Below are 115,343 nucleotides of genomic sequence, written 5' to 3'. Positions count from 1 at the left end.
AAAATTATTATTCCTCTTGAGCAAGATAGTTTGCTAGAAAAACCAACTGCTTTTTTGGGCCTTACTTTCATAAATATGGGCGGACAACCGCAGGCTGTAATTCAAACTGTTTTTGATAAAAAAGGAAAAGCCCTAGCACTAAAAGCCAACGAAAGCTGGCCCGAACCTAATGATCCTATTTGGAACGGACCAAAAATTCCAAAGGGTAAACTAATTATTCGGATTTATGACCAAAAGAAAAAAAGCTATCTATTTGAGCAGGATAGTTTTGACTTCTTTCGCTTTTTTGCTGGAGCAGAACGACATTTTGCCCTAGCCCAAAAAGAAGGCAAAACCTTTATTCTTAATTGTAAGACAGAAAACTACCAAGAGCTAAAAAATCATCATTTTTTAGCTTCTCCTTACAGCGACCCACAACTTTTTTATCAGGGAGATAGCCTTTGTTTTTATTCTTCAGAAAATGGGAACTTGCTTTGGAGTAGCACGAAAAAATTAAGCAAAATTCAATTACTAACGTTAGATAGCTATCTAATTCAGTTTGAAAATGGCCGCAAAGCAATTGTAGACAAAGGCAAAGATAAGGTCTGGCTATTGCCCAAGAGTTTTAATAAAAAAACTGTAGAACATAGATTGAATCGAGATTTTTTGATTTCCAAAGCTGGCGAAAACAAAATTTACGTCTCAGATATTTATGGTAAAAAAATAAGAACGCTCTCTGGCCAAAGCTACAAGCTATTTGCCTACAGAACAAATGAAGCTGAACGAGAAGCCTTTTTTGTTTACCAAAATGAAGGGCAAGACTATTTTTTTAATTGCTTGAATAATAGAAAAATTAAACTGCCAGAGGGAATTCCAGCCAATTCTTCAAGCCGTTGGATACATCTCCTCGATATTGGCCATAAAGAACAACAGTTTTTGTTGGGAATAGGCAGCCCTCAACATAATTATTATGTTGAAGTTGATTTTAATAATCGCAAAACGCCTAGCCAATTGATAATCAAGCAATCTTTTGCTAATGAAGAATTTTTTACGATTAAACGCCCAGAGCAAAATAATCTTTATTTTTTCATTGACCGTCGCCCTAATCCACAAAATATCCAAACGGTTTTTCGCTATGAAAATGGGCAGCTCAGCAAAGAATTGGAGGGCAAATACATTGTTGTTCCACAGAAAAATAAAGCATTTTGGGGCGTTTATAGCATTTACGAATATCCTAACTTCTATTTTTATGATGTTTTAAAGGCAAAGCCCTTATTAGATATAGATCTCAGGGGGGGATTTATCCTCGATCATGAAAAAAACATACAGTTTGCTACAGAACACTATGATCGGCCAGGGCTAATGGTCTTACATAATAAAAAAGGGATTCTCATCGACAGTTTTGTTCATATAGATGATTCTATAAAAACTAAGGAAAGGCCCTATCAGCCCAAGCCAGATTTAATAATGCTTTATACGGGAAAACTTTTGGGGCCAAACAAATTATTCAAAGCGGAGCATTCTTTTCTGCCTCAAATGATTGCCGACTATCGAGAAGGGCATAAATTTGCTAGCCTAGCCATAGGCAAGCGTACAGAACTCTATAGCTTTTCGGGCCAGCAAATTCCAATTGCTCCTATTTATCGATACAAAATGCAGCTATCGGCTTGGGCCTTGCTAAAAAATCAGGAAAAAAATTATTTGCTCCTCGATATGGCCAAAGGCAGGAGCAATGATCAAATAAAAGTGATGGAGCAGGAAGAGTTTTTTCTGGCCAGCAAAAAACACAATCAAAATTATGGACCCAATGATAAACTGCCTGCCAGAAAAGAACTCGATTATTTGGTGCATTGCTACCCAAAAGATGGAAAATTGATCCATACACTTTATCGGCTTTCCGATTTGAGTTTTTACAAAAGCTTTGCGCTCCCTCTGCAGCACCAAAAAAATAGCCAAGCTCAATTTGATTACAAAAAAGAGGTTTTTGTTGGTCCAGCACATAGCCCATCTTTTTTCACTGGCTCTATCGTTCCGCTATACCATTATAAGTACAGCTTTTTAGAGTAGAAATTTATTTTTCATTTTGGGGCCCGCGGCCAGCAAAGCTGGCCGCCGCTATGCTGCGCCGCTCGCAGGTCTGCTCGGCCCTGCAGCCCTGCGGGCTTTGGTCTGGCCTTCGGCCACGGCTGCGCAGCGCTGGGCCGCACAACCTTAGTTTTTTCTCTGATCGTTTTTCTTCGGCCCTTAAATCCCCCTTTCAAATAGCGGCTTTCAATTAGCAACTAGGCCAAAAAACAAGGACAAAAATTTCTCTTGGAAAAAACTGGCCTGATGGCGATGAATGAATTTTTTACCACAATTTTTTCTGCTAGATGTTATGAGCCGATGGTTTTAACCTTCGGCTCATTTTTTTGGATGTAGAATGTCCTCCCTTTTTGCTGTGGGTTTTAACCCACTGGTTCAAAAGAACTAAATAAAAACAAGCAGCTCGAAAAAGCGAACAAGGACTTTAGTCCGCTAGTTCGCTCAAGTTAGCAACCCTGGGCTTCAGCCCAGGGCCGAACTAATAGCAGTTGTTTTTTATCCCTGAATTTTTAGTGACAAAAACAAACAACCGCCCAACCACAGCCCCAAAAAAAATCCCCTCGAATGAGGGGATGATAATTTTTTGCTTAGCCTAGGGCCTTGGCCCTAGGGTTCCTATGAAATTTATGAGGGAGATAAAAATTCTCCTTTCAAATAGCGGCTTTCAATTAGCCAGTTGACCAAAAAACAAGGACAAAAATTTCTCTTGGAAAAAACTGGCCTAATGGCAATGAATGGATTTTTTTACCACAATTTTTTCTGCTAGATGTTATGGGCCGATGGTTTTAACCTTCGGCTCATTTTTTTGGATGTAGAATGTCCTCCCTTTTTGCTGTGGGTTTTAACCCACTGGTTCAAAAGAACTAAATAAAAACAAGCAGCTCGAAAAAGCGAACAAGGACTTTAGTCCGCTAGTTCGCTCAAGTTAGCAACCCTGGGCTTCAGCCCAGGGCCGAACTAATAGCAGTTGTCTTTACCCCTGAATTTTTAGTGTGGAGTTATTTTTCCAATAAAACAAACAACCGCCCAACCACAGCCCCAAAAAAAATCCCCTCGAATGAGGGGATGATAATTTTTTGCTTAGCCTAGGGCCTTGGCCCTAGGGTTCCTATGAAATTTATGAGGGATGAAAACTCCCCCTTTCAAATAGCGGCTTTCAATTAGCAACTAGGCCAAAAAACAAGGACAAAAATTTCTCTTGGAAAAAACTGGCCTGATGGCGATGAATGATTTTTTACCACAATTTTTTCTGCTAGATGCTATGGGCCGATGGTTTCAACCATCGGCTCATTTTTTTGGATGTAGAATGGCCATTTTTTTTGCTGTGGGTTTTAACCCACTGGTCCAAAAAAACTAAATAAAAACAAGCAGCTCGAAAAAGCGAACAAGGACTTTAGTCCGCTAGTTCGCTCAAGTTAGCAACCCTGGGCTTCAGCCCAGGGCCGAACTAATAGCAGTTGTTTTTTATCCCTGAATTTTTAGTGACAAAAACAAACAACCGCCCAACCACAACCGCCAAAAAAAATCCCCTCGAATGAGGGGATGATAATTTTTTGCTTAGCCTAGGGCCTTGGCCCTAGGGTTCCTATGAAATTTATGAGGGAGATAAAAATTCTCCTTTCAAATAGCGGCTTTCAATTAGCCAGTTGACCAAAAAACAAGGACAAAAATATCTCTTGGAAAAAACTGGCCTAATGGCAATGAATGGATTTTTTTACCACAATTTTTTCTGCTTAAACTTTAAGCACCGTCAAGGTCGTTTCAGAAAAAGCACCAATAAAAGATTTTCCACTATTACAAACTGCCCATTTCCCTTTCACTTTTAAATTGGCATCTTCTGTTACTTCATAAACAGCTTGTATACTGATGGGAACTCTTTGACCTTTTTGTCCAGTAAAATAGACACCCTTACCAATTATTTGGTCATTGACCTCAATTGCAAACCAGGTTCCTGCATTATTTTCTTTTCCATTGTTCCAAGTATCAGGAGCATTAAGTGTAATTAGGAGTTGTTCCCCTTGTTTGGCAGAAACAATAAGAGGAACATCATCTAAAGGTAAATCCTCAAATGTGGAATCATCCTGAGTATTATGAACAAGCTCTATAGATTTATAACTAGAGGCTGACTTGTATCTTTTTCTTTTGGTGTGATATAGTTTAGACATAGGAAGTGTATTGGTTTGTAAAGACTTTAAAGTAATTAAATATTTTTACAGTGCATTAGCTTTGGCTTAAAAAAATGATTTTCAATTAGCGGCTTTCAATTAGCAACTAGACCAAAAAACAATGATTTTTTTCTGTGCTAAAAAAACTGCGGTGGTCAAAACAAGAGAAAAAAAAGCGAACAAGGACTTTCTCCGTCAGTTCGCTCAAGTTAGCAACCCTGGGCTTCAGCCCAGGGCGGTAAGCATAGCAATTGTTTTTACCCCTGAATTTTTTGTATAGAATTGTTTTACAGCCATGGGCTAAAGCCCATGGTTGTGAGTCTATGCAAACTGGCGGGCTGAAGCCCTTGTTTGCTGGAAAATGGGAAAAATTTTAGCTTCAAGAAAAAAAACAAAACCAAAACCGCCGAAGAAAAACAATGGCCTGAAAAAATTAGATGAGCGGATGAGCGATGCGAAGCAGTGCGGCGCAGCCGCAGACCCAGCAAAAAACTTGTTTTTTTGCGCAGGGCCGAGCGAACAGCGAGCTGCGCAGCGTAGCGACCCGAGCCAAAGGCGAGGGACAGCCCCAAAAAAAATAAAAAAAATAAAAACTGTACAGATAGGTTGGTCAGTTCTGCTTTTTCTTTGAACTATTGAAGAAAAACTAAAACGAATGTCTATGTCAGTAAGAATTTACCTCCTCAGTGTATTTAGCTTTTTGATTTTTATGGGAAACCTGCAAGCGCAGGAAGAAAACAACCAGTTTCGACGAGATTATAATTATTATTCTGGATTTGATGGGGAAAAATGGACAGAATGGGAGCGAACTTCAGTGACCTTGGTATTTAATTACGGAATAAATTCAGATGTTTTGAAGTTTACAGCAAATGGAGAGAGAACTCTTTACAGACGAGTCTCAAATGTAGAGAATAGCTCGGTTGGAAATGGCGAAAAATGCCAATTTATAACTGTTTTAGATGAAAATGGAAATATGTTGGAGATTCAATTGTTTGAAAACCCCGACCTTGGGGTCAAGCTTATTTATGGGAATTTTGCGATTCAACTAATAAAAGGTGATTGATCTGAATGCCTTGATTTTTATGAAAAAAACAATTTGTAGCTAAACAAATGGCGAATAGATTTTTCTATTCGCCATTTTGCATAAAAAAAGCCACAACTTTCGTTGCGGCTTAAAAAAAGCGGTCTGGACGGGACTCGAACCCGCGACCCCCTGCGTGACAGGCAGGTATTCTAACCAACTGAACTACCAGACCTTATAGGTCTTCTTTTTTCTAAAAAAAATTGGCGGTCTGGACGGGACTCGAACCCGCGACCCCCTGCGTGACAGGCAGGTATTCTAACCAACTGAACTACCAGACCAATTTTTTATTTTTGCTTTCCTTTGAGAGCGGCACAAATATAGAGCGTCTTTTTGGTTTTTCCAAAAGCATTTTGGAATTTTAGGCTAGTGTTTTTACAATATATTAACAACTACTTGATTTAGAACCACATATTTTTTTAAAAAAATGTCAGTACATCTTCCAACTATATTGTCTGCCGAAAATATTAGACAACGACAAGCCCTTATTCGGCCTTATCTTAAAAAAACGCCCTTACTTCAATCGGAGAAAATAAATGCCTTGGCGGGCTGCAATATTTATTTTAAGTGTGAAAATTTTCAGCATACTGGCTCATTTAAAGTTCGGGGAGCATTTTCGGCGGCCTTGCTTTTATCTGAAGAAGAGCGAAAAAAAGGATTGTGCACGCATTCATCGGGCAATCATGCGCAAGCAATTGCCAAAGCGGCGCAGATGTTGGCTTGTCCGGCCTACATTGTAATGCCTGAAAATGCGCCAGCGTTTAAGCAGCGGGCCACGGCAGAATTGGGGGCCGAAATTCGTTTTTCTCCGCCCACTACAGCGGGACGAGAAGCGGCCTTAGCGGCTTGGCAAAAAGAAACGGCCGCACATTTTATTCATCCCTATAATGATTATGATGTGATTTTGGGCCAGGCAACTTGCAGTTTGGAAATTTTGGAAGAGCTTTCGGATGTAGATGGAATTTTGGCGCCTATTGGTGGGGGAGGACTTCTGAGCGGCGCTTTATTATCGGCCCATTATTTTCGGCCAGAACTAAAGGTTTTGGGTGCAGAGCCTCAGTTGGTTAATGATGCTTATTTATCTTTGGCGGCTGGAAAAATCATTGAAAACAAGCGAACGGATAGCCTTGCGGATGGTTTGCGCACGACAATTCGACCAAAAACCTTTGGTGTTTTTCAAGAATTGCTTTCGGAAATTATTTGTGTAGAGGAAGAAGAAATTATCTTAGCGCTGCGTCTAATTTGGGAGCAACTAAAAATAGTTGTAGAACCTTCTTCTGCGGTTCCTCTTGCGGCTTTATTAAAGCATAAAGCGCGTTTTAAGGGCCAAAATTGGGCAATTATTTTGAGTGGGGGCAATATAGATTTGGATCATTTGCCCTTTTAAATTTTGTTTATGCGTGTCAAATTACCCCTAGCCAAGCGCTATCCTTTTGAAACTCCGCTTTCTATTCGCGTCAATGATTTAAATTACGGCAACCATTTGTCTAATGACCGTTTTCTAACGCTGGCCCATGAGGCGAGAATGCGTTTTTTTGCGCTATTGGGCTATAAAGAAACCGATTTTGCCGGAGAAGATCTCATCATGTCTGATGCGGCCCAAATGTTTTTGGCCGAAGGTTTTTGGGGCCAAGAAATTGTTATTCAAATTGCCGTAGGCGATATTTACAGCCTAGGTTTTGATTTGCACTATCGCTTTTTGCGGCCCGAAGACCAACAGGAAATGGCCCGCATCAAAACAGCTTTGCTTTGTTATAACTATCAAGCACAGAAGTTAGTGCGCCTGCCCAAGGAAGCCGCCGAAAAATTAGAAAAATATCAGGGTTTTTAAAGCAAAAAAAAAACGCCTAGCCAATTTGGCTAGGCGTTTATCATTTAAACGACTTTATCGGCACAGCTTGAGCTGGCAAAAGCATGAGGTTTGGCTTTAAATTCATAACCCATACCTCGAATATATCCCATGGCTTCTTTTAAGGCCACATTAGATTTAAAATTGCTATCCGTGCTGATGTCTGCATGAACTTCCAGTTGCACCCCATGGGCCGCAAAGATGTCAGTCAATTCATAAGCCACCGCAACCGATTTGGCTACCTCTGTAATCATTCGCTCTCGAATGCTCATTTGCCCAGTTTGCAGCTCTGGCTTAATGTACATAAAACCACCCTTGCCCTTACGCAGAAAAACAATCACCGTTGCAAAACTGATTTGCTTGCCTCGCACCTGCGAGTCTGTTCCAATGCAAACCTTTACGTCATGGCCCTCGGCCAATTCTTTTGCTAGGGTTTTGTCGACGGCTTCCTTAATAGGGAGCAAAATTCGACTTCCGTTTAGTTTTTGCCAATTCATTAGAATAGGATTTTGGGCGACCTAAGCCGCTGTCATAATAATCATGTGCTTTCGTTTTTTGTTGAAACACAATCACTTAAACTATGACAAGCTTTTTCAAGTTCCCAAAGCCCTGATTTATAGGCGGTAATATATTTTTTAGTAACTAGCTAATCTATTTAAGTTGTTGCTAGCCAGTAGTTTATGTTATTTGCTTATTTTTCTTTTAAGGCCAAATATTCGGCAATAATTTTTAGGTAATCAGCTCTTTCTGCAGCAAAACTATGAATAAAAGCCAATTTGATTTCCCCCGCTTCCAAAATAAAAACACCGGGCATCTGGCTAATATTTCCATACTCTTTACTAATGCTAGGCAAACTAAAGCCCTCGGCCAAAGCTTTCATGCCACCCACAAAAACTTTTAGCCCATACAACTGACTAAAGGTCCCTTTCTTCAAACCAAAATAAGCGTACAAACTTAAATCAGGGTCCGAAACATGCCCAATATCAGGTAGTTTAAAATTGCTGAGGCGTTTTGTGGCCAGCTCCTCTTGCGCCATATGGATAATAATAGGCAAAATACCTTGGCCCTCAATTTCTGCTCGCACCTTAGAAAGGTCCGACATCGTTTGCTTGCAAAATGTACAACCAAAATGACGTAAAAAAATAAGCAAAACAGGCTGCTTTTGCGAAAGCTCCAAAAGATTTTCATCTTTCTGAGTATATATTGCCTCGAGTATTTCTGGATCTACTTGCATCATAATTGTTTGCTTCTAGCCAAATTCATTTTCCCTTGACTGATTTCTTAGCAAGATACAACAGCAAGCAGAAAAAAAAAAGCTAGCGCCCAATTAGGGACACTAGCTTGTATACTTTAACAGACTGTTATAACTTCTCTATTTAGAAGCCGTCATCTGATCTTCTACAGGTACTTCTTTGAGCTGCACCATCATAACATCTTGAATAAGAGAGAGCTCTCTGGCTACTTCTACCGGAGAATCTACCGCAGCATTAGGCGCCAAAACCAAGCCTTCACTCATATCATCTACCTCAAATTGCTGAACAATAAGCAAATTGTGACTCGCCAAAAGCTCATTAAATTGCTCATCGCCCGTTTGGCTGTAATCTCCAGTATTGAAAATTTCGGCCCAAGAAGTAGCCGCATCATAAAGCACAACATAATTGTACTCTTTTTGCTCCATTTCATTGATCTTGGATAGGGCCGTCAAGCTCAAATCTTTCTGGCTTTGTCCCTTTTCAAAAGCAACTAAAGAAGGATAGTAATAAGCCTTGGCCTTTACTTTTTTCTGCTGCCCAGCTCTGGTTTTATCCATATCCTGCGCATTAACCACAGAAGAACTCAAATCTTTGCGGTCTACATTATTTTGACAAGCCGCAAATAGGCCTACTGCAAAAAGGAACAAAAGTAATTTTTTCATAGCGGTTTAGTTTTATAAGACTTTAGTGATCAGGGGAAAACTGAATTTCTCCCCTCAAAATTGGGGCCACAAAGGTATATTATTCTCTTTTCTTATCGATCATAAACTTGGAGCTTTTAAACAATTCAAAATTAGAACAAGGCTAAATAAGTTTTCTGTTCCCCAATAGGCCATTTTTTATTTTTTTAGGGGCCTCCGCTGCGGCTTCGCCTTGCGGCGCTACGTTTCAGGGCTCGCTGTTCGCTCGGCCCTTCGCAGGCTCTGCCTGCTCGGTCTGGCCTACGGCCCCCCTTGCACATCGCTAGGCCGCTCAACAGAATTGCTCGCTAGTAACTGTCGGCTTCGGCCGTTTTATTGGGCACTAAAAAATAAACTCAGTTCCCATTGTTGCAAGGGCAGGGGCCGAGCAGCCACCAACTGATATTCTGCTCCCCAAAGGTTGTGTACCTGCAGTTGTAAGCGAATAGGATATTGGGCCATTTTGCCCTTCCAAGCCAACTGCAGTTGGCCCAATTGATAAGCCGCCAAGGATTCCTCATTCAAAGCATCCAAATAGCGGGGACTATCCCAAAGATGATGGTAACCCAAACGCCAAGCTTTATATTGGTAGTTTACAGCAAAATTAGCCGAAAAAATGGGCCGATATTCCAGTTGCTTATCTCGTAAATCTGCAGAAGGACTCTTATGTCGACTAATACGGTTGTAGTTGGCGCCAATTTGCAGTTGCAACTGGCCCAACTTTTTCAAATTAAAGCTTTTTTCACTACTCCAACTAGCGCCTCTGGCCCAAACTGCAGCCAAATTTTGGGGCTCCCATAAAGCGGTGTTGGGGTTGGGCAGCCATAAAATCCAATTATCAACTTCCTGATTAAAAAAACTGAGCTGATGCCAGCCCCATCTTTGGTCTTGCCAAAAAATATTGAGCTCTTCTTGCCAGCCTTGTTCTAGTTCTAGCTCTTCTTGGCCCACCAAAGGCCAAAAGCGGTCATTTAGGGTGGGAAAGCGAATGCAGCGTTGCAAACTAACTTCTAGGCCCAGTCCCGCAGCCCAAATTTTTCTAAAACTCAAATGACCCGCAGGAAAAACACCCAAATTAGACCGATGGGCCAAGGAGAGTTGCCCCTCTAGTTGGCCGCCCAAAACAGCCTGCCTAAGGCCTAGCGATAAACGGCTTTGCTGCTCCTTTTTTATGTCTAGATAACTACTGCTTTGGACCTGGTTTTCTCCCCAGCGCCCATTAATGAGCAAAGCGCCATTTTTTAAGGCAAAAAACTGTTGGGCCTGCACAAAAACAGCTTGGGTCAGATGTTCTTCGCTATTCAAATTGCGGCTATAGGCCATATCCTGATAGAGGTAGCCCAAACGCGCCTGAAAAACAGAATGCTTAAAGCTTTTTTTCCAGCTCAGGCTGTTCCGCCAACTCAAGGTATTTTGTACTTCGCTGCTCGCCTGCTGGGCCTGCAAAAGTGTAGGCGGCAGCTCTTGCAGGTCCTTTTGGAGCCAACTTCTTAGGCCCATTTGGCCCTTAAAAAGAGGGAGATCTAAAGTATAAAGGGCAGCTTGACGAGCAGTTTCGGCCTGTTCTCTTCTTTTCCAGGGCTTGGGAAAGCCAAAAGCTTGTAGGTCTCGGTAAGGATAATCATTCACAGCAGATTGGACCAATAAGCGGAGCGATTGCCGCCAATTATTTTTGGCAAAAGCTAAGAGAAACTGCTGCTGCTGTCGGCTAAAACTGCCCAAACTACTTCCAAATCCTGCTTGCCAGCCTGCAAGCCGAGGCGATTTGCTGCGCATCAGTAAGCTACCGCCCAAAGCTTGGGGAACACTCAAGCCGCCAGCGCCTGCCTGCCAACTCAGCTGATCGATAAAAAAGAGGGGAATGAGATTGAGGTCGCTTTGGCCCAGCATGGGGTTGGCCAAACTGAAGCCCTCCCAGCGCAGGAGGTTTTGCTCTGGACCGCTGCCGCGGCTAGAGAGGGTAGCCAGTTGTCCTGGTCCATAGGAGCGGATATGGATACCCGCCTCTTTTTGCAATAAATTGGAGAGGCTTCGGCTACTTTCTTGTTTTAGCTCTAGGGTAGAAAACTCCTTTTTGCTAAAGGGCTTTTGTTCTGTTTTCTTTTGGGCCGAGACGGCCACGGTTTCTACCGAATCGCTCATGATTTGGGCCAATAACCCACTAGGCAGTAATAGCGCAAAAAGGGCGCAAAGCGCCCGCTTTTCTAGGCCTGTTTTCTTTTGGCCTAGCGATGTGCAGCAGTGGCCGAAGGCCAGACCAAAGCGGCCTAGCCGCTGCAGGGCCGAGCAGACCTGCGAGCTGCGAAACGACAACAAGAACTTTAGTTCGCAGTTCGACGACCAAAGGGAGTAACCGCCGACGAGCGAAGTGAGGTGGAGGCCCCAAAAAAAGGAAGAAAACAAAACGATACAAACTTTTTCAGGATAACTTAAATGATTTTAACCCCAACCCAAGCGCTTATACCCCCAATACAATACCGCCGACAAACTCAGGCCCAAAAAAGCGCCACAAAGGAGGTCCAAGGGAAAGTGAACACCCACATAGAGCTGCCCATAGGCAATGCTAAAGGCCCAAAGCAAAAAGCCGATCCAGAAGTAGGTTTTATAGGCTTTGTAATCGGTAGAAAGGAGTTGGGCAAAGAGATAGGCCAAGCCAAAATGATTGGTCGCATGAGAGGAGGTAAAGCTGTAGCCACTGCCACAGGTCACCAGCAAATGCAGTTCTTCTTCTAGGCTGGCCGTGCGGCAGGGCCGCAAGCGCATCACATTCTTTTTGAGCAATTGGCTGCTGAAGGTATCAAAGAGGAGTAGGCCCAGCCCCAAGAGCAAAAGAGGCTGCCAGACTTTGCTTTTGCGCTTATAAATGAGGCTGGCTAAAATGAGAATATATAAGGGAATCCAAGTCGTTTTTTCTCGCCAAATTGGAAAAATTTGGTCCAAAAAGGGGCTGTGCCAGCCCCCATTTATGGTCGTAAATAGCTGTTGGTCCCAAGCAATGAGTTCGGCTAGCATGCTTTAGCAATTAAGATCAAACGATTAGAGCTTTCTTCAGAAAAAGGATCCAGTTGGTAGTTGCCAAATTGGTCCAGAATTTCTAAACCCGCCTGAGCAAAAAGGGCTTGTAGGTCGGCCAACAAAAAGCCGCGCACCCGCTCCTGAAAGTTAAAGTTCTGCCCCTCGGCCTCAAAGCGAATATCCTTAACAATGTAGCCGTTTTCTACATAGCGACGAAGATGAAAAAGGACATCTTCTACCTGCTTTTCTTCGGCCAAAACGAGGTTCTGAATGACCTTATGCGCATTCATAAAGTCCATCACAAAAAAGCCATCTTTGGGCAGCATGTTTCGGACCTCTTTGAGGGTTTGTAGATGCTCTTCTTCGCTTTCAAAGTAGCCAAAACTAGTAAACAGATTAAGCACCGCATCAAATTGGCCCATATTTAATGGCGCTCGCATATCATGTACGGCAAAGCTAAGCCCTTGCTGGGCCTGCTCATTGGCGGCGGCAATGCTTTCGGGCGCCAAGTCTACGCCCAAAACTTCATAGCCTTGGCTATGCAAATAAATAGAATGACGGCCCTTGCCACAGGCCAAATCTAATAGGCGACTCCCTTTGTCTAAGTTCAAATGCGCCAAAAGATTACGCATGAATTCTTGCGCTTCTGCTTCGTTTCTGTTGTTGTATAGTAAGTGATAATAGGCCGAGTCAAACCAATCGGCAAACCATGTTGTAGACATAATGTATAGTAGTTTTGTGGCCTCAAAACTACGCCTATTCTAGCAATAAAAAAAAGGAATAGCGCTCAAAGCCCTTGGCCGACCGCCCAACAAATTGCTCTACGCTAAAGCTAATGTGCGGAAACTCGCCATCTAGTTTGATATAACCCGCTGCTTGCTCATATTCTAGGCCCAAATTACTGCCCCGATAGTAGTATTGGCCTTTGCGCTGCTCCGGAATCCTCAGCTCTATAGCCGCTTCTCCTTCTAGCTCTCCCCAGGCCAAATAGGCATCTATGGCGGGTAAATTGGGTAGTTTTAAACGGACCGATTGCTCGGATAGGCGCTCTATTTTTAAGCTTTGCTGCTCTAAAAATTGCTCTTCTTGCAAAACAAATAGTTCATCGCCTTTGCTAATCTGACTTTTTTCTTCGGCCACAAATTGGCTCCGTTCAACTTCGCCAGCAGACCAAGTTCCCACTATTTTGTCTAAGGGCAGGGCTTGTTCTTTTTGGACCAATTGGCTGCTGCTTTTGGGGGCCAAAAGATAGCGCAGTCCTTCCAAAAATAGCCAAAGTTCGGCCTTATTGTGCCGCAGCTCGGGCATTTCTTTATAAATATGGTCTATGCCCGCACTATCGAGCAAACGGCGCGCATAACGCATCCCATTGAGGCGGTCGGGCGCTTCTTGCATGCCCATGGTCATAAAAAAGCGATAGTCTTTTTCCTTAAAAAGTCCTAGGGTTTCGGCGGTAGTGGGGTAGCTACAACGGCTGCCCATTACCAAGGCGCCTTGGTAGCGCTGGGGCTGCCGCTGAGAAATGGCCCAGCTCAAATCGCCGCCCAAAGAGACGCCCGTCAGATAAATGCGTTGGCTGTCAATAGGGTAGCGGCCCAGATTGTTTTTTATGTCTTTTTCCAAACGGCGTTCATAGCGTTCAAAACAGGCCTTAAATCCTCGCCAAGAGTGATCTCTGCGGCTGCCTTTTCCCGCAGGCAAGAGCAGGGCAAAGGGCTGGGCTTGTTCGCCTGGGGCGGGCAGGGCGGCAATAATGCTGGCCAGTTTTTCTTGGTCCGAATCGCTTTTTTCGCTGCCCGCGGCCTTGGCATAGGCCTCAAACATATAGCGGGCATCGCCACTCGTAAAGGGCAGCATGACCAAGAGCGGATAGGGCCCTTCTCCAAATTCTTCTGGAGGCAAAATGAGTTTGCTGGCTACTGGAATATGGCTGCCATAATATTGCGCTTGCAAGCCACTGCAAAGCAAGAGCATAAAAACTAAAATTCTCATTTCTTTTTGTTTAGGATGGTTTAGGGGCCTGCCGCCTTTGGCGGCCGCTATGTTCGGCAGCTCGCTGCTCGCTCGGCCCTTCGCAAAAAACAAGTTTTTGCTCGGTCTGGCCTTCGGCCACTGCCTACCAGCGCTAGGCCCTGCCGGACTAGATCCAAAAGCGGTATTCCTCGCTGCGCTCCTCATTCGTCTATATGTCCCCGCCCACCCACCCCTCTACGGGATTCCCTAAGGAATCCCTCGGGCTGGCTGGCCGAGCTTTTTGGTCCAATGGCGGGCGGAGCCCGCCCGGCCGCAGGCCGAACGGCATAGCGCTGTGGAGCAGTGGCCGAAGGCCAGACCAAAGCGGCAAAGCCGCTGCAGGGCCGAGCGAAGAGCGAGCTGCGCAACCTAGCGCCCGCAGCCCCAAATAAAAGGGCTGCGGGATGCCCCTAAAAAACAGCAGCTCCCTTAATAATTTTGGCCGGAACGCCAACAGCCGTTACTCCTTTGGGCAAATCTCTATGGACCACAGCCCCGGCGCCAACCACCACCTCATCGGCAATTTTGATTCCTGGCAGAATCGTCGCCTGGGCCCCAATTCGGCAATTTTGACCAATTTGGACCGCCCCCAAAAGTAGGGCCTTAGGCGAAATCTCCGTATAAGCTCCCACTTTGACCTCATGATGCAGCTGCGCCCCCGCGTTAATCAGGGCGCCTTCTTCAATGCTCACCGAATTGCTGATCCAAACGCCCTGCATCAGGTTGAGGCCCTGGGACAATTGGTTGTCAAACTGGCCGATATAGACATCTTGGGCCTGAATACTTTGGAGCTGCCCGCCTGCGGCTCGGCCAATTTGGGCCAAAATTCGGCGGACCTTAGGACTACCCACCCCCAAAACAAAATCTGGAGCCTGGGCAAAATGCGCCCGCAGCTGCTCCTCCTGGTACAAAACGGGAAAGCGATCATAGACCCAAGAGGGCGCACTTCTGGTATTGTCAAAAAAGCAAAGGCCCTCCAATTGTCCATTTTGGGCGGTCAATTCTAAAATTTCGAGGGCATGTCCCCCAGCTCCCATGATCAGCATAGGCTTATTTTAGGGCGTTATGAATCACATTAGTAATTAGCTTCATTTCGGCCTCAGAAAGCTCTACATACATGGGTAGGCAAAGCACTCGTTTAGAGATATCCTCGGCAAGGGGACAGCTTTGTTGGTCCACATAATTTAGTGAATTAAGGGCGGGATAAAAATAGCGGCGGGGGTAAATCCAGTGGCTATTTAGGGCTTTGACCGTTTGGAGCAGGGCCTCTTCTGTCTCAAAAATGATGGGATAATAAGAATAATTGGGTTGCGCTTGGGCCAAGATTTTGGGTTGGCTGAGGGGAAGGCCTTTGAGGGCCTTATCATAATAGGCTTTTTGGTCCAAACGAGATTGGCGAATGCGGGCAATATGTTTGAGATTGACCAAGCCCATAGCGGCATGAAACTCTGAGTTTTTACCATTGATGCCCACCTCCGCAAAGCTTTCTGGACCATCATGGCCAAAGTTGCGCATATAGCCGAGGCGCTGCGCAATTTCTTCGGAAGGGCTCATCACGGCACCGCCTTCAATCGTATGAAAAAGCTTGGTAGCATGAAAGCTACAAGTACTCACATCGCCAAAAGCGAAGACCGATTGGCCCTTATACTCGCTACCAAAGCAGTGAGCGGCATCATAAATGACCTTTAGATTATGTTTATCGGCAATTTTTTGGATAGCGTCAATGTCGCAGGGATTACCATAGACATGGGTGGCCAAAATAGCCGAAGTATTTGGACCAATATGCTGTTCCAATAAATTGGGGTCAATATTTAGCGTTTCGGGATCAATATCGACAAAAACGGCCCGGCAGTTCTCCCAAACGATACTGCTGGTTGTGGCCACATAAGAAAAGGGCGTGGTTAGGATCTCGCCTTGTAGGTCTAGGGCCTTGATCGCAATTTGTAGGGCAATCGTTCCATTGCTTAAAAAATGCAAATAGGGCAATTGCAAATAGTTTTTAAGCTCGGCCTCTAGTTCATTGACCAAAGGACCATTATTAGTGAGCCAGCCTCTTTGCCAGATAGCAGAAAGATAGGCTTCATATTCGGCCTGAGGGGCCAAAAAAGGTTTGGTTACGTTAATCATAGCGATAATTTGCGAATAATCTGATCATAGACTTCTGCGACTTGATCGGGCGAACGGTATTTTTGGGCCAATTCGGCAGCCTCCTCGCGCTTAGCCAATAAAGGGGCTAAAGCTTTAAAATAATCTTGATAATTGGGCTGGGGAACCTCTAGGTTAATAATAATTCCCCCTTTTTGTTCTTTTTGGATAATATCGGAATCATCTCCCACATTTAGAGAGACGAGAATAGGAAGACCTGCCGCCCAATATTCTCCATTTTTGATAGGAGAAGAAAAGGGCCGAGAGGGCGTCGGTTTAACCAAGGAAAATGCAAAATCTGCGGCAGATAGATAATTGGGCACCTCATTATGAGCTACTAAATCATGAAAGTATTGATTCTCTGGAAAATTAACTTCGGCAAGTTTAGCTTTTACTTCCGCTTTTGGTGCAGGACTCAACAGACAAAAGAAAAAGCGATCTTGATAGTAATCGGCGGCAGCCTTAAAGAGCCGAAAGGCTTCCTCATCATAGTAGTTGTCGCCAAATTTACCCAAATAGAGCCCAATAACAGTATCTTCCGATAGTCCTAGTTTGGCCCTAGTTTCGGCTCTTTTATTTTCATCAAAAGCAAAGCGCTCTAAAGGGACCGTACAAGGGACTGTATAGACCTTATTGGCTGAAATGCCTTCTTTTTCAATAAGTTGCTGCTGGTAGTTGTAGCTCACCCCAACAATTGCATCGGCGGTAGCTTTGGTTTGGGCCTCCTTCTTTCTCTGAAACTGAGTTTTGATGCCATTGGGCGACCAAACGCCTGATTCGACCATATAGTCGGCATGGGGCTCAAAAGATTCAACCATATACGGAATGCCTAGTTTCTCCTTCACCAAATGCCCAATACCACTGGCCATAGAAGAGCGGCAAATGAGAAAGTCGGGCTTTTGTGCTTTGGCAGCGGCTAGAATAGTAGACTGTATTCGCCACCAATCAGCGGCTTTGGTCAGTAAATGCAGCCCCATATTTTTAGAAAAAATAGGGTAGTGGCTGGTTTTTGGAATAGGCGGCAGCTCATCCTTAAATTTCTGGTCTTCTGCTCGTTCTACCGTAAAAAAGTGAATGGCCGTTACATCTTCTCTTTGGGCCAATATTTTCAAATGAGGATAAACAGTAGATACGGTCAGGCCCTCTTTGACGCCCCAATAAGAGATATAAAATAGAATCATGCTTTAAAATATCGTTGTAAAACTGGGCCTAGGGCCGAAAATTGTTTTGCTCGAAGGTAAGATAAAAACATGATGCGCAAAATTCGCTTTTTGAGGTAGCGAATATGAATCATCGGAACGGTTTTTAGCTTTTTCACCTCCGCCAATAATTCCCAATAGCCCATCTCTAAGCCTTTGAGGTTGCTCATGGCAGAAACATTGCCCTGACGATAGCGCAAAACGGGAGTCTGAACGGCCGCATATTGCCCACCTTCTGCCGCCAACTGAATATAAAAAAGGAGGTCTTCCGCATGGGTCATGCCCATTTTGAGCTGATAGTTTTTATTGGGCTGGCATCGAATCATCCAACTTGGACCAAAAAAAGATTGTCCGCCCAAACGAACCAAGTCAATCAAAGGGTTGCCCTTCCAATTGGGCTGCACTTCTCGAACCGTTTGCTCTAGCCACTCATCTTGGATCAAAATCTGCCCATCTACAAAAGAAAGTTGCTCATCCTGGGCAAAAAGCGCCAAACGATCCGCTAAACTATTAGGCGGCAGGGCATCATCGGCATCCAAAAAACAAAAAAAATCAGCCTGCATATCTTTTAGGGCCAAATTGCGGGCCGCACTAACCCCCTGATTTTCTTGCTTGAAATAAACAATCCGAGGGTCTTCAAATTGAAGAATGATCTCTTCCGTCATGTCCCGACTACCATCATTCACAATCCGCAATTGCCAATTAGTATGACTTTGGTCTAAGACAGATTGAATGGCTGTGGCAATATATTTCTCCGCATGATAAGCGGGCATAATGATCGCCACCAATGGCGGACTAACTGACATACAATAAGGCTTAATCTAAAAATTGGGCAATTTTTTCTAGCTGTTGCTCATACTGAAATTGCTGGGCAAAGGCCAAACGCTTGGCCTTTAAGGCCGGCTTGTTCAATTGCTCCACTTTTTTCAAACTTTGGGCAAAGCGCTCGGGCAAATCTTCTAGCTTTTCTGCCATAACCAATAGGTCTTGCCGACCTTGATAGTCTGCAGTAGGACTAGCCACAACCAAATTTCCCGTACTCAAATATTCTAATACTTTCTGTGGATTGGCCACCTTATCCGCAAATTGCTCACTATCATAGCAAACCAAAAAAAGATCCATAGTCTGAACCAATTCGGTCATGCGCTTCCGCATCAAACTACCATACATACGGACATTGGGCGATCCCATTAAATACTCTACAAAGGGGTCTTCCCAGGTTTTATTGCCCTCCAAGGCCAAGTTGCTGTTCTTCACAAATGGCCCAATCATATGAAATTCTACAGTAGGATGCTGCCGTATAAGTTGCTGAAATAACTCTGTGGCAATAAATTCATTTTGCAAATTCCCCACATAACCACAACGCAAACGCCCCGTCGTAAACTGTGTATTGGACCGAATCCGCTCCGAACGCTTTTCTGCCGTGATAAAGGCCGGGTGCAAGGCATGCTCAAATTGCATTTTTTTGGCCTTGCCCTCAGGCAAAGAGGCCAGCAATGGACTCGATAAGGCCAATACCAAATCCGCCGTCCGCATAACCGCCTGCGCATGCTCCGCCTTTTCTTGCCATTCCTCCAAATAAAAAATCGACTTTTGCGCCCCAAATACAGAAAGATCGCCAAATGCAGAACAATGAAAACTGAAAAGCAAGTCTATAGGCTTGGCAATGAGCTTTAAAATTCGCTTGGCCTGACTAAGCTCCGAGGAAGTCCCCCACAACCCAAAAATAGGCTTGGGCAAACGATAATCTACCACAAACAAATTCTCTTCCTCGGCCTGTGGGGTCACCGAATTAAATTGAGAAGGCGGATTGACAAAATATACCTGATTTCCCCTACGAGCTAAAAAACGCGCATAAAGTTGCCTTGCCGGAGAGTCTACTCCCCAGGCTTTGGGAGATAAAATGACTATTGTTTTCTCGCTAAATTCCATAAGGGCTTTGCCATCTGCTTTGTCTCAAAAGCCCAAAACTAAGGCTTTTTTCAAATTTTAAGGAATCTCTCTTCAATTTTAAAGCTTTGTTTTTTTGGGGCCCGCGGCCGCCCTAATTAGCGGGGCGGCCGCCGCTAGGCTCCGCCGCTCGCAAGTCTGCTCGGCCCTGCAGCCGCCTGCGGCGGCTTGGGTCTGGCCTTCGGCCACGGCTGCGCAGCGCTGGGCCTCTGGCCCTGCGGGCCAAGGGGGCTCCGCCCCCTATTTATTGACCCAACTCCCACTGAATGCCCTGACAGACATAAAGGGCGGCCGTTTCGGTCCGTAAACGACTATGCCCCAAACTCACCGACTGAAAACCAGCGGCCTCGGCCATTTCTACTTCCGGCCAAGAAAAGTCGCCCTCTGGTCCCAATAAAATTAGAATTTCTTCCTTAAGCCCAATTGTTTTTGGACAAGCCGCTTTCAATAAGGGCAAATCCGAAGCATGACAATGGGCAATAAACCGATGCTGGGCAGTTTGCTGAGGCAAAAAGTCAGTGAGCTTCTGCAATTCGCCCCATTCAGGCAATACCCATTTATGCGATTGCTTAGCCGCCGAAAGGGCTATCCGCTGCAAACGGTCCATCCGAACCTTTTTGCGCTCCGATTGCTGGCTCAAGAATAAACTGATTTTATTTACGCCCACTTCTACGGCCTTTTCTACCAACCACTCCATGCGATCCATGTTTTTGGTAGGGGCCAAAGCCAAATGCAAAGAAAAGGACCACGGTAAGGGCCGCTCTTCCTGCTCCAATATATCTAAGCGGGCTTCTCGCTTGCTCGTTTTGGCAATTTGGGCCAAATAATAATGCCCCCGCCCATCAAAAAGATGAAGCTGATCCCCCTCTTTTTTACGTAAGGTTTTGCAAGCATGACGAAATTCATCTTCTTCTAGTATGGCTTGTTGTCCCTGAATGTTTGGACAATAAAAGAGTTGCATAGTCTTAGTTAATAGCGTAGATGTAATAAATCTTTCCCCAAATTTGCTGCCGTAGCGCCCTAGGCCGAAAACGAAGCCGCTGCTCTATTCCAAGCAGTAAACGCCAAGCCCCCGACGAACGATAACCCAAGGAAATGGCCAAGCGGTTTTCATATTGCCCACCCTCAGGCCGCCAGCCCGGCAGTAGCTCTTCTGAGGCCTGCCAATATAGCTCTTTTGCATTGATTTTTTGGCCCATTAAGGGACGTTCTAGCGATAGCCGATACCGCAAGCGGTATTCGGGCCGCCGCTGCCCCCCCAGTTGCCCTCCAAACGAAAACGATGACCCAATTGCCCTACCGATAATTTTTGCCCCCAAGCCAGTTGCTGAATAAAACGATGACTAATGGCTTGGCCCGCATCCTGAGCCAAACGATATCCCCAAGCCAATTTTAAGCCCCTATTCGTTTTGTAATCTAGAAAGTATTGGGCGTTGAAACTACTATGCACCAAAGGCGGAAACTGCGCAAAATGCTCTAGCTTGAAGCCAGAACGCCAGTTGTTGTTATGCTTGTAGCGCAAAAGGAGTTCGGACAAAATACCCTGCTCTTGCTTAAATTCTTGAGCATAAAGCAACCCACTATTAAAGAGGAAAAAGAAAAGAATAAACCGCATAGAGAAAGAAATTGGATGGGCTTCCCCAGCTTAACACTGCACAGGACCTTTTCGGTAGGTTAAAACCCACCGCAATAATGGTATCGCTTCGCGATGATATAGAAATGAGGATTGAAACCCTCATCTATTTAGGGCCCCAAAAAATACTAATAATCTAATTGCCAGCTACTGGCGTCTACTTCTATCAACTGCTCTTGCCGAAGAATTTGGCCCTCTGCCGTAAATAGAAACTCCCAAAGCTGCCAGCTTTGGCCATCATTCCCCTTGATGATGAGTTCATAAGCAGAGGGAATAAGCGGTTTTTTAGCCTGCAATTGCTGGGCTAAATCCTGCTCTGGGCCAGTCAGTTGCAGCTGTAGCTTGCGAATGCGATAACGCTTAAATTGCTGTTCTAGGGCTTGCTCTATCGGCTGCCTAATCTCTGGCGCCAGCTTTTTCCACTTCTGGCGAACCTCAATATCTTCTAGCTGCCCCGCTGCATCATACTCCACACTATGGCAATGGCCCCGATAGCGAAATTTGGCCTCATAACTATAGCTTTCCTTTTGGTACTCTTGGTAAAATTTGGCCCTTTTGGGGAGCTGCCCATAGAGCGCTTGCAGACTTTCCTGCATGGCAGGAGGGAGCTTGTCGTAGCGAGAACGCTTTTCAAATTCTACCTTTTGGGCCAAGAGGCTAAAGGGGAGCAGCAGCAAGAGAATTAGCGGTATTTTTTCCAATACTGATCGAGTTTTTGTTTAAACTTATGCTCTTGAGCGTTTTGAGCCGGCTCATAAAGTTTATGCCCCCGCAGGGCTTCGGGCATAAATTCTTGCTCCACAAAATGGCCGGGATAAGCATGTGAGTAAAGATAGCCATCGCCAAAACCCTCTTGTCGGTCCTCCTGAGAGCGAGGGTTCCGAAGGGCCAGTGGCACCTCTAGTTGTCCGGTTTTTTCCACTAGCTCCATCGCCTTATTGATGGCCTGATAAGCGGAATTGCTTTTGGGCGAACAGGCCAAATAAATCACGGTCTGCGAGAGAATAATCCGAGATTCGGGATAGCCAATGCGGTCCACGGCCTCAAAACATTGATTGGCCAAAAGGATGGCGTTGGGATTGGCCAGCCCAATATCCTCACTAGCCGAAATAATCAATCTTCGGGCAATAAACTTGAGGTCTTCGCCTCCCGCCAACATCCGCGCCAGCCAATAAAGGGCGGCATTGGGGTCCGAGCCACGGATAGATTTGATCAGGGCAGAGGTCACGGCATAATGCCAGTCGCCATTTTTGTCATAGGCGGCCAGATTCTCTTGTAAGACCTCCGCCAATAGATCGGCCGTAATGCGCAAAGGCTGCTTGGGGTCGCTATGGCTACCCACCAACAACTCTAAGATATTGAGCAGTTTACGCGCATCTCCGCCAGCATATTGTTGCAGGGCCTCGGCATCGACAATCTCTACCTCATATTGTTGGAGCAATTCATCTTTGGCCAAGGCTTGCTCGGCAATGCTTTGTAGTTGCTGGGCCGTTAGGGGCCGCAGACGATAGATCTGGCAGCGAGAGCGCAGGGCCCGAATGACCTCAAAAGAAGGGTTTTCGGTGGTGGCGCCCAAAAGGGTAACTACCCCTTGCTCTACCGCAGAGAGCAAAGCATCTTGTTGCGATTTGCTAAAGCGATGAATCTCATCAATAAAGAGCAAGGGACTTTTCCCTTGTTGAAAGAGGTTTTGTTTTTTGGCCCTTTGCAATAATTCTCGCAGTTCTTTGACGCCAGCATCTACAGCCGAGAGGCTATGCAGTGGGCGGCCAGATTCTTGGGCCAGCAAGCGGGCCAAGGTCGTTTTACCAATACCCGGAGGTCCCCAAAGAATCAGGGAGGGCAACTGGCCCGATTGGAGCATATTGCGAAGCGGGGCGCCTGCACCCAACAAATGTTCTTGGCCCATATAATCATCTAGGCTTTGGGGGCGCAGGCGTTCGGCTAATGGTTGCATTAAAACTTAATTTTTCCAGCCTTGGCCATTTCTGCATAGGCCTTGGCAAAATAACTCAAAATCACTTTGGCCCCAGCTCGGTGGATGCTCATGAGCATTTCGGGCATGGCCTTTTCAAAATCCAGCCAACCCTTTTCGCAAGCGGCCGAGAGCATGGCACATTCGCCACTTACATTATAGGCGGCAATGGGCAGCTCAAAGTTTTGGTTAAGCAAAGCAATAATATCGAGATAAGGCAAAGCGGGTTTTACCATCAAATAATCGGCTCCCTCTGCGGCATCCAATCGTCCTTCAATAAGGGCTTCTCGGCTATTGGCGGGACTCATCTGGTAGGTCTTTTTATCGCCAGCTTTTGGGGCAGAGTCTAGGGCATCTCTAAAGGGACCATAAAAAGCCGAGGCATATTTGGCCGTATAAGACATAATGGAGGTATGCCCAAAACCGGCCTGGTCTAGGGTCTGGCGAATATGGGCCACACGGCCATCCATCATATCGCTGGGACCAATAATATCTACGCCCGCCTGAGCTTGGGCCAAGGCCATTTTGCTCAAAATGGGTAAGGTCTCATCATTTAGAATTTGGCCGTATTCGTCTACTAAGCCATCATGTCCATCCGAGCTATAAGGATCCATAGCCACATCGGTCATCAAACAAGCTTCTGGAAACTCCTCTTTGATGCGGCGCAAAGCATGCAGATAAAAATTCTCTTCGGCATAGCTATAAGAGGCCACTTTATCCTTAAAATCTTCGGGCACAGCCGGAAAAAGCACAAAGCTTTGCAGGCCCAAATTCATACAGCTTTCAATTTCCGTTAAAAGAAGTTCTAGGCTCCAGCGGTAGTTGCCGGGCAAAGAGCTCACTTCTTCTTTAACGCCTTCTCCTTGGACCAAAAAGAGGGGATACATCAAGCGATCTACCGTAAGATGATGCTCTTGAATATGGGCTCGGACGGCGGGGTTTTTTCTGTTGCGGCGGGGCCGACTTTGATTATATGGAAACATTTTTTATCGTTTTGTTCTGGCCGAAAGTTAAAAATAAGCGCCTTAAAAACGAGGGCTTCTCCCTTTTTTTACCGCAAACTGACAAAGCAGCCCTTTGAAAACTGCTCTCTGCTGTCCTTCTCCTTTTCTAGCTGCAGATTTGGGGCCCGCGGCCAGCTTTGCTGGCCGCCGCTATGCTGCGGGGCTCACAGGTCTGTTCGGCCCTTCAGGCTTCACTTCGTTTCGCCTTCGGTCTGGCCTTCGGCCACCCCTGCGCAGCGCTGGGCCGCTCAACGGTCTTTTTTCTTTTGGCTGTTTTCTTTGGCGGCTGGGCAGTTTTGTATAGGACCCTAGGGCCAAGGCCCTAGGCTAAAGGTAGAGTCGCCCCCTCTGTCGAGGGGGCTTTTTGTGCTTCGGTCAATGGTTGTTTTAGGGAAGGTGGTTAGGGGCTGGCTGGAATATGCTGTAGGTTGAAACCTACAGCCAATTAACGAATGCATTTTAATAAAAAATGGAGGGTTGAAACCCTCCATAGATAAACAGCGCTTAATTACTTTAGATCTAAAAATTTGTACTCTCTCTTGAGGTGTATGCGCTCTTGGTGAAAAATATAGTTTAATACATTTGTTACATCTGGCACAGGGATACTTTCACTAAAATACCCTCGCTGCCATTGTATTCTTTTTTCATCAGGAACAGATCTATTATAGAGAAAGCTACTACCACCTTTAAGTTGTTTAGCAATTAAACTTATTGATTGTGACCTCCTTAATTTAGCTAAGCAGTGAATGTGATCTTTATATCCATTTATAGCTAAGAGCTTAATGTGTTTTTCTTCAGCTATGGATTTAATAATTTTAGATAAATCAATAATGACTTTTTTATTTAAGACTGCCTCTCTTCTTTTAGTAGACCAAACCAAATGTACGTATTGATAATCAATAGACATTCTGTTGATGTATTAGTTGTGATATAATAAATACCTGTTAAAAGCTGTGGAGGGTTTCAACCCTCCACGCTATAGATGTAGAATGGCCCTGTTGTCTGGCTGTAGGTTTTAACCTACAGGCCCATATAGCAATGATATACCAGTCTCTACAAATTACAGGGCTAGCAGAGATATAAAAACAGCCCCCCTACATCAATTCCAATTCAACCTTAGCCATTTGGGCTGCTGGATTATCAAAGAAGAGCAAACGATGGCCTGTGGGCAGTTGCAAGCTAGCGCTTTGGTTGGGCTGCAATTCATAGATCTGAGCGGGGATATCATTTGCATTAGCGGCAGAGTAGTATTTGACAGCCTCTCCCTCTAGATGGGTAATGCGGATGTTTTCCCCACCACGGAGCAAACCTTCTAGCTGCACCGAGCGGCTTTCTGCAGCTAGATCTATCTCAAAGAGGCCATAATCTTCTTCTTCTGTGCTTTCCTCGCTGCTACCGTTGTTGCTGCGGCGGAGGTACTTGAGTTCGTAAAAGTCAGCCACCTGATTGATGTCTCGGTAGTAGTGAAACTCTAGGCGAGCAAAGCAGGCAAAGAGTCCCAAAGACAATTCTTCTCGCTGCTGCTCGAGCAGGGTAGAGTTGTTATTGTAATGGTATTCTAGCCCCTGCTGTTCGTTGCGGAGATCTTCTAGTTGTTGGCCATAGCTGGCAACGGTAGTTCCTAGGGTAGCCAATTGGGGATCTTGGAGTAGGTTGCGCCCCAAGGTTTTAACTAGTTGGATGCGAACTTCAAGACTTGATTTGCTAAAAGCATTGCGCCCTTGCGGAAAGAAGCTTTTGTACTGACGGCTCTGATTGTCATAGCTGATCTGAATCTCGGCGGCCCAACGGCGAAGTAGGGGGCCCGTTACTTCTTCTAGCAATTCCTTAAACTCTGCTGTTTTTGCATGATAAGCCGTACGCCCATCAATAGAACGCTCATACTGCTGCAAGAAAGCAAAATAAAAAGGCTCGAAAAAGGTCAAGATGTCCTGAATGTCAGGATCCGTAGCCGCTTTGATGCGTAGCTTGCTCAAATGATCTGTAGCTAGCTGATACATTTTTTTGAAGGAGCCTTTCGTACTGCTATAAAAGAAATTACTTAGGGCTGCCCAATCTGGGTTTTGAAACATAATAATAAAATTATTGGGGTTGTAAAATAAATAACGTTATAAACCTACGTAAATACTTTTTAAATGTCAAGCTTTTTCCTAAATAATTATAACTTTTTCTGTATTTGCTGTTTACGACTTATTGTTTTGGTGCGTTAAATAAGGGCTTTAGTTTGTGTTTTCAAAATGGTATATTCTATTTGGGTGGAGCTATTCTGCAGTTTCAAAACGGCATATTCCATTTGGGTGGAGCTATTCTGCAGTTTCAAAATGGCATATTCCATTTGGGTGGAGCTATTCTGCAGTTTCAAAATGGCATATTCCATTTGGGTGGAGCTATTCTGCAGTTTCAAAATGGCATATTCCATTTGGGTGGAGTTATTCTGCAGTTTCAAAATGGCATATTCCATTTGGGTGGAGCTATTCTGCAGTTTCAAAATGGCATATTCCATTTGGGGGGAGTTATTCTGCAGTTTCAAAATGGCATATTCCATTTGGGTGGAGCTATTCTGCAGTTTCAAAATGGCATATTCCATTTGGGTGGAGCTATTCTGCAGCTTCAAAATGGCATATTCCATTTGGGTGGAGCTATTCTGCAGCTTCAAAATGGCATATTCCATTTGGGTGGAGCTATTCTGCAACTGCAGAATAGGGCATAAAGGTTTTGATGGGCCGTTTGGCCTTCGGCCATGGCGGCAAAGCCGCCCTCTGCAGCCTAAAGGCCGTAGATTTTAGAGCTGTAGGTTTCAACCTGCAGGCCCATATTATATAGGGCCCTAGGTGTAGAGAAATAATAAGGTCTGATGGGATGGATGAGAATAGGTAATGAGATACAGGACGAAGTTGTTGAATAGAAACTTAAGAGTGTAGTGAGCGTATTGTTCCATGGGCTGAAGCCCATGGTTGCGGGTCTATGCAAACTGGCGGGCTAAAGCCCTTGTTTGCTATAAATGATATGGGCCGATGGTTTTAACCATCGGCTCATTTTTATTGGGCTTAGCATGGCCCCTTTTGTTGCTGTAGGTTTCAACCTACAGGTATATATATCTATCCTACAGGCCCAGATAGCAGGGCCGCAGGCCAAACGGCCTAGCGATGTGCAGCAGTGGCCGTCAGGCCAGACCGAGCCGCCCTAGGCGGCGAAGGGCCGAGCGAATAGCGAGCTGCGGAACGTAGCGCCGCAAGGCGAAGCCGCAGCGGAGGCCCCAAAAAGAGATGAAGAAGGATATTTTTAATTTTATGTTCAGATAGGATGGATAGTTTTCTGTTAATCTTGGGGAAATAATTATTTTGCTCCTCATATACATTTAAATAAAAGACAAATCTTATGCAGATAAAATCGGGACAGTATGCTTTCTTAGAGAAAGAGCTGATAGAAATATTGGAGATACAAAATATAGGGAGTTATGTGCGTTTGGAGTATACCTCTTTAGCTGATAATCAGCGGTCTAGTCGGGTTTTGCCTTTAAGTGATGCTGCGGCTTTAGAAAGTTTTGATAAGCATTCTTTTGGGGCTGACCATCGTTTTTTCAAGTTGTATGTAGAGGCGCGGCGTTTAGCCTCTGCTTATCGGTTTGATCCTTTATTTGCGGTAAACTGTAGTGTAGTTGACCCTTTGCCTCATCAGTTGGAGGCGGTGTATAAGTATTTATTGCCTCAGCCACAGATTCGATTTTTGTTGGCGGATGATACAGGAGCGGGTAAAACGATTATGGCGGGTTTACTGCTGAAGGAGATGATGATGCGAAAGCTATGTGATCGGGTGTTGATTATTACGCCTGGGGGCTTGACCAAACAGTGGCAGGAGGATGAATTGCAGCTTAAGTTTAACTTGCAGTTTCAGTTATTGGATCGCATGAGTTATAATTCGAATCCGAATATCTTTATGGACAGTAAATGTTTGGTGACCTCTATAGATTTTATTTCTCAGGATGACATTCGAGAGCAGGCTAGTCAGCATCATTGGGATATGATCATATTTGATGAGGCGCATAAGCTATCGGCATATGAGTATGGTCGTCGGACGTATCGGTCTAGGCGATATCGTTTGGCGGAGTGTTTAGCCAGTCGGTCGGAGCATTTACTACTACTCACTGCCACACCTCATCGGGGGCGGAAAGATACATTTAGAAAGCTTCTGCAGCTATTGGATGCTGATATTTTTGTTTCTGATGAGTTGACCAAGCAAAGAGTACAGGAAGAGACAGAAGGAGTCAATAAATTTTTTATTCGGAGGTTGAAAGAGGAGATGAAAGACTGGGATGGTCAGCCTTTGTATAAGGATCGTTATACCCAGACGGTGAGTTATAGTTTGAGCAAGGCGGAAAAAGAATTATATGATGCTGTTACGCATTATTTAGTTCGGCAGAAAGAGGAAGCTTCTGCGAATAGGAATATTCATGTGGCCTTGGCGCTTTCTGTGATGCAGCGTCGTTTGGTTAGTTCTATTTATGCGATCAAGAAAACCTTAGAAAAGCGGTATTTAAATTTAAAGTACTTGGTGGATGTTTTGGCTAAGCAGCCGGAGCTTTGGAACAAAAAGTACAAATTGGAGAACTATGATTTGGGGAGTATAGATGACTATGATGATTTGGAAGATAATGAGCGGGCTCTACTGGAAGATATTGCTAATGACCCGAAGAAGTTAAGGTTATTTACTACTGCTCCGGATATGAAGAGTTTGCGCAAGGAGGCAGAAGAAGTTAAGGTTTTGTTTAATATGGCCAACGATCTCTTTTCTGCTAGAACAGAAGAGAGTAAGTATAAGCAGCTGAAGGCTTTACTAGAAGAGAAGCATGTTATTGAAGGGCGGAAGTTAGTTTTATTTACAGAGCATAAAGACACCTTAGATTATTTGTACGAACGTCTGAGCAAAGAAGGAGGCGGTGGATATAATGTGGTGACTATTCATGGGGGGAAGTCTGTGGATGAAAGAAGGAGGGCTCAGTTGGAGTTTAGGAAGGCAGATACCCCTATTCTGATTGCTACAGATGCTGCTGGGGAGGGGATCAACCTACAGTTTTGTAGTTTATTGATCAACTGGGATATTCCTTGGAACCCGAATCGTTTGGAGCAGCGCATGGGCCGCATTCATCGCTATGGGCAAAAAGAGGATGTCTTGGTGGTTAATATGGTAGCGAGTAACAGTAGAGAGGGAAAGGTGCTGGGGCGTTTGTTAGAGAAGTTAGATAGTATTCGCCAGAGCATTGGTGATGACCGGGTGTATGATGTTATTCAGGATGTTTTTGAGGAGGCTAAGTTAGCGGATATTATTGCGGCCACTTTAGACGGGGAGGAAAATGATTTCACAGACTTGCTCAAAGATGAGAAAGAGCCTCAACTTAAGTTAAAGTTTGAGGAGAAGATCAAGGAGCAAAAAGAGCAGCTAAAGCACTCTTTAATCAATTATAAACAGGCTGCTGCATTAAAAGATGCTTCTGATGAGCAACGTTTGCAACCTCTTTACATTCAGCATTTTTTTGAGTCGGGTTTGGCTGCTTTGGGCGGGAAGCTAGAGCAGTTGAAGAATAATATTTATAAGTTGACTGATCTGCCTAAGTCTTTGTCTAAGGTATTGAGGGAGCGGCATAAGCGGAACCCAGAAGCTTATCTTAAAAAGCGCTATTGTTTTGACAAGAGTATTTTTTTGGCGGAGCGAGAGATTCGTTTAGGAAAAGGGGAAGAGCTTGATTATCTCAATCCTGGACATATTCTTTATGATGCCTTATTAGCTTTATTATTGGAGAAGGGCTTGGCGCATGCCATTAAAGGTTGTGTTTTAGTTGATCCTCAGGCAGAGCATCCTCGGCTCTATCATTTTGTGAGCAGTCAGGTGGTAAATAATTTGCCTAGCCGGGGGGGCGATCAGTTGGTTGATGAGGAGCTATACCTATTTTATCAGGATGAGGATGGGAACTGGCAGCGTTCTTCTGCGGCGAAGTTATTAGACTGTATGCCAGTTGGTAAAACTGCCTTTCCTGAGGATATCCCCACTATAAAGGAGGGGGATATTTTGACTGCTTGTTTTGAGGAGTATACTCTTCCGCAGGTGGAGAAGGTAGAAAAGCATATTGGTGAAGATATGCGTAATCGTAAGGCTTATTTAAAGGCTTCTTTTCAGGAGGCAGAGTATGAGCTTTTATGTAAGTTAAATGACTGTCAGTCTAAGCTTTTGGATGGAAACAAACAGGCCATCCAAAAATATGATGATTTGCAGAAGGAAATGAAGCAATTGGAAGAACGTAAAACTCAGCGTTTAGAACGCTTAGATGAATTAGCTAAAATTCTTCCTCAGTATCCTCAGCTATTGGCTACGGCCTATCTTTTACCTTTGACTGCTAGTGATGACCCCAAGGGATTTCAGATGCGAAGTTCTAAGTCGGTTGAGAATTGTGCTATGCAGTTGGTCATAAAAGCAGAAGAAGCTGCAGGTAGAAAGGCAGAGGATGTATCTAGGCAGAATTTGGGCTATGATATCCGAAGTATTGATGAAGAAGGGCAGATGCGTTGTATCGAGGTTAAGGGACGAGCTACAGAAGACGGCATTATGCTGAGTGAAAATGAAAAGCGTCGTCTTGCACATTTGGGCGCTAAGGCTTGGCTGTATATTGTAGTCAACTGCAGCCCTGCTGCCACAGCAGAGCCTGAGATTTATCGCTTTCAAGATCCCTGTCGATTGCTGCAGTTTGAGAAGCGGGTGAAAAATGTACAATATTATTTGCCCTTGGCTAACTGGAAGGCTAAGCTCTAATCCATTTCCCCTTGGGTCCGTGGAAATATAGGCTCAGGCAAAACATTCTAAGAAAAAGCCTTATTTTAGGCCCCTCAAAAAGATATCCTATATACATGTCAACAGAAGCAAAAAAGTTAATAGAAGTGGCTCTGCCCATCAAGGAGATTTCGGCAGAGAGCGTTCGCGATAAATCTATACGTCATGGGCATATTAGTACGCTGCACCTTTGGTGGGCGCGTCGGCCTTTGCCCGTATCTAGGGCTATTGTATTTGCTAGCCTAATGCCTGATCCTTTAGACCCAGTTTGCCCTTCTGCTTTTGTAGATGCGCTTGAAGATCAATTGGGACGAGCAAAGAATCCTGGCGATCCCTATGCTCCCTATGAGGATATTCCCTATACGGCAGCCATAGATAAGATGCCAGATAATTTGCGCAACCGATTGATGATGTTTATTGCTAAGTTTTCTCCTCAGTTTATCAAAAATGAAAAAGAGGGAAAATCTACAGCGGCTAAATATAAGCTCTCTGATTATAGCCTAATCAAATGGGACAATAAGAACAATCCCGATATTTTGAAGAAAGCCCGCTGCCTCATCTTTATTGCTCATCAGGCTGCTATACAAAAGGAGGCTAGCTATAAGGAACTACTAGAGGAGTTTGAGCAGCTTTATCAAGCGTTGAATGATAAGGAGCGAGCCTATTATGATCTTTTGGACCGTCATCTGCCAAGCCCCAAGCAACAGCAGGCCCTAAAGGAGCAAGAAACAGCCCTCAGTCAGTTTTTGGCTAAAATGCCTAAGGTGTTTGACCCTTTTGCAGGAGGGGGCGCTATTCCCTTAGAAGCGGCCCGTTTGGGTTGCCAGAGTTATGGGAATGATATTAACCCCGTAGCCCATATTATCCAAAAGGCTAGCCTAGAGTTTCCGCAAAAGTATGGGAAACGAATGCGCTATTCTTTGAGCGAGTTTGAACAACGCTATGGCGAGTCGGGATTGGCAAAAGCCAAAGCAGAAGGTTTGCTCTTTGGCAAAGAGGTCGAACTACCCAATCGACTCAGTTTTGATGTTCGCTTTTTTGCCGAAAAAATGTTGGCTCAGGCCGAAGCGAAAATTGGACAGTATTATCCCGCTAATGAAGAAGGCCAAAAGCCTATTGCCTATTATTGGGCCCGAACAGCGCGCTGCTCTAACCCTAGCTGCGGAGCGGAGGTCCCCCTTTTGCGACAGTTTTACCTGAGCCGAAAGAAAGGGAAAATGATCTATCTACAGCCCATTATTCAGGATAAAGATATACAGTTCGAAATCAAGGAAGGCAGTTGTCAGTTGGAAGGCTGGATGGAAAGAGCAAACCTTTCTTGCCCCTGCTGTGGGGCCGTAACGCCCAATAAACAGCTAAAGCTACAGTTTAAAGAAAGAGGAATAAAAGAACGCCTGATTGCTGTTATTGACCAGGGAGCGCAGGGTAAAAGATATCGTCTTCCAGAACAAAAGGAGCATGAAGTTTTGGATGCTATAGATGGAGTATTAAATGAATATAGTAGACCAACTGAGTCTATGTCTGTAAAATATACTCAGGCACTTCCTTGTTGTACTTGGGGAATTGATAAATGGGGCGATATGTTCAACCAGCGGCAGTTATTGGCCTTGCAAACAATAACCGAGGAGCTGAAAGCTGTGCAGCAGGAAGTTGAGAAGCATTTTGGGGCAGATTATGCCAAGGCCGTGAGTACTTATTTGGGTGTTTTGTTGGATCGAACTGCTGTGGCAAGCACTTCTTTTGGGGTATGGCATAATAAAGGAGAAAAGCTAGAACGTCCTTTTGGCCGACAAGCCTTACCTATGGTTTTTGATTATCCAGAGTCTCATGTGTTTAGTCGCCAAACAGGCAGCGCATATAATCAGTTAGATTGGTTGACTCGCTATATAGAGTCTGAATCAGATTATCCCTTTGCTGTTGGACTCAAGAATGCCTCTTCTGGTGATAAGGATCAATTTCCTGCTAAGTTTTTGGATGTGGTGGTAACGGATCCGCCTTATTATGATGCCATTGCCTATGCGGATTTATCGGATTTCTTTTATGTTTGGCTCAAGCGTTCTTTGGGGGGCTTATATCCAGAAAACTTTTCTACTCCTTTAACGCCTAAGAGTGAGGAATGCACTGCGCTTAAGCACCATCATGATAATGATAAAAACCTGGCAAAGCAGCATTTTGAAAAGAAGCTTAGTGAAATCTTTGCGGCCATAGAGAAGCAGACCAAGTCGATAGTAAGTATTATGTTTGCGCATCAGAGCACAGATGCTTGGACGACCCTTTGTAATTCTATATTGCAGGCCAAGATGAACATTACGGGTTCTTGGCCCATGGATAGTGAATTGCAAGGGGCGTTAAAGACAACAAAGTCCTACTTAGCCTCCTCTGTAACCGTTTCGGCTCGGCCTCAGCGGCAGCAGCCTTTTGGGGACTATGGGACGGTGAAAGAGAATGTTGAGCGGACTGTTCGGGCGGAGGTAGATTTGCTTTATCATTTAGGTTTTCGGGGGGCGGATTTGCTGACGGCTTGTTTTGGCAAGGCGGTACAGGAGTTTGGTCAGTATCGGACGGTCGAGAAGGCCAATGGAGACTTGGTAGAAGTAGCTGAGTTATTGAGCATGGCCAAGGATGCGGCCTTTAATGCTTTACTACAAGGGTTTAAGGGCGATGACTACAGTAAATTCTACATTGCTTGGTTGCAGTTATATGGATTTGGGCGGACTAAATTTGATGATGTGGCTAAATTCAGTCGGGTAGGTTCTAGTTTGAATGTTCAGGAGTTACTGCAGCAGGGCATCTTATTAAAGGAGAGCAATGAACTATATCTAGCCAACTACGCTGAGCGGATAGAGGCGCAGCCCAAGTTGGGGCGGAACAAGCAAACGCCTATTATAGACAAGGTGCATCAGGGCATGCACCTATATAAGTCTGGAGCTAGGGGGGAGTTATTGCGTTTCTTGAGTAAGCAAGCTGCTGAAGCCGAGGATCCTTTTTGGCGGGTTATGGCTGCTTTATTGGAGTTATTACCCAAGGGAATGGAGGACAGTAAGCAGGCGGAGGGGCTGTTGGCGAACAAAGAAAACCTATTAAAAGAAGCGCAGCAGATGCCTAAGTTAGGGCAGCAGAACGAGTTATTTTAGCGGAGCATACTAAACAACAAAAACAATGATGAAACAGATTAACAAAGGGCAGCGGGATCATTTATTTTCGGCAATGACAGAGTTTCTGCATGCCATTCGGGTATATATAGTAGATCGGATGGAGCGCAGTTATGCGGATCGTTGGTTAATCGAATATGGGGCGAGTTTATACGAGAGTCATCAGGAGAAGATCATTGAGCAACTGCGGGCGGGGGCGACCCAGGCATCGGTAATAGATTTCCCACATTTAAAATCTTGGAGTTTGCGTCAGAAAGAATTGTTATCGGAAGACTTTGGGCGGATGACGCCAAAGCTACCGACCTACTTTTCTGACATCTGTGATTTGCGTAATGATTTGGCTCATTTTTCAGATATTGATGAGAATGCTTATCAGGAGGGCTATTTAAACATGATAAAGATCATACAAGCCTTAAAGAAAGAGGAAGTAGTTCGTAAGTTGGAGGCTTTGCGTAAGGCAGGCGATGAGGAATCTGAGAAAGAGGCAGAAGATGAAGCTGTGGTATTGCAGGTAGTAGAAAAGCAGAAGCTCGAGCATGGCGAGCGTTTAGCTATTCGTCCTTGGTTTGGGAATTGCCAACCTCATTTAGATATTCGGCAAGGGCGTTTGGATGAGAGCGTATTTGCGGCCAACCTTACTGAGGTGGCTACGGCGGAGGGGCGTTCTAGTTATATTGATAGTCAAGAATTTTTTGCTAAGACCTATTTTACGGCGGGTTTAAAGAGCATTGCTCGTCGGGTGTTAAATAGTTTGAATGGCAAAGACTCTGGCGAGAACCGGGTAATATCATTGCAGACAGGCTTTGGTGGAGGAAAGACACATAGTCTGATTTCATTATATCATTTGTGTAAGGAGGGAAATAGTTTAAACAGTCGCAGAGACAGCAACTTACAGGAGTTATTGAAGGCGACAGGTCCTATTGACTTTTCTTCGGCCAAGGTGGCTGTATTTACGAATACGACAAATGATCCGGCGAATGGTCGTCTTGTTCGGGATGATGAGGGAGAGTTGCAGATACAGACTATTTGGGGGGAATTGGCCTATCAGTTAGGTGGGCGTTCGGCTTATGAGATTGTAAAAAAGAATGATGAGCAGCGTTCTGCGCCTGCTGGGCGATTTCAGCAGGTTTTGGAGATGGTCCAGCCGGCTTTAATTTTAATTGATGAGTTGGCGGATTATTGTGTCAAGGCCTCTGCGATAAAGGTAGGGAGTAGCAATTTAAGTGATCAGACCGTATCCTTTATGCAGGAGCTCACTGAAGCTGTTTCAGCAACAGCTCGGACGGCTGCGGTGATTACTTTGCCAGCTTCTGTACAAGAAGTAGGGAACACTCCGCAGGCACAGAGTATTTTAGGAAGCTTAGAGAAGCGGGTAAGTCGGGTAGGGGCAGACAGTAAGCCTGTAGCAGATGAGGAGATTTATGAGGTATTGCGTCGTCGTTTATTTGAGCAAGTTGACTTAGAAGAGGCGGAAAAGGTGGCGGATCGTTACCTACAGTTTTATCAAGATAACTGGACGGAGTTGCCAGAGATTGCTGTAAAGCAGAGTTACCGTAAAAAGATCATTAAGGCTTATCCTTTTCATCCAGAGTTGATAGATATTTTCCGTAATCGTTGGGCTAGTCATCATGACTTTCAGCGGACGCGAGGTGCTTTACGTTTGTTGGCGGCCATTATTAGCGATTTATGGAAACGCAGAAGAAACTTGTTTGGTCCGCAATACTTAATTCATCCTAGTCAGGTAAACTTTGAGAACTTAGATGCCTTGTCTAGTCAGCTCAAGCGATTGTATGGAAATGGTTATGATGCTGTAATTTCATCTGATGTGGCGGGTTCTGCTTCTAATGCATTTCGGATTGATGAGGAAAAGCCTGAGTATGGGCAGTATGATTTGACCCAGGGGCTGGGGAGTATCATTTTGATGAATTCATTTGGTGCGGACAGTACTAGGAGAGGGATTTCACTCAAAGAAATCAAGTTGCAATTATTGGGGCCTGCAGGACCTAACCATAATAGTGTTAATGGGGCTTTGTATGCTTTAGAGGGGCGTGCCCATCATTTGTATCATACGGAGCAAGGTACAGAGGGTAAGCGCTATTGGTTTCATACGCAGCCCAACATCAATATTCTAATCAACCAGTTTCAGGCTGCAATAAAGAAGGAGGCCATAGAGCAGGAGTTGATGGAGCGTTTGCGTCTGTTATCTAGGGGGACACTACCATTTCGTTTGATTGTGGATCCTCAGGAGGCCTTACCTGAGCAAAATAAGTTTACTTTGGTGATTATGCCGCCCAGAGACATCGCTCAGAATAATAAATTATCTAAGGCTGCAGAAGAAAAGCTGCGTCAGATTGTTGGGAAAAAGGGGCAAGCAGATCGAATTTATCGAAATACCTTATTATTTCTTTTTGCGAATCCATCTGTTTTAGGAACGGTAGAGTCGGCTATTGCCTTGTACCTAGCTTCTAAGCAAACAGAGCGAGAGTATAAGAATTTGGATAAGGGGCAAATGGAGGATTTGCGCAGACGTAAGCAAGAGGCCAATGATAAAATAGAGCGTAATCTTCCTGGTTTGTACAACTACTTAGTAAAGTACAGCATGAAAGATGGGGCAAAATTTCTTCTTTTACAGGAAGATGCCTTTAGCTTGAAACAGTTATTAGAGCATAAAATTATTGATCGCTTAAAAGAGGAGCAGTGGCTGTTAGATAGTTTAGGCCGTTCTCTTTTGAGTAAGCACAATCTTTGGCCTACAGAAGGTAATGCAATCTCTGTTCAGATGATTTATGAGGCCTTTTTACGTTATGATGACAAACCTTTGATTACAGGCCCAGAGGCTATTAGTCAGGCTATTCAGACCTTTTTACATCGATCTTACTGTGCTCTGGCAGAAGGGGCTTCTCCCAAGGCATTGGAGCAGTTTTATGAAGATAGTCTGCCCTTTGGTTTTCAGGCAGAGGAAGAACAATTCTATCTGATTGATTTAACCGACCTTCCTGAGGAAGAAGTAGAAGAAGTTGCCCCTGACACAAAAAGAGAGGAAATTGTAGAAGAGCGTTCGACTCCAGAAGAACTTAGCGTTCAAAAAGTAGATGAGGAGCTTAGATATACAGCATTCCAAACAACAGGTCAAGTGGGGCCCAAGGAATATACTAAGCTCTTTGATTACTTTATTCGCCCCTTCTTAAGGGAGGGAGATGAAATATCTATTGATTTGAGCTTTAATATTAAGACAGGAACTTCTTTTGATGAAAAAGACGAGCGCTATCAGCGGGCAAAAGAAGCCGCTAAACAGTTGGGCTTTAATATTCGGCTAAAACCATAGTGCATATAGCAGGCGGCGCAGTAGAGGGGGAATATAGGATTTGGGGCCCGCGGCCAGCAAGCTGGCCGCCGCTATGCTGCGGGGCTCACAGGTCTGTTCGGCCCTTCGCTTTTCGCTCTGCTCAAAGCTCGGTCTGGCCTTCGGCCACCCCTGCGCAGCGCTGGGCCTGCTCATCTTTTATGTTTCCTTTAGGCCCTCTTCTTCAGCGGTTGGGCAGTTTTATACAGGACCCTAGGGCCTTGGCCCTAGGCTAAAGGTAAAGTCGCCCCCTCTGTCGAGGGGGCTTTTTTGTGCTTCGGTCAATGGTTGTTTTTGGGGATAGCCATAACAGCAGAGAAAAAGCGAACAAGGACTTTAGTCCGTCAGTTCGCTCAGTCAAGAACCCTGGGCTTCAGCCCAGGGCAGTAAGAATAGAAGTTGTTGAAGAAGCTTAAGAGTGTAGTGAGCGTATTTTCCCATGGGCTGAAGCCCATGGTTGTGGGGCTATGCAAACTGGCGGGCTAAAGCCCTTGTTTGCTTGTATTAGGATTCGTTATGGGCCGATGGTTTTAACCATCGGCCCATTTTTATTGCAGTTAGTATGGCTTCTTTTGTTGCTGTAGGTTTCAACCTACAGGCCCATATAGCAGGCGGCGCAGCCGCCGCAGGCCTAGCGATGCGGCGGGGTGGCCGTCAGGCCAGACCGAGCCAGCTTGCTGGCGAAGGGCCGAGCAGACCTGCGAGCCCCAAAGCGTAGCGCCTGCCGCAGGCAGGAGGCCCCAAAACAGCCACCTCAAAACATATTTTAAATAACTTATTCGTTCTAGCTCTTTTTTTTTGCGAACTTTGCGCCGAACACATATTAAAAATAGAGCATGATGGATTTTGCGGCGCGCAAGCAAGCGCTAATCGATTTGGGGCAATTGTTGGCCTCTGAATATGGGCAGGGAGAAATGCGGAAACATTTCCCGCTGGCTTATCGACAAAATGGTTGGTTTCGGGCAGAGGATAGCCAAAAAGCCTTGGATGCCCTGATCAATAACTATTTGGCCGAGGAGGAGCTCAATGCCTTTTTGGCCAATTATCAGCCAGAAGATTACCCCATTAGTAAGCGAGTAGGGCTGGTGCTGGCCGGCAATATTCCCATGGTGGGCATCAAAGATATTTTGCTCTGCTTTTTGGCGGGACATAAGGCCCTCATTAAGTATTCTTCTAAGGATGCCGTGCTGATTCCCGCCCTCTTGGCCCTCTGGAAACAGCAGCAGCCCGCTATTGCACCCTATTTTGAGGTGGTGGACCAACTCAAGAATTTTGATGCCGTAATTGCTACCGGCAGCGATAATTCGGCCCGCTATTTTGAACATTATTTTAGCAAAAAGCCGCACATTATCCGCAAAAACCGTAAATCTGTAGCGGTTTTATCTGGAGAGGAAAGCGAGGAGGAAATCCTGGCCCTAGGTCGCGATATCTTTGATTATTTTGGCCTGGGCTGCCGCTCTGTCGCCAAAATTTATCTGCCCAAAGACTTCAATTTTGAACTCTTTATGCAAAGATTGGAGGCCTTTACGCCCCTAGAACATCATAGCAAATACCGCAATAATTACGACTATAACCGCTCTTTGTACTTGCTCAATGGCCAAGAACATTATGTCAATGCGGTCCTTGCGCTTTTGCCCTTGCCGGCCCTCGAATCTAGAATCGCTAGCCTGCATTATGAGGCCTATAACGATCTGGAAGAGCTAGAACAACTGCTCGCCAAGGATTGGGACAAGATTCAGGTTGTAGTCAATCAAAGACTCACACTAGCACGGCCAAGCGTAAAATTTGGGCAGGCTCAACAGCCCAAATGGACCAATTTTGCCGACGGAAAAGATACTCTAGCCTTTTTGCTAGACCTATAATTTTATTTGATAAAAAGGTCCCTTGACTGTTTCTCAAAAGGGCCAAAAAGGAGATGCAATATGCTTGTATACCTCAGTAGAAAAGAAAGTTTTAATGCCGCTCACCAACTTTGGGTGCCCAGCTGGAGCGATGAGAAAAATTTTGAAATCTTCGGAAAATGCGCCAACAAAAACTTTCATGGCCATAATTATGAGCTTTGGGTTACCCTCAAGGGAAAACCCGATCCCGTTACCGGATTTCTCATGGATGCCAAGGTGCTGGCCAAACTTATGCGCGAAAAAGTAACCGATATTCTGGACCACTCCAATATGAATATGGACCCCAATTTTCTGCCCGAAGGCGTGCTGCCCACTACCGAAAATCTAGTCTATTATATCTGGCAAGAGTTGGCGCCCTTCCTGCCCGATAATTGCCAATTGCATTGCGTGAAATTACAAGAAACACCCAAAATTTATTGCGAGTACTTCGGAGAGTAAACCGCTTTAAATCAGTATTATATAACCAGTTTGTCTGTAAAGATGAGCTGGTTTTTTTGTTTTTGGGGCCTCCGTCTCCCTGCGGTCGTCGGCGCTGCGTTTCGGGGCTCGCAGGTCTGCTCGGCCCTGCGCCGCTTTCAGCGGCTCGGTCTGGCCTTCGGCCACCCCTACACATCGCTAGGCCGCACATCATTTTTTCTTGCTTTATGGCAGTCGGCTTCGGCCCTCTTTGAAAAAAAAGAAAATCTTTAGTCGTAACCTTTGGACCAAAAAGAGATTAAGTAAACAGCTGCGCAGCTCAACCCTCTTTTCCAAAACAAAATTCTAAGCCATTATGAGAAATATCCTTTTTGTTCTCCTAGCCAGCCTGAGTTTCTCCGCTTTTGCTCAAAATTTTGAGCAATCTGTTTACTTTGAATCAGGCCAAGCTCAACTGACGAAAAAAGCAAAAGCAAAATTAGAACAGCTCTTGGCCCAAAGCCAAGAATATCCCGACCTTGTTTTGGACCTCAAAGGCTTTTGCGATGAAGCCGGTAGCCTGAGCTATAATGAAGATCTGGCCCGAAGAAGAGCCCAAGCTGTGGCCCAATATCTAGAAGCAAAAGGCTTGGAAACCGCTAGCTTTTCGCTAACGGCAAAGGGAGAACTCTCAGAAGGCGATTGGGCCGAAAACCGAAGAGTAGAGGTCCGTTTGCAGGTCTTCCAACCCAAAAACTGGGAAGAGTTCTATAGCTTTATGGACCAGCGCATGAAACAGGAGTTTTGGATCAACCCCAATAGAGATACCCTGATCTTTGGGGCCAATGGCAGCCAGTTGTTTATTCCCGCAGGCAGCTTTGTTCGGGCCAATGGCCAAGCCCTCAGCGATGATAAAGTGAAAATAGAACTGCGAGAAGCCCTCAGCCTTAACGATATGTGGATGCAGAATCTACAAACTGTGGCCCCCGGCCATGAACTGATCGAAACTGGCGGCATGGTCAATATTCAGGCCCAAGATCTGAATAATGAGGCGCTACAACTGGCCCCCAAAGCCAGCCTCAACCTTCGCCTTCCCTCCGATGAACCCCTAAACGAAGGGATGCAGGTCTTTTATGCCGATCGAGATATTAGCCAAACCACAGAAGATATTGTCTGGGAAGCCTCTGGGACCAAAGTCAAGAGCTTTAACTTTGAGAAAGATCCCCCCACTTTTAAATTTAATTTGCTAGACCTAGACTCTATTCGCATTATTGCCGCCCCGCCCATGCCTAAAATTGAGCATCTTTTGGCTATGCCCAAAAAGCCCGGCGCCCTAGCTCCCCTAGAATATATGGAGCTGCCTGTAGTGGATGAAAAGACCATCCGTAGCGAAAACCCCAAGAAACGCTTTGAAAGCGACAAAAAATATGAGGCTCGCATTGCGGGTTTAGTGAAAAAGGCGGAAAATTACCGACTACGCATTGAGAAAATCAATGCAGGTAGAGCCAAAAGCTATGCAGCGGCCCAAAAACGCCAGGAGCAGGCCTTTGCCCAATATGAAATTAACTTGGCCGCTTACTGGGCCCAGCAAGATAGCCTCGACCTCTTAGTCGATTTGGCCAAAAACAATGAAGCTGACATTAACCAATGGATGCTCGACTTTAAATGGTCGGCCGCATTTAGCGAAAGCCTAGTCGGCCTAATTGGCAATACTAAGCAGCTACAACGCTACCAAGCTTACCTAAAGGAAGAATGCCAGCAACTGGGCTTTGAGGAAGAGATGCAAACCCTTTTGGAAATTGAAGCAGCAGCCAAACAACCCGCTATCTTTTTGCAATTGGCTACATCGCTAAAGAAGTGTATTCGGACCAATTATACCTTTAATCGCAACCATAAACTCAATGAGTTGCGCGACAAACTAATGCGAGATCTTCGTGCTATCCAAACTAGAGAGGAGACAGGGGTGCAAAGAAGATTGGCCCTAAGTACTAGCGAAACCCTAAATGGCGTCTACCGACATGCGCATTTGCTCAATAAAATGATTGCCAACTATAATGAGGTCCTTTCACTGACTGGCTTTAATAAACAAGCCGAAGAGCTGCAGCAGTTTGTGGACCAACTAGACAAAATCTACCAGAAAGTCATTGCCGCAAAAATAGAAAGAGGGCAGATCTCTCCCGACTTTCAGCGCCGATATGTTGTCAATAGTATGCAGATTAACCGCTTAGGCTGGATTAACTGCGACCGTTTCCTAGACCTAAAGGAAGAAGAGAAAATGCTGGCCCAAATTAAGGTGGAGCAAGGACCTAAATTAAGAGCTGATGAGCGACTAAGTACTACCTTTAGCAAAACTCGTGGAGTGATGCAGATGTATTATAATAAAGAAACAAAAAGCTATCAAACGCCTGGAGAGGTAGACCGCAGCCAAAAAATGAAGATTACCGCTTTGCGTTTTAAAGAAAATGGTGGTCTAGAACTGGCCCAGCTGAGTACTTTTCCGGATGATTTGGCCCAGAAAAAACTGAATTATCGGCCCATTAGCTTCTCTGAACTCCGACAGCTAAAGCCTTAATAAATTAGCCTTCACTAGCTATTTTAAGCCCTCTACGGAGGGCTTTTTTATGGCCTCATCTCAACTTTTTCCTATTTCTAGCCTTTAATAGATGTATCTACAAGAATTAAAAATAGTGATGAAGAAGATGAAATTTTATCCCTTGCCGCAAGCTGGTCCTTGGCCTGCGCAAGATCCCTTTATATTTTGTGCTTATCATGAAGACGACTATCCAAAAGGGGAGGCCAATTTGGGGCCGGCAAAGACTAGCCTAAGAGGGCGACAAATGGGCAGCGATTTTAATCCCGCCGCCAATTGGCGGATGTATCATGGCCAAGAGATTCCGGGTTTCCCCTATCATCCTCATCGGGGATTTGAGACCTTAACAATTGTTGAAAAGGGCTGGGTGGACCATACCGACTCTCATGGAGGGGCGGGTCGATATAGCGCTGGCGATCTACAATGGCTAACGGCAGGTCGTGGACTTTTGCACTCAGAAATGTTTCCTTTAGTTGAGCAAGAAAAAGAGAACCCTTTACGCTTATTTCAGATTTGGCTCAATTTGCCGAGCAAGCAAAAGATGGTAGACCCGCAGTATAAAATGTTTTGGTCGCATCAGTTGGTAGAAAAAGAAGAGCAGGGGGCTCGTTTTCGGCTTTGGGCGGGGCAGTTTGGGCCTCATAAAGCGCCAGAGCCGCCAGCGGCTTCTTGGGCCAGCCAAAAGTCTAGGGACTTTATGGTCCTAAGAATAGATTTGGAGGCTGGAGCTAAATTTACAATCCCCAAAGCGAGCTCTACAGAAAGTTGGGGCCGCTTATACCTCTATGAGGGAGGCGACATTCAGGCAAATGGACAAAAAATGCCCCTTCGACATTATATGAGTTGGTTGGCCCAAGAAGAGTTGGAGTTGGTGGCTGGCCCTGGGGGGGCCAAACTCTTATATTTGCAAGCGCCTCCTATAGAGGAGCCTGTCTGGCAAAGAGGACCTTTTGTGATGGACTCTGCAGAGCGTCTGCAAGAAGCCTTTAAAGATTATAGAGCCGGGAAGTTTGGAAAATGGCCTTGGCCCGAAGACGAACATCATTTTGGTCCAAAAAAAGAACGCTTTGCCCGTCATGCCGACGGCAGAGAAGAACGATTGGACTAAGCTTATACTAGAATGTATTATGAGCCGATGGTTGAAACTATCGGCTCATTTCATGAGGGTTTTAACCCTCATTCATAGATCATTGCGAAGCAATACCATTGTTGTATGGCTGTGGGTTTCAACCCACAGATATATATCCATCCTACAGGCCCGAAGGGCCGCAGGCAAAGGCCAAATGAAAGCCCTGCCACTTCTATCCTTTGCTTTAATTTCTTGCTATTCTGCGTTATTTTTCTCAGCCATAGCTAGGGCTATGCCTTTAAAAAATGCCTTGACTAGCCTGAAATTTTTATCAAAGGATGGCCGAAGCGCAGAACTTCCATTCGGCCTAGGGGCCTGAAAGGGGGCCGCCTAGCGGCAGACCAAGGGCGAAGCCCGCAGGGCCGAGCAGACCTGCGAGCCCTGCAAGGGCCCGGCCGCCGAAGGCGGCAGGCCCCAAAAAAACAGTAATTTAATCGCCATCATCAGTATTATCGGCATAAGTGATATTGATGCAAAGGACGGCGGGCAGATCTGTTTTGAGGTAGACCACTTGGTTTTGGGCCTGAGCATAAGCGCTTTTGCAGGCCTCAAAATTGTTGCGAATATTGTCGGCTAGGCTTTGCCCATTTAGCGCATCGAGGGCGCTGCTGGCCGCATCAAACTGTTCATTGATGAGTTGGCTGATTGGGCGGCCATCTTTTTGAACTGTCGTAGCATCCAGATAATCATCTAGTCCTTGGCCATTGCCACCATTAAAAAGGGCCTGACTGGCGTTTAGGGTCGTTTGGGCCAAAATAAGCGATTGGCCGCTATAGTAGGCCTCGGTTTTTTCGGGTGCTGCAATATAGCTGACCTTGGCGCCTACGGGCGTTCCCAACTTATTATTTTTGAACAGCTCGTAATTTTGGTTGAGTTGGTTGACCAAAAGGCTGAGGGGGCTGCCCACGGCTAGGCCTTCGGTGGTTTTAAAGCTATTGGCATAGGCGCTCCAGCCATCTTGGGTCCAATCTACTTTTTGCTTGATTTGCTGGCAAACAGCCTTGAGGTAATTTTGTCGGGCGGTATCGGCAAACTCATTTAGAATTTGGGTCTCGCTATCGTGATGCAGCAGATAATCGAGAGCGGGAAAGCCGCGGGTATAGGCAAAAGAATCAATTTCGAGGTTGTAAGTTTGGCTGCTAATCGCATACTCTAGGCGGCTTGTAAAAACCGGATAATTATTGAGGCTACTGCGCAATTGGTAATCTGCGGCGGGACCAAACTCATAGATTTTGGCGCTTTGAAAAGCGATATTGGCCGACAGCCAACTGCTTTTGAGGGCCTGAAGTTTGCTGGCATCGGGCTGGGCACAAAAAGCATTTACCGCATCATTTAGGCTGTCTACCTTAGTTTGTAGATTGTTATAGGCGGGCGAAATAAAATTATCGGCTACATTTTCGAGCAGGGCCAATTGGTCAAATTCTACAGCACAGGGGTCTTCGGTTTCTGAGCCACAGCTAAAGAGGCTAAAGAGCAGGGCGGCCAGACATAAACCGCCTTGGTAGTAGTTGAAATTGAGCATAAATGGATGGTTGTGAATTGCTGAAAATATAAAAACTGCCCAGCGCCGAAGCGCCAAGCAGTCAAGAGAATGAACAAAAAACTACTCTTAAAGTTGGTCCTGAACGCTAGCTAAGGCCGGAAAAGCATTGACCAAAGCGGTCTTTGCAGCCTGAAGCTTAGCGCTTGTACTGTTATATAGATTGGCTTGTAGTGGGTCGGCATGATTACCAACTTGAACCAAAATAGCATCTACATCAGCAGTGCTAAGCGTTTGCTGTCCGCCAAACTTGAGGCCATAAACAAAGGCATAAGCTTCTGATAGGGCATGATGAGCGGCGGCGGCATCATCGCTAAGGTTAGCGATTCCCTTATTGATATAATGTAGGGCAGAGCCGGCCAAAACCAGTTCCCATTGTTCGCGAGCGATAGCAATTTGGGCGTCGCGTTCGTCTAGATCTTGGGCAGAAATAGCGGCACGGCCCTTAATCAAGGCATTCATCAAGTTGGTTCCTGTGCTTAGGTAAGTTTCGCGGCTACCGTCGGCATATTTGCCCCAAAAGCGGATGCCAGTTGTATTGCTAGGGTAGTCGGTAGGCACCCCAAAATAGCCAAAGGCCTCATCCCAATGGTGTTCCATTTCGGTCCCTTCGCCTTCTACTACAGTTTCATTGTCCACATCCATTTTTCCGCTACCCATATAAACGGCCGTGGCTTGATAGTAGAAACAAGCGCCCATAATTCCTTTTTCGATCACTTGAGCCAGCTCCAAACCGTTGGCATTGAGCAAATAAGACTTTGTGCCATCATTGGTCTGCATAATCCCGGCCTGTCCGTTGCTAGCCGTGCTATCGGTATACAGACTAGCTGCGGCAAGCGCATCCATAAGATCTTCCATAAGCGTTTGTTCTGTAGAAACCGTCTTGCTTTTAAGCTGCTTGCTGCTTGCATTGAGATCTGCATCAGCAAAGGGATCATTTTGGTTGGCAAACATATCCTTCATGCTGTTGGCATCCAAGGCATTTGCGCTCACAGCACTAGCCGATTTGGCATAAGCGGCTAGTTCGCCCAACATATTGAGGCGGTCTGTTTGTCCGCTATAACTAACGTTCTCAAAGCTGTAAGTTTCGGGCACATCATAGCTGTCATCGTCTTTTTTACAAGAGCTAAGACCGAGGCCAAAAACGGCCAAAATAAGTAGGGCTTTTTGTAAGCTCGCTAAATTCATAAGAGGTTATATTTTTATGGTAAGAATAACTTAACAGCTGCAAATTTATGCTTATCTAAACTAATTCCAAATAAAAATAAGCTTTTTTTAGATGGATGTAGGGGCCCGCGGCCAGCAAGCTGGCCGCCGCTATGCTGCGGGGCTCGCTGTTCGCTCGGCCCTTCGTTTTTTCGCTTTGCTCAAAAAAACTCGGTCTGGCCTTCGGCCCCCCCTCCGCAGCGCTGGGCCGCTCATCGGTCTTTTTTCTTTTGGCTATTTTCTTTGGCGGCTGGGTTGTTTGGGCCCATGGGCTGAAGCCCATATCATTGTGCATGGGGCTGATCCTCTCAAAGAGTTACTTTAGTTAGAGCGTTATTTTTTTGAAAAAGCTTTAGCTTTAGGGGCCGGGGAGAAATTGGGCTTCTTCAAACATTTGAACTAGAAATAAATTTATGCCGATTAAAATTGATCTACCTTATATGCTCAGAGTTAGCATTGCTGTTTTTGGGGTTATTTCTTTTTTGCTTGCCTGTTCGAGTAAAGAGGAGAAGAAATTTAGGAGCAAAGGAGACCCTGCTTGTGATTTTTGTATGTCCAAAGTTTATGAGGCTATTGATGAACCTTGTAGAAACCATTTAGATAGTCAGGTGTATAGAATAACGTATATACCGGCAAAAGATAGTGGTTTGGGAGCGCTTGTTCATTTAATTCGATTAGTAGAGCTGGATACCACAGATGAGGTTAAGCTGATCGAGAAGAAAATTGAGTTTCGTTATTGGCCAGAATGTTATGATGAATTTAGGTATTATGAGGTGGTAAAAAACGTGCTTAAGAAAAAGAATATAGCTTCTTTGTATCGTCCATTGATTGGACAGCTCAAACAGGATCCCAAGACGATAACCCTTGGTGAAGCTTGTTTTATTCTAGAGGGCTTTGGGGCTGAAGATGTCTTTGTGGGCGCGGAGCAAAACCCTAATAAATTTAATGAATTATTAAGGCTCAGAGATACTTTGAGTTGGAGTATTTTAAATACGTTTTAGTGGGAAGCAGTTTGTTTTTTGGCCCTATGTTCTAAAGGATATATAAAGTGAGATGTATAGCAAGTATAGGTAGTTTTTTACTGATTACTTGTTTAAGTATTCAGGTCGTTTTAGGGCAAAAAAAGAAATGCTTTTTTTATAAAAAGCATAATTCTGTTATTAACTTAATGTTTGTAAAGGATAAATATTATTATATTGCTAAAGCTGGTCCATTGATAAAGAAATCTTCTGGTAAGATAATAGGGGATGGATTAAGAAGTTATATAGATTCAACTAACCTATTTTTGAAAATAGAGAAGGTAGGAGTGGCTAAAGGAACTGTTTTAGATGTCGAGTTAGCTGATTTTGGTGATTTAAGTGGTAATTGTGGGTACCTTAAAATAGGCTTAGCTAGTGGAGAGGTCGATACTGTTATTTTTATGTCTCTAATCGGAGAGTCAGATTTTGATAAAGTAAATGATCGTATATATAGATATACTTCAGATGAAGAAATACAAAATATTGAAGGATTTTCATTACTAGGAAAAGGACACTATAGCGTTAAGTTGTTTTATCCTCTATTTGGGACATATTTACCGATGTATCCAGAGACATATAGCGTTCGGTTTTATAGAAAAAAAATAGACTTGATACAGATTGCTGGTCGAACTACCAGACTTAAAAGGTGTAAATGCAAAAAAGGTATTGAAGAATATCAGAAATCTATAGATTTGATTATGAATTCTGAGGAAGCAAATTAAAATACATTTTTAAGTAAGAGGCAAGGCGAGCCCTTTAAAGAGTTTAATAATGAGGCTGAATAAGTATTTACTATTGTTCCTTGTTAGTCCCTCAACTTTTTCTTGGGAGCTTAGAGGGGCGAAAGGGGTTTTTGGTCCTTAGAATCAAAAAAAGCGAACAAGGACTTTAGTCCGTCAGTTCGCTCAAGTCAGCAACCCTGGGCTTCAGCCCAGGGCGCTAAGCATAGCGGCTGTTGACTAAGCTTAAATATTCTAGCAGCTCGCCTTTTCTGCCATGGGCTGAAGCCCATGGTTGTGGGGCTATGCAAACTGGCGGGCTAAAGCCCTTGTTTGCTGTAAAAATGGAAAAGGTTCGCTCCAAGAAAAACAACAACCGTCCAACCACAACGGCAAAGAAAAATCCCCTCGAAGGAGGGGATGGCGATTTTTTAGCTAGAAACTCCAGCTTAAATGAAGGGACTTTCTGTTTAAGTGTTGGGGAGATACAACAGCCGTTCAAAATTATGGAAATCCACAAAAATATTTCAAGATACTTAATCCTTGGTGTTTTAGTTTTATTATTCACTAATTGTAGTGAATCGAATTTTATAGAAAATAAGTTTAATGTAATGAAATTTTCTGTAGAGTATAGAAGTGATACCACTGCAGAATTAAACTTTAGCGTAGACTATTTCAGTGACTCCACTGTCTCAAATTACTATTCGTCATCAATAGAAAAAGGGCAAGATGGAACTGATTATGTCACATTATTATTTGTGTTAGACTCTACTGACAATAATAGTCTTTCTAATAGTGAGTTAGAAAGAAAGCTGAATGTTGTAACAAAAAGAATTAACAATCAAGAAAAATTATTTTCTGGCGAATTTATAACTAGATCTCATAAGATAAAACTTGCTCAGAACCTAGATTTATCTAAAGTTTATCTATTACTAATAGATGGTAAAAATAATAAAATAGACACATTATACAATGGTCAATAAGGAGTTCCTCCATACTAGGAACAGCTACCATTAGTCTCTGATGTTCTTTGTTAGTCCCTCAACTTTTTCTTGGGAGTTTTGGAAAAAGGAGAGATAAAGAAAGCGGCTTTTAGCGGCCGGGCGGTTTTGGGCCATGGGCTGAAGCCTATGCTTGTGGGGCTATGCAAACTGGCGGGCTAAAGCCCTTGTTTGCTGTATATTAGAACTCATTATGGGCCGATGGTTTTAACCTTCGGTCATGGCGGCTTTGCCGCCTGCCAATCATCGCCTAGGGACAAGCCCCTAGGCTAATCCAATGGAGTCAGCCCTAAAGGGCCTCAAATTATGATCTACGTCTTTGCTCAATTGTTATTGTAAAGAAGGACCATATCCAAAGGCCCTCTTTAGAGGGCTGTCCGTAATAGCTAGCTTGGGGCTTGTCCCTAGGCAGCAAAAAGGATGGACAAAAAATGTTTAACGCACTCTTTCTCTAGTCTCTAATGTTCTTCATTAGTCCCTCAACTTTTTCTTAGTAGTTTTGAGGGAGCGAAAGGGATTTTTGTGGCTGGGCAGTTTTGGGCCCATGGGCTGAAGCCTATGCTTGTGGGGCTATGCAAACTGGCGGGCTAAAGCCCTTGTTTGCTATAAATGATATGGGCCGAAGGTTTTAACCTTCGGTTATGGCGGCTCTGCCGTTACCTGCAGCCTAAAGGCCGCAGCCATTTTTGTTGGGCCATCATTTTGCTCGCCGCAGGAGCTTAAAAGCCCCTGCTTTGTTTATGGAAAGGGAATATTTGGTTTTCAGGTCCTGCGGCTTTTAAGCTGCAGGCCAATTATTGCTGAGGAGCGAGCTCTGTTGTACCTAAATTGGCTGCTGGTTTCAACCTGCAGCCACAGCTAGCAGGCGGCGAAGCCGCCGCAGGCCTAGGGGCCTGAAAGGGGGCCGCCTAGCGGCAGACCAAGGGCGAAGCCCGCAGGGCCGAGCAGACCTGCGAGCCCTGAAAGGGCCCGGCCGCCGCAGGCGGCAGGCCCCAAAAAAATAACCCCTCATCCAAAAAAAGATGAGGAGTTATCAATAGGGGAATAGCAAAGGGATCAACTTAAACGATGGCTGTGCCGCCTTCTTGGATAGCCAAGCGGAGGGCATCTCGCATGCTGCCCGTGGTCCGAATTTCATCAATGGCAATGCCCAGCTCGACAATGGTTTGGGCGATGGGACCAGAAACGCCAGAAATCATGCATTCACTGCCCATCAAGCGAGCAGCCTTGGTCATCTTAATGAGGTGATTGGCGACGGCAGTATCCACAATAGCCACCCCACTGATGTCTAAAATGAAAAATTTAGCCTGACTCTTGGCAATTTCTTCAAGCATGGCCTCCATAACATCTTTGGCCCGTTTAGAATCAATAAAGCCCACCAAAGGCAAGAGTAAAATCCCCTGCCAAATTTGAGCAATAGGAGTCGATAACTGCTTGAGGGCCTCATTTTGCTCCTCTAAATCGTTAATTGCTTTTTGTCGATAAACTTCGGAGACAATGCTGAGGTCTATCTGGGCAAAGCCCTTTAGGGCCCGGACCAATTCGGGAGTGGGCGTATTGTATTTCATGAAAACCTGAAAAATGAGCTCATGAAATTTAGCAATCATGGCCGTAAAAGCTTCTAGACTAACGCCAGAACGCAAAAACAACCAGCGGGCCTCTGTTTGGCGTTCTACATAATCATCATTAAAAGAACCTGAAGCCATATCTTTCCAAATCTCAGATTTTCCGCTCCGAGTCATTTCTACCATCTGTTGGGTAAAAGAATTGCTGTAGGGGCCTTCTTCCATCCAAGCAATGATTTCCCTAAAGGTCCAATCCACCCCTTCCTGATCAATATTTTTACTGGCCGAATTGATCAGCTGGCTTTCTTCCTCGCTATAAAAAAATAGCTGCCTGTATAAGGCGGCAGAGTAGGTCTTTCGTTTTTCCATGCTATTGACTATTGTATTTCAAAAATGCCTTATAATCTAAGCATTAAAAAGAGGATTTTGCAGCAATTTAGAATTTAATTTTGCCTTAATTAAGTTTAACTAAATGCTGTTTTTTAGTTTTTATGTCACAATTTATTACTTATTATTTTTTTTACTGCATCTGCGGTCTGTTAGCTTTTTTGCATAAGCCTGAATCGGCTAGAGAGAAGTCCGCTAAAAAAAAAGCGCTACTTATTCGGCTTTTTCTACTAGTTCCTTAACTTACTGAGGAAGATGAATTCTTTGTTTTACCAAAATTAGTTATGCAGCCAAAAACGTCTACTCATAAATTTTCTGTAAAAGAACGCGCCCGTTATTTATTAACTACTCATGATAAAACCTACGACCTTTTAGTGGTTGGTGGTGGGGCCACTGGGGCGGGTATTGCCCTAGATGCCGCTAGCCGAGGACTCTCGGTGGTATTGGTCGAAAAAAACGATTTTGCTTGGGGAACCAGCAGTCGCTCGACAAAACTTATTCATGGTGGTTTGCGCTATCTTAAGCAATTGGAGTTGGGCTTGGTCCGTGAAGTGGGCCTAGAACGGGCCATTGTACATCATAATGCCCGTCATATTGTTCGGCCCGAAAAAATGCTCCTTCCTATTATAGAAGAGGGCTCTCTGGGAAAATGGTCGAGCTCTTTGGCGCTTTGGGTGTATGACCGCCTGGCCAAAGTGAATAAAACAGAGGCCCGCCAAATGCTGAGCAAAGAGGAAACCCTAGCAGCAGAACCCCTTTTGCCCCAAGATATTGTTAAGGCTGGAGCCATGTATTACGAATATCGTACAGATGATGCCCGCCTGACCATTGAGCTAATCAAAACGGCCGTAGAACAGGGCGCTTTGGCCCTCAATCATAGCGAAATGCTCAACTTTAGCTATGATGAAAATGGACAAGTCACAGGAGCAGCTATTCGCGATTATATCTTGGAGGAAGAGTATGAACTCAAGGCCAAACATGTAGTGAATGCTACAGGCCCTTGGGTGGATGAACTCCGCGCCAAAGATGCCGATGGGGTAGAAGGCAAACGCCTACATTTATCAAAAGGGGTGCATCTGGTGGTCGATCGGCAGCGCCTGCCCATCCAACAGGCCGTCTATTTTGATGTGCGCCAAGATGGCCGAATGATTTTTGCCATTCCTAGAGAGAACTGTACTTATATCGGTACCACCGATACCGATTATAAAGGAGCCATTGATAGCCCCCGCAGCGAACAAGCCGATGTGGATTATATTTTGGCCGCCTGTAAGGAAATGTTTCCCGAACATCCCCTAACGGAAGATGATATCGACTCTTCTTGGGCGGGTTTGCGGCCCCTGATTCATGAAGATGGTAAGTCGGCCTCGGAGCTGTCTAGAAAAGATGAGATTTTTTATGCCTCTTCTGGCCTTATTTCTATTGCCGGTGGAAAACTAACGGGCTACCGCAAAATGGCCGAAAGAGTGGTGGACCAAATTGTGAAGCGCCTAGGAATCGAAGCCAGCTGCCAAACCGAAAACTTGGTCTTGAGCGGAGGCGATTTTGCCAGCGAAGAAGAGTTTGACCGCTTTATTCAGTTGAGGGTGGGAGAGGCCAAGCAGATTTCGGCCAGCCCAGAGCAAATTGGTCGCTTGGCTAGACGCTATGGGGCCAATCTGGACCTTATCCTAGAAAATGCCTTTGCCCTTTATGCCGAGGTCCAAAATCCAGCCGATCGCCTGCTCTTTGCCGAGTTGCAATATGCCCTAGAATACGAAAGTGTAGGCAGTTTGGCCGATTTCTTTATCCGCAGAACAGGCAAGCTCTATTTCGAACGGGCCGCTATTATTGCCGAATACCCCAAAGTGATGCAGCGCATGCTCAAATACTTTAATTGGGGCCCCTCAGAGTTGCAATTGCAAATGCAAGAGCTACAACAAGCTTATATGCAAGCCGTAGATTTTGCCTAACTATAAAAGTTTTTGGTCCTATTGGCCTAGCGATGTGGAGCAGTGGCCGCAGGCCAGACCGAGCCGCTGAAGGCGGCGAAGGGCCGAGCAGGCTTGCGAGCTGCGAAACGACAACAAGGTCTTTAGACCGCAGTTCGACGACCGAAGGGAGGCGGAGGCCCCAAAAAAACAAAAAAATAATCCTATGAAAATACCATTCTTAAGTAAGCAACCCAAGCATTTTTTTAAGCCAGAAGAGGAAGACCAATTGATTGCGGCCATCCGAGAGGCAGAAGCTAAAAGCTCTGGGGAAATTCGAGTACATGTAGAGCCCAAATTTAAGGGAGAAGATGCTTTTGCCCGTGCTCTAGTCTGTTTTAAGGAACTAGAAATGCAAAAAACCAAGCAGCAAAATGGGGTCTTGTTTTATCTGGCCTATGAGCAGCACAAATTTGCCATTGTGGCCGATCAGGGCATCAATGCGGTGGTCCCCGCTAATTTCTGGGATGAAATTCGGGATAATTTGCATACGGCTTTTCAGAAAAAGCAATTTTTAGAAGGCCTCAAGGCTGCCATTTTACAAACTGGCGAGCAACTCAAGGCCCATTTTCCACATGCTGGAGATGACGATCAGAACGAATTGCCTGATGAAATTTCTAAGGCTTAGTCTTCTTTTTCTTGCAGGGCCTTTAGGGCTTTTCTAAGTGCATTGACCTCTTTTTGGAGGCGGGGCAACTGCTTGAAGACCGCCTGAGAGCGCAAGAAATCATTATAAGGGAGAGCCGGGGAGCCAAAGAGCGCCTGGTTCTCTTTTTTTACGCTCTTGTTGATCCCACTTTGGGCCTGAATTTTTGTGCCCTTGGCCAATTGGATGTGGCCAACTAGCCCCACCTGTCCACCAATAAGGCAGTTTTCGCCCACCTTGGTGCTGCCCGCAATGCCCGCCTGAGCAGCTACGGCAGTATGCTGCCCAATCTCTACATTATGAGCAATTTGGATGAGGTTGTCGAGCTTTACGCCCTGCTTAATTAGGGTTTGGCCCATGGTGGCACGGTCAATAACCGTATTGGCCCCCACTTCTACCTGATCTTCTAGAATGACAATCCCCAGTTGTGGAATCTTCTCATAGCTGCCATCGGACTGAGGCGCAAAGCCAAAGCCATCGGAACCAATCACGGAGTTGGCATGAATGATACAGTTTTGACCAATTTGACAGCCCTTCAAAATGCGAACGCCAGGCTCAATGATACTGCCTGCGCCAATTTTTACATCTGCGCCAATATAGGCTTGCGGATAAATTTTTGCGCCCGCCTCAATGACCGCATTGGGGCCAACATAGGCCAAAGCGCCCACTTCTGCCCCCTCTGCAACCTTGGCCGAAGGATCAATGACGGCCTGAGGCGAAATCTGCTGGGCCGCAGGAGCCTCCGCCTGGGCCGCCTGAAAATGCTGGAGCAAAAAGCTAAGGCTGGCATAAACGTCTTTTACACGCAGTAAGGTGGCCGAAACTGGCGCCTGCGGCTCAAAGTCAAGCCCCACCAAAACAATAGAGGAGGCGCAGTTATAAAGGTAAGATTCGTATTTTGGGTTGCCCAAAAAGCTAATAGCACCAGGCTCGCCCTCCTCAATTTTGGCGGGCTTATGGACCCGAACATTGGGGTCGCCTTCAATTTTAGCGTCGAGCAAATGGGCCAATTCGGCAGCAGAAACAGATTTCATTATGCAGATAGATTGAATGGTGGAAAAATGCGCCCTAATATGCAATTTTTGCCGCCAAAAAACAAAAAGAGATTTTTCAATGAGATAATCTTATCTTAGTAGATTCTATAACGTAAACTAAAATTTAGAAAAGGATGAGAAAATCACTACTTCTCTGGGCCTTTTTGGCCCTGCCTAGCTTGGCTCTTTTTGCCCAGCCCACTCTCTCTAACTCGATTTTTCCCGCAGCTGGCGATGTCTTTGAACGCTCAACTAGCCTCAGTAGTTTCGACTCCCTAGCGCTAGCCATTACCCCCGCTTCTAATCAGGCCCAAACTTGGAATTTTACCTCTTTGCGGACCGAAACCTTTAGCCGCGATAGTGTAGAAGCCGCCAACCGCCCCGATTTTCCCACCGCCGATATTCAACAGCCCTTTTTTGGCCAAGCTCAGGTGTTTATTGATATCAGTAGCACAAAAATGGAGTATGTAGCCGGCGCGCTGGGCTTTGGTACAATCGCCTTTTCAGGCCTGTTTAATGACCCCCTAGAGATTCAACGTGCCCCCCTCAATTATGGAGACAGCTATACCGATAGCTACCAAATGCTCATTTCAGAACATATTGATAGCGTGCCCGGCCTGCGCCCCTTTATCGATTCTATGAATTTACCCATCGATCCCGATTCGATCCGCATTAACCTAGAAGGTGACTATGAGTCGGAGGTGGACGCTTTTGGCACTTGCCAATTGCCCGATAGCAGCTATACCGTTTTGCGCCAGCATACGGTCAATTACTCGGATGTGCAGATTGAAGCCTATTTTGTGACGCCTTTTGGCGCAGGTTGGCAGGATATCAGTAGCACGATTGCAGGCCAATTGCCTTTCCCGCTCACTGATACCACGGAGCAGTTTAGCTTTATTGCCGAAGAGGAGGGCATGCCCCTGGCCAGACTCACCACCAATAAGGATAATCAAGCCGTAGAAGCTGTCGAATTTAAAGGCCAAAGACAGGTCGGAACAGCGGTGCAAAGCTTGAGCGTGCAGGAGTTTCGCCTCTATCCTCAGCCCGCCAAAAATGACGTTTATCTAGAGCTCGAGCTTTTGCAGGCGCCCTACCAACTCTATAATTTGCAGGGCCAACTCCTACAAACTGGCCAATGGCAGAACGGAACGGCTATTTCGCTGGCCAATTTGCCCGCCGGCCCTTATTTGCTCCGCCTCCAAGATGAAAAAGGCCAGTTGTATCAACAGATGCTCATTAAGGGCTAGTCTCTTTTTAAGGATTTGGGGCCCGCGGCCAGCAAGCTGGCCGCCGCTACGTTGCGGGGCTCGCAAGTCTGCTCGGCCCTTCGTTTTTCTCGCTAGCGCTCCAAAAAACTCGGTCTGGCCTGCGGCCCCCCCTCCACATCGCTGGGCCGCTCATCTTTTGGTTTTTCTCTAAACGGACCGCTTCGGCCCCAAAAAGAAAGGGCGCAAAACCTAGGTTTTGCGCCCTTTTTATGCTTGTCTCAAAAGATTAAGACCAACGAATAGTTTGGCTGGCGGTGCTGCCATCATACTGTTTGCCCTTTTTGGTTTTTAGACTTAGACTGAGCATGAACTCAAAGCATTTGTCATTCCAAATCCAAGAAGGAAGCTCCTTGCAAGCATCCCACAGATTACCTTCCGCTTTTAGCACTACAATAAAGCTGTTGTTAGCAGTTAGCGAGAGCGGCATTTGGGGACTAACGGCCTTTAAGGGTATATAAACGGGATCAATTTGCATATCGGGCTCGTCATCATAGCTGTACCAGTCTTCTTGGTCTACAACACAATTAGGAACTAGCTCCTCTACTTCTACATCTCCCTCTACGGTTACTTCCGCAAAAAGATAAATGTCATCCAATTGACGATACCCAAATTCTTCATAGGGTTTTACCCATTTTACAAAGTCTTTATGCTCTGCTTCGCTCAATACACCCTTGAGCTCTTCGTCTAATCGTTGTTTTACTTCTGCCGTTAGGGCCGTGAATGCTGTAGTCACTTTCATTTTTTAGAGTTGTTTTAGCTGTAAAAAAAATAGAATTGTTCTTTGCCTGTGACAGGCGCTGCCGAATCTAAAGAATTATTTTTTGTCCCGCTGTGATTTTTTACCTTTTTAGGAACTTTTTTTTGAGGAGCTCCCAAAAGGCTTTTCAGGCCCTCATTTTTAATTGATGGCTTTTAGGTTTTAAGGAGTTCAGAAAAAAATTTATCTTTCGCCTTCAAGGACCAAGAGGTCCAGCAATTTTGATTTACAAAAAGCCAAGATGACGAAGATTAAATTTGGTACCGATGGCTGGCGCGCCATCATCGCAGATACGTACACCAACGATAACCTCAAAAGAGTAGCCCTAGCTACCGCTCAATATATTAAGGCCGAAGGTGGCCAAGCTGTAGTGCTCGGACACGATTGCCGTTTTGCAGGAAGCATGTTCGCCGATTTGGCGGCCCGCATTTTTGCCGACCAAGGCCTGAAGGTCTATTTGGCCCAAGGTTTTGTTTCTACGCCCATGGTTTCTTTAGGGGTGGTTTTGCAAAAGGCATTTATGGGCGTGGTCATCACGGCCAGCCATAATCCCCCTAGCTACAATGGCTATAAATTAAAGTCGGCTTATGGTGGGCCCAGCATTCCCGCCGAAGTGATGGAGGTAGAGGACCGCATCGCCGATGAGGTGCCTGCTACGCCCAGCACCACTCAAGCAGAATTTGTCGCTCAAGGCAAAATCGAATATATCGATCTCGAAAAGTTGTATGTGGAGCACTGCCGCAAGGCCTTTGATATCGAGGCCATCAACAATTCTTTTGTCAATTTGGCTTATGATGCCATGTATGGCGCTGGACAAAATGTGGTTCGCCAGCTGATTCCAGCGGTAACAGAATTGCATTGCGATTATAACCCTAGCTTTATGGGCCAAGCTCCAGAGCCCATCCACCGTAACCTAGGCGAGCTTTCTGCTCTTTTGGCCAAAACGCCCGAACTCAACGCAGGCCTAGCCAATGATGGCGATGCGGACCGCATCGGCATGTATGATGAGGAGGGCCGCTTTGTCGATTCGCATCAGATTTTGTTGCTCCTCATTCACTACCTACACAAATATAAAGGGCTTTCGGGCAAGGTGGTCGTGACTTTCTCGGTAACAGATAAAGTGAAAAAACTTTGCGAACTCTATAACTTAGATTGCCAAGTGACCAAAATCGGCTTTAAATATATTGCCGAAATTATGACCAAAGAGGAGGTCCTCGTTGGGGGAGAAGAATCGGGTGGAATTGCCGCTACGGGCCATATTCCCGAAAGAGACGGCATCTGGATTGGCCTCATTCTCCTGGAGTTTATGGCCAAAACAGGCAAAACGCTTAGCCAATTGATGGACGAAATCTATGAGCTAGTTGGCCCCTTTGCCTTCAACCGCGATGATCTCCACCTCAATAATGAGCTAAAATGGCAGATTGTAGAAAATTGTAAGGCGGGCAGCTATAGCCAATTTGGTCCCTACAAGATCCAAAAAGTGGAGGATATTGACGGCTTTAAGTTTTACCTACGCGATGATGCTTGGGTGATGATTCGCCCTTCTGGCACCGAGCCCGTTTTGCGGGTCTATGCCCAAGCGCCTACCGATGAGGAGGTGCGCCAAATCCTAGATGCTACCAAAGCGGCTCTTTTAGAGGGCTAAGATTTGGGGCCTCCCGCAGCCCTTTTAAGTGGGGCTGCGGGCGCTACGTTCGGCAGCTCGCTACTCGCTCGGCCCTGCGCAAAAAACAAGTTTTTGCTGGGTCTGCGGCTTTGCCGCACTGCCTACCATCGCTAGGCCATTCGGCCTTCGGCCGCCAGGGAACTATCTCTCCACTGCTAATTGCCTAAATCGCATGAATAAAAAAGCATACTTACTTTTAGCCCTGCCTTTTTTCTGGACCGCCTGCCAATCGCCTCCCACACAAGAGGTATTGGCCCAAGAAGCGGCCAAAGAAAATGCAGCTCAAGAAACGGCTTATCGCTTCAAGCAATGGAGCCGAAAAATGGAGGTTTCTACCATTGATAGTAGCAGCCAGTCTGTACAATTACAACGTCTTAGCCTGAGCCTAGATGCTTCGGCCAAGGAGGAGGTCAAAGCTATTTTGGCCCAATATGATGACAAAGAAAACCAAGCTCCTGATAGCTTGTTTCAGGAAGATGCGCCCAGTAAAAAGACCAAATTGCCCATTGAAAATGGGGCCGTTTTGATTGGGGTGCGCAACTATGAGCAAGCTTATAAGAAAATTAAGGAGTTGGCTGCTACTTATCAGGCCGAAATTCTTTCTGAGGAAGAAAAGGGCAGTGATTTGCAGCTAGAAAATACTTTGGTCCTACAACTGCCGCCCAGCAATTTCCAGATCTTTTTGGAGGAACTGCGGGAGCTGTCTGTAGTGGTTCGGGAAAAACGCATTTGGCGCCAAGATTTGGGCGGCCAATTTGTAGAGCTCGATAGCCGCTTGAAAAATAAGTACTTGGCCAAAACTCGTTTGGAGAGTTTGCTGCGGAATGCGCAGGATGCTCAGGCTATTTTGCCTATTCAAAGAGAGTTGGACCAAATTACGGAGGATATTGAGCTGCTCAAGCAGGCGGTCAACCTCATGCTAGAAAAATCGGCCCATAGCAGCATTACCCTGACCTTTTACCAGGAGGTGAACCCAGAGGAAAAGGTACAGCAGGCTGCTTTTGGCAATCGGATGGCAGAGGGAGCGCAGACGGGCTGGACCAATTTCAAGGAGTCTTTGGTGAGCATGGCTTACCTTTGGCCCTATATTCTACTGGGTCTTATCTTTTCGCTAACGGCCCTCTTTGCAGCCCGCTCTAGTCGAAAAAGAGCGCAGCAAGCCAAACTAAAAGCTTTTCAGGCGCAGCAAGCTTGGCTCATGCAGCAAAAGCAGTTGCAGCAGCCCAAGGCGCCCAAGGACAGCGAATAGGCAGCTTGTCTGCCTTTGGGCCAGCGGCCCAAAACGGCCTAGCGATGTGTAGGGGTGGCCGTCAGGCCAGACCGAGTTTTTTGAGCAAAGCGAAAAAAACGAAGGGCCGAGCAGATCTGCGAGCCCCGAAACGTAGCGCCTGCCGCAGGCAGGAGGCCCCAAAAAAACATTAAAAAATCTCTTTTGGGAAGAATTCTTCCCGACTATAAAAAATGAGCAAGATGAAGTACGATCTCACCATCATCGGATCTGGACCTGGCGGTTATGTAGCCGCCATTCGCGCTGCCCAACTGGGCCAAAAAGTGGCCATTATTGAGCGTTATTCTACTTTGGGCGGAACCTGCCTGAACGTAGGTTGTATTCCCTCAAAGGCGCTATTAGATTCTTCGGAGCATTTTCATGCGGCGGAGAAAAAATTTCAAGACCATGGCATTAACGTTTCTGGACTTTCTGTAGATTTTGAGCAGATGGTGAAGCGTAAGGATGAGGTGGTTTCGCAGACTTGTGCGGGGGTAGAGTTCTTGATGAAAAAGAACAAAATTACCGTTTATACGGGCCACGGAAGCTTTGTGAACCGCAATACAATTCAGATTGCGCCCAAGGATGGCGAAGGCGAAACGCAGACCATCGAGACCGATAAAGTGATTATTGCGACGGGTTCTAAGCCTGTTTTGCCTGCCGCTTTCAACTACGACAAGCAGCGTGTGATTAGCTCGACAGAGGCCTTGACCTTGAAAGAAGTGCCCAAGCGTTTGTTGGTGATTGGTGCTGGTGTAATTGGATTGGAATTGGGCTCTGTTTATGCTCGTTTGGGCACAGAGGTCGAGGTGATTGAGTACCAAAATGCTGTTTTGGGTGGCATGGATGCCGATTTGGGCAAAGAAATGCGCAAAGTGCTCAAGAAAGAATTGAAAATCAAGTTCCACCTCAACCATAAGGTAGAAACTGTAGAAAACCTAGGCGGGGAAGTGAAATTGGTTGCTGAATCGCGCAAAGATGGTAAAAAACTGGAGCTTCAAGCCGACTATTGTCTAGTGGCTATTGGTCGCCGTCCTTACACAGATGCTTTGGGGCTGGAAAATGTAGGCGTTGAATTGGATGAGCGTGGGCGCATCAAAATTGACAACCACATGCAAACCAATGTAGAAGGTATTTTTGCGATTGGCGATGTTGTTCGTGGGGCCATGTTGGCCCATAAAGCCGAGGAAGAAGGCGTTTATGTAGCGGAATACATCAGTGGGCAAAAGCCTCATATCAACTACAACTTGATTCCTGGTGTGGTTTACACTTGGCCTGAAGTGGCTGCAGTGGGGCAGACCGAAGAAGAATTGAAAGCAGCAAAAGTAGCTTATAAAGTGGGTAAATTCCCCTTTAAGGCCCTTGGTCGCGCTCGTGCTTCTGCCGATACCAATGGGTTTGTAAAAATCCTATCGGATAAAGAAACTGATGAGGTTTTGGGCGTGCACATGATTGGTGCTCGTTGTGCCGACCTCATTATTGAGGCCGTAGCAGCCATGGAATTCCGTGCTTCTGCCGAGGATATGTCTCGTTATAGCCATCCGCATCCCACCTTTACCGAAGCTGTGAAAGAGGCTGCCTTGGCCGCCACCGAAGACCGCGCCTTGCATAGCTAGGTCGAAAAGAACTGAAATGAGGAGCAACAGCTCTTGGACCGGTGCCAAGGGCTGTTGCTTTTTTTTATAAGAAGCTAATAAAACAACTATGAGTTTAGCCGCATCAGAATTGATTTTGAATCCCGATGGCAGCATTTATCATTTGAATATGCAGCCCGAACAACTGGCCGATACCGTTATTTTGGTTGGAGATCCTGAGCGAGTGAGTAAAATCAGTTGCTACTTTGATCGTATAGATACGGAAATTCGCAAAAGAGAATTTGTGATCCATACCGGAGAAATGGGCGGGAAGCGCATCACGGTCATGTCGACAGGTATGGGGACCGATAATATTGACATTGTTATTAATGAGCTAGATGCTTTGGTCAATATTGATTTAAAAACAAGGACCCTCAAAAAAGAATTGCGTAGCTTAAAGCTCGTACGAATTGGCACCTCGGGCAGTTTGCGAGAGGATATTCCCGTAGGCAGCTTATTGATGAGCCGTTATTCGATTGGCTTGGAAGGCCTATTGGGCTTCTATGAGCGGCCCATGAGCGAAAAGGAAAACGTATTGGCCCAAAAAGCCCAAGCTTTGTTGGCGGAGTTGGACTTTGGTATTCGTCCGGAGGCCGTCAGTTGTGGAACAGCACTATTAGAGCAATTTCGCCCTGCTGGCTTTTTAGAGGGCATTACGCTAACGGCAACGGGCTTTTATGCTCCACAAAACCGGGAGCTCAGAGCCAAGAACCGCATGCCAGCGCTATTGTCGAAATTTAGAGCCTTAGAATTTGATGGCTACAAAGCGACCAATTTAGAAATGGAAACGGCTGGAATTTATGGCTTGGCTACGGCTTTGGGCCATCAGGCCCTTTCACTAAATGCCATTTTGGCCAACAGAGAGGCGGGGATCTTCCACGATCAGCCTAAACAATTGGTCAAAGAACTGATTGAGAAGAGCTTGGAGTTAATTTAAAGTGTACGGTAGTTTTGTATATTGTCTTTTTTAGTTTATATTGAGAGTGATTTATTTGAAGTTACCTCAATACAGACTTATGAACTGGAGTACGATTCCATTTTTCCGTTTACTTTTACCGGGCTTATTGGGCCTATTGTTAGCGTATTGCCTGCCTTGGGCGGCTGCGGCCCATTGGGGCTCATATTTATTTTGGGGCGTATTGCTTCTTCTATTGCTTGGGCAATATTTGGGGCGATATTCCCCATTTTTTTGGCGTTTTTGGGGCTTGGGTTTGCAGTTGCTGCTCATCTTGGGGGGCTATGTTTGGACCTATGAGCGGGTTTTACGGCCAAGAGAGCAGCCTATTCCCTTAGTTTGGACCGAGTTTCGGGCCAGGGTAAATAGTTTACCTCAAGCCAAGCGCAAAACCGTACAGCTGCAGTTGCAGCTAGCCCATTATTATGAAGCGGACAAAGGCTGGATAGTTTGTCAGGAGCCGCTGTTGCTCTATTTGCCCAAGGATAGTCAGGCTTTGGCCCTCAATTATGGCGATGAATTGGTCCTTTTGGGCAAGCCTAGGGCTTTTGAGGCGCCCAAAAACTACGGTCAATTTGATGCTCGGGCCTATTATGGTCAAAAGGGGATTTCGGCCCAGATGTATAGTAAAAATTGGCATTTATCGGCCAAGGCGGCGCCTAGCTTTTGGGGTGTATTAATTGATTGGCGTTTATTTTTAAAGGCGAGATTGCGGCGGTTAATTCCCCATCAGGATGCTGCTTATTCGGTGGCGGCGGCTTTGATTTTGGGCGACAAAACCGATTTGGACCAGGAGCTTCGGCAGGCATATTCGGCGACGGGGGCCAGTCATGTTTTGGCGGTTTCGGGCTTGCATGTAGGCTTGTTGGCTAGTATTTTAGGGGCCATAATCAAATTATTTAGGCGAAAATCGGCCTGGCGGTACTCTTTTCGAGAGGCTATTTTATTATTGTTAGGCATTTGGTTATTTGCCTTATTGACGGGGGCGGCGCCCTCGGTTTGTAGGGCCAGTAGTATGTTTTCGCTTTTGATTCTGGGGCAGTGTTTGGGCCGAAACTCCTCGATTTATAATAGTCTTTCGGGCTCGGCTTTTTTGCTTTTGTTATATGATCCCGCCAATTTGTGGAATTTAGGTTTTCAGCTTTCTTATTTGGCTGTTTTGGGCATTGTTTATTTTCAGCCCAAGCTTTATCGCAGGTATTATTTTTCTTTTTGGCCCATGCAGTACATCTGGGGCTTATTTACGGTTTCTTTGGCGGCGCAACTGGCTACTTTGCCGCTCACGCTCTATTATTTTCATCAGTTTCCCAGTTATTTTTGGTTATCGGGTTTGTTGGTGGTGCCTTTGGCGGGCATTCTTTTGCCTTTGGGCATGGCGGCTTTATTGTGCTTAGATATTCCCATTTTGGGCGGACTTTTATCTTGGCTGCTCGTTTTTCTTTTGCGTTTGATGAATGGGGCCATTTTGGCCATAGAGACTTGGCCAATGGCCAAAATATCGGCTTTTGAGTTGGCTTCTTGGGAGCTACTGCTGGCTTATTTTGCCATTTTATCTTTGGTATTGAGCTTAGCTTGGCGGCGGATAACGCCCTTATTGCTAGGAGCTTGTTGTTTGTTATTCATTTTGGGCCATAATAGTTGGCAGCAGTTGCGGGCCGAAAAGCAGGCGCATTTGGCGGTTTATCAGAGCAATCGAGGGCTGTATATCGACTATTTTCATGGCCGAAGGGCCTATAGTTATTATGATTCGACGGTTTGGTCTTCGGCTCGGCAGCGGGGATATTTATCGGCGGGTAGTCAGCGGCGGGCTAAAATAAAAACCTTGGAAGAGCAGCCCGTTGCTAGCAAGCAAAATCAATGGTTATTATTGGGCCAAAAGCGGATCTTGCTTCTTTATCAGTGGCCTGAGCATTGGCCCGAAAAAAAGATTGATTATCTTATCGCGGATACTCAGCTTTCGGATAGTTTGTTGTTGCCCATCATGCAGCAGCAACCCCATATACAATTGATTAGAACATCTTTAGGGAGATGATTTGGGGCCCGCGGCCAGCTTTGCTGGCCGCCGCTATGCTGCGGGGCTCACAGGTCTGTTCGGCCCTTCAGCCGCCTTTGGCGGCTTCGGTCTGGCCCTTTGGGCCACGGCTGCGCAGCGCTGGGCCGTTTGGCCTTCGGCCATGGCGGCTTTGCCGCCTGCCATTCATCGCCTAGGGACAAGAAAGGGCACACACAAGATTTTAATATTAGTCCCTCAACTTTTTCTGTGTAGAGAGGGAAGGCTAAAGTAAAGAAAAAGCCTTTTAACAGCTGAGCGGTTTTGGGCCCATGGGCTGAAGTTCAGGACCGCTTAAAGATTATATTGGCTAGCCTTTTCTGCCATGGGCTGAAGCCCATGGTTGCGGGGCTATGCAAACTGGCGGGCTAAAGCCCTTGTTTGCTATAAATGATAAAGCTGTTTATTACAACTCATTATGATATATATCCATCCTACAGGCCCGCAGGGCCGCAGGCAAAGGCCAAATGAAAGCCCTGCCACTTCTATCCTTTGCTTTAATTTCTTGCTATTCTGCGTTATTTTTCTCAGCCATAGCTAGGGCTATGCCTTTAAAAAATGCCTTGACTAGCCTGAAATTTTTATCAAAGGATGGCCGAGAAGTTCATTTTATGAGGGTTTCAACCCTCATTCATCAATCATTGCGAAGCAATACCATGCTTGCTGTAGGTTTCAACCTACAGTTAAAAGGGCCGAAGGCCCGCAGGCCTAGGGGCCTGCAAGGGTGCCGCGCAGCGGCAGACCCAGCCAGCTTGCTGGCGCAGGGCCGAGCAGACCTGCGAGCCCTGCAAGGGCCCGGCCGCCGCAGGCGGTAGGCCCCAAAAAAATCCCCTCCAAAGAGGGGATCGTATAGTTTAGAACTCTCTGCCGCGCAGCAAAACATTTTGTTGATGTTGAGCGATTAGTGGCCTCATTTCTTGGATCATGCGTTCGGCTAGCTCTTGTTGTTCTAGCAGGCTTAAATTTCGGACATTATCAAACTGTCGTTCATGCACCAACTCTTTTTGCAAATACTTATACTTCCAGCAAATACTGAGGTGCCCGGTACTGTAATGAAAGTTGATGATCTGGTTTTTTCCCTGCTGCCAAAGATTAAAAGAGCGCTGGTCTAGGGGGACGATTTTGCCCTGCCCATTAAAGGCGGCTTGGTTGAGGATATGGACTACAGTCGAAAATTTTTCGGCTAGGCTTTGCTCCTCTAGTTCGTAGCGGTCCTCGCTTAGGGCAGAAGAGAATTTGAAGAGGCTGTAGGCCAGGATAGCTAGGCCTATAATGACAATGGAGCTGAACATATAACTGCGGTTTAAAAGGCCTCTGAAAAAGAAGAGGGCCGAGTAGAAAAATTACCATTGCGCTGTAGGCGAAGGGTGTAAGTGAGTATTTGGTTAGAGAGATATTGCAGGCCATCTTTGCCTGTGAGGGTGTTTTGCAGAAAGCCGCCCTTTAGGTTGTTACAGGCATTGGAGGGCATTTTTTTATAGGGATGCCAGCTTTTGCCATAGTAGAAAAAGGGTTGGTAGGAGCCATTGGGCAGGCGAAAGGTATAGCTGCCGCCCGCAGAAATATAGGCATGGTCGACCACCTCATCCCAGCGGTCTTTAATGCTCACAATCACATCTGATTCATAAGGCGCACGCACCCGAATTTCTGAGCAATTGCTCCGATAGCCACAACTTAGTCCGCGGCCGAAGCAGTTGGCATAGGGCTGTGCTCCCGTATACAGGCTGTTGCCTTGGTATTGTTGGACCTCAATTTCTTCTACAAAACTGGAGAGGGCCGCCGCATGATAACTGCTTGTGCTGCTGGGCCAATCTATACTTAGGCCGCCCGATTGTAGCGTTTTACTTTGCCCTGTGGCGAAACTAATAAAAGCTGTTTTCCCTCGCTGATCGAGCAAGTTTTTCCCCTTGCTATTGAGTCGGCGACGATAGCTGTTCCAGTCTCGATCGAGTTGTTTTTGGGCCGCTTGCGAGCGGTTGGCGGCAATCTGCTCATCAATTTGTTGCCAAAGGGCTTCAAATTCTTCTTCGGGCACTGTTTTGATCAGTTTATAATCGGGTAATTCTAAAAACCCTTGGCCCTCTGCTTTGCTCTCACTAATGAGTTGGCGTTTGATTTCGATCTGGATTTTATCCACAAATTCGGCATCAAAGCGCTTGGCAATTTTGGCCTCAATTTGGGCCCATTGGCTATCCACTTTTGCATTTTGAAAGCTAATTTTTGCTAGCTCAATATGGTCCTGCATCTGCCGCTCAACGGGGTATTTGTTGAGCCAAAATTGCTTGTAGAAAACAAAGACACCAATGCTGGTATCATAAGGAATGCTGTCTAGCTGAAAGCTGTCATTTTGCTTAATAAGGGCCTGAACTTCTGGCGTTTGTTGCTGGATAAGTGCTTCTTTTAGCTGAAGCGCAGCTTGTTTTCTCTTGGCCAAAATTTGAGGGAGCTCTTCTTGCTCAAATCGTTTTTGCCGCTGTTGTCCATCCCAGGCCGCAACCAAAAAGACAATAATAATGGCCAAGGCGGTCAGGGTCAATACTTTGTTCTTGTTAACCATTAGGCGCGCATTCTTTTTTCTAGGTCTCTCAAAATAATTTCCTTGGCAATGCCCTCGGCAATCTGTTTTATCAGTACTTCTACCAATAGGGAGACCACTTCAGCTTTGAAGCCCAATTCCCGGGCAGTTGCTACACAGACACGGATTTCGTTTTTGTCAATATCCCCGTCAATCATCATCAGCATGACCATCTCATAAAGGTTGATCAGGCGGCTAGCATCGGAGCTAGGCGGAACATAGCTGATGATAGTCGGATCTCTAAAGATGGCCAAAAATTGATCTTTGGGAGTGCCTCTTTGAACGGCAATATGACTAATGAACTTCAGCTCTGCCTTATCTAATACTCCATCAGACATGGCTAAGCTGACCAAGAGCTGAAGGTGGCTGAGATTTTCTCTTTTTCGGCTGCTCAGGCTAGGGCTGTAGCTGCCCCTTTTGGTCGATGAAGGGCTAGCCGTTGTCGCTTTGCTTTTGATGGGGCGCTCTTCTTGGCTGTAAATCTTCCAGAGGATAAAAGCGATAACAATAAGTAGAATAATAATCATAGGTATTAATTTTTGTTTATTGAAGTGGTTTGTTTTTCTTCTTACTTTTTATAATCTTTAAGTGAAGGTCTTTTGTTATTTCTTCAACTAGTTCTTTGGGCAAATCCAATCTCTTGGCAAATCTGTAGCAGTTAATAAATTGCGCTTTAGTGGGGAGCCCCTCCACATGCATCATATGGACCAAATCTTCTAGTGCCCTCACTCGATGTTCCCATTTTCTGGGCGGGTGGTACCGAAATTTTTTGACGGGTTTTTTGAGCAGCATATAAAGCTCTTCTGTAGAGACGGCCGTAACTGTGGCTATTATTTTGAGATATTCTAGCTGTACTGGACTCACTCCCTTAGAATTACTTGATTCTGCAATAGTAATCAGTGCAAGCATATGGCTTTTTCGCACTTTTTTGGGCGAGTAGCGTCGGGCAAATAGATACATTTGCCATAGAACAAAGAGAATAATAATAATTGCTGGAACCATGTTTTACTGTTTTTTTGGGCGTTACTCCCTTTGGTCGTCGAAGACGCCCTAAAGGGCTTGTTGTGGCCGCTCAGCTGTATTTTTTTCTTTTGGCTATATTCTTCGGCGGTTAAATTTATGGGGGGGCTTTCTATTTGGCCTTTAATTTTTTACGACAATCACCTCTGCTTGGCGGATGATTTGGCTAGCCTGCATATAGCCAGGGAGAATAATGCGGAGGATTTCTCGGTCCTGATGATCTCGACTAGGTTCGCTGCCCAAGACCTTGGCATAGGATTCAATGAGTTGATTATCGGGAAACACAATAGGTCGAATACCAAAGCGGTCGAGTAAGCGCAGCATTTTTTTACGCATATTGATTAGCGTTTTAAGGGCTTTACGAGCTTCTTTGCTTTCTTCTTCCTCTTCTTTATTGTTTTGGCGCTCTATTTTTCGATCGAGGCCATCAATCATTTCAATTAGGCCCACGGCAAAGTCTTTTAGCTGTTCGTATTGGGCTCTTTCTGCCTTTTCTATTTGGTTTTTGAGTTGGATTTCTTTTCGGCCAAAGGCAACGAAATAATCCTTGAGTTCTTTTTCTATAGCTGCTTTATCCATCTTAGAAGTTGTTTTAGAGTTGGTTGGGATCAAAAGGGTTTTGGGCGAGTTGGTTTAATGCTTTGATTTTGGGCAGCTCTGGCTGCTCAAACTTTCGGGGGCGCTTGGCCCGAATACGGTCCAGAAATAGAAAGTCGGCGGCTAGGCGTTTGGCTGGATCGAGCAGTTCTTTTTGGGCCTGCATAATATCTTTGGGCGAGTATTTTTTTTCTTTGCGTTGTTTGGCTAGGGCCAAAGGCAGCGCTTTTTGAATGTCTTTTTTGCTGGCGTTTTGGTCCAGATCTAAAACATCGTATGGATTGTGTAGCATAGCTATAATTAGATTTTTGAAGTAAAGCGAGTGGAATATCTTGATTTAGGGCCCGAAGGGCCCTAAACGGCCTAGCGATGTGCAGCAGTGGCCGTCAGGCCAGACCGAGCCGCTGAAAGCGGCGAAGGGCCGAGCGAACAGCGAGCTGCGAAACGTAGCGCCGCAAGGCGAAGCCGCAGCGGAGGCCCCGAAAAAATCAACTAAAATAATCCTTAATTTCTTGGAGTCTACGGACCATTCCTTGGCCTCCATGATTGAGCGTATGGCCTATACTATCTAGCTTATGAGAAATGGAAAAGCTGTATTCATTATGCCCTAGTTGGCTAAAAATGAGGTAGTGCAGAATGGGGTCACTGTTCTCTAAGATTTCATAGCAATCGTTATAGGCTGTTTTTAGGGCTTTTTGAAGCTGGAGCTGATAGCTGTAAGGCACTCTTTTATAAAGGCTTTTGATAGTGCTCCAGCCAGAGGTGTCAGCGCTGAAAGCATGTTGGCGAGCGACAATTTCTACGATGGTTGCTAGGTTGTTCTGAATCCGATTGCTATTGGGATCCAAATCATAAGCTTCTATCATATAATTTAAGGATTGAGTTGGCTGAATTTTTTCAGCATTGTATTCCGCAATTGCTGCATTACAGATATAGTCCGCCTGGATTTGCTGTATCTCCTGATCTTGTTCAAAAACTGTTGTGCGTAAAAAATCTAGAAGTTGAACATGCTGAGGCTCTCGCGTTTTATGGTCCAGATGTTCATTAAGCTGTTGTATGCAGCTAACTTTTAAACGTTGATAGTGCTGAGGAAACTCTCTTTTTAGGGCCTGTAGTGATTTGAGCTGAAGCTTGGCCTGTCGTAGGGCCAGCTGAGGCTGCCGTTTAAGTTGCTCAAATAATAAAGGAAGGTTTTTTTCTGTCTTCTGAGCCAAATGAAATGTCTTAAATAGATCTGGGATGTATTGCTCGCTTACGGTTTGGCTATAAGGCAAGATGAGGTCGATATCCTCGGTGTTTTGCTTGAAGTGGTTGAGTTGGCTGAGACTGATTTCTAACAAAATATTTTCGGCAGATTCCATAATGTAGGGACTAGCCAGTACTATATCAGATTCCTTAAATAATTTGCAGGCTAGAGCCAAAGCCGCTTTTTCTTTTTCGTAGAAGGCTAGTAGGTCAGCGGGTAATTGATTGTTGATTAGGTCTTCCAACTTTTTAAGTAAGCGCTGTTGGACCTGGCCTAAGTCAATATTTTGTTCATTGGGTGCTCTGCTATTGATATTTTCGGGAATATATAGCTCTTCATAGCTGTATCCCAAGATATTATGCACACTAAAAGAGTAGTCATCATCCCATTCGGTATCCTCCAAAGAATCAAAAATAACTTCATTAGTATAAATCGCGGTTAGCCAGCTAGCTAGGGCTTTTTTTATTCGTTGCGTCTGACTATAGTCTCCAGCCACCAATAATCTAAAGGCGGTAACGGCTGCCAGTTTAAGACTGGAGCTGTCGTAGTAGAAGTCCTTATCTTTGGTCAATAAATCAAAGAGTTCGGCATAAGATTGATTCTTAAGGAGGAGACCTTTTATTCTATCTCCAATGTATTCTTTTATTTCTTCTAGCTCCTCTTCTCGCTCCGGATAAAAGAAGGACAAGGCCTCCGAATAAGTATCCCAGTTCTCGTCTAGGGCTTTGAGCTTTCGCAAATCGCTTCCATAAATTGTAGCATTATAGACCGCCAGCAAGCTCAACATTGTTTTTTGTTTTTGCTGTAGGCAGTAGCGTTTAAGCTCAATAATTTGGGGGTTTCGGCTATAGGTTTCTAACCAGCTAATCTGCTCTAGGGCGGCTTTAAACTGTTTCTTTTGGGCCAGTTGAAAGGCTAGTGCATAGCGGATGGCGGCCACCTCCTTTTTATCGCTATGTCGGTGGAGGTAGTACTCATAATATTGAATGCGACTAGAGGGAATATCCCCATAAATAGCCGTCAAAACATATCTAAAGTCAAATCGGCCAATATGGCTGCGGGCTTGGCTAAACTTATCTTTGAGCAGACGGGCATAGTCCGCCGCTTTTTTATAGATGGCCGCTGCCTGTTTATATTGTTTGGCTTTTTCTGCACTTTGGCCCTCTTCTAGGGAAAACTGCAGCAGATAATTTACTTTTTCTTCTAAAAAGGCTTCTAGGGCAGTTGTTTTATAGCTCAGTTTGGCTGCGGCCAAGAGTTGCTGCACAAAGCTGGCCCAATCATTTAGGTTGGCTTTTTTGCGTAGGGGGTTAAAGCTATATTCTAGTTGTTGGAGCTGTAGATTGGCTAAGGCGGTTTGTAGCTCTATTTTTTCTTGGCTGCTTAATTGACTGGGAAAGCGCTCTAAAGCTTGGAGTACTTGAGCCAGAGCTTGGGGCTTTTTTTCGGCCCTCATTTTTTTTAAATAAATGCGATTATAGAGGCGCTGGGCGTCTGCGCTTTTCTCCCAAAAAGGCTGGATAAGCGTCAAAGCAGTCGCTTCATTCTTTCTTTCAAAAAGCGCTTTGGCCTCAGCTAAGATAATCTCCTGTGCAGTTGTACTTTCTTTGGCCAACTGCTGTAGCTCGCTTAGGTAAGGGGCTAGTTCTCTCTTTTTTTGACGATTGCTTAAAAAGAGATAAAAGAGCCGCTGAGCCTTAGCTGATTGGGCCTTGTAGGTTCTAATTTCGGGCAGATATTGTTCTGCTTTTTTGTCCTGTTCAAAAAAAGGAGCCAAAAGGAGGATCCATAAACGGATAGCATTTGCCTCTTTTTGGTCTAGCAAAGGCTGTAAAAGCTGTTTTTTGTCGCTAATTTTTAGCTTGCTTTCGGCCTCAGGCAGCTCTATGTACTTAAAGAGTAGCTTTTTGGACCAGTCCGCCTCGGGGGCAGAAAGGACCAGATGCCGAAAGGGAATAAACTCTTTTTTGGCTAAGAGCTGAGCTGCATGTTCAGCCAACCAATTTTCGACGAAAGGGTAGTCTTCTGCCAAAGGAAGCAGAAAGTCAATAGCGGCCTGTTTATTTTCGCTTTGCAGTAGGGCTGGCCCATCTTGCTGCAAAAATTTCTCGGCTATTATGGGGTATTGTTTGTTCCCCGATTTAAATAGCTTTAGGGCAATTTGGGGCTGGCCTTGTTCTAGGCGTTTTTTGGCCTTTTTGAGGACCGTGCCGTAGTTGTTGTAGTAGGCGCTGTAGACTCCTGCTAGGACCAAAATGAGGGCAATGACAATAAGGTACATAGTTTGGGTTTATAGGGCTGGAATAGTCAGTTTTTGGCCTACTTTAAGCATGGCATCTAAGGCGAGCTCATTAGCTTCTAAAAGGCGCTTGTATTCTTCGTCTTGGCCATAAAAGAAACGAGCCAAGCGAATGGGCGAATCGCCTGCTTTTACGGTGTAGACATAAGCGGATTTAGGCTGTTGTGCTAAGGCTTGGCGGAGGCTGTCGCTTTCTGTTCTCAGTTGTTTAACTTGTTTTTGCAAGGCCAGCATTTCTTCTTTTGAGGGCCCTTCTTGTTTGGCCATTGGAGCGACGCTCTTTTTGGGCCAAATAAAATATAAGAGGACTGCTAGGGCCAGAAAACTAGCTCCCCAAGCAATTAAAATGGGGGTTCTGCCTTGACGTAGCGCAGCCTGCTCTCTTTTTTCGGCTTGTTGTTTAAGTTGCTCTTTTTCTATACGCTCTTGTTCATCAAGTGCTTGCAATAAGAAAAAAGGCCGCAAATCGCTTTCGCATTGGGGACATTGCTGGCGGTTTTCTTCCAAACCAGCTAGTTCACAAATAGGACAATTCATCTTCTTGAGTTTTTGGGCTAAACCTGATTTTGCAGACTAGAATAGAAACCGCCGCAGCTTGCTGCGGCGGCTCCAAAATAAAATGAGGACCTAGCCTATCGCTTGAGGCTAGTATTGATAAAGGCGGCTGAACTGTCTTCTCCCAAGTATTTTTGTCTGAGGTCCTGATGTTCATTCAATATGGCAAAGCCTTCATCAACTTGGCCCCGCTCCATTTTTCGCTCGGCTTGGTCGTGAATGTCTCTGAGGCGTCGAGAGTCACTCATGCTTCCTTTTTCTTTGGCTCGATTGGCGGCCACAATAAATAGAAAGAGGTCTAGTAGCCCCATAAAGTTACTAATGAGCTCTTCTAGCTTTTGTCGCGCCTGCTGAATGGCTAGAATGTCGTTTTCTAGCTCAATCTTTTGCAGCAACATACGGATCAACTCACTGGCCTCTCTACCGATTAGGTTTTCGTAATTATTGAGCAGAATCCGAGCAATCATCATATTGCTGTCGGCGGGCTCATGGCTGCTTTCTTCTTGATAATGCTGGGCTTGGGCCACTTCTTCTTTTACTTCATAGATGTGTTTGTCCCAGAGCTGGCTATCGTCATCTGCGGTTTGGGCCAGTTGGTTGGTGGCCTTGAGGCGTTTGACCAAATCGCTCTGTAGTTTTTGCATCTGGCTAGCATTGGCCCCAGAGCGGTTAAAGTTGTTGATCTCCTCATCAATTGTGCGGTAAAACTTCTGGTCCTTATTGCCTCGGGTAATATGAATTTCGGACTTTTGATTGGGCTTGTTCTTGGGCGCAACCAATAGCTTGAGGGTGTTGTCGGTGTCGACCTCAAAATGAAAAATAAAGCTGCTATTGGCGGGATAGTCTTCTTCTAAAACCAAAAAGCCCAAGCCAATTTCTTCTTTGCCGCCTTCCTCTTTATTAGAAAAGAGCTCCACTTTAATTAGCCTTTGCTGATCGGCTGCTGTTTTGTACTCTCTTTGCTCCACAATGGGGAGGGGAATCTGCCGCTCAACAACCCGCTCAAACTCTTCTTGGCCGTTTTCATCTTCTAGGCGCACATAAATATCATGAGAAGAGCTGTAGAGGACCTGAAATTCTTCCTCTTCTTCTCCCCAGTCTTCCTGCTGCTCCAGTTCTCCACTATTGCCCAGACGATGGGCCAAAATAGCTGCACCTTTGGCTACGGCATTCATAGGGTCTTCGCTTAGTTGTACTTTGGCGGCCCCAAATCGCTGCATCAACATCTCATTGACCAAAGGGATTCTAGAACTTCCCCCCACCAATAAAATGGCATCGATCATATTTTCCTCATAGTTCAGTTCGGCCAATAGATCATCAATCAAGCGAATGGTTTTGGCAATAGTGGGCCGAATGAGGTCCTCAAAATCAGTTCGGTTAATCTCTATGTCAATGTCAATAAGGTCGCCTTCCTCATCTTCCAACAAATCATCCAATTCAAAATGGCTCCTTTTGCGCTTACTCAAGTCCTTCTTGATGCGCTCTACTTGCTTGCGACTCTCGGCCGCAAAGGCAAAACGAGTTTTTTCTGGCGCATTTTCCAAAAACCGATGAATATGCCCTTCTTCTAAGTCAAACTCATTTTCAACTAGCTGGTAAATATGTTGGCTCAACAAGCGGTCAATATCATCGCCGCCCAGCCAACGGTCGCCGCCCGTGCCTTGCTCCATAAATAGCCCATTAGCTACCGTGAGGACCGAAAGGTCAAAGGTGCCACCACCAAAATCATAGACCAAAATGGTTTTGCTTTCTTCCGTTTTTTGGTCTACACCATAGGCAATAGCGGCCGCTGTGGGTTCTGCCAATAGTTTAGAGACAATCAAGCCTGATTTCTCCGCCGCCTTTTTGGTCGCATTTTTCTGCTTATCATTAAAATAGGCCGGGACCGTAATCACGGCATGGCTCACCTTATCGCCCAAATGGCTCTCGGCATCTCGCTTGATTTTACGCAATACCTCCGCCGAAATATCTTCGGGAGAGTATTCCCGACCATGAAGAACAATGGCTAGGGCATCTTCTGAATTGTGCTTTTTGCGAATGCTATATTTATAGTAGCCATCATTTTTTTTGCTCTCCTTAACCATTTCTTGCACCATAGGGTGGCTAAAGGGCATGCCCATCAAGCGTTTGGCCGAAAAAACGGTATTTTTGGGGTCTAGGGCCAACTTGCTATCTACTGCTATTTTTCCAATGCTCGCCTGCCCACTGCTATCAATATGCACCACCGAGGGGGTGTTTTCTTCTTTTTCAATATTGGGCAATATCTTGGTATCAAGCACCTTATAGGCCATCACGCTATTGGTGGTGCCCAAATCAATTCCAATGACTTTCTGCATAATTTGTCGCCTGTTTATAGTAATGTGAATGCAGGCAGCAAATAAAAAACTTGGCCAACTCTATAACCCTTGATTTATAGGGGTTTAGTTCTTTTAGCCTCTGCATAAACTGATAGCCCCTGTCAAATATTGATTGTTTTTTACGGGCTTATTGTATCTTGCCAATTTTAGAACTTAAGTTTATGCAAACAGAGAAAGAACGGGCGGCCTTTATGCGCAACCTACAGTACAAAGCCTATGGATTATTGGCGATAAAGCTAGTCGTTATCGGACTACTTTTCTTTTATCTAGACAATGATCCCTGGATGAATTGGCTGCTTTTGGCCTATTTGCTCTTTAGCCTCTTCCGAACCTTCCAAATGCTCAAAAAGGGCAAATCACTGATGGGAGAGTAGTAGACTGTTTTGGGGCGTTACTCCTTACAGTCGTCGAACGGCGCCCTAAAGGGCTTGTTGTCGCTGCGGCTTCGCCTTGCGGCGCTACGTTCCGCAGCTCGCAAGTCTGCTCGGCCCTGCGGCCTGACGGCCTTGGTCTGCGGCTTCGCCGCACTGCTGCACATCGCTAGGCCGTTTGGCCGCGAAGCCGCTATCTGCAGCCACAGCTAGCAGGCGGCAGTATGGAGATAGTTTTATTAGTCTCTCAACTTTTTCTTGGGTTTTTGAAAAAGGGAGAGGTGAAAAAAAGTGTCTTTTAGTGACTGGGGGGGGAGGCCCATGGGCTGAAGCTCAGGACCGCTTAAAGATTATATTGGCTAGCCTTTTCTGCCATGGGCTTCAGCGCATGGTTTTGGGTCTATGCAAACTGGCGGGCTAAAGCTGTAGGTTAAAACCTACAGCCAATTAACGAATGCATTTTAATATAAAATGGAGGGTTAAAACCCTCCATAAATAAACAGCTTTCCTTGTATTAGAAGACATTATGGGCCGATGGTTTTAACCATCGGCCCATTTTTATTGCGTTTAGCTTGGCCTCTTTTGTTGCTGTAGGTTTTAACCTACAGGTCCATATTGTACAGGACCCTAGGGTTCCTATAAAATTTATGACTATAGATGCAGAATGGGGTTGTTGTATGGCTGCGGGTTTCAACCTGCAGCCACGGCTAGCAGGCGGCGAAGCCGCCGCAAAGGAGCGAAGCGACTTGGCCTAGGGATGGAAAAGGGGGCGGCGAAGCCGCAGACCGAGCAAAATGAGCGTAGCGAATTTTGCGAAGGGCCGAGCAGACCTGCGAGCCCTGACACAGCCCGGCCGCCTTTGGCGGCAGGCCCAAAAAATAAAAATCGAACAATAAAAAAAAGGGCCAAGAACTAATAACTTGAACCCTTGCTTAGGTTTGGGAAAAGCCTGTTAGGGGAGGCCGTGGGGCCCTGAAAAAGGCGCCGAGGGCAAAAGAAAGGCGGGGCTGTCCATCCTATCTGGAAACAATTTCTTATTTTGGACAGAAATCAAAAAAAATTGCCATGCCCACAAACAAAAATGCTTTATTGCGCTATCAAGTGTTGAATAATTGTTTTGGAAACCCCTACCGCAAGTATTTTATACAAGATCTTATTGCTGCGGTTAATGATGCCTTGGCCGATGAGGGCTGTAAGGTGGGGCGAAGTCAGATTTATAATGACATTAAGTACATGGAAAGTGAGTTGGGCTATCGGGCGCCAATTAAGCGCTTGCGAGAGGGGCATAAGGTTTATATGCGCTACGACCCCATAGATTTCTCGATTCATAAAACGCCTTTGGGGCCCAAAGAAAACGCACAATTAGAAGATGCCCTGAATATTTTGGAGCGTTTGGAGAGCTTTCAGAGCTTTGATTGGTTGACGGAGCTTCTGCCCAAGATTAAGCAGAAACTAGGCTTTGCTCGCCCCGAACAAGCCTCAATCATCTTTTTTGATGAAAATAAAGATTATCAGGGCCTAGAGCATTTGCGCCCTTTGTTTACAGCGATTAAGGAAGAGCAGTGTCTGCGTATTGCCTACCAAAGTTTTCGAGAAGAATCGGGAAAAGAGGAGTTCAATTTTCATCCACAGGTCCTCAAACAATACAATAAGCGCTGGTTTGTTTTCGGTCGAGATGAAGACCGAGATTTTGACTATCGCAATTTGGCTCTAGACCGCATCCAAAAGTTAGAGGATAGCCTTTTGGCCTATAAAAAAGTGGAAATTGACTGGGAAAATGATTTCTTTAAGGACATCATTGGGGTATCTAAGGATTGGGAGCAGCAAAAAGAAGAGATAAAAATTTGGGTGGCAGCCGAACAAGCCCCCTATACCGAAAGTAAACCCATTCATTCCTCTCAAAAACTGCTAGAGCGTAGAGAGGATGGCAGTATTGTGATTAGCCTAGAGCTGCGTCCCAATTATGAACTGCAACAACAACTGCTGATGGCGGCCGAAAAATATAAGGTCTTATCGCCAGCTTCTTTACAAACTTTATTATACCATCGCCTCAAAAAGGCGGTAGAGCGTTACGAACCCTAAATTTAGTCTTATGCGATTTCTTAGCCTTTTACTTTTGCTTTTTGGCCTTGCCGCCTGCAATTTAGACCTCCCTTCTGCGGATAATCCTAGTTTTTCTAGCCTAGAGTACTTCTATCTGGCCCAAGAAAAACACAACCACGGAAAGTTTGATACGGCTTATGCACTATATACAGCAGCCATCGAAGCTATTCCGGAAGAACCCGAGTTTTATTATGAAAGAGGGCGCTTGCTCTATGATATGGACCGCTATAAAGAGGCCCTAGCCGATTATGCCCAAGCTATTAAGTTGGATGAAAGTCAGGCCAAATACTATCATGCTCAAGCCGTTATTTATGCCGAAGAAGAACAGTTTGATTTGGCTTTGCCCGCTTTGCGAAAAGCCGTGGAAATTAGTCCCGAAAATGAAAGCCTGCACTCACTTTTAGGCGATATTCATTTGCAACAAGGCGATACCTTGGGCGCTTTAGATGATTATCAGGCCTTTTTGCGTTTGCAACCTCAGCGGCCGGATTTTAGAGATAAGCTGGCCAATATTTACTATAGTTTGGGCAATATGAAAAGAGCCCGAAAAGAGGCGGAGTTGGCCCTGCGCATGGATGATAAAAATGCCAATTACTATTATACTTACGCCCTTATTCTTAGCGAACTTGGAGAAGATGCCCTAGCTTTGGACGGCTGTCGAAAAGCCCTAGAATTAGATCCCACCCAACGCGATTTCTATTATCTAGCCGCTGTCATGGCACTCAATATGGGCGAAAATGCCGAGGCTTGCGATTATTTGCAAAAAGCAGCTGAGGCCGGCGATGAGGATGCGGTCGAACTACAGGCAGAATACTGCGCTCAAAATTCTTAAGATGATTGTTTATCGTGTTATCCGACAGCGAGAAATGACTGACTTTTTGGCCCATGACCCCAGTTTTGCCGGGGCTGGGCCTATTGCGATTAGCCAAATTCGTGGCGCTTCTCATGCCGCAAATCCCCAAGCTGAAGCCGAGGACGTTTTGCTCCTTTTGGCAGAGGAAGATGGGCTTTTGGTCGGTTATTTGGGCGCCTTGCCCAATCGTTTGCAGGGAAAAGTAGGAGAGGAGCGCTTTGCTTGGTTGTCTTGCCTCTGGATTGATCCCAATATGCGGGGAAGAGGCTTGGCTAAATCACTTTTGGAGCAGATGTATACGGCTTGGTCGGGCCGCCTGATGATTACGGAGTTTACTCCCGCCGCCAAAGGACTCTACGACAAAAGTGGTTATTTCCAAGATTTGGCCCAACCCAAGGGCCTCCGTCTTTATTTGTATAGCCCCCTAGCCAAGGTGCTGCCCAAAAAAGACCCCAAAAAATGGCGACCCTATTTGCCGCTCTTCAATTTGTTGGAACAGCTGTCTTTTGGCCCCCAAAATATGCGCATGCTCTTTTTGGCCAAAGGAAAATACCGCTGCGAATCAGACAAAAATTGGCGGCCCGAAGCCAATAAGCTACTGAGCGAGCAAAAAGAGGGCTTTCTTCGGGGACCAAAAGATTTTGACTGGATATTAAATTATCCCTGGTTGCAAGAAGGTCCAGAAGATGAAGCGGCTAAACGCTATTACTTTTCTAGCAAAGCCCAAAGTCTAGACAATGGCTATCTCTATTTTTATGAGGGCCAAACGCTAAAAGCAGCCGTTTTGTATTTGTTGCGAGACGGTCATTTGCGCCTACCTTATGTCTTTATGCCCCAGGCCGATGCCAGCGAGCTCATTCGAGCGCTGCTATTTTGGATGCGCCAAAAACGAGTCATTTATCTAACCACTTATCAAGAACAACTTGTAGAGGCCCTGCAGGCCAAGAAATGGCCCTTTTTGGGCAGCCGCCCCCAAGCAAGACATTATATTATCACGCATCCCTTGGCCAAAACCCTAGGCGATCAGCCTTTTCCTATTCAGGATGGCGATGGCGATGCCGCTTTTACTTAATGATTACATTTTTTAGTCCTTCAACTTTTTCTGGAGTTAGTAAAAATAAATCTCAATAGAATTTTGCTAGGGTAGAGGGGGTATTGAGATCGTCTTAGCCCAGCTCCATTTGCAAACTGGCTAGATCTTCGGCTTTGCTAGCTAGTAATTGCAAAGTGTCGCCAGCTTCTATTTTGGTATGAGCGGTAGGGACCAAATACTGCTGTTTTCGGATAATTAGGACCACCATACAATCGGCAGGAAAGTGAATGTCGGCCAACTTTTGATCAATTAAAGGACTTTCTGCAGAAATGTAGACCTCTGCAGTTTCTACCTTACTTTCTTCTTCTAGTGCCAAAGAACGAGCTTGAGTTAAAGCAGACACTTTGAGGTCTACTAAACCTAATAAACGGGCAAAAAAGGGAATGCTCATGCCCTGCAGAGCAATAGAAACTAAGGTGAGAAAAAAGACCAAATTAAAAATGAGATTAGAGGACTGAATGCCCATGACCATCGGAATGGTGGCAAAAACAATAGGAGCCGCCCCACGAAGCCCTACCCAAGAAATAAACAATTTAGATTTAAAATCGAGTTTGGTCCAAGATAAGCCAATAAAAACACTAATTGGTCGAGCAATGAACATCAGGAAAAAGGCAAGGGCTAAGCCCATGGGCCAAACGGCCAAGAGTTGAGAAGGAAAAACCAAAAGGCCCAAACTCAAGAAGAGAATGATTTGCATCAACCAGGCAAAACCATCAAAAAATTGTCGAATACTCAGCTTCTGAGTCAATTGACTGTTGGCCAAGAAAACAGCAGACACATAAACCGCTAGAAAGCCATTACCAGACAAGAGCTCGCTGCTAGCATAGGCCAAAAAACTAAGCGAAAGGGCCAAAACAGGATACAAGCCCTTAAAATCTAAGCGAATATTATTAATTATCCATTTGCTCAGCCTGCCCATAAGGTAGCCAATAGAAACACCTACAACTAATTGCAGAATTAGTTGTAGAAGGGCCGGAGCCAAATTCATATCGCCTTTTAATACCGCTCCAGCAAGCAAACTGGTCAGAAAATAAGCCATAGGGTCATTACTCCCGCTTTCTAACTCCAAAATAGGCCGAATCCCATGCTTTAAGTGAATATTGGTCGAACCCAAAATAGAAAAAACAGCCGCAGCATCAGTTGAGGATACAATAGCGCCCAATAAAAAAGCGTCTAACCAACTCCAATCAAAAAAGTAATGAGCAAAAATTCCCACAGCCGCCGCCGTAATAAAAACGCCCAAGGTCGCCAAGGTCAATCCTTTGCCCAAAACCAAGCGAACAGCTCCCCAGCGAGTATCTAAGCCCCCCGAAAATAAAATGATGTTTAAGGCAATGATGCCTATAAATTGAGCCAACTGAGAATCATCAAAGTAAATGCCGCCAAATCCCTCAGAACCCGCTAACATACCCACCAATAAGAATAAAATTAAGGTGGGTAACCCTAAGCGAAAAGAGGTTTTCCCAGCCAAAACACTAAGCAACAATAAGAGCGCCCCAGAAAAAATAATGTGTACCGTATCCATCTTTAACTATTTAGGCCGCTATAATAGTTATTAAATAGAATAGTCATATCTATATAAGTTAATATTTGGATTACTTTAATAGTTTTTAGTCCCTCAACTTTTTCTGCCAAAGAACAACTGGCACTCTTTTCTTTTGTAATAGAAGGATTTGGGGCCCGCGGCCGGCTAGGCTTTGCCTAGCTCGGCCGCCGCTATGCTGCGGGGCTCACAGGTCTGTTCGGCCCTTGGGGCCACCCGCTCCGCAGCGCTGGGCCAAAGGGCTCTTGGCAGTAAGGGATAAATGAAATTATTAGTCCCTCAACTTTTTCTGATCTATTTGGGCCAAAAAACAATGCAAACAACCTTAGTCAAAAAGACTTCATCTTGCTGACTTATCGATTAGATAAGCAAGAACTTAGCCGCTGAAACATCGATAAACAGTAAGTTTCAGCCTTTTTAGCCCAAATAAGCCGCATTTGCATCTTCGGTCCACCCAAAACCGAATCCCTAAACAATTTGTAGAGAAGGATTTAGGCTATTTTTTTCTTAAATTATTATTAGTCCCTCAACTTTTTCTGGATTAATTCAAGAAAAATAATGTAAACGAAATTTTAAAAACAGGAATGGGCGTCGTATAAGGCGGGTAGCGTTATGCTAGATGGATAGGAGAATATTGTTTGGTAGTGGGGGAGAGGGGGACAAAAAAAAGCCCGAACTAAAGTTTAGTTCGGGGGGGTGGGGGATTAAGCCCTAGAATAATATTTTAGCTTTACTAAAATGTATTTTGTTTAGATAGCTCTAGAGCAAAACTTCCTGCAGCAGCCAGAAGTAGGGCTACGCCAAGAGCTTTTGCAAGAGGTTCTTTAGCACTAAGAGTTGTTGCTAAGCCTACTGCGGCAGCTCCTCCAGCTGCAACTTGAGTTTGTTGACTATAGGCATTTCCATATTGAACATAATTTGCAAAATGTTCGCAATTATTGAACATAAGATCATAAGGCTTTTTATTAAAAGCTTTATTTACACGCTCAAAAGCATGTTCTTTATCTTCTTGACTCCCTTCAAATTTTCGAACTCGATCCAATTCTAATCGAGCTGAAAAATTTTGTAGTTCTTCAGGAGGTAAAATGCCAACACTTTTGCTGTAATTTGCCACGATAAGAGGATATCCTGATGAATTAAAACCAGCAAATAGTGCGTAATGTCTAATTAAAGGGTAGTGAAGATCTTTGAAAATAAGAACATCAAGCGGACTGATTCCATGATGTTGAATAATTTGGCTCATTTGAGCTAGTTGTAATGAATTAACCATATTAAACTTTTTAGTTATAAAATAATTAGCTTAATACGGGTTTGTTATCGAATGAGTTTCAAAACAAGGTAGTTTAATCAAAAAACTTTCACTTTTGCACAAAAAAAACGCCCAGCCGACAACTCAACTGGGCGTTTCCTCTTCTCCAAACTACTAAACCTCCAAAGGAGCGAGCCAATCAATTCCCTTGACCAAATAGCCCAAGGTTTGTGCTTCTGCGCTGCCGGCCTCTGGCTGATGATCATAGGCCCAACCCGCAGTGGGCGGCATACTCATCAAGATCGATTCGGTGCGGCCATTGGTTTGCAAACCGAACTTAGTGCCACGGTCCAATACCAAATTAAATTCTACATAACGACCACGGCGAAGCGCCTGCCAATCCAGCTCTTTTTGACCATAAGACATCTCTTTGGTGGCAGCCACCTGCTCGGCATAAGCGGGCACAAAAGCTTTACCCACCGCAATGATAAAGTCCAATAATTCTTCCTTAGACAGCTCTTCTTCTGGACCTAAACGATCGAAGAAAATGCCGCCAATGCCTCGCATTTCTCCACGATGAGGCAAATAGAAATAATCATCGCACCAAGGCTTGAAACGCTCGTAAAAGCTAGGGTGAAACTCATCGCAAACGGCTTTCATCCGCTGGTGAAATTGCTGGGCCAATTCTGGAAATACATAATGTGGCGTCAAGTCGATTCCCCCGCCAAACCACCAAGTTCCATCGCTCAATTCAAAATAACGAACGTTCATATGCGTAATGGGCACATAAGGACTCTCCGGATGCAAAACAATAGACACTCCAGAGGCAAAAAAGCGCAAATTTTCCTCTCCTTTGGCCTCAATTTTCAAGGTTTTGAGCAAAGCATCTGGCGCCTCGCCCTCTACGGCAGAAAAATTCACGCCGCCCTTAACCAATACATTTCCATCGCCAATTAGGCGGGTGCGGCCACCGCCACCACCGGGCCGCTCCCACAAATCTTCCTGAAATTTCCCTTTGCCATCCATGGCCTCTAGGCCCGCACAAATATGGTCCTGCAAATCTTGCAAAGCCGTCTGAATCTTTTGTTGCTCGTTTTTCATTTCACTATATTTTTATGCCCGAGGGCGAGTTTAATTCTATTTTTTTGGGGCTTCCCTTCGCTGCGCTCAGGTCGGGCTGTGTCGCAGCTCGCTGTTCGCTCGGCCCTTCGCAGCTTTCAGCGGCTCGGTCTGGCGCTTCGCGCCACTGCTTTCCATCCCTAAGCCTGCGGCCGCTTTGCGGCCTGCTGGGCGCAGCTCGCTGCGCTCGTTCATGGCCTAGCGATGTGCAGGGGGGCGGCGAAGCCGCAGACCCAGCGGGCAAAGCCCGCGCAGGGCCGAGCAGACCTGCGAGCCCCGAAACGTAGCGCCTGCCGAAGGCAGGAGGCCCCAAATTCAATGCCTCAAAGATAAAACAAATTTTAGGGCTCCCTATAGGATACAGATATTTAGAATGAGGCTAATTAGGGCCAAAAAGGTCATAAAATGGTCAAAAAACAAGGGGGGCAGCACTTGAAGAAGAGTAGAAAATACCTTAAACTTGCCAACACACAAAAAAACAAAGCATGCGCAGAAAAAACGTCCAAGCCTTTCGCACAGATTGGCGCAAAGCCGAAGGCTATGATATGCAAGCCTGGGATGAAAATTTTATCGGTAGTGTCCATGAGGGCCAGCAATTCGGTTTTTACCGAATGGTCAACGGAATTGTGGATAATATTAAGGCCGATTTGAGTCCCAAACTCCAAAATGCACAGGATGAACAAGCCATTTATGAGTTTTTGCAAAATGCAGCCGATAGCCAAGCGAGCGATTGTGCCGTCATTTATGATGAGCAGTATTTTATGGTGCTCAATAATGGACGGGCGTTTACGGATAAGGACCTCAAGGCCCTACTCAACTCTTTTCAAGGGACCAAAGCCGATAAAAGTAAGGCCGAAAACTGTGGCAAAATTGGCCGCTATGGCATTGGCTTTAAGTTGGCCTACCGCCTAATGGGCAAATCTGATGGCGCAGAGGAATTGTTAAAGGATTTGGCTGGACCGCTCCTCTTTAGTTGGCAAAATGCTAGCGAATTTGAGGAGCTAATGGCCTATCAAAAAGGAGCTTGTCAAAGGACCACAGAAACTGCAGCCGATTTGCCCTGGCTGCTCAAGATTATCCTGGCTTGTTTTCCCACTGGCCTAGAGGAAGAAGTAAAAGATTTGAATTATCAGCCGCAAACGCTCTTTAAGGAAGCGGAATTGCTAGAATTACAGGCTTTTTTGCAGCGCAATCAGGAGCAACTATCGGCTTTGGACCTTTCTCAGGGCTCGCTCTTCTTCCTAAAGTTTGGACCCAAAAAGCATGAGAAGCTCAAAGAGTCTTTGCTCAATATCCAATCGGGCATTGGCTATGCCATGAACACCCTCAAAACCCTAAATAAGGTGGTTTTGCAGGACAAAGTGATCGAGCGTCAAAGTCTGCGCTTTGAACAATTTACCGTTTTGCCCAAAACAGCCGATTTTGAGCGAATTGATCCCGAATTTGCCTTTTGTCCCATTGAAATCGCCCTAGGTTTTCCGGATGATACCCTAGAGGCTAAGCGGATGAAGCAAAGTCCCTCCCTCTATCAGTTTTTTCCTATGCGCAATGAGCGGCATAATTTGGCCTATCTCATTCATGCTAGCTCTTTTGCCAAAATTACCGACCGTACCCGCCTAGATGACCAAGGCGAGGCCAATATTGAGACCTTTAAGTACATTGCTAAGGCCTTGCAAAAAAGCCTCAATAGCAAAAGAAATAAAGATTTTGAGCACTTCTTGAGCATTTATAAATCGCTACTCCTTTCTGATCCTTCTGAGGAATATGATGCGGAATTGCTCAATCAGCATTTGTATCGCCCAAATCTCAAGTACATTCAGCAATCTATTCCCACCAATAAGCGCAACTTTTATCCCAAGGACCTAGTCGTGATTAAAAAGACGGCCCTTCCCATTGATCCCATGCAATTGGGCATTGGTAAAGAATGGTTTTATTGGACCGAAGATGAGCATTTGCAAAGAGAAGCCGCTAACTCGGCCAAATTGGACCTCAAAAGCTGGGGCCTCAAAGAATTGCTGTTGCAAGGTACGCCAGCCCTCATCAATAGCTGGATCGAAAGCCTAGATGAGGAGGATTATGCGGCCTTTGTGGCCGAATTGCGCCAAATTGATTTTGATGAAGACTTTTTGGCCCAATTCCAATATATCAACTGCTTTCGCTTTAGCCAACAAGGCGGTGGCGAGGAATACCTCTCTATCTTAGACCTTAAGGAGGAAGAGCAAATCTTTTTGATGAATGCCCAAACCCTGCCTTATAAGGAAGAAATCAAGGCGCTGGGTTTCTCGGTCCTCTCTTTTGATATTCAGGATTATGCGGCCATTTTGGAGCAGCTACAAAAAGAATTGGATTACCTCAGCCAGCCCAAGGCGCTTTTCCAGAAAATTGCCGAGCGGGCCGCAGTCTCTACGCTTTCGGCAGCACAGAAAAACCGCCTATTTGCTTTCTTGAGTAGTTTGGGCCAAATTAACGCAGAAGATCTGCGGGCTATTCCCCTTTTTGCCAACCACTATCAACAGCAATTGCCTTTAGCCGCTATTTTGCCTTTGGGCCAAGCGCCCAATAGCTATTTGGAGGGCTTCGAGGTCTTGGAGTTAGAAGACAATAGTCAGCTGGCCGATTATTATTGTTCTGCAGAGGGGCCAGAGCTTTATCAAAATATCATTTGGGCCTATTGGGAGCAATTGACGGAGCACCCCAGCTTGATGGGGATCGATCAGGTGCAGGCGCTTTATGAGCAAAGTATTGCCCTATACAAACAAGCTAGCTCCCTGCCTGATTTGGCCGAGAAAAAGCTCGTTTTTGTTTCTGCCACAGAAGGTTTCCTTCCCGCCGAAAAAGTCTTTTATCACAACAGTCTTTTAGAAGTTGCCCCCAAGCAATATCCAGCCTTGCGCACCGCGGTGCGCAAACTCATGGGCCTAGAACTGCCCGATCCCGCTATTCTAGATTATCTCAATCAGGGGCCCTTTAAGATTCGGGCCAGCTCTAGCCACAAAGATTGGCGACAAGCCTCTCGGGCCATTTTGGAGCAGGCCGAAAGCCAACCCCTTAGCCCCAAGGAAAAGCAAGCCGTTTATCCTATCCTCAATGCAGCCCTGCATAGCCTAGAGCTCAAAAAGCTTTGCTTGTTTGAGAATCAATTGGGCCAAAAACGACCCTTGCAAGAGCTGTTGAGCAGCGAAGAGCAGTTTGAGCTCTTTTTGCTGCCCTACCAAATTAAGGAAGAGGAATATATGGAGGATTTGGCTCTGCTCCTCTGTGCCGAAAAGGACCTCTTTAATAAGATTATTCATAGAAACTGGAGCGAGCTTATTGAGCAAGAAGCCGTTTTGGATGCCCCAGAGGCTTTCTATGAGATGCTTAGTAAGTATAGCGAACTAGCCAATTCGGTTAAGCCGCTGATTGGCGAAAAATATGTCTTCCTCTCCAAAGAAGAGGGCTTTATTGGCGAAGGCATTTTCTATCATCAGGCCATGGAGCAGGTAGAAGATTATCCTGCTTTGGTCCGCGCCCTAGAAACCTTAACGCCTTACCGCTGCCCCAATAAGTTGGTCTTGCCCTATCTCAACCAAAGGGCCCTAAAAACTCGAGATGCTGTTTTGGGCCGTTTGCTGCATCTAGAGCCGCAGCAATTGGACAAAGATGCCGTTTTGGCCCTACAAGAGTTTTTGAGCTTGGCCAAAACGCCCCTCTTTAAGTTTATGTATGTAACCGCAGGAGAAGGTCGCCTCTATGAGCTGGGCCGTAGAGCTAAAAACACCCCCTACTATCTCGATAAATCGGCCCAGAAAATGGCCGCTGTCATTAAGGAGAATTTTGGCGAAAGCTATAAGCTATTTCCCTATAGCCTATATAAAGAAGGCCTAGATTATGAAGGCCTTTTGCTCGGTCCAAAATTATATAAGGAACTCTCTCGCCATAAAAATGCAAGTCCAGAGCTGCTTTCTGCCATGATTGTAGAATCAGGCAATGCCGCTTTGCAAGAACAGGTCTTTTCTAAAATCGAACGGATTGTCCTCAAAGAAGATCGCATTTATGATAAGGATAGTTTTGAGCATCAGGCTTTGCAGATTTTCAGAAACAAAGATGCCGAACATGCCAAAATCCGTTCTAAGGTCTTTGTAGAGGCCATTGAAGGCGGCTTGATGAAGCTGAGCAGCATCTCTTTTGCCCCGCAAACTACCGTCAGCATCGAGCGGGATGGCAAATATCAATTGGATGTAGCGGCTATTTCGCCTAAGCATAAAAAATGGCAGGCCCTGACCAATAAGTTGATGGAGCAGCTGGTGGATTATGAAGCGCCCAATAGCCTGCGCCGCCGCTGCTTCGAACTAGAGGAACTGAGCTTAGAGCAGCTTTATGATTTGCTTAAAGGCGATAGAGTGGAATTGCAAAATGCCCAACAGCTAGCCGTGGTGCTCTTGCAGGTCAAACGCAAGGAACGCCCCATTTTGGCCCGCAATTTTTGGGTCCAATTGGCCAATGAAGAATGGCTGCCCCTAGAGAGTCTAGAAGCTTTCTATTTCAATGCCCCCGATTATATCCACCCCCAAGCTTGCCTACATCCAGAGCGCTATGCCGATTTGCCCGAAATCCTTCGGATGGATCCAGAGAGCAGCAGCCGCCAAGCTTTTGAGTTCGCTGGCCAATACATCGCTTTTCAGCCTTATTTGGAACGCAACCGCTTTTTTGCTGCCCCGCTACGGGCTTTGCAAGAGAACGAACCCAAGGCCGCTTTGCTCCGCCGCTTGCTAGAGGCGGTTTATCCACTTTGGGCCGAGCAAGGAGATCCAAAGCAGTCTATAGAGATTTATTTTGGCCAAAAGCAGCAGCTAGGCGAAAAAATGGACCTCTCTGCCTATCTCTTTAGTCCAGAATATGCCCTGCAAGAAGAACAATTGCCCCCGCTTTTACAAGAGTATTTGGGCGAGGATGCCGACTCTATTCCCTATGAAGCCGAGCTCGATGCGGATTTACCGCTCAATCGACTGAGCTTTATGCTGGCCCTTGGCCTACAAGGTCCACAATCTGCAGTGGTGAATTTGCGCCGCTATTTGGCCGAAGGCCAGGGTGAAACGACTTCTCAAAAACAGATCAATGAGGTCCAAAATAGCCATGCTCCGCTCTTGCCCCAAACGGTCCGCTTCTTGGCCCAAAAAGAGCTGCTTTTTTCTTCTCAGGACGAACGCATTTTCTGGCTGCGCAAGCTCTATAATAGCTTGTCTGAATCGCAGATGAAGGGTTTGGCCCTCCCTTATATCCAATCTGCAGAAATGGGCGAAGAGGGACTTATTTTGCAGTATGCCTTGGGCCAAACAGAGGATTGGACCTATTGCTATACACCCAGTAGCGAGCTCAGCGAGTTTGTAGAAAAATACGAGCTGCCTGTCGCTAAACTACTCGGCCTTTTGGCCCAAACCAATAAACGCCTATTCGATAAAACCCTCAAGTATTATCCGCTCTTTCAGGCCGATAGCCGTGAGGAGCTGGACCGAGAGAGTCTGGAGGAAACTGCCCAAGAATGGGCCGCCCCCCACTACCTAAAATGGAAGGAAGAGTTTAAGCAAAGTATCTTTTTATTGCAGGGCGCTATTCCTTATACCGTCTATTTTCAAGAGGAGATGGTCAAGATTGTCCGCCAAGGAGATGCCGTTTTCATTGATGGGGAGATTTACCTCAATAGCCAAGCGGAGAACCTCGAAGAGGCGCTTTTTGCTATTGCTGGCCGCCAAACCGTTTCTGAAATGGCCCTTTTGCAGCTGTTGCGCTACAAAAACGAATTGAACAAAAAGGAAGAAGTGCAGGCGGTCCGCAGCCAAACGGTCCGAGAGCTCAAAGCTTTGGAAGAGGCCGCTATCCAGTCTCCAAAATTGGAGCAATTGCAGGCGATCAAGAGCAGCGAGAAGGAGGCCCAATTGTCTATGTCCTTCAACCTACAAGATTTACCCGAGGAGCTCCTCAGCCAATTGCTTAGTTTGGCCCAAAATAGCCAACTCAAAGTGAAGGAGGATTAAATAAAAGAGGCGTTTTATACTGCCCAATAGCGAAGCTGGTCAAGGACTGGTTTCGCTATTTTTTTGTTTTGGGGCTGCCCCGCCCTTTGGTCGGGTCGCTCCACTGCGCAGCTCGCAGGTCTGCTCGGCCCTGCAGCGCTTTCAGCGCTTTGGTCTGCCGCCTTCGGCGGCCCTGCTTCGGCAGCTCAGCCGCTCTTCTTGGGTTTTTCAGACTTGGGGGCTCGGCTTCGGCCCTAAAACGGCCTTTTTTTGGCCCATTTTGAGCTAATTTGTTAGGGTTTTGTTAAAAACTTAAAAAACGTAACAAAATCAAAAATGCTAAAAGTTATGTCTGGGAGTTAACTGGCTTAGTAAAAAACATAACTAGCTAATCCTGCGAGGGCCTCAACTGTTGATATACATGGTCTTGTTCAGTTGTTATCGCAGAGAAGTAGCTTATCCAAAGGCCCTCTTCAGCCGCTGAAGAATATGGCCCAAAGAAAAAAAGACAGCTGAGCGGCCCAGCGCTGCGGAGCGGGTGGCCCATAGGGCCAGACCAAAGGCAGGCTTCGCCTGCCTGCAGGGCCGAACAGCTCTGTGAGCCCCGCAGCATAGCGGCGGCCGCCTTGGCTTTGCCAAGGCGGCCGCGGGCCCCAAATCCTCATTATTAAGTTTCTTTTTATTTTAGGGCATAAATCTTTTCTATAATCTCGACCACCTTAAGTCCTTCTAAGGCGTTGGTGCTGATGTTTTTTCGCCCCTTGAGCACATCCACCACATTCTCTATCACATAAGAATGATTGGCCGCAGAGCCTTTGTAATGCCCATAATCATTTGGGGGATTAGCGGGGGGCAGTTCGGGCATTTCATAATCTTCAATTTTGCAATATTCTACCTCATTCATGTATTGGCCGCCAATTTTCAGGCTGCCCTTGGCCCCGATCACCGTCAGACTACTTTCCATATTTTGTTGATAGACGGCGGTGGAGTAATTGATACAGCCCATACCTCCATTGACAAAATCAAATTGGACCAAGCCCGAATCCTCAAAATCGGTCATTTCCTGATGCTGAAAATCGGCAAAGCGGGCCGAGATATTCTTGATGTCTCCAAAAAGCCAGTACATCATATCGACAAAATGAGAGAACTGGGTAAATAGAGTGCCTCCATCGGCTGCGGCTTGGCCTTTCCAGGGGTGCGGCTGCCCATCGGGGCGATAATAGCGCTCGTCTCGGTTCCAGTAGCAGTTGATTTGGACCAATTGGATGTCGCCCAGGCGCTGCTCCAACAGCAGTTGCTTGAGCCATTTTGCGGGGGGCGAATAGCGGTTTTGCATCACCACAAAGATCTGTTTAGACATTTGTAGGGACTTATAAATAAGAGCCTCACAATCCACTTTAGTAAGGGCCATGGGCTTTTCTATCACCACTTCTTTGCCTGCTTCTAGGCCCAAGAGTCCCTGCTCGGCATGGCAGCCATTGGGCGTACAAATGCAAAGCACCCGGACCGATTTCTCTTGCTCTAGGAGTTCCGATAAACTACTATAAAAGGGCAGTTCTTCGGCCCAATCTGGTAAATTGAGCGCTGACTTTGGCCGAATATCGCAAAGCGCAACCGCTTCTGCTTCCCTCTGCTGCCGAATCATGGCCAAATGCCGTTTGCCCACAAAACCAAGGCCCAGCACAGCAAATTTTATCTTTTCTGACATCTCTATTTTCTTAAATTTCTTGCAAATAAGCATCTATCCGCTGCAGCTGTGCCAAATAGCTATTGGCCTGCGCATAAGCTTTGCGCTGCGCCTGCAACTGCTCGCTATTGATCTTGTCTAAATTGGCCAAAGCCCAAGCAAACTTAGCGGGCAAGTCTGCATTATCTTCCACCATATAGACCCAATCTTTTCGCTTCTTATACTCATCTATAAAATGGCTGATCACGGCTTTTCCCCGACTCAAATACTCTAATATTTTATGTGGGTTGGCCATGGCCGCAGGATTTTTATCGCCCTCATAAGTCATCAAAAACAAATCGAAATGGTCCAAATAAGCGGGCAGCTCTGCCGAGGGTTTGGGGCCCAATAAAAAGCAGTTTTCTAGCTCCATCAATTGCGCAATCAATGATTTACGCTCTCTGCCCGACAAATTCCCCTTTTTATAAGGTCCAATAAAATAAAAATCAACTTCCCCTTGCTGCTTCACAATGCTCAATAAGGCCTGCTCATCCAAAAAAGGATAGTTTAAATTGCCCACATAACCCACTTTAATTCGTCCCGATCGAGGCGAAAAATCTAGCTTGGGCGCTGCAGCCAAAAAGTGCTGGGCCAAACCATGATTGATAAAATACATGGGGGTGCGCCCAGTAGCCTCAAAGCGCTCTATGATTTTATGCGAACTGGCAAAAAGAATTTGGGCCGAATTGATGACGGCCTGCTCCAAAGGACAAATATGCGGATCTACAGGATGATAGATGCGATAATCTGCCCCAAATTGCCTTAAATCCTGAAAACGAAAAGGGTCAAAACTCCAAATGAGGTCTGCCTCGGCTTCTGCCAACTGATACAGCCGCCGAATCAAGCCCGCATTGGCCCATTTTCGCAAAAAGTTGGGCCAACGCTGTACGCCTTTGCGCCAGCCGGTGCTATAATCCAAAACCCATAAATTGGGCGCCACTTTTTGCTTGGCCCATTTTTCTGAAGGCGGGTTCACAAAATAAACGCGATTGCCTTTTTGGGCCAATAAACTGGCATAATGATGCTTAGAAACAAAACTTTTGCCCCAAGCTTCGGGCGATAAAATAAAGATGCTCTTCCCTCGAAGAATATTCATAATTGCTTTTTTCTAGTTATTTTTTGGGGCCTCCCTTCGCCCTTAGGGGCTCAGGGCGCTAGGTTGCGGGGCTCGCTAGTCGCTCGGCCCTTCGTTTTTTTCGCTTTGCTCAAAAAACTCGGTCTGGCCTACGGCCACCCCTCCACAGCGCTAGGCCTGCGGGCGCTTTGCGCCCTGTACTCTGCTAGCATTAACCTTTAGGGACCAAATCATTGTAAATCTGGCCTAAACGGCTCATTTCTGTTTTTCGGTTGGCTAGGCCCTTCGCCCGAAGATAAGCCTCTTCGATCATTTCTGTTTGGGCTTGCTCCAAAGCTTTTTGAATTTCTTGGGCCAAAGATTTGGCGGTCCATTCCTTAAACTGCAGGCAGGTTCCCGAAAAAAGGTCCTCATCATAGGCCAAGGGCGGCAAGATGAGGGGCGTTTTGCTGAGCATGGCTTCTATGGCCGTTACGGGAGTTCCATCTGATTTAGGGGTCATGACCACCAAATTAGCGGACTTATAAGTTTGCCAAAGGGCGCTTTGGTCCAAATTCGGCAGCCAGATATAATTGGCTTGGCCATTTTGCATCAACTGGGCAATTTGGTCCAAATAAGCTTGCTCTTTTCCGTCTTTATTGACAAAAACGAACTGGTATTGGTCCAGAATAGACTTAGGCAAAAGCTCAATGGCTGCAATAGCCAACTCATGTTGATAAAGTGGGCGCATGGCTCTAGGAAAAAAGACAAATTGCTTTTCCTTTAGCGCTTTTGGCAAAGCCTGAGGCTGGGGCATTTCAAATAGGTCTACATCTACACCAGTGCGGATGATGGCAATTTCTTTTTGGACTTGAGGAAAATACTGCTCAATACTTTGGGCCTGTCGCAAAGAGGTAGAAACAATTTGGTCCAATTGGCCAAAGGCTCGGCCATAAAAATGGCGAATGAGACCATTTTTCCAGCCTCCGGCCTGAAAAAACTGGGGAATTGTTTGCAGCACATCGGTTCCTCGGCTGGTTAATACGATTTTGACCCCTAGGCTTTTGCGGAAATAGGCCCAAAGCGCATTAGGTTCGGCATAAAACAGATGTAATAAATCAATTTTATGTTCTTTAATCCAGCCTGCCAATTTGTTCATTTCTTGGCGGCTGCGAAAAAAGTGGCGGATAGAAAAATCTTCTATTTGGCCCAGATATTCTACCTGCTCCTCGGCCAAAAACTGCTTCCATTGTGGAGATTGGAGATGCGCTTGATGATGTGCTCTAGAGACGACAAAACAAGGATGGTCTTTAGTAAAAAAGCGCATCCATTTAAGATCGTGAATGAGGCCGGGATCGGCTAGATACAGAATATTCATAGTTAAAATGGTCCAAAGGGTCTAGGAATGTAGGCGGCAAAGCCGCCTTGGCCGTAGGCCAAATGGCCTAGTGATGTGGAGCCGTGGCCCGAAGGGCCAGACCAAGGAGCGAAGCGACGCAGGGCCGAGCAGGCCTGCGAGCGGCAAAACGTAGCGCCCTGAGCCCTTGAGGGCGAAGGGAGGCCCCAAAACAAACTAATCCAGATGTTTTTCGGCCCAAAGCTCGAAGCAGAGTAGGGTCCAAATGCGGAGTGCATCTGCGTTATTGCTTGCTTTTTGGTGGTTTTCCCAGAGCGTATCGAGATAATGGGCTTGAAAATAAGGGCGTTTTTTGAGTTGCTGGAGCAATTCTTCTCCCCAGCTTTTGGCGGCCCCGCGCAGCCAGTCGCCGATGGGAATACTAAAGCCTTTTTTGGGGCGATTTAAAATTTGGGGATCAATTTTCGTTTTGGCCAGCTGCTTGAGTAAAAACTTATTTTGGTTTTGATAAAACTTCAGTTCATCGGGCAGATTAAAGGCAAAATTGAGCAAATCGATATCGAGAAAAGGCGAGCGAACCTCTAGGGAGTGGTACATAGAGGCGCGGTCCACCTTGGGCAGATAATCGTTGAGCAGGCGGCTATGTAGGGAGCTGCGCATCAGTTGATCTAGGGCGGTTCCTGAGCCTGCAAAATTGCTCCATATTGTTTGTAAATGTTCTTGGGCGCTGGGGGCTTGTTTTTGGGTGTATAGGGCCTCTTTGGACCAGAAGCCCATTTGTCGGAAGAGGCGTTTTTCTGGCGGCAATTGCAAATAGGCATAACAGGCGCCCATATTTTCCTTTTTGCCTTTGAGTCGGCCCAGCAGTTTATCCAACTGGCTGATGAGGTATTGATTTTGGGGATGTTTTTTGGCAAACTGGCTACTTCTGAACGCCAGGCCATAATCGGGATAGCCACCAAAAAGCTCATCGCCTCCATCGCCGGAGAGGGCCACCTTATATTCTTTAGATACCGCTTGGCAGACCAGCGAAGAAGGCAAAATACTAGCATCGGCAAAGGGTTCACCGAAATAATCCATCAGGCCCTCCAACTGGTCAAAGAGTTGATCTTCCACCACAATTTCGTGATGATCGCAATTATAGCGTTGGGCCAAGGCCTTGGCCTCGGCAAATTCGTTCATATCAATTGCTTCGGCAAAGCCGATGGTAAAGCTGGGCACCCTTTGGCTAGACTCCTCGGCCATCAGGGCTGTAATCAGGCCAGAATCTACGCCACCGCTGAGAAAGCAAGCGATAGGGACATCACTCACTAAGCGTTTGCGGATTGCTTTTCGGAGCATATTTTCAGTTTGCTCTAGGGCCTCATTCAAATTGAGATCTAAGGGTTCTTTCTTTTTTAGGCTCCAGTAAGTAGACAACTGGGGCGCTCCGCTTTGCAGCTCGAGCTCTAGAAGCTGAGCTGGGGGGACTTGTTTAATCTCCTGCCAGATCGTATGCGGTTGAGGGCTGGACAACTCCGTCAAATAATAATCGAGGCTAGCGAGGTCTAGCTGTGCTTGGGGAAGTTGAGCTTTAACAATGCGGATATCGGAAGAGAAAAAAAGCGCTTGGCCGGTCCAGCTGTAGTAAAGAGGTTTTTTACCTAGGCGGTCGCGGACCAAAAACAATTTATTTTCCTTTTGGTCAAAAAGGGCAAAAGCGAACATCCCATCGATTTTATCGAGCATTGTTTGCAGGCCCCATTGTTCGTAGGCGGCCATAATGACCTCTGTATCGCTTAGTGTATTGAGTTTGACATACTCCTGGCTTAGTGCTGTTCGGATAGCTTGATAATTATAGATTTCTCCATTGAAGCTAATCCAGCAGCGGCCGCTAGCGGATGGCATAGGTTGTTGGCCTTCTTCAGAGAGTTCGATAATAGAGAGTCGGCGGTGGAAGAGTTCTAATTGTCCGGCGGGGAGAGCAAAAGATTTTTCGCCTTTGGCCTCTGGGCCACGTCTTTTTAGGGCGTTAAAGATAAACTCCTTTTGGGCGGGAGAAAAAGCTTGGCCCGAGCGATTAAATTGTCCGGCGATACCACACATAAAAATTAGTTCAAGAGGTTAAAGTTAGCTTTGCGTAAGATATAAAAAGCGGTTCGGTAGTTAATCAATTTTGTAGGATTGATTTTTATGGCCTGCAAGGCGGCATAGAATGCGGAACGATAAAGCTTTTCATACATATATGCTGCGGCATATTCTCTGCAGAGCAAATCAGGTTCTTCTTTATAGGGTTGACAAAGCTTTTCTAATTGGGCGACACAGCGTTCTACTTCATTCTTTTGCAGGGCGTCCTTTCCTTCTGCCGCTCTTTCTAAAGCCAGCCATTGGACCAATTTATAGCTGACTGCATTTTCTGCCTTTAGGGTTTTAGACAGCGAATTTTCAGATTGTCTATAATAATACAGGAAATGGGGAACATTGCTACATTTCATTTGTTCTGCGGCCCGATAAGACAGATCGTAGTCTTCATTACCAATTCGGTTGAGAAAAAGGCGATAACCTCCTAAGCGTTTAAACAAATCGGCTCGATAAACCATAGTTGGGCCACAAAATTGATTAAAATTTTTGAGCTCTGCTCGAATAACATCAGCCGAAACATGTTTCTTTTCCTTTCTTAAGACTTTATTATCATCTGATATTTTAGTGTAGAATGTTCCACATAAACCGTGGTCGGGCTCTGCTTCTAAAAACTGTAGTTGTAATTCAAAGCGATTGGGTGCGGAATAGTCATCTGCATCATGAACAGAAAGATATTTTCCTTTTGCCCGCTCTAATAGCAAACGGTTAATCGTTTTGATTTTACCGATATTCTTATCGTTGTGATCTGTTTTAAAGCGACTGTCTTTGGCGGCCCAACGGTCTAAAATAGCACGACTGTCATCGCTAGAACCATCGTCTGCTAACCAAAATTCTATGGGGCTGTAAGTTTGGGCAGCTAGGGATTCGAGGCATTCTTCAAGGTAGGGTGCTGCATTATAAACAGAGAGTACTACAGAAAGTAAAGGCTTTGTCATCTTAGTCCAGTAGTTTTTTTAGCAAATTTTCTATTCTAGAGAGAACCACCTCTCGACCATATATCTTTTCTAATTGCGCCCTATTGTGCTTCATCTCTTTAGCCTTCCCCTTAGGGAAATCCATTCCCTTTTTTAGTGCTCGGGTAGTATAAACCTTTAGGCCTTGTTCTGTACAAAATTTGTACAGCACCCCTTCTGGATGTAAATAAGTATGCATTCCCAAATAGAGCACAGTGATTAGGGTCCCTAAAGCTTCCTGTCGCTTTGTATTAAGTACGGCAATGTTGCAAGCCAAGAGCTGCTTTAAGTAATCGGCTTTGGGAAGCACTTCTTTTTGCAAAATTAGCTGTTGGCCAAAAAGCTTGGGTGCTTCTTCGGCTAGAGCGGCTTTACAATATTTATTGCCATAAGCCATAGGGATAAATATAGAATAGGGGTAGTCTAGCGCTTTGATTTGGGGTAAAATATCTAGATGATTACAGGTAAAGAAAGCAGCGTGTCCCACAAACATCCCTTGTCCCAAAGGAGTATCCTTTTTGTAGAAGTCCCCAACAAACATATCCACCGCACCATAGTTTACCCACTGATAATCCGCTTTCAGCTGAGGAAGGCTACTTAAAATTTCCTTTTCTGGTGGAAGTATGGTAGACACATAGTCTATCTTCGAAAGTGCCTGTTCTTTTAATGGCTGTTTTTCTTTGGCAATCCGCCAATTGAAATAAGCAGCTTGCAGGCTAGGAAACTGATGCAAAAGCTTGTATAGTGTTATTTTAGCTGCTCTTAATACAGCTTTTCTATTTTGCTGGTTCGCCTGATAAGATTTTGGATCTAAAATAGTCTCATCAGAGCAGTAGCTATGGTTAGCTCCCAAATCACTCCCCCAACTGCACCAAACAACCTTTTGTTGATCTCCAGCCTGAGCCGCCAACCAAAGATTGTTTTCACTCAATGAGTGGAAAATGGCCACCTCATGTTGGGCCAATGCCTCCTTAGCCTCTGCTTTAGTCAGTTTTTCCATTTCTGGCTCCAACTTAAAAGAGACATAGGCATCTTTCTCCTTGACCAAAATATAGCGGTTCTGACCTGGAGCAACTGCCTCATAAAGGTCTATAATGATTCGATGAAACACACTGTCTCGACAAAAGTGTACGATCTGTTTTTCTTTAGTCATATCCTTTTTATCTATAGTTGCTCTAAGCTCCATTTAATATCTGGCTTGACCACTCCTTCCTTGGCGCCCTGCCAACCAAAACCAGAGATTCTACGCACCACCTCAAAGTTGAGGCTGCTTCCATGACGGTAAAGGAGGCTCGCTTTGTTTTTGACAATGAATATTTTATCCAGACTATAATTTCCCTCATGTAGAAGGTTGGCAGGAATGAGGGCTTTATAGTGCAGTAGCCCCTTGCCCGACTTAGGAATGTCATTTTGCAAAGCAGAGCTGGCCATAAAAACAAAGTTGTTCATCTCATCATAAAAATGAAAGGTAAAATCTACCTGCTCTTCGCCTTCGGTCAATTTCTCAATGACAAAGTCGAGCTCTACCGCATCGCCTTGTTCAATCATTTCACGGCTGCTGCTAGCGCCTGCTTTTTTCACCTTGGCCGAAAGCAATTTGACTTCATGCGTGCCCGGCGCTTCTTCTCTGGACCACTCAATTTCTCGGCTTTCTTCTACGTAGTTGTCCAAATAGTTTTGCACTGCTGCATCTGCCGTTCCCTGAAACTGCATTTGGCCATTTTTGAGCACCAAGCCTTTGTTGCAAAGTGCCCGAACGCTGCCCATATTATGGCTCACAAACAAAACGGTCCGCCCTTCGCCACTACTCACATCTTTCATTTTACCCACGGCCTTTTTCTGAAACTCAGCATCTCCCACGGCCAAAACTTCATCTACAATTAAGATTTCTGGCTCTAAAAAGGCCGCAACGGCAAAGCCCAAACGCACCCGCATGCCCGAAGAGTATCGCTTAACGGGGGTGTCTACATACATAGTGCAGCCCGCAAAGTCTACAATTTCATCAAATTTGCGGCGAATTTCCTTTTTGGTCATCCCTATGATGGCCCCATTGAGGAAAATATTTTCTCTGGCCGTCATTTCGGGGTGCATACCCGTTCCTACCTCCAGCAAAGAGGCAATTCGGCCCTTCGCTTTAATAAATCCTTGAGTGGGGGCAGTGATTCTAGAAATCAGCTTGAGCAGGGTCGATTTTCCCGCTCCATTTTTACCAATAATGCCCAATACTTCGCCCTGTTCTACCTTGAAGTTAATATCTCTCAAGGCCCAAACAAAATCAGATTCGGCCTTTTTGGTTCGGTCATTTTCTTGGCCGACCAAAGAAAAAGGATCTTCTTTTCCCCGCATTTTGGCCCACCAACGGTTCAAATCATGGGAAATCGTGCCCGTTCCAATTTCTCCCAAACGATATTGCTTAGAGAGGTTTTCTACACTTAAGGCTATTTTTGACATGACTCTATTTTAAAGCAGATTGTTGTTAATTTTATTTTTTGGGGCCTGCCACCTGCGGCGGCCGCTACGTTTACTCCCTTCGGTCGTCGAACTGCGCCCTAAAGGGCTTGTTGTGGCCATCTAGTGCCTGGCCCTGCAGCCCAAAGCTATGGGTTCCGATGAGCGGCTTAGGGGCCCGGAATGGGTGGCCCGCAGGGCCAGACCGAAGCGCTTTAGCGCTGAAGGGCCGAGCAGACCTGCGAGCCCTGAAGGGGCCCGGCGGGCGAAGCCCGCAAGCCCCTAAACCGTATCCATAAAACTGCGCTCCGTCTTGTTAAAGATAAAAACGCCTAGAAAAAGGACCACAAAAGCAAAAACGGCCGCATAGGCAAAGCCCGTCCAGCTCAGTTCGCCACGGCCCAAAAAAGCATATTTAAAGCCCTCAATAACCTGGGCCAAAGGATTGTAGTAAATGACCTTTTTGAGCAAGGGTTGGTCAATCATGCTCATGGGGTAAATGATGGGGCTGGCATACATCAAGAGCTGCACACCAAATTGGACCAAAAACTTAAGGTCGCGGTATTTAGTGGTTAGCGAAGTGAAAATAAGTCCAAAGCCCAAGCCCAAAGCCGCCATAAGTAGAATATAAACGGGCACCAAAGCCAAGGCTGCATTGGGCGCCAAATCTACCCCTTTGATAAAAAAGTAGGCATAAACGGCTAAAAAGAGGATAAACTGAATCCCAAACTTAATCAGACCAGCCACCACCTTAGAAAGTGGCATAATGAGGCGAGGAAAATAGACCTTGCCAAACATATCTTGGTTAAGTGAAAAGGTATCAGAGGTTTGCATAAAGCAATCTGAAAAATAATTCCAGATAATAATGCCCGACAAATAAAAGAGCGGCTGAGGAATATCATCTGTGGGTAGGCCCGCAATGTTGCCAAAAATGACCACATAGACCAACATGGTCATAATGGGCTGCACAAAAAACCAGATCGGGCCCAATACCGTCTGTTTGTAAACGGTCACTACATCTCTGCGAACGAACATCTGTAGCAAATCGCGATATTGCCAAAGCTCGGCCAAATCTAGCGACCAAAGCGAGCGTTTGGGGCCAATCACTAAGCTCCAGTTTTCTTCTGTTTCTTTCATTACTTTCTTTTAAAATAAAGGCTAAGGTGATAAAGTAGGTCTTTTAAATGAAGCCAAGGGGCCTTGTATTGCCCTAGACTAAAGGCAAAACTGAAATAAGCCCATTTCTTTTTTAAGTATTCAGTCAGCGCTTTTTCTTTGAGGGCCAAGATAAGGTATTCTCGATAAAGTTGCAGTAAGAGGGCTTCAACCGCTTTTTGCTCGGCCTCGCCCTGCATGTTTTGGGCCAAAATACGGTAGGTTTTTAGGGCCTTCTCTCGGCGGCCAAATTGGGCCAGGCTAGAGAAAATTCCGCCCGCATGCAAACGATAGGTAGAAGGCAAAATACTTCGGCTAAACAGCGCCTTACCAAAATTAAGCGCATAGTAGAAGTAGAGGGTATCCCCATTGAAAACCTCTGCAAATCGCTTGGGAGCTTTCTTAGGCTTGCGAATCATAACCGTAGAGGTGTTGGGCACAATATGGCGATCAAAAAGCTCAAAAAAGCCCAAGAGTTGCCCCTCTTCAAAAGGTTGGACCAAAGGGCGAAATTCATCATCTTCTAAAAATTGAACTTCATGAAAACTAAGTACCGCTTCTGGTCTAGCCTCTAGCAAATTTAATTGCTTTTGCAACTTATGCGGGTCGGTCCAATAGTCATCCCCCTCACAAAAGGCAATATAAGGGGCCGTACAGGCCGCAATGGTTCGCTCAAAATTGGGAATTGCCCCCCAGTTCTTGTCAGAAGGGAGTAAAACGACTCGCTCTGGATGAGCTTGGGCGTATTCCTCACAAATCGCTCGGCTGTTGTCGGGGCTGCAGTCTTCTCCAATAACTAGACGAAAGGGAAAATCAGTTTTCTGCATTAAGATGCTCTCTATGGCCTGCCTCAAAAAAGGCTCATGCGCATAGGTGATCATACATACATCTACAAGGGAGGTGTTTGGCATTTTACTTTAAATGAATTTTCAAATCATGGGGCAAAAATAGAATTATCTAGGTCCAAAACTAGACAACTGCACAAAAAAACTTAGCTTTGGCACCTATACCTATTTTTTACACATCGAACTTCCAAAGGCTCAAGGCCACAGAAGTTCATTATATCTTTTACAAAATGATTGAGATTACTCTTCCCGATGGCAGCGTTCGTAAGTATGAGTCGGGAGTGAACAGCTTGGATGTGGCCAAGTCGATTAGCGAAGGCTTAGCTCGTAAAATTATTGCCGCTAAAGTAGATGGCGAAATTTGGGATGCTACTCGCCCCCTAACGAAAGATGCCAGCGTTCAGCTACTCAGCTTTCAAGATGATGGAGGCAAATATGCCTTCTGGCACTCTAGCGCCCACCTTTTGGCCGAAGCCATCGAGGCCCTTTATCCCGGCGTAAAATTCGCCATCGGCCCACCCATCGAAAATGGCTTTTACTATGATATCGATTTGCCCGAAGGGAAAACGATTGGCCTTAAGGAACTAGAAGCCCTAGAAAAGAAAATGATCGAGCTCGCTCGCCAAAAAAATCCCTATATCCGTAAAGAGATTTCTAAGGCCGATGCCATTTCCTATTTCCAAGAAAAAGGCGATGAATATAAGCTCGAATTATTGGAGGACCTAGAAGACGGAACCATCACCTTCTATGAGCAAGGTGGTTTTACCGACCTCTGCCGTGGGCCTCATATTCCCAATACCGGACTGATCAAAGCCGTCAAACTACTCAATGTAGCTGGCGCTTACTGGCGCGGAGATGAAAGTCGCCAAACCCTAACTCGGATCTATGGCATCACTTTTCCCAAAGCCAAAGAGCTCAAGCAGTATTTGGCTATGCTAGAGGAAGCCAAAAAAAGAGATCACCGTAAACTAGGTGCCGAACTCGAACTCTTTATGTTTTCGGAAAAAGTAGGGATGGGTCTTCCCATCTGGCTGCCTAAAGGGGCTGCCTTGCGCGACCGCCTGCAAGATTTTCTCAAGCAAGAGCAGGTCCGCCGTGGCTACCAACTAGTAGTTACGCCTCATATCGGCCACAAAAATCTTTATGTCACTTCGGGCCACTATGAAAAGTATGGCGAGGATAGCTTCCAACCCATCAACACGCCCAAAGAAGGCGAAGAGTTCATGCTCAAACCCATGAACTGCCCGCACCACTGCGAAATTTTTGCCCATAAACCACATTCTTATAAAGAATTGCCCCTCCGCCTAGCCGAATTCGGTACCGTTTACCGCTATGAGCAAAGTGGAGAGCTACATGGCCTTTCTCGTGTGCGCTGCTTTACTCAGGATGATGCCCATATTTTCTGTACGCCCGACCAACTCAAGGCCGAGTTCCTCAATGTACTTGACCTGACCATGATGGTCTTCCGCAAAATGGGTTTTGCCGATTTTACGGCCCAAATCTCTTTGCGCGATCCCGAGAAACCCGAAAAGTATATCGGAAGCAAGGAAAATTGGGAGGCCGCAGAAAAAGCCATTATCGAAGCTACTCAAGAGGTGGGCCTACCCACGGTTACCGAATTGGGCGAGGCTGCTTTTTATGGTCCCAAACTCGACTTTATGGTCAAGGATGCCCTCGGCCGCTCTTGGCAGCTCGGGACCATCCAAGTAGATTACAACCTGCCCGAACGCTTCCAACTGGAGTATGTGGGCGCCGATAACCAAAAGCACCGCCCCGTGATGATTCACCGTGCGCCTTTTGGCTCGCTAGAACGCTTTATTTCGGTCCTCATCGAGCATACGGCAGGAAAATTCCCGCTTTGGCTCATGCCCGAGCAGTACGCTATTTTGCCCGTTTCTGATCGCTTTGGCGATTATGCGACCAAAGTACAACAAGAATTGGCCGCCGCCGATATCCGTGGCTATGTAGATAACCGCAACGAAACTTTGGGCCGCAAAATCCGCGATACCGAACTAAAACGCATTCCCATTATGCTCATCCTCGGCGAGAAAGAAGCCGAAGAAGGCAGCATTTCGGTCCGTATTCAGGGAGTCGAAGATGGCGACAAAGGCAGTATGCCCGTGGCCGACTTCATCGCTTTCTTCCAAGAATTATTGACCAAAGAAGGCTAGTTCTTAGCAAGCAACACAAAATAATTTTAGCCCTTTCCATTTTCCTGGAAAGGGTTTTTTATTTTAATTGCCTTTTGGGGCCTCCTGCCTACGGCAGGCGCTACGTTTCGCAGCTCGCTATTCGCTCGGCCCTTCGGCGGCTAGGCCGCCTAGGTCTGGCCTTCGGCCACTGCTGCACATCGCTAGGCCAGCGGGGCTTCGCCCCGCTTCTAGATCCAAAATAATTAGCTAAGAGATTTATCTACTCCACAACCCTTATTTATGTCGCTATCTACTCCGCTAAGCGCCAGCATTGCCGCTGGCCACCAAAAAACAGCAGAAGCCGCCGCCCTAATTATTAAGGAAGGGGGCAATGCTTTTGATGCCGCTATTGCGGCTCTTTTTGCCGCCTCTGTGGCCGAGCCCTGTATGGCCTCTTTGGGGGCAGGCGGCTTTGCTTGCTTGCATACCGCTGCTGGACAAAATTTGCTGCTCGATTTTTTTGTACAAACCCCACTTAAGAAAATCGCTCCCGAGCAATTAGAATTCTACCCCATGCAGGTAGATTTTGGCTCGGCCCAAGAAACGTTTCATATTGGCATGGGCGCTATGGCTACTCCTGGCATGATGGCGGGCATTTCGGCCTTGCATGAACGCTACGCTAGCCTGCCTATTTCGGTCCTAATCGAACCGGCTAAGATTTTGGCCAAAGAAGGCCTCGCCATGACCGATTTCCAGTTTTTTGATATTCGGGTATTGCAGCCCATTATGACCCGCTCTGCAGAATCGGCAGCTATTTTTTATCCCGATGGTAAACCTTTGCCTGTGGGCCAAATACAGCGCATGCCCGGCCTGGCCGATTACTTTGATTACCTTAGCCATGAAAAGGATTGGGCCAAAGATATTTATCTGGGCGAAGCGGCTAAGCTGCTCCTAAAAGATAGTATAGCCCAAGGCGGCCTGCTCCGAGCAGATGACCTGGCCCAATATGAAGTAATTTGGCGCAAGCCCTTAAAATTAGCCTATAAAGGGCATCAGCTACTGACCAACCCACTGCCCAGCACGGGCGGGGTCCTCATTGCAGAAGGCTTGTCTGCTTTGGAGCCCCTCCCCATTGATCCGCTCCATACTAAACAACAACTGGCCCGCCTGCAAAAGGTCCTTGGTGATATTTATAGTATAGACCGCAATCCCAAAAAGCTCAATAGCAAATGGGGCAGCACCACTCACCTCAATATTGCCGATGAGTTGGGCAATGCCATTAGCATCACTCTCTCCAATGGAGAAGGCTGTGGTTATATGATCCCCGGGACCAACATCATGATGAATAATATGCTGGGCGAGGCGGCCCTTTTACCCGATGGCTTTCATAATTGGACTCCCAATAACCGTTTGTCTTCTATGATGGCGCCCACTTTGGTCCTCAAAGAGAACCAATTTCATCTGGCAACAGGAACGGGCGGAGCTAGCCGTATCCCAGGCATGGTCCTTCAACTCCTGCACCATGTTTTGGACCAAAAGATGGAACTACAAGCGGCCACCACCGCTAGCCGTCTGCACTACGAACATGGCCGCCTCAATCTGGAGCCAGAATACGCAGGCCTAGCCAATACCGAAGACCCTAAACTAGAACAATTAGTCGAATGGCCCGAAAAAGCCATGTTCTTCGGAGGACTCAATTCTATTTTACGCCATAAAAATGGCCAACTCCAAGCAGTAGGCGACGACCGCCGCGAGGGCTATGCTATCGAGCTATAAACCGTTTTGGACCAAAAATAGAAGGATATCCTAAAGGCCGAAAAGAGATTTTCTTTTCGGCCTTCAGTTCTTATCTTTGCCGCATTTCTGACCCTAGGCCCCTAAATGGCCAAACTGTGGTGTCTTCTACCCACAGCTTCAAACAGCAATACTTAAGTTATTATGCGGCTACATCCACTCTTTTTTTCTCTCTTTTTCTTTTGGGCCTTTATGCCTAATAGTTTTGCCATTCGGGCCATTAGCATCATGGCAGATGCCGAGCTTTTTGAGGTCTCTATCAGTAAGTATGCTATTGAGGATGCCAGCCGCCTTTTGGAGCAGGCTTGCCGCTGTGAGTTGAGCTACAATAAAGCCGATGCCGAAGTCCTGATTATTCTACCTTATATCAATCAGGGGCAGGCCAATAAACAAGGGACAGGCTTCTATGTTCCTGAACACGCCTATAACTGGAGCAGTAAAATGTCTGGCCAGCAAATAAAAATGGAACTACTCACTAATTCTTACCAAGGAGTGAGTATGGGCCTTTATGGTTTGTTGCAAGAGCAATTGGGCTTTCAGTTTTTTCATCCCAAAGAAAGCCTGATTCCCCAAATTACGACTTGGCCCGTAGCTGAAGGGCTAGTCTGGCAGGCTCGTCCCCGCTTTGCCAAAAAAGGCTTTCACTTACATACAATCCACCCCATTGAGCTAACAGAAGCCCTTTTGGACCCCAACTATCCCGATGCAGAAAAAGAAGTGAAAGGGTACATTGATTGGTTGGCCCGAAACCAACAAAACTACTTCGAGTTCAACTTACTCAATAGCATCGACCGCAAGAGCTGGATGCCCTACATTAAGAAAATAGTAGATTATGGCCAAAAAAGAGGCTTGTTGATGGGCATTGATATTTCTATGCATATGACCCAGCAAAAAGCTTTTCAACTCTACCAGACCTTCCCCAATAGCCTCAAGTCTAAAAAGAAGCAAATTGAGGAGAATATGGATTATCTGGCCCAAGCTGGTTGGGATGTCTATAATGTAGAATTTTCTACGACAGAGTTTAGCAAGGGGAAGCAAAAAAAGAAACAGGAACTAGAAATCTTCTTAGCGGACCTAATCAAAAACCGTTATAAGGCCCATTTTATGAGCCGAGCGCATCTGGTCCAAGAAGAGGTCATGCTAGACAAAAAAGAGGAACTGCCCAAACTATCTGCCGAAGAACAGAAGCTAGAGCGCAGCCACGGCCTAATGGTCCATACCGTCATGTTTTATGACCTGGAGGATGAACATGCGCCCGTTTACAATAACAAAAACCTAAAAGCCATCTTGGCCCTCTACCAAGAAGAGGCCAAGAAAAGGGAATGCTGGTATTTTCCAGGGTCTGCTTATTGGCTCACTTTTGATAATTCGGTCCCCATGACGCTTTTGCCTTATCTCTCTGCCCGCTTAGGAGATATTCAACTTATGGACTCTTTGAGGGCCGAAGGACATATTACTTTTAGTTCGGGTTGGGAATGGAGCTATTGGTTGATTGATTGGAGCATCGCTCGTTGGTCTTGGGAGCATCAAATTCAGGGAGAAAAGGAGGTAAATGACCCCTTGCAGTATTTGGCCGAATTGATGCAAAACGACCTTTGGACCGATCCCGTTTGGTCCATGCTCCGTTTGCAAGAGGAGTTTATTAAGGACAAAGAGCTCATTCGCTATATGGCGCCCTCTAGCACTACAGACGAGCTACCTGGCCGTTTGGGCGAAATGGAGTTCCAACCTCGTCCGCTTTATAGCTATCCCTATATCCAAAATCAGGCAGCGCCCCACCAACTAGATACGGTGAGCCAGACCGTAGTGGCCCCTTTGTTAGATTTTGCCCTAAGAACAGAAGAGCTTTTGGCCCTTCAAAAAAGACATTTTCCTAAGGCGGGGAAACAAAAGCAATTGGGAGAAGAATTGGCCAATGGGCTACAAATAACTGCTTTGCGGGCCAGACACCGAGCCTACACTCTAAATTATTTGCTAGATAAAAGACGGGCAAAACTGCGCAAAGAGAAGTTTGAAGATCCCAATAAGTGGCTGGAAAAAGCAAAAAGCTGTAGAGAAGAGGCCCAAAAACTGGTCAAAAAACAAGAAGCGCTCTATCGCTACCCCCTAGAGTATATTGCCCAGCTTAAAGAAGGGCATACGGCCTATGCTTTTGGTTACCTCTATTCGGTTTCTAATCTGCACTTTTGGGAAAGAGAAGAGGAGCAGGTCCAAACTGGTCGCTTTCAGCAGGCTACATTTAAAAACCTCTGGGGGTTGCCTCGGATTTTTGGCATTGTGAAGTAATTGCTAGCCTTGGCGGGCCGAAGCAAAAGGCCCAGCGCAAAGAATCAGGATGAGCGGCCTAGCGATGCGGCGGGGTGGCGCATAGCGCCAGACCAAGGCGGCAAAGCCGCCGCAGGGCCGAGCGAAGAGCGAGCCCCATAGCGTAGCGCCGCAGCTTTGCTGCGGAGGCCCCAAAAAAATAAAAACAGAGAAGTTGTTGGGAACTTTATCTTGAAGCGTTAAATTTCCGAGCATGGACAATTTCTCTGAGCGAAGAGAATGACTATTTACGAATTGAAAAAATAAAGGCATGAACTTTATCGAAGAGCTGCGATGGCGTGGCTTGTTGAAAGAAATGACGGAGGGCCTAGAAGATGCCCTGAACCAAGAAGGACCCAAAACGGCCTATATTGGTTATGACCCCACCGCTCCCTCATTGACCATTGGGAACTTGGTGACCATTATGTTGCTCAAGCATTGGCAAAGAGCGGGTTATCGTCCTATCGTTTTGTTGGGTGGGGCCACTGGTCGAATTGGCGACCCCTCTTTCAAGGACGAAGAACGTCAGCTCTTGGATTATGATACTTTGCAGGCGAATATTGACCGGCAAACTGCCCAGTTTAAGCAACTGCTCGATTTTGAAGGGGAGAACCCCGCTATTTTGCTCAATAACTACGACTTTTACAAGGGGATGAGCATCTTTGACTTTTTGCGCGATATTGGCAAAAATGTTACGGTCAGCTATATGATGGCTAAGGAATCGGTGAAAAAGCGCTTGGAAACGGGCCTATCTTTTACCGAGTTCTCTTACCAATTGATCCAAGGAAATGATTTTCATCACCTCAATAAAAACTACGATTGCCTTTTGCAAATGGGCGGTAGTGACCAATGGGGGAATATCACGACGGGAACTGAATTTGTCCGTAAAGGCGGTGGAAAAGGCTACGGCTTGGTTTGTCCGCTTTTGACCAAATCAGACGGAAAGAAGTTTGGTAAGTCAGAAAAAGGAAATATCTGGCTAGATGCCGAGAAAACTTCTCCTTATCAGTTTTACCAGTTTTGGCTGAATGTAGATGATGCTGATTTGAGCAAGCTCATCCGTATTTTCTCGCTTAAGAGCCGAGAGGAAATTGAAGCTTTGGAGGCAGAATATGCCGAAAACCCCAGAGGGCTCAAGGAGGTATTGGCCGAAGAGATGACCATTCGTCTGCATGGAGAGGAGGCCCTAGCTTCTGCCCAAAAAGCCACAAATATTGCCTTTAGCAAAAAGCTAAAAGCGGAATTTTTGGAAAGCCTTTCGGCTAAAGATTTTGCTGTTTTGGCCCAAGAACTGGAGGTGGTCAAGGTAGAAAAAAGCCAATTAGAAGCAGGTATTAGCTTGGCCGATCTTTTGGTGGGTAAGCATAAAAGCCTTGGCTCTAATGGCGATCTTCGTCGGGCCGTTAAAGGAGGTGCGATCGCGCTAAATGCCAAAAAAGTAACAGACTTTAACCAAGAACTAACGAGCAAGGACCTTCTTGCCGAGCGTTACCTCTTCTGCCAAAATGGAAAGAAGAATAAATTTATCGTAATTGCCGAATAGGCCATCAAGTTGATTAACTTAAAGGCGCCAAACCTTCGTTTGGCGCCTTTTTTTGACTCTGAATATCTTTTTTATGAAAATTGCTGTTTTCCCGGGTTCTTTTGACCCCATTACAAAAGGCCATGAAGACATTGTCCGCCGAGCCCTGCCTTTATTTGATAAAATTATTGTGGCCCTAGGGACCAACTCGACAAAATCCTACTACTTTTCGGAAGAGGAGCGACTTTCTTTTCTCAAAGCCAGTTTTGCCGATGACCCCAAAGTAGAAATTGATCGCTTTCCACAGCTTACCGTAGATTATTGCAAGGAGAAGGGGGCCGATTTTATCCTCAGAGGATTGCGCAACTCCAACGATTTTAATTACGAGGTCTCTATTGCCATGCTCAACCGAGATTTGGGCGAGGGCCTAGAAACCATTTTCTTATTGACCGCCCCCGAATACTCTTATTATAGCTCTACGGTGGTCCGAGAAATCCTCAAGGGAAATGGAGACGGCGCTCTTTTTGTGCCCGACAATTGCCAGCAATTGCTCCGAGATGCTCAGGCCAAGCGGTAATATTTACCAGCTAGGGCTTTGATCAGCCCCCGCATTTCTAGTTGTAATAAAAGCTCTATCAATTGGCTGTGGCCCCAAGGCAATTGGGCCAACAGCTGATTGTAATGCAATTGCTGCCCACCCAATAATAGGTCGGTAATTTGCTGCTCTTTGGGCGATAATTGCTGAAAAAGCTGTTGTTGTTGCCCTCGCTCTGGTTGGCTCCATTTCATGCTTTGGGCCAATTGCTTCCCCTGGCTTAAGAGTAAAGCTGTTTGCTGTCGAATCAATTCATTGCAGCCCAAAGACTGTTTATCATTCCAACGCCCTGGCAAGGCAAAAACCTTTCGTTGGTAATCTATGGCCTTTTGGGCGCTAATCATTGAGCCGCCTTTGGGGCCCGTTTCCACCACCCAAAGCGCATCGGATAGGCCCGCAATGATGCGGTTACGCATCGGGAAGTTACAAGCTAGGGGCTTGTTCTGACTAATAAATTCGGTCAATAATCCCCCTTGTTCCAGCATTTGCTCGGCCAAAGAGCGATGCTGCGGCGGATAAATTCGGTTGAGCCCATGGGCCAAAACGGCCACGGTTTCCAGCCCCAAATCTAAGGCTTTTCGGTGGGCGCAAGCATCTATACCATAAGCCAAGCCGCTAACAATTAGTGGCGAAAACTCCTTGATTTCGGTCAAAATGCGCTCACAAGCCGCCCGGCCGTTTTCTGTGGGTTTGCGGGTGCCCACCACCGAAAGCGTCCGCAGCTGGTCCAAAGGCGCCGAACCTTTATAATAGAGCAAAAAGGGCGCATCTTCGATCTGCAACAAACGCCTCGGATAATTGCTTTGGCCAAAGAGCAGCAGCTCGATCCCCTTTTTTTCTACAAAATCTAGCTCCCTTTTGGCCATTTCTAGCCCTTCTCGGCTCAAAATATGCCGCATGGCAGTTTTTCCAATATAACTAGCCTGGGCCAAAGCCACCGCATCTGCCTCATAAATCGCCTGAATAGAACCAAAGTCCCGCAATAACCTTCTGGCCCGAATAGCCCCCATTTGTGGAGATTGCTGTAGGGCAATGGCCCAGAGTTTTTCTTTTTCGTTGAGCATATTTTTAGTTTAATCAAAGGTAGTAACTTTGAAATATACTCTCAAGTTTTAGGGACTATTTATTTAGTTTTTTTGTTTTGGGGCCCGCGGCCGGCTAGGCAAAGCCTAGGTCGGCCGCCGCTATGCTGCGGGGCTCACAAGGCTGTTCGGCCCTTCACAAAACTTCGCTAGCGCTCGTTTTGCTCGGTCTGGCCTTCGGCCACCCACTCCGCAGCGCTGGGCCAAATGGCGCCTGGCAGTCTTTTTGTCCCCAAGGGGAGGAGGGGATAAAACCTACTGGGCGGGCACTCTAATTTTTCTGCTTTTAGTTTTTAATTTCTGTTTCTCTAGCTTCTTGATAATGGGCCGCTGTTTTTCTACTTGGTAAATTTCATCTTTCCAGCGTTTATGCACAAAAAGGGCCCCGATCTTTAGATGCACATCTATGCCCTCTCTAAAGTTATCGTTTTCTAACTGCAAATTAACTAATCCCTGCTTGGGACTTTGGACCTTAGCCATCGCCTCTGGGCCATTCCCTTTCTGAAAAACCCCCAAGGAGGAAGAAAAACTGTATTTGACATTATCTCCCAAATTAGGGTCGCTAGACAAATCTACTCCCACCGTGGCCACTTGTGCTAAAAGTCCATAACCGGAAATAGCCCCAACCACAGCAAGGGCTCCTTTAATCTTCTTATCCCTAGCTTCAAATTGCTCTAAGGATTTTTGCCCCACGCCAATCCAATAGGACCAAGCAATCAACTCTTTGCTGCTGTAGGGCCGCAGGTTGTTTGGCGCATACTGGTTATTGGGTAGATAAAACTGAACTAAACTCCGATTGCTTTTGCCGAAGGCCGTCTCAGAATGTACCCGTTCTTTTCTATCTATGATGTAGCTAAAGGAAGTATCTACCGAAACAAGAACTCTTCTGCTCTTATTGACCAAATAGTTTTCATAGCCAATAATAGTATCTTTGGTATAACTGCTGTAGCTGCTGTCAATCAATTCTTTCCAAACCCAGGCAGTATTGAAGTCTTTAGTGGCCTCGCTGGCCGCCTTCCGACTAATCTTGAGCGCACAGAGCCGACGCCCAAAGCTGCCGTGTCCAATGCGTAGGGCATAAACGCCCCGACTCATAATTTCTATCTCTTTTTCTATTTTTTCCGCCTTATAGGCCTGAAAAAGAAGCTGCCCTTCATCTGTCTCTAACTTGAGGCTCTTGATTTTCTTCCCCTTGAGCTCTTCACAGCTCAGCCGAACTTTATCTCCTTTTTCAAAGCTGTAGTAAAATACTTTTGAGCCCAAAGGCGGGATTTTAAATTGCAGATCAACCACAGGGCGGACCAAATCTTGGCCCAAAAGAAGAACACTGCTAAATAGACAAATAAATAGGGCTAAAATCGCTTTCATTTAATTTTGGTTTTAGTTAAAAACCAAATGAAGACAAAAAATAATCCCACTGATAGTAGTTTGATTATCAGTGGGATTCAAAAATAAAGGCGGTCAATATTTGCCTGTCTATATCATTTTTTGCTTACTGAATCACTCCAGAAAAGATCAGCTCATCGCCTAAATAAGCGGCGGCAAACTGCCCTGGAGTAACGCCTCTTTGCGGCTCCTCAAACAAAAAGTAAAGCCCTTCTTCCTGAGCAATCAATTCTGCCTTTTGTAGGGCTTGGCGGTAGCGAATACGGGCCATAATGCTCATTTTTTCACCCACTTTTAGGGCTAAATCTGGACGTAGCCAATGCGCATCCTCTTTAGGGATAAATAAGGCAGGGCGATACAAACCCGGATGCTGCTTGCCTTGGCCCACATAAACGATGTTTTTTTCGGTATCGGTATGCAAAACGAAAAGGGGCTCTTTAAATCCACCTAGCTGCAAACCTTTGCGCTGACCCACCGTGAAAAAATGGGCGCCAGTATGTTCGCCCACAACTTTGCCCAAATTAGGCGAAAAAGGGTAGGGGCGCGCCAAATCGGCTAAGTTATCTGTAGCAGCAGGCTTAAAAATGGGCGAATCCGCGGCTAGTTCTATGGCTTGTCCCGTTTTTGGGGCCAATTGCTGCTGCAAAAATACAGGCAATTTGATTTTACCCACAAAACAAAGTCCCTGAGAATCTTTTTTCTCCGCAGTAATCAATCCCTGTTCCTTGGCAATTTCTCGAACCTCAGATTTCTGCAAATGCCCAATGGGGAAGAGGGCCTTGGCCAATTGCTCCTGAGATAGCTGACAAAGAAAATAACTTTGGTCCTTGTTCGGATCGGCTCCAGCTTTTAGCTGATGATACAATTGCCCGTCTTTTTCAATGCTCGTTTTTTGACAATAATGGCCCGTCGCCACATAATCGGCGCCCAATTCTAAGGCCTTTTCCAAAAAGACATCAAATTTGATTTCTCGGTTGCAAAGTACGTCGGGATTAGGGGTGCGGCCCGCCTCATATTCTGCAAACATATAATTCACAATCCGCTCTTTATAGTCCTCGCTTAGGTCCACAACCTGAAAGGGAATGCCCAGTTCCTGAGCCACCAAAAGCGCATCATTGCTGTCCTCAATCCAAGGGCACTCGCTTTCTTCAATGACCGAATCATCATTCCAATTTCGCATAAAAAGACCAATCACCTCATAACCTTGCTCCAAAAGGAGATAGGCCGTTACACTCGAATCTACACCGCCTGAAAGGCCGACAACTACTCGTTTTCCATTCATTTTTTCCTACTGATTTCTGAGCTAAAAATATGCTCATTGCTAAGCGCCGCAAATATACGGCGCTAAATAGTGGATTCAACGATTAAAGGGCCTAAATGTTTGTTTAAAGCTAGTTTTTAGGGCTAATTAACTGTAAAACAGTGATTTACAAGTTTTTTTTTAGCTAAAGACTTTTTTGAGCAGATCAAAATGGTCAAAGAAGTAGAAGCTAGCCAAAATTGGGGGGATAAGCCAAATTTGGCTAGCTGAGGCCATAAAGCAAGCGCAGCGGCAAACAAAAAGAAGATGAAAATATATTAGGCCCAAGAAAATGCAGAAAAATAGCCCAGCAATAAACCCAAGGAGCCAAAAGAAACAAAGCCATCAAAATCAACCTAAAACAAATTTTATTGCGCAAAACTCAGCTGCTCAAAGTCCAGAAAACTAAAGAAATAGGCCTCTCAATAAACGCCCTGATTTCCCCAAAGGCCGATCTATAGGGCCTCTCTCCCTTTCGTGAGTCCTCTATTTGCCTATAATTTATATTATGTTAAATAGAGTGGCGCAAAATGCCCCCTATCGATAATAATTTGGCGTTTTTTCATCTATTACTGCTCTATTGCTGTTTGTTTTGGGGCTGCCCCTGCGGCCGACGGCCTTGGGTCGGGCTATGCCGCAGCTCGCAAGTCTGCTCGGCCCTTCGCTTTTTTTCGCTGCGCTCAAAAAAGCTCGGTCTGGCCTTCGGCCACTGCTATCTATCCCTCAGCCAGATTTAACTGCGCTGCTTTGGCCATAGTTTGCTATGAATTTTCTGCTAGGCCAGCTATTTTTTAAGGGCATAGCCTTCGTTATGGCCGAGAAAAATAGGGCCGACTAGCGGGAAATTGCTGCAAACTATAAAAGCGAGTGTATTTAAATCTGGCTATTACCTGCGGCCCTTCGGGCCTGCAAAACCGTTTATTGGACCAAGACTGCCGCAGCCGCTTCTTTTAGCCTCCCCTCTCCCGCTGAGCGGCTTAGTGATGCGCAGCAGTGCCGCCGCAGGCGGCAGACCAAAGGCTTTGAAGCAAAGCGAAAAGCCTGCAGGGCCGAGCAGACCTGCGAGCTGCGTAGCGTAACGCCAGCGAGCCCTCGGCGAGCTGGAAGCCCCAAATCAAAACACTACATATAAAACAAAACCTTATATTTAATTAGTCGAAATAGCTAAAACCAAATTTATTTTTAAAAACCAGCAGTTTACAAGCTTTAATTTTGAATTTAAGGCCAAAAAGCTGAATCTTTGTTTAGATTTTACTAACCTTTTTGATTCATTTTTTATGCAAAACAACCTTCCACATCTTTTGGGGATATGTCTGCTTTGTTTTATTGGTGTCGGTCAGTTATGGGGCCAAACCTCCAATGAACAAATTCAACAGCTTCTTCTTCAGCAACAAAAACAGTTGGGCCTGAAGGCTTCAGACCTATCAGAATGGCGTGTTTATGACCGTCATCAGAGCAAACAAACTGGCGTAGAACACATTTATATTCGCCAAATGTACCAAGGCGTTGAGGTCCAAAATGCCGTAATTAACCTCAATATTAAAAATGGGCAGCTGATTAGCTTGGGCAACCGCTTTGAAGCTAATTTGGCCCAAAGGGTTTTAGCCGCAAGCGCCCAAATTACGCCCGCAACGGCCATTCAAAAAGCCGCCGATGCCCTTTATTTACCCCCTTTGCAAAATCTAAGAGAACTAGAAAATAGCGGCCCAAACAGCTATTTATTTAGTCCCGCAGGCATTTCTCTAGAGAATATTCCCCTAAAACTTTGCTATCAGCCGGGGCCAGAAGGCGAAATCCGCCTTGCTTGGGACCTTAGCATCTACCAAAGGAACAAACAGCATTGGTGGTCGCTCCGCATTGATGCCCAAAACGGGAAAATTTTGGCCCAGGAAGATTGGATCAAGCATTGTAGCTTTGCCGATCATGCTTTTGGCAATTGTAGCCGACCCGATGTCCCCCATCTGCCCACAGTAAGCGGAACATTGGCCAATAATGCGCTGCCCGCACAATATCGAGTTTTTGCAGAGCCCCTAGAGAGCCCCAACCACGGTAGCCGAACCCTAGAGGTTGATCCTGCCGATACAACGGCCTCTCCCCTCGGTTGGCATGATACCGACGGACAAGCTGGTGCAGAATACACCATCACTCGCGGAAATAATGTGCATGCCTATGAGGACCGAGCCGCAGCAGATCAGCCAGGCTATTCTCCCGATGGCGGCAGCGCCCTCAATTTTGATTTTCCACTCAATATGAATCAACAACCCGCAGCCTATGAGGATGCAGCGATCACGAACCTCTTTTATTGGAATAACCTCACGCATGATGTTTGGTACCACTACGGTTTTGATGAAGCCAGCGGAAACTTTCAAGAGAATAATTATGGCCGTGGCGGCCAAGGCGGCGATTATGTCTTTGCCGAGGCCCAAGATGGCGGCGGAACCAATAATGCCAACTTCGGAACGCCCCCAGAAGGTAGCAACCCTACTATGCAAATGTTTCTTTGGACCAATGGCGGGGGATCAAGCAGCTTGCTAGATGTTAATAGTCCAAGCAGCATCG

General features: G+C 45.8%; 84 protein-coding genes, 2 tRNA genes and 1 pseudogene (2 of these 87 only partly in view). 34 read left to right on the top strand and 53 right to left on the bottom strand.

The window, feature by feature from the left end:
• On the top strand, window positions 1-2,046 hold the 3' portion of the coding sequence (locus tag OP864_RS16465) for a hypothetical protein (protein WP_270099238.1). The gene continues 156 nt to the left of window position 1, outside the view; 2,046 of the gene's 2,202 nt are visible here — the last part of the coding sequence; its start codon lies beyond the left edge, outside the window; its stop codon occupies window positions 2,044-2,046.
• 1,751 nt (window positions 2,047-3,797) lie between these two features.
• Here the strand turns inward: OP864_RS16465 and OP864_RS16460 are convergent.
• Window positions 3,798-4,229: a hypothetical protein gene (locus tag OP864_RS16460; protein ID WP_270099237.1), complete on the bottom strand. Its 432-nt coding sequence runs from the start codon at window positions 4,227-4,229 to the stop codon at window positions 3,798-3,800.
• Between the two features lie 361 nt (window positions 4,230-4,590).
• Here OP864_RS16460 and OP864_RS16455 point away from each other — a divergent pair, with 361 nt between their 5' ends.
• Window positions 4,591-4,860 (top strand): hypothetical protein, encoded by a 270-nt coding sequence (locus tag OP864_RS16455; protein WP_270099236.1) that lies wholly within the window; start codon window positions 4,591-4,593, stop codon window positions 4,858-4,860.
• A gap of 30 nt (window positions 4,861-4,890) precedes the next feature.
• Entirely contained in the window at window positions 4,891-5,292 is a 402-nt protein-coding gene (locus tag OP864_RS16450; RefSeq protein WP_270099235.1) for a hypothetical protein, read from the top strand.
• A 119-nt stretch (window positions 5,293-5,411) separates the two neighbouring features.
• On the opposite strand, the gene OP864_RS16445 is transcribed toward OP864_RS16450, so the two are convergent.
• A tRNA-Asp gene (locus OP864_RS16445) sits at window positions 5,412-5,485 on the bottom strand.
• A 29-nt stretch (window positions 5,486-5,514) separates the two neighbouring features.
• Window positions 5,515-5,591 (bottom strand) — tRNA-Asp (locus tag OP864_RS16440).
• A 146-nt stretch (window positions 5,592-5,737) separates the two neighbouring features.
• Here OP864_RS16440 and OP864_RS16435 point away from each other — a divergent pair.
• On the top strand, window positions 5,738-6,697 hold the full coding sequence (locus OP864_RS16435) for a threonine ammonia-lyase (RefSeq protein ID WP_270099234.1): 960 nt from the start codon (window positions 5,738-5,740) through the stop codon (window positions 6,695-6,697).
• 9 nt (window positions 6,698-6,706) lie between these two features.
• Window positions 6,707-7,141: an acyl-CoA thioesterase gene (locus OP864_RS16430; RefSeq protein WP_270099233.1), complete on the top strand. Its 435-nt coding sequence runs from the start codon at window positions 6,707-6,709 to the stop codon at window positions 7,139-7,141.
• 44 nt (window positions 7,142-7,185) lie between these two features.
• Here OP864_RS16430 and OP864_RS16425 read toward each other — a convergent pair whose 3' ends face one another.
• The 21 genes and pseudogenes from OP864_RS16425 to OP864_RS16325 all read right to left on the bottom strand — a co-directional run bounded on the left by OP864_RS16425 (window position 7,186) and on the right by OP864_RS16325 (window position 26,697).
• Window positions 7,186-7,656 carry a ribonuclease H-like YkuK family protein gene (locus OP864_RS16425; RefSeq protein ID WP_270099232.1) on the bottom strand — a complete coding sequence of 157 codons (471 nt, stop codon included), beginning with the start codon at window positions 7,654-7,656 and terminating at the stop codon, window positions 7,186-7,188.
• 194 nt (window positions 7,657-7,850) lie between these two features.
• Window positions 7,851-8,396: a SelL-related redox protein gene (locus OP864_RS16420; RefSeq protein WP_270099231.1), complete on the bottom strand. Its 546-nt coding sequence runs from the start codon at window positions 8,394-8,396 to the stop codon at window positions 7,851-7,853.
• Window positions 8,397-8,531: 135 nt separating this feature from the next.
• Window positions 8,532-9,074 carry a hypothetical protein gene (locus tag OP864_RS16415; RefSeq protein ID WP_015694445.1) on the bottom strand — a complete coding sequence of 181 codons (543 nt, stop codon included), beginning with the start codon at window positions 9,072-9,074 and terminating at the stop codon, window positions 8,532-8,534.
• Window positions 9,075-9,425: 351 nt separating this feature from the next.
• On the bottom strand, window positions 9,426-11,234 hold the full coding sequence (locus OP864_RS16410) for a TonB-dependent receptor plug domain-containing protein (RefSeq protein WP_270099230.1): 1,809 nt from the start codon (window positions 11,232-11,234) through the stop codon (window positions 9,426-9,428).
• Between the two features lie 297 nt (window positions 11,235-11,531).
• A complete protein-coding gene (locus tag OP864_RS16405; RefSeq protein ID WP_002661068.1) occupies window positions 11,532-12,104 on the bottom strand; it encodes a phosphatase PAP2 family protein in 573 nt (190 codons plus the stop codon).
• Window positions 12,098-12,853 (bottom strand): annotated as a pseudogene (locus OP864_RS16400) (SAM-dependent methyltransferase); the annotation flags it as partial. The pseudogene OP864_RS16400 and the gene OP864_RS16405, both read right to left, overlap by 7 nt.
• A 10-nt stretch (window positions 12,854-12,863) precedes the next feature.
• A complete protein-coding gene (locus tag OP864_RS16395) occupies window positions 12,864-14,099 on the bottom strand; it encodes an alpha/beta hydrolase (RefSeq protein ID WP_270099229.1) in 1,236 nt (411 codons plus the stop codon).
• A gap of 431 nt (window positions 14,100-14,530) precedes the next feature.
• Entirely contained in the window at window positions 14,531-15,166 is a 636-nt protein-coding gene (locus OP864_RS16390) for a NeuD/PglB/VioB family sugar acetyltransferase (RefSeq protein WP_270099228.1), read from the bottom strand.
• 4 nt (window positions 15,167-15,170) lie between these two features.
• Complete coding sequence (locus OP864_RS16385; protein WP_270099227.1) at window positions 15,171-16,247, bottom strand: DegT/DnrJ/EryC1/StrS family aminotransferase; 1,077 nt, start codon at window positions 16,245-16,247, stop codon at window positions 15,171-15,173.
• Window positions 16,244-17,446: a glycosyltransferase gene (locus OP864_RS16380; RefSeq protein ID WP_270099226.1), complete on the bottom strand. Its 1,203-nt coding sequence runs from the start codon at window positions 17,444-17,446 to the stop codon at window positions 16,244-16,246. Before OP864_RS16380 ends, OP864_RS16385 begins: the two co-directional genes overlap by 4 nt.
• Window positions 17,443-18,270: a glycosyltransferase family A protein gene (locus tag OP864_RS16375; RefSeq protein WP_270099225.1), complete on the bottom strand. Its 828-nt coding sequence runs from the start codon at window positions 18,268-18,270 to the stop codon at window positions 17,443-17,445. The genes OP864_RS16380 and OP864_RS16375 overlap by 4 nt, the downstream gene beginning before the upstream one ends.
• A 10-nt stretch (window positions 18,271-18,280) precedes the next feature.
• The gene (locus OP864_RS16370) at window positions 18,281-19,396 is read right to left on the bottom strand and encodes a glycosyltransferase (protein WP_270099224.1); all 1,116 of its coding nucleotides are present in this window, start codon (window positions 19,394-19,396) and stop codon (window positions 18,281-18,283) included.
• A gap of 262 nt (window positions 19,397-19,658) precedes the next feature.
• Window positions 19,659-20,375 (bottom strand): RsmE family RNA methyltransferase, encoded by a 717-nt coding sequence (locus OP864_RS16365; RefSeq protein ID WP_270099223.1) that lies wholly within the window; start codon window positions 20,373-20,375, stop codon window positions 19,659-19,661.
• Window positions 20,376-20,379: 4 nt separating this feature from the next.
• Window positions 20,380-20,613, bottom strand: coding sequence for a hypothetical protein (locus OP864_RS16360; protein WP_270099222.1), 234 nt, complete (start codon window positions 20,611-20,613; stop codon window positions 20,380-20,382).
• Between the two features lie 11 nt (window positions 20,614-20,624).
• The gene (locus tag OP864_RS16355; RefSeq protein ID WP_270099221.1) at window positions 20,625-21,029 is read right to left on the bottom strand and encodes a DUF2490 domain-containing protein; all 405 of its coding nucleotides are present in this window, start codon (window positions 21,027-21,029) and stop codon (window positions 20,625-20,627) included.
• Window positions 21,030-21,175: 146 nt separating this feature from the next.
• Window positions 21,176-21,748: a hypothetical protein gene (locus OP864_RS16350; RefSeq protein ID WP_270099220.1), complete on the bottom strand. Its 573-nt coding sequence runs from the start codon at window positions 21,746-21,748 to the stop codon at window positions 21,176-21,178.
• The gene (locus OP864_RS16345) at window positions 21,730-23,004 is read right to left on the bottom strand and encodes a replication-associated recombination protein A (protein WP_270099219.1); all 1,275 of its coding nucleotides are present in this window, start codon (window positions 23,002-23,004) and stop codon (window positions 21,730-21,732) included. Before OP864_RS16345 ends, OP864_RS16350 begins: the two co-directional genes overlap by 19 nt.
• Window positions 23,004-24,005 (bottom strand): porphobilinogen synthase, encoded by a 1,002-nt coding sequence (gene hemB, locus OP864_RS16340; protein ID WP_270099218.1) that lies wholly within the window; start codon window positions 24,003-24,005, stop codon window positions 23,004-23,006. The genes OP864_RS16345 and hemB overlap by 1 nt, the downstream gene beginning before the upstream one ends.
• A 529-nt stretch (window positions 24,006-24,534) precedes the next feature.
• Complete coding sequence (gene tnpA / locus OP864_RS16335; protein ID WP_270099217.1) at window positions 24,535-24,933, bottom strand: IS200/IS605 family transposase; 399 nt, start codon at window positions 24,931-24,933, stop codon at window positions 24,535-24,537.
• A gap of 187 nt (window positions 24,934-25,120) precedes the next feature.
• Window positions 25,121-26,026, bottom strand: a complete 906-nt coding sequence (locus tag OP864_RS16330) for a hypothetical protein (RefSeq protein WP_270099216.1) — start codon at window positions 26,024-26,026, stop codon at window positions 25,121-25,123.
• Window positions 26,027-26,232: 206 nt separating this feature from the next.
• A complete protein-coding gene (locus tag OP864_RS16325; protein WP_270099215.1) occupies window positions 26,233-26,697 on the bottom strand; it encodes a hypothetical protein in 465 nt (154 codons plus the stop codon).
• 707 nt (window positions 26,698-27,404) lie between these two features.
• On the opposite strand from OP864_RS16325, the gene OP864_RS16320 reads away from it, so the two are divergent.
• The 7 genes from OP864_RS16320 (at window position 27,405) to OP864_RS16290 (ending at window position 43,335) form a co-directional block, all read left to right on the top strand.
• Window positions 27,405-30,827 (top strand): helicase-related protein, encoded by a 3,423-nt coding sequence (locus OP864_RS16320; RefSeq protein WP_270099214.1) that lies wholly within the window; start codon window positions 27,405-27,407, stop codon window positions 30,825-30,827.
• Window positions 30,828-30,922: 95 nt separating this feature from the next.
• Entirely contained in the window at window positions 30,923-33,979 is a 3,057-nt protein-coding gene (locus OP864_RS16315; protein WP_270099213.1) for a DUF1156 domain-containing protein, read from the top strand.
• 25 nt (window positions 33,980-34,004) lie between these two features.
• Window positions 34,005-37,322 (top strand): ATP-binding protein, encoded by a 3,318-nt coding sequence (locus tag OP864_RS16310; RefSeq protein WP_270099212.1) that lies wholly within the window; start codon window positions 34,005-34,007, stop codon window positions 37,320-37,322.
• Between the two features lie 854 nt (window positions 37,323-38,176).
• Window positions 38,177-39,202, top strand: a complete 1,026-nt coding sequence (locus OP864_RS16305) for an acyl-CoA reductase (protein ID WP_270099211.1) — start codon at window positions 38,177-38,179, stop codon at window positions 39,200-39,202.
• Window positions 39,203-39,262: 60 nt separating this feature from the next.
• Window positions 39,263-39,679 carry a 6-pyruvoyl trahydropterin synthase family protein gene (locus OP864_RS16300; RefSeq protein WP_015694416.1) on the top strand — a complete coding sequence of 139 codons (417 nt, stop codon included), beginning with the start codon at window positions 39,263-39,265 and terminating at the stop codon, window positions 39,677-39,679.
• A 334-nt stretch (window positions 39,680-40,013) separates the two neighbouring features.
• Complete coding sequence (locus OP864_RS16295; protein WP_270099210.1) at window positions 40,014-42,209, top strand: OmpA family protein; 2,196 nt, start codon at window positions 40,014-40,016, stop codon at window positions 42,207-42,209.
• Between the two features lie 91 nt (window positions 42,210-42,300).
• On the top strand, window positions 42,301-43,335 hold the full coding sequence (locus OP864_RS16290) for a pirin family protein (RefSeq protein ID WP_270099209.1): 1,035 nt from the start codon (window positions 42,301-42,303) through the stop codon (window positions 43,333-43,335).
• A gap of 451 nt (window positions 43,336-43,786) precedes the next feature.
• On the opposite strand, the gene OP864_RS16285 is transcribed toward OP864_RS16290, so the two are convergent.
• Together OP864_RS16285 and OP864_RS16280 are read right to left on the bottom strand one after the other, a co-directional pair.
• Complete coding sequence (locus tag OP864_RS16285) at window positions 43,787-44,878, bottom strand: imelysin family protein (RefSeq protein WP_270099208.1); 1,092 nt, start codon at window positions 44,876-44,878, stop codon at window positions 43,787-43,789.
• An 87-nt stretch (window positions 44,879-44,965) separates the two neighbouring features.
• Window positions 44,966-46,084: a DUF4856 domain-containing protein gene (locus OP864_RS16280; protein ID WP_270099207.1), complete on the bottom strand. Its 1,119-nt coding sequence runs from the start codon at window positions 46,082-46,084 to the stop codon at window positions 44,966-44,968.
• 431 nt (window positions 46,085-46,515) lie between these two features.
• Here OP864_RS16280 and OP864_RS16275 point away from each other — a divergent pair, with 431 nt between their 5' ends.
• From OP864_RS16275 to OP864_RS16265, 3 genes are all read left to right on the top strand, one after another.
• Window positions 46,516-47,103, top strand: coding sequence for a hypothetical protein (locus tag OP864_RS16275; protein ID WP_270099206.1), 588 nt, complete (start codon window positions 46,516-46,518; stop codon window positions 47,101-47,103).
• 167 nt (window positions 47,104-47,270) lie between these two features.
• Window positions 47,271-47,843: a hypothetical protein gene (locus tag OP864_RS16270; protein ID WP_270099205.1), complete on the top strand. Its 573-nt coding sequence runs from the start codon at window positions 47,271-47,273 to the stop codon at window positions 47,841-47,843.
• Window positions 47,844-48,076: 233 nt separating this feature from the next.
• Window positions 48,077-48,823, top strand: coding sequence for a hypothetical protein (locus tag OP864_RS16265; RefSeq protein ID WP_270099204.1), 747 nt, complete (start codon window positions 48,077-48,079; stop codon window positions 48,821-48,823).
• A 1,079-nt stretch (window positions 48,824-49,902) separates the two neighbouring features.
• Here OP864_RS16265 and OP864_RS16260 read toward each other — a convergent pair.
• Window positions 49,903-50,775 carry an STAS domain-containing protein gene (locus OP864_RS16260; protein ID WP_270099203.1) on the bottom strand — a complete coding sequence of 291 codons (873 nt, stop codon included), beginning with the start codon at window positions 50,773-50,775 and terminating at the stop codon, window positions 49,903-49,905.
• A gap of 302 nt (window positions 50,776-51,077) precedes the next feature.
• On the opposite strand from OP864_RS16260, the gene OP864_RS16255 reads away from it, so the two are divergent.
• Window positions 51,078-52,742, top strand: coding sequence for a glycerol-3-phosphate dehydrogenase/oxidase (locus tag OP864_RS16255; protein ID WP_270099202.1), 1,665 nt, complete (start codon window positions 51,078-51,080; stop codon window positions 52,740-52,742).
• Between the two features lie 184 nt (window positions 52,743-52,926).
• A complete protein-coding gene (locus OP864_RS16250) occupies window positions 52,927-53,388 on the top strand; it encodes a TPM domain-containing protein (protein ID WP_002660797.1) in 462 nt (153 codons plus the stop codon).
• Here OP864_RS16250 and lpxD read toward each other — a convergent pair.
• Entirely contained in the window at window positions 53,385-54,440 is a 1,056-nt protein-coding gene (gene lpxD / locus OP864_RS16245; RefSeq protein WP_270099201.1) for a UDP-3-O-(3-hydroxymyristoyl)glucosamine N-acyltransferase, read from the bottom strand. The two genes, OP864_RS16250 and lpxD, sit on opposite strands and share 4 nt — an antisense overlap.
• Window positions 54,441-54,574: 134 nt before the next feature.
• Between lpxD and OP864_RS16240 the strand changes: the two genes are divergently transcribed.
• On the top strand, window positions 54,575-55,687 hold the full coding sequence (locus OP864_RS16240; RefSeq protein WP_270099200.1) for a T9SS type A sorting domain-containing protein: 1,113 nt from the start codon (window positions 54,575-54,577) through the stop codon (window positions 55,685-55,687).
• 247 nt (window positions 55,688-55,934) lie between these two features.
• Here OP864_RS16240 and OP864_RS16235 read toward each other — a convergent pair whose 3' ends face one another.
• Window positions 55,935-56,447 carry a hypothetical protein gene (locus OP864_RS16235; protein ID WP_270099199.1) on the bottom strand — a complete coding sequence of 171 codons (513 nt, stop codon included), beginning with the start codon at window positions 56,445-56,447 and terminating at the stop codon, window positions 55,935-55,937.
• 259 nt (window positions 56,448-56,706) lie between these two features.
• On the opposite strand from OP864_RS16235, the gene OP864_RS16230 reads away from it, so the two are divergent.
• The 5 genes from OP864_RS16230 to OP864_RS16210 all read left to right on the top strand — a co-directional run bounded on the left by OP864_RS16230 (window position 56,707) and on the right by OP864_RS16210 (window position 64,019).
• Complete coding sequence (locus OP864_RS16230) at window positions 56,707-58,110, top strand: phosphoglucomutase/phosphomannomutase family protein (RefSeq protein ID WP_270099198.1); 1,404 nt, start codon at window positions 56,707-56,709, stop codon at window positions 58,108-58,110.
• 193 nt (window positions 58,111-58,303) lie between these two features.
• Window positions 58,304-59,380, top strand: a complete 1,077-nt coding sequence (locus tag OP864_RS16225; RefSeq protein WP_270099197.1) for a DUF4349 domain-containing protein — start codon at window positions 58,304-58,306, stop codon at window positions 59,378-59,380.
• Window positions 59,381-59,601: 221 nt separating this feature from the next.
• Window positions 59,602-61,014, top strand: coding sequence for a dihydrolipoyl dehydrogenase (gene lpdA / locus OP864_RS16220; protein WP_270099196.1), 1,413 nt, complete (start codon window positions 59,602-59,604; stop codon window positions 61,012-61,014).
• 88 nt (window positions 61,015-61,102) lie between these two features.
• Window positions 61,103-61,969, top strand: coding sequence for a nucleoside phosphorylase (locus OP864_RS16215; protein ID WP_270099195.1), 867 nt, complete (start codon window positions 61,103-61,105; stop codon window positions 61,967-61,969).
• A gap of 79 nt (window positions 61,970-62,048) precedes the next feature.
• Window positions 62,049-64,019 (top strand): ComEC/Rec2 family competence protein, encoded by a 1,971-nt coding sequence (locus tag OP864_RS16210; protein ID WP_270099194.1) that lies wholly within the window; start codon window positions 62,049-62,051, stop codon window positions 64,017-64,019.
• 872 nt (window positions 64,020-64,891) lie between these two features.
• On the opposite strand, the gene OP864_RS16205 is transcribed toward OP864_RS16210, so the two are convergent.
• From OP864_RS16205 to OP864_RS16165, 9 genes are all read right to left on the bottom strand, one after another.
• Entirely contained in the window at window positions 64,892-65,329 is a 438-nt protein-coding gene (locus tag OP864_RS16205) for a hypothetical protein (protein WP_270099193.1), read from the bottom strand.
• Window positions 65,330-65,340: 11 nt separating this feature from the next.
• Complete coding sequence (locus tag OP864_RS16200; protein ID WP_270099192.1) at window positions 65,341-66,594, bottom strand: hypothetical protein; 1,254 nt, start codon at window positions 66,592-66,594, stop codon at window positions 65,341-65,343.
• A complete protein-coding gene (locus tag OP864_RS16195) occupies window positions 66,594-67,139 on the bottom strand; it encodes a tellurite resistance TerB family protein (protein ID WP_270099191.1) in 546 nt (181 codons plus the stop codon). Before OP864_RS16195 ends, OP864_RS16200 begins: the two co-directional genes overlap by 1 nt.
• Before the next feature lie 16 nt (window positions 67,140-67,155).
• Window positions 67,156-67,614: a hypothetical protein gene (locus OP864_RS16190; protein ID WP_270099190.1), complete on the bottom strand. Its 459-nt coding sequence runs from the start codon at window positions 67,612-67,614 to the stop codon at window positions 67,156-67,158.
• A 141-nt stretch (window positions 67,615-67,755) separates the two neighbouring features.
• Window positions 67,756-68,211, bottom strand: a complete 456-nt coding sequence (grpE, locus tag OP864_RS16185) for a nucleotide exchange factor GrpE (RefSeq protein WP_270099189.1) — start codon at window positions 68,209-68,211, stop codon at window positions 67,756-67,758.
• A gap of 13 nt (window positions 68,212-68,224) precedes the next feature.
• Window positions 68,225-68,521, bottom strand: coding sequence for a molecular chaperone DnaJ (locus OP864_RS16180; RefSeq protein ID WP_015694380.1), 297 nt, complete (start codon window positions 68,519-68,521; stop codon window positions 68,225-68,227).
• 196 nt (window positions 68,522-68,717) lie between these two features.
• Window positions 68,718-71,756, bottom strand: coding sequence for a hypothetical protein (locus tag OP864_RS16175; protein WP_270099187.1), 3,039 nt, complete (start codon window positions 71,754-71,756; stop codon window positions 68,718-68,720).
• Window positions 71,757-71,765: 9 nt separating this feature from the next.
• Window positions 71,766-72,311 carry a LysM peptidoglycan-binding domain-containing protein gene (locus tag OP864_RS16170; protein WP_270099186.1) on the bottom strand — a complete coding sequence of 182 codons (546 nt, stop codon included), beginning with the start codon at window positions 72,309-72,311 and terminating at the stop codon, window positions 71,766-71,768.
• Between the two features lie 95 nt (window positions 72,312-72,406).
• Window positions 72,407-74,665, bottom strand: coding sequence for an Hsp70 family protein (locus OP864_RS16165; protein ID WP_270099185.1), 2,259 nt, complete (start codon window positions 74,663-74,665; stop codon window positions 72,407-72,409).
• 182 nt (window positions 74,666-74,847) lie between these two features.
• On the opposite strand from OP864_RS16165, the gene OP864_RS16160 reads away from it, so the two are divergent.
• From OP864_RS16160 to OP864_RS16145, 4 genes are all read left to right on the top strand, one after another.
• Window positions 74,848-75,060, top strand: coding sequence for a hypothetical protein (locus tag OP864_RS16160; protein WP_015694376.1), 213 nt, complete (start codon window positions 74,848-74,850; stop codon window positions 75,058-75,060).
• 1,062 nt (window positions 75,061-76,122) lie between these two features.
• Window positions 76,123-77,139, top strand: coding sequence for a helix-turn-helix transcriptional regulator (locus OP864_RS16155; protein WP_015694370.1), 1,017 nt, complete (start codon window positions 76,123-76,125; stop codon window positions 77,137-77,139).
• A 10-nt stretch (window positions 77,140-77,149) separates the two neighbouring features.
• Entirely contained in the window at window positions 77,150-77,992 is an 843-nt protein-coding gene (locus OP864_RS16150) for a tetratricopeptide repeat protein (RefSeq protein WP_270099184.1), read from the top strand.
• A 1-nt stretch (window position 77,993) separates the two neighbouring features.
• Window positions 77,994-79,085 carry a GNAT family N-acetyltransferase gene (locus OP864_RS16145; protein ID WP_270099183.1) on the top strand — a complete coding sequence of 364 codons (1,092 nt, stop codon included), beginning with the start codon at window positions 77,994-77,996 and terminating at the stop codon, window positions 79,083-79,085.
• A gap of 94 nt (window positions 79,086-79,179) precedes the next feature.
• Here the strand turns inward: OP864_RS16145 and OP864_RS16140 are convergent, their stop codons facing one another.
• The 3 genes from OP864_RS16140 to hemF all read right to left on the bottom strand — a co-directional run bounded on the left by OP864_RS16140 (window position 79,180) and on the right by hemF (window position 82,999).
• Window positions 79,180-80,631: a potassium/proton antiporter gene (locus OP864_RS16140; RefSeq protein ID WP_270099182.1), complete on the bottom strand. Its 1,452-nt coding sequence runs from the start codon at window positions 80,629-80,631 to the stop codon at window positions 79,180-79,182.
• A 751-nt stretch (window positions 80,632-81,382) separates the two neighbouring features.
• The gene (locus OP864_RS16135; RefSeq protein WP_270099181.1) at window positions 81,383-81,919 is read right to left on the bottom strand and encodes a lecithin retinol acyltransferase family protein; all 537 of its coding nucleotides are present in this window, start codon (window positions 81,917-81,919) and stop codon (window positions 81,383-81,385) included.
• Window positions 81,920-82,072: 153 nt separating this feature from the next.
• Window positions 82,073-82,999, bottom strand: coding sequence for an oxygen-dependent coproporphyrinogen oxidase (gene hemF, locus OP864_RS16130; protein ID WP_270099180.1), 927 nt, complete (start codon window positions 82,997-82,999; stop codon window positions 82,073-82,075).
• Between the two features lie 503 nt (window positions 83,000-83,502).
• On the opposite strand from hemF, the gene OP864_RS16125 reads away from it, so the two are divergent.
• On the top strand, window positions 83,503-89,031 hold the full coding sequence (locus tag OP864_RS16125; RefSeq protein WP_270099179.1) for a sacsin N-terminal ATP-binding-like domain-containing protein: 5,529 nt from the start codon (window positions 83,503-83,505) through the stop codon (window positions 89,029-89,031).
• A gap of 658 nt (window positions 89,032-89,689) precedes the next feature.
• Here the strand turns inward: OP864_RS16125 and OP864_RS16115 are convergent.
• The 9 genes from OP864_RS16115 to OP864_RS16075 all read right to left on the bottom strand — a co-directional run bounded on the left by OP864_RS16115 (window position 89,690) and on the right by OP864_RS16075 (window position 100,735).
• The gene (locus tag OP864_RS16115) at window positions 89,690-90,718 is read right to left on the bottom strand and encodes a Gfo/Idh/MocA family protein (protein WP_270099178.1); all 1,029 of its coding nucleotides are present in this window, start codon (window positions 90,716-90,718) and stop codon (window positions 89,690-89,692) included.
• 10 nt (window positions 90,719-90,728) lie between these two features.
• Window positions 90,729-91,832, bottom strand: coding sequence for a glycosyltransferase family protein (locus OP864_RS16110; protein WP_270099177.1), 1,104 nt, complete (start codon window positions 91,830-91,832; stop codon window positions 90,729-90,731).
• Window positions 91,833-92,022: 190 nt separating this feature from the next.
• On the bottom strand, window positions 92,023-93,168 hold the full coding sequence (locus OP864_RS16105) for a glycosyltransferase family 4 protein (protein ID WP_270099176.1): 1,146 nt from the start codon (window positions 93,166-93,168) through the stop codon (window positions 92,023-92,025).
• A gap of 195 nt (window positions 93,169-93,363) precedes the next feature.
• The gene (gene asnB, locus OP864_RS16100; RefSeq protein WP_270099175.1) at window positions 93,364-95,232 is read right to left on the bottom strand and encodes an asparagine synthase (glutamine-hydrolyzing); all 1,869 of its coding nucleotides are present in this window, start codon (window positions 95,230-95,232) and stop codon (window positions 93,364-93,366) included.
• A 5-nt stretch (window positions 95,233-95,237) separates the two neighbouring features.
• On the bottom strand, window positions 95,238-96,203 hold the full coding sequence (locus OP864_RS16095) for a glycosyltransferase family 2 protein (protein ID WP_270099174.1): 966 nt from the start codon (window positions 96,201-96,203) through the stop codon (window positions 95,238-95,240).
• A 1-nt stretch (window position 96,204) separates the two neighbouring features.
• Window positions 96,205-97,374, bottom strand: coding sequence for a TDP-N-acetylfucosamine:lipid II N-acetylfucosaminyltransferase family protein (locus OP864_RS16090; RefSeq protein ID WP_270099173.1), 1,170 nt, complete (start codon window positions 97,372-97,374; stop codon window positions 96,205-96,207).
• A gap of 11 nt (window positions 97,375-97,385) precedes the next feature.
• Entirely contained in the window at window positions 97,386-98,672 is a 1,287-nt protein-coding gene (locus OP864_RS16085; RefSeq protein WP_270099172.1) for an ABC transporter ATP-binding protein, read from the bottom strand.
• Between the two features lie 279 nt (window positions 98,673-98,951).
• Window positions 98,952-99,806 (bottom strand): ABC transporter permease, encoded by an 855-nt coding sequence (locus OP864_RS16080; protein ID WP_270099171.1) that lies wholly within the window; start codon window positions 99,804-99,806, stop codon window positions 98,952-98,954.
• Window positions 99,806-100,735, bottom strand: a complete 930-nt coding sequence (locus tag OP864_RS16075) for a glycosyltransferase (RefSeq protein ID WP_270099170.1) — start codon at window positions 100,733-100,735, stop codon at window positions 99,806-99,808. The genes OP864_RS16080 and OP864_RS16075 overlap by 1 nt, the downstream gene beginning before the upstream one ends.
• A gap of 164 nt (window positions 100,736-100,899) precedes the next feature.
• Between OP864_RS16075 and thrS the strand changes: the two genes are divergently transcribed.
• From thrS to coaD, 5 genes are all read left to right on the top strand, one after another.
• Window positions 100,900-102,840 (top strand): threonine--tRNA ligase, encoded by a 1,941-nt coding sequence (thrS, locus tag OP864_RS16070; RefSeq protein WP_349294460.1) that lies wholly within the window; start codon window positions 100,900-100,902, stop codon window positions 102,838-102,840.
• Window positions 102,841-103,101: 261 nt separating this feature from the next.
• Complete coding sequence (locus OP864_RS16065; RefSeq protein WP_270099168.1) at window positions 103,102-104,577, top strand: gamma-glutamyltransferase; 1,476 nt, start codon at window positions 103,102-103,104, stop codon at window positions 104,575-104,577.
• A 162-nt stretch (window positions 104,578-104,739) separates the two neighbouring features.
• Entirely contained in the window at window positions 104,740-106,881 is a 2,142-nt protein-coding gene (locus tag OP864_RS16060) for a hypothetical protein (protein ID WP_270099167.1), read from the top strand.
• Window positions 106,882-107,170: 289 nt separating this feature from the next.
• Window positions 107,171-108,442 carry a tyrosine--tRNA ligase gene (tyrS, locus tag OP864_RS16055; RefSeq protein ID WP_270099166.1) on the top strand — a complete coding sequence of 424 codons (1,272 nt, stop codon included), beginning with the start codon at window positions 107,171-107,173 and terminating at the stop codon, window positions 108,440-108,442.
• Window positions 108,443-108,515: 73 nt separating this feature from the next.
• Entirely contained in the window at window positions 108,516-108,998 is a 483-nt protein-coding gene (gene coaD / locus OP864_RS16050; protein WP_270099165.1) for a pantetheine-phosphate adenylyltransferase, read from the top strand.
• On the opposite strand, the gene dprA is transcribed toward coaD, so the two are convergent.
• From dprA to mnmA, 3 genes are all read right to left on the bottom strand, one after another.
• Window positions 108,983-110,080 (bottom strand): DNA-processing protein DprA, encoded by a 1,098-nt coding sequence (gene dprA / locus OP864_RS16045; protein ID WP_270099164.1) that lies wholly within the window; start codon window positions 110,078-110,080, stop codon window positions 108,983-108,985. The genes coaD and dprA overlap by 16 nt on opposite strands.
• A gap of 273 nt (window positions 110,081-110,353) precedes the next feature.
• On the bottom strand, window positions 110,354-111,466 hold the full coding sequence (locus OP864_RS16040) for a hypothetical protein (protein ID WP_270099163.1): 1,113 nt from the start codon (window positions 111,464-111,466) through the stop codon (window positions 110,354-110,356).
• A 124-nt stretch (window positions 111,467-111,590) separates the two neighbouring features.
• A complete protein-coding gene (gene mnmA / locus OP864_RS16035) occupies window positions 111,591-112,766 on the bottom strand; it encodes a tRNA 2-thiouridine(34) synthase MnmA (RefSeq protein ID WP_270099162.1) in 1,176 nt (391 codons plus the stop codon).
• Between the two features lie 1,295 nt (window positions 112,767-114,061).
• Between mnmA and OP864_RS16030 the strand changes: the two genes are divergently transcribed.
• Window positions 114,062-115,343 carry the start of a T9SS-dependent M36 family metallopeptidase gene (locus tag OP864_RS16030; RefSeq protein ID WP_270099161.1) on the top strand. 2,444 nt of this gene lie beyond the right edge of the window, so 1,282 of the gene's 3,726 nt are visible here — the first part of the coding sequence; it begins with the start codon at window positions 114,062-114,064; the stop codon falls past the right edge of the window.

The organism is Saprospira grandis, assembly GCF_027594745.1.
Classification (GTDB): Bacteria; Bacteroidota; Bacteroidia; order Chitinophagales; family Saprospiraceae; genus Saprospira; species Saprospira grandis.
This window is presented reverse-complemented; position numbering and strand designations above follow the sequence as displayed.

Excerpts from the sequence above, each read along its gene's own strand:
- OP864_RS16215 (WP_270099195.1), top strand. The coding sequence starts at position 61,103 with ATGAGTTTAGCCGCATCAGAATTGATTTTGAATCCCGATGGCAGCATT.
- coaD (WP_270099165.1), top strand. The coding sequence starts at position 108,516 with ATGAAAATTGCTGTTTTCCCGGGTTCTTTTGACCCCATTACAAAAGGC.
- OP864_RS16150 (WP_270099184.1), top strand. The coding sequence starts at position 77,150 with ATGCGATTTCTTAGCCTTTTACTTTTGCTTTTTGGCCTTGCCGCCTGC.
- OP864_RS16205 (WP_270099193.1), bottom strand. The coding sequence starts at position 65,329 with ATGTTCAGCTCCATTGTCATTATAGGCCTAGCTATCCTGGCCTACAGC.
- grpE (WP_270099189.1), bottom strand. The coding sequence starts at position 68,211 with ATGGATAAAGCAGCTATAGAAAAAGAACTCAAGGATTATTTCGTTGCC.
- OP864_RS16460 (WP_270099237.1), bottom strand. The coding sequence starts at position 4,229 with ATGTCTAAACTATATCACACCAAAAGAAAAAGATACAAGTCAGCCTCT.
- OP864_RS16345 (WP_270099219.1), bottom strand. The coding sequence starts at position 23,004 with ATGCAACCATTAGCCGAACGCCTGCGCCCCCAAAGCCTAGATGATTAT.
- OP864_RS16410 (WP_270099230.1), bottom strand. The coding sequence starts at position 11,234 with ATGAGCGATTCGGTAGAAACCGTGGCCGTCTCGGCCCAAAAGAAAACA.
- OP864_RS16210 (WP_270099194.1), top strand. The coding sequence starts at position 62,049 with ATGAACTGGAGTACGATTCCATTTTTCCGTTTACTTTTACCGGGCTTA.
- tnpA (WP_270099217.1), bottom strand. The coding sequence starts at position 24,933 with ATGTCTATTGATTATCAATACGTACATTTGGTTTGGTCTACTAAAAGA.
- OP864_RS16115 (WP_270099178.1), bottom strand. The coding sequence starts at position 90,718 with ATGTCAGAAAAGATAAAATTTGCTGTGCTGGGCCTTGGTTTTGTGGGC.
- OP864_RS16135 (WP_270099181.1), bottom strand. The coding sequence starts at position 81,919 with ATGGTTAATTCATTACAACTAGCTCAAATGAGCCAAATTATTCAACAT.
- OP864_RS16385 (WP_270099227.1), bottom strand. The coding sequence starts at position 16,247 with ATGATTAACGTAACCAAACCTTTTTTGGCCCCTCAGGCCGAATATGAA.
- asnB (WP_270099175.1), bottom strand. The coding sequence starts at position 95,232 with ATGTGTGGTATCGCCGGACAATTTAATCGCTCGGGCCAAGCTTTTTCT.
- OP864_RS16110 (WP_270099177.1), bottom strand. The coding sequence starts at position 91,832 with ATGAATATTCTTCGAGGGAAGAGCATCTTTATTTTATCGCCCGAAGCT.
- OP864_RS16370 (WP_270099224.1), bottom strand. The coding sequence starts at position 19,396 with ATGGAATTTAGCGAGAAAACAATAGTCATTTTATCTCCCAAAGCCTGG.
- OP864_RS16180 (WP_015694380.1), bottom strand. The coding sequence starts at position 68,521 with ATGCTACACAATCCATACGATGTTTTAGATCTGGACCAAAACGCCAGC.
- OP864_RS16240 (WP_270099200.1), top strand. The coding sequence starts at position 54,575 with ATGAGAAAATCACTACTTCTCTGGGCCTTTTTGGCCCTGCCTAGCTTG.
- OP864_RS16250 (WP_002660797.1), top strand. The coding sequence starts at position 52,927 with ATGAAAATACCATTCTTAAGTAAGCAACCCAAGCATTTTTTTAAGCCA.
- OP864_RS16430 (WP_270099233.1), top strand. The coding sequence starts at position 6,707 with ATGCGTGTCAAATTACCCCTAGCCAAGCGCTATCCTTTTGAAACTCCG.
- OP864_RS16260 (WP_270099203.1), bottom strand. The coding sequence starts at position 50,775 with ATGGAAAAACGAAAGACCTACTCTGCCGCCTTATACAGGCAGCTATTT.
- OP864_RS16155 (WP_015694370.1), top strand. The coding sequence starts at position 76,123 with ATGCCCACAAACAAAAATGCTTTATTGCGCTATCAAGTGTTGAATAAT.
- OP864_RS16195 (WP_270099191.1), bottom strand. The coding sequence starts at position 67,139 with ATGATTATTATTCTACTTATTGTTATCGCTTTTATCCTCTGGAAGATT.
- OP864_RS16200 (WP_270099192.1), bottom strand. The coding sequence starts at position 66,594 with ATGGTTAACAAGAACAAAGTATTGACCCTGACCGCCTTGGCCATTATT.
- OP864_RS16330 (WP_270099216.1), bottom strand. The coding sequence starts at position 26,026 with ATGTATCAGCTAGCTACAGATCATTTGAGCAAGCTACGCATCAAAGCG.
- OP864_RS16380 (WP_270099226.1), bottom strand. The coding sequence starts at position 17,446 with ATGATTCTATTTTATATCTCTTATTGGGGCGTCAAAGAGGGCCTGACC.
- OP864_RS16090 (WP_270099173.1), bottom strand. The coding sequence starts at position 97,374 with ATGACTAAAGAAAAACAGATCGTACACTTTTGTCGAGACAGTGTGTTT.
- OP864_RS16320 (WP_270099214.1), top strand. The coding sequence starts at position 27,405 with ATGCAGATAAAATCGGGACAGTATGCTTTCTTAGAGAAAGAGCTGATA.
- OP864_RS16315 (WP_270099213.1), top strand. The coding sequence starts at position 30,923 with ATGTCAACAGAAGCAAAAAAGTTAATAGAAGTGGCTCTGCCCATCAAG.
- OP864_RS16395 (WP_270099229.1), bottom strand. The coding sequence starts at position 14,099 with ATGAGAATTTTAGTTTTTATGCTCTTGCTTTGCAGTGGCTTGCAAGCG.
- OP864_RS16065 (WP_270099168.1), top strand. The coding sequence starts at position 103,102 with ATGTCGCTATCTACTCCGCTAAGCGCCAGCATTGCCGCTGGCCACCAA.
- OP864_RS16140 (WP_270099182.1), bottom strand. The coding sequence starts at position 80,631 with ATGGATACGGTACACATTATTTTTTCTGGGGCGCTCTTATTGTTGCTT.
- hemB (WP_270099218.1), bottom strand. The coding sequence starts at position 24,005 with ATGTTTCCATATAATCAAAGTCGGCCCCGCCGCAACAGAAAAAACCCC.
- OP864_RS16275 (WP_270099206.1), top strand. The coding sequence starts at position 46,516 with ATGCCGATTAAAATTGATCTACCTTATATGCTCAGAGTTAGCATTGCT.
- OP864_RS16060 (WP_270099167.1), top strand. The coding sequence starts at position 104,740 with ATGCGGCTACATCCACTCTTTTTTTCTCTCTTTTTCTTTTGGGCCTTT.
- hemF (WP_270099180.1), bottom strand. The coding sequence starts at position 82,999 with ATGAAAAACGAGCAACAAAAGATTCAGACGGCTTTGCAAGATTTGCAG.
- OP864_RS16105 (WP_270099176.1), bottom strand. The coding sequence starts at position 93,168 with ATGAATATTCTGTATCTAGCCGATCCCGGCCTCATTCACGATCTTAAA.
- dprA (WP_270099164.1), bottom strand. The coding sequence starts at position 110,080 with ATGCTCAACGAAAAAGAAAAACTCTGGGCCATTGCCCTACAGCAATCT.
- OP864_RS16310 (WP_270099212.1), top strand. The coding sequence starts at position 34,005 with ATGATGAAACAGATTAACAAAGGGCAGCGGGATCATTTATTTTCGGCA.
- OP864_RS16225 (WP_270099197.1), top strand. The coding sequence starts at position 58,304 with ATGAATAAAAAAGCATACTTACTTTTAGCCCTGCCTTTTTTCTGGACC.
- OP864_RS16075 (WP_270099170.1), bottom strand. The coding sequence starts at position 100,735 with ATGCCAAACACCTCCCTTGTAGATGTATGTATGATCACCTATGCGCAT.
- OP864_RS16425 (WP_270099232.1), bottom strand. The coding sequence starts at position 7,656 with ATGAATTGGCAAAAACTAAACGGAAGTCGAATTTTGCTCCCTATTAAG.
- OP864_RS16160 (WP_015694376.1), top strand. The coding sequence starts at position 74,848 with ATGCAAACAGAGAAAGAACGGGCGGCCTTTATGCGCAACCTACAGTAC.
- OP864_RS16095 (WP_270099174.1), bottom strand. The coding sequence starts at position 96,203 with ATGACAAAGCCTTTACTTTCTGTAGTACTCTCTGTTTATAATGCAGCA.
- OP864_RS16290 (WP_270099209.1), top strand. The coding sequence starts at position 42,301 with ATGTATCTACAAGAATTAAAAATAGTGATGAAGAAGATGAAATTTTAT.
- mnmA (WP_270099162.1), bottom strand. The coding sequence starts at position 112,766 with ATGAATGGAAAACGAGTAGTTGTCGGCCTTTCAGGCGGTGTAGATTCG.
- lpxD (WP_270099201.1), bottom strand. The coding sequence starts at position 54,440 with ATGAAATCTGTTTCTGCTGCCGAATTGGCCCATTTGCTCGACGCTAAA.
- OP864_RS16080 (WP_270099171.1), bottom strand. The coding sequence starts at position 99,806 with ATGAAAGAAACAGAAGAAAACTGGAGCTTAGTGATTGGCCCCAAACGC.
- OP864_RS16435 (WP_270099234.1), top strand. The coding sequence starts at position 5,738 with ATGTCAGTACATCTTCCAACTATATTGTCTGCCGAAAATATTAGACAA.
- OP864_RS16355 (WP_270099221.1), bottom strand. The coding sequence starts at position 21,029 with ATGCGGTTTATTCTTTTCTTTTTCCTCTTTAATAGTGGGTTGCTTTAT.
- OP864_RS16255 (WP_270099202.1), top strand. The coding sequence starts at position 51,078 with ATGCAGCCAAAAACGTCTACTCATAAATTTTCTGTAAAAGAACGCGCC.
- OP864_RS16415 (WP_015694445.1), bottom strand. The coding sequence starts at position 9,074 with ATGAAAAAATTACTTTTGTTCCTTTTTGCAGTAGGCCTATTTGCGGCT.
- OP864_RS16230 (WP_270099198.1), top strand. The coding sequence starts at position 56,707 with ATGACGAAGATTAAATTTGGTACCGATGGCTGGCGCGCCATCATCGCA.
- OP864_RS16305 (WP_270099211.1), top strand. The coding sequence starts at position 38,177 with ATGATGGATTTTGCGGCGCGCAAGCAAGCGCTAATCGATTTGGGGCAA.
- OP864_RS16040 (WP_270099163.1), bottom strand. The coding sequence starts at position 111,466 with ATGAAAGCGATTTTAGCCCTATTTATTTGTCTATTTAGCAGTGTTCTT.
- OP864_RS16190 (WP_270099190.1), bottom strand. The coding sequence starts at position 67,614 with ATGGTTCCAGCAATTATTATTATTCTCTTTGTTCTATGGCAAATGTAT.
- OP864_RS16405 (WP_002661068.1), bottom strand. The coding sequence starts at position 12,104 with ATGCTAGCCGAACTCATTGCTTGGGACCAACAGCTATTTACGACCATA.
- OP864_RS16170 (WP_270099186.1), bottom strand. The coding sequence starts at position 72,311 with ATGAATTGTCCTATTTGTGAACTAGCTGGTTTGGAAGAAAACCGCCAG.
- OP864_RS16125 (WP_270099179.1), top strand. The coding sequence starts at position 83,503 with ATGCGCAGAAAAAACGTCCAAGCCTTTCGCACAGATTGGCGCAAAGCC.
- OP864_RS16145 (WP_270099183.1), top strand. The coding sequence starts at position 77,994 with ATGATTGTTTATCGTGTTATCCGACAGCGAGAAATGACTGACTTTTTG.
- OP864_RS16165 (WP_270099185.1), bottom strand. The coding sequence starts at position 74,665 with ATGCAGAAAGTCATTGGAATTGATTTGGGCACCACCAATAGCGTGATG.
- OP864_RS16085 (WP_270099172.1), bottom strand. The coding sequence starts at position 98,672 with ATGTCAAAAATAGCCTTAAGTGTAGAAAACCTCTCTAAGCAATATCGT.
- OP864_RS16390 (WP_270099228.1), bottom strand. The coding sequence starts at position 15,166 with ATGCTGATCATGGGAGCTGGGGGACATGCCCTCGAAATTTTAGAATTG.
- OP864_RS16295 (WP_270099210.1), top strand. The coding sequence starts at position 40,014 with ATGAGAAATATCCTTTTTGTTCTCCTAGCCAGCCTGAGTTTCTCCGCT.
- OP864_RS16360 (WP_270099222.1), bottom strand. The coding sequence starts at position 20,613 with ATGGGCCAAAAAATCAATGCAAAAGAGCTATATTGGCAGGCCTCAGAA.
- OP864_RS16325 (WP_270099215.1), bottom strand. The coding sequence starts at position 26,697 with ATGGAATATGCCATTTTGAAGCTGCAGAATAGCTCCACCCAAATGGAA.
- OP864_RS16420 (WP_270099231.1), bottom strand. The coding sequence starts at position 8,396 with ATGATGCAAGTAGATCCAGAAATACTCGAGGCAATATATACTCAGAAA.
- OP864_RS16175 (WP_270099187.1), bottom strand. The coding sequence starts at position 71,756 with ATGTACCTTATTGTCATTGCCCTCATTTTGGTCCTAGCAGGAGTCTAC.
- OP864_RS16450 (WP_270099235.1), top strand. The coding sequence starts at position 4,891 with ATGTCAGTAAGAATTTACCTCCTCAGTGTATTTAGCTTTTTGATTTTT.
- OP864_RS16455 (WP_270099236.1), top strand. The coding sequence starts at position 4,591 with ATGGGAAAAATTTTAGCTTCAAGAAAAAAAACAAAACCAAAACCGCCG.
- lpdA (WP_270099196.1), top strand. The coding sequence starts at position 59,602 with ATGAAGTACGATCTCACCATCATCGGATCTGGACCTGGCGGTTATGTA.
- OP864_RS16375 (WP_270099225.1), bottom strand. The coding sequence starts at position 18,270 with ATGTCAGTTAGTCCGCCATTGGTGGCGATCATTATGCCCGCTTATCAT.
- OP864_RS16235 (WP_270099199.1), bottom strand. The coding sequence starts at position 56,447 with ATGAAAGTGACTACAGCATTCACGGCCCTAACGGCAGAAGTAAAACAA.
- OP864_RS16270 (WP_270099205.1), top strand. The coding sequence starts at position 47,271 with ATGTTTGTAAAGGATAAATATTATTATATTGCTAAAGCTGGTCCATTG.
- OP864_RS16365 (WP_270099223.1), bottom strand. The coding sequence starts at position 20,375 with ATGCAACTCTTTTATTGTCCAAACATTCAGGGACAACAAGCCATACTA.
- thrS (WP_349294460.1), top strand. The coding sequence starts at position 100,900 with ATGATTGAGATTACTCTTCCCGATGGCAGCGTTCGTAAGTATGAGTCG.
- OP864_RS16280 (WP_270099207.1), bottom strand. The coding sequence starts at position 46,084 with ATGAATTTAGCGAGCTTACAAAAAGCCCTACTTATTTTGGCCGTTTTT.
- tyrS (WP_270099166.1), top strand. The coding sequence starts at position 107,171 with ATGAACTTTATCGAAGAGCTGCGATGGCGTGGCTTGTTGAAAGAAATG.
- OP864_RS16300 (WP_015694416.1), top strand. The coding sequence starts at position 39,263 with ATGCTTGTATACCTCAGTAGAAAAGAAAGTTTTAATGCCGCTCACCAA.
- OP864_RS16285 (WP_270099208.1), bottom strand. The coding sequence starts at position 44,878 with ATGCTCAATTTCAACTACTACCAAGGCGGTTTATGTCTGGCCGCCCTG.